At 35.4% G+C, this 115343-nt stretch carries 123 protein-coding genes and 1 other RNA gene (2 of these 124 running past the window's edge); 65 read left to right on the top strand and 59 right to left on the bottom strand.

The features are described 5' to 3' along the window. Nucleotides 1-173: the end of a sensor of ECF-type sigma factor gene (locus RQM59_RS12465; protein ID WP_349242450.1), read on the top strand. 313 nt of this gene lie to the left of the window's left edge; the window shows 173 of its 486 coding nt (coding positions 314-486); the start codon falls outside the window, past its left edge; it ends in the stop codon at nt 171-173. A gap of 8 nt (nt 174-181) precedes the next feature. On the opposite strand, the gene RQM59_RS12460 is transcribed toward RQM59_RS12465, so the two are convergent. The 5 genes from RQM59_RS12460 to kdsB form a co-directional block, all read right to left on the bottom strand. Then, a complete protein-coding gene (locus RQM59_RS12460; protein ID WP_349242449.1) occupies nt 182-379 on the bottom strand; it encodes a hypothetical protein in 198 nt (65 codons plus the stop codon). A 117-nt stretch (nt 380-496) separates the two neighbouring features. Next, nucleotides 497-763 (bottom strand): hypothetical protein, encoded by a 267-nt coding sequence (locus RQM59_RS12455; RefSeq protein WP_349242448.1) that lies wholly within the window; start codon nt 761-763, stop codon nt 497-499. Between the two features lie 24 nt (nt 764-787). Next, nucleotides 788-1414, bottom strand: coding sequence for a CatA-like O-acetyltransferase (locus tag RQM59_RS12450; protein WP_349242447.1), 627 nt, complete (start codon nt 1412-1414; stop codon nt 788-790). Next, the gene (locus RQM59_RS12445; protein ID WP_349242446.1) at nt 1415-2107 is read right to left on the bottom strand and encodes an HAD family hydrolase; all 693 of its coding nucleotides are present in this window, start codon (nt 2105-2107) and stop codon (nt 1415-1417) included. Then, complete coding sequence (gene kdsB / locus RQM59_RS12440) at nt 2108-2833, bottom strand: 3-deoxy-manno-octulosonate cytidylyltransferase (protein WP_349242445.1); 726 nt, start codon at nt 2831-2833, stop codon at nt 2108-2110. A gap of 345 nt (nt 2834-3178) precedes the next feature. Between kdsB and RQM59_RS12435 the strand changes: the two genes are divergently transcribed. Further along, on the top strand, nt 3179-3526 hold the full coding sequence (locus tag RQM59_RS12435; RefSeq protein WP_349242444.1) for a hypothetical protein: 348 nt from the start codon (nt 3179-3181) through the stop codon (nt 3524-3526). A 59-nt stretch (nt 3527-3585) separates the two neighbouring features. Here RQM59_RS12435 and manA read toward each other — a convergent pair whose 3' ends face one another. Further along, entirely contained in the window at nt 3586-4557 is a 972-nt protein-coding gene (gene manA, locus RQM59_RS12430; RefSeq protein ID WP_349242443.1) for a mannose-6-phosphate isomerase, class I, read from the bottom strand. A 320-nt stretch (nt 4558-4877) separates the two neighbouring features. Between manA and RQM59_RS12425 the strand changes: the two genes are divergently transcribed. The 5 genes from RQM59_RS12425 (at nt 4878) to RQM59_RS12405 (ending at nt 9017) form a co-directional block, all read left to right on the top strand. Continuing rightward, the gene (locus RQM59_RS12425; RefSeq protein ID WP_349242442.1) at nt 4878-5567 is read left to right on the top strand and encodes a DUF6090 family protein; all 690 of its coding nucleotides are present in this window, start codon (nt 4878-4880) and stop codon (nt 5565-5567) included. A gap of 105 nt (nt 5568-5672) precedes the next feature. Continuing rightward, nucleotides 5673-6740 (top strand): alpha/beta hydrolase, encoded by a 1068-nt coding sequence (locus RQM59_RS12420; protein ID WP_349242441.1) that lies wholly within the window; start codon nt 5673-5675, stop codon nt 6738-6740. Next, nucleotides 6737-7447: a DUF6090 family protein gene (locus tag RQM59_RS12415; RefSeq protein ID WP_349242440.1), complete on the top strand. Its 711-nt coding sequence runs from the start codon at nt 6737-6739 to the stop codon at nt 7445-7447. The genes RQM59_RS12420 and RQM59_RS12415 overlap by 4 nt, the downstream gene beginning before the upstream one ends. A 41-nt stretch (nt 7448-7488) precedes the next feature. Then, on the top strand, nt 7489-8259 hold the full coding sequence (locus RQM59_RS12410) for a DUF6090 family protein (protein ID WP_349242439.1): 771 nt from the start codon (nt 7489-7491) through the stop codon (nt 8257-8259). Continuing rightward, complete coding sequence (locus tag RQM59_RS12405) at nt 8256-9017, top strand: DUF6090 family protein (RefSeq protein ID WP_349242438.1); 762 nt, start codon at nt 8256-8258, stop codon at nt 9015-9017. Before RQM59_RS12410 ends, RQM59_RS12405 begins: the two co-directional genes overlap by 4 nt. Nucleotides 9018-9024: 7 nt before the next feature. Here RQM59_RS12405 and RQM59_RS12400 read toward each other — a convergent pair whose 3' ends face one another. Together RQM59_RS12400 and idi are read right to left on the bottom strand one after the other, a co-directional pair. Then, nucleotides 9025-9438 (bottom strand): 6-pyruvoyl trahydropterin synthase family protein, encoded by a 414-nt coding sequence (locus RQM59_RS12400; RefSeq protein ID WP_349242437.1) that lies wholly within the window; start codon nt 9436-9438, stop codon nt 9025-9027. Next, nucleotides 9431-9949: an isopentenyl-diphosphate Delta-isomerase gene (gene idi / locus RQM59_RS12395; RefSeq protein WP_349242436.1), complete on the bottom strand. Its 519-nt coding sequence runs from the start codon at nt 9947-9949 to the stop codon at nt 9431-9433. Before idi ends, RQM59_RS12400 begins: the two co-directional genes overlap by 8 nt. 118 nt (nt 9950-10067) lie before the next feature. Between idi and RQM59_RS12390 the strand changes: the two genes are divergently transcribed. The 5 genes from RQM59_RS12390 to RQM59_RS12370 all read left to right on the top strand — a co-directional run bounded on the left by RQM59_RS12390 (nt 10068) and on the right by RQM59_RS12370 (nt 15498). Beyond that, nucleotides 10068-10787 carry a peptidylprolyl isomerase gene (locus tag RQM59_RS12390; protein ID WP_349242435.1) on the top strand — a complete coding sequence of 240 codons (720 nt, stop codon included), beginning with the start codon at nt 10068-10070 and terminating at the stop codon, nt 10785-10787. Between the two features lie 88 nt (nt 10788-10875). Continuing rightward, nucleotides 10876-12465, top strand: a complete 1590-nt coding sequence (locus RQM59_RS12385; RefSeq protein WP_349242434.1) for a peptide chain release factor 3 — start codon at nt 10876-10878, stop codon at nt 12463-12465. 1 nt (nt 12466) lies between these two features. Further along, the gene (locus RQM59_RS12380; protein ID WP_349242433.1) at nt 12467-14029 is read left to right on the top strand and encodes a hypothetical protein; all 1563 of its coding nucleotides are present in this window, start codon (nt 12467-12469) and stop codon (nt 14027-14029) included. 23 nt (nt 14030-14052) lie between these two features. Next, on the top strand, nt 14053-14985 hold the full coding sequence (locus RQM59_RS12375; RefSeq protein ID WP_349242432.1) for a peptidylprolyl isomerase: 933 nt from the start codon (nt 14053-14055) through the stop codon (nt 14983-14985). Nucleotides 14986-15066: 81 nt separating this feature from the next. Then, complete coding sequence (locus RQM59_RS12370; RefSeq protein WP_349242431.1) at nt 15067-15498, top strand: cupin domain-containing protein; 432 nt, start codon at nt 15067-15069, stop codon at nt 15496-15498. Here RQM59_RS12370 and RQM59_RS12365 read toward each other — a convergent pair. Next, nucleotides 15495-16808 (bottom strand): sulfatase-like hydrolase/transferase, encoded by a 1314-nt coding sequence (locus tag RQM59_RS12365; RefSeq protein WP_349242430.1) that lies wholly within the window; start codon nt 16806-16808, stop codon nt 15495-15497. The two genes, RQM59_RS12370 and RQM59_RS12365, sit on opposite strands and share 4 nt — an antisense overlap. Before the next feature lie 155 nt (nt 16809-16963). Between RQM59_RS12365 and RQM59_RS12360 the strand changes: the two genes are divergently transcribed. The 4 genes from RQM59_RS12360 to RQM59_RS12345 are packed head-to-tail and all read left to right on the top strand — an operon-like array spanning nt 16964 to nt 19007. Further along, nucleotides 16964-17638 (top strand): tetratricopeptide repeat protein, encoded by a 675-nt coding sequence (locus RQM59_RS12360; RefSeq protein ID WP_349242429.1) that lies wholly within the window; start codon nt 16964-16966, stop codon nt 17636-17638. After that, nucleotides 17635-18171, top strand: coding sequence for a YfiT family bacillithiol transferase (locus RQM59_RS12355; RefSeq protein WP_349242485.1), 537 nt, complete (start codon nt 17635-17637; stop codon nt 18169-18171). Before RQM59_RS12360 ends, RQM59_RS12355 begins: the two co-directional genes overlap by 4 nt. A 31-nt stretch (nt 18172-18202) precedes the next feature. Then, nucleotides 18203-18667, top strand: a complete 465-nt coding sequence (locus tag RQM59_RS12350; protein WP_349242428.1) for an Mpo1 family 2-hydroxy fatty acid dioxygenase — start codon at nt 18203-18205, stop codon at nt 18665-18667. Nucleotide 18668: 1 nt separating this feature from the next. Continuing rightward, complete coding sequence (locus RQM59_RS12345; RefSeq protein WP_349242427.1) at nt 18669-19007, top strand: tRNA-binding protein; 339 nt, start codon at nt 18669-18671, stop codon at nt 19005-19007. Here RQM59_RS12345 and RQM59_RS12340 read toward each other — a convergent pair. Genes RQM59_RS12340 through RQM59_RS12330 form a run of 3 tightly spaced genes read right to left on the bottom strand, consistent with a single transcriptional unit; the run spans nt 19004 to nt 22166 of the window. Beyond that, nucleotides 19004-19162: a YqaE/Pmp3 family membrane protein gene (locus RQM59_RS12340; protein WP_349242426.1), complete on the bottom strand. Its 159-nt coding sequence runs from the start codon at nt 19160-19162 to the stop codon at nt 19004-19006. The genes RQM59_RS12345 and RQM59_RS12340 overlap by 4 nt on opposite strands. Nucleotides 19163-19220: 58 nt before the next feature. Next, nucleotides 19221-19652: a hypothetical protein gene (locus tag RQM59_RS12335; protein WP_349242425.1), complete on the bottom strand. Its 432-nt coding sequence runs from the start codon at nt 19650-19652 to the stop codon at nt 19221-19223. 6 nt (nt 19653-19658) lie between these two features. Next, nucleotides 19659-22166 (bottom strand): M14 family metallopeptidase, encoded by a 2508-nt coding sequence (locus RQM59_RS12330; RefSeq protein ID WP_349242424.1) that lies wholly within the window; start codon nt 22164-22166, stop codon nt 19659-19661. A 105-nt stretch (nt 22167-22271) separates the two neighbouring features. Between RQM59_RS12330 and RQM59_RS12325 the strand changes: the two genes are divergently transcribed. From RQM59_RS12325 to RQM59_RS12315, 3 genes are read left to right on the top strand one after another with little or no spacing between them, the layout of a single operon-like run. Continuing rightward, nucleotides 22272-23333 carry a bestrophin family protein gene (locus RQM59_RS12325; protein ID WP_349242423.1) on the top strand — a complete coding sequence of 354 codons (1062 nt, stop codon included), beginning with the start codon at nt 22272-22274 and terminating at the stop codon, nt 23331-23333. A gap of 12 nt (nt 23334-23345) precedes the next feature. Next, nucleotides 23346-26243: an FAD-binding and (Fe-S)-binding domain-containing protein gene (locus tag RQM59_RS12320; RefSeq protein WP_349242422.1), complete on the top strand. Its 2898-nt coding sequence runs from the start codon at nt 23346-23348 to the stop codon at nt 26241-26243. A 47-nt stretch (nt 26244-26290) separates the two neighbouring features. Further along, the gene (locus RQM59_RS12315; protein ID WP_349242421.1) at nt 26291-27544 is read left to right on the top strand and encodes an MFS transporter; all 1254 of its coding nucleotides are present in this window, start codon (nt 26291-26293) and stop codon (nt 27542-27544) included. On the opposite strand, the gene RQM59_RS12310 is transcribed toward RQM59_RS12315, so the two are convergent. Beyond that, nucleotides 27541-27696: a hypothetical protein gene (locus tag RQM59_RS12310; protein ID WP_349242420.1), complete on the bottom strand. Its 156-nt coding sequence runs from the start codon at nt 27694-27696 to the stop codon at nt 27541-27543. The two genes, RQM59_RS12315 and RQM59_RS12310, sit on opposite strands and share 4 nt — an antisense overlap. A gap of 180 nt (nt 27697-27876) precedes the next feature. On the opposite strand from RQM59_RS12310, the gene RQM59_RS12305 reads away from it, so the two are divergent. Next, entirely contained in the window at nt 27877-28350 is a 474-nt protein-coding gene (locus tag RQM59_RS12305) for a hypothetical protein (protein ID WP_349242419.1), read from the top strand. A 47-nt stretch (nt 28351-28397) separates the two neighbouring features. On the opposite strand, the gene RQM59_RS12300 is transcribed toward RQM59_RS12305, so the two are convergent. Next, nucleotides 28398-31031: a valine--tRNA ligase gene (locus tag RQM59_RS12300; RefSeq protein ID WP_349242418.1), complete on the bottom strand. Its 2634-nt coding sequence runs from the start codon at nt 31029-31031 to the stop codon at nt 28398-28400. Nucleotides 31032-31150: 119 nt separating this feature from the next. On the opposite strand from RQM59_RS12300, the gene RQM59_RS12295 reads away from it, so the two are divergent. After that, nucleotides 31151-31567, top strand: coding sequence for a DUF1573 domain-containing protein (locus RQM59_RS12295; protein WP_349242417.1), 417 nt, complete (start codon nt 31151-31153; stop codon nt 31565-31567). Here the strand turns inward: RQM59_RS12295 and RQM59_RS12290 are convergent. Beyond that, nucleotides 31564-32904 carry an aspartyl protease family protein gene (locus RQM59_RS12290; protein ID WP_349242416.1) on the bottom strand — a complete coding sequence of 447 codons (1341 nt, stop codon included), beginning with the start codon at nt 32902-32904 and terminating at the stop codon, nt 31564-31566. The two genes, RQM59_RS12295 and RQM59_RS12290, sit on opposite strands and share 4 nt — an antisense overlap. Before the next feature lie 164 nt (nt 32905-33068). Here RQM59_RS12290 and RQM59_RS12285 point away from each other — a divergent pair, with 164 nt between their 5' ends. Next, complete coding sequence (locus RQM59_RS12285) at nt 33069-34259, top strand: pyridoxal phosphate-dependent aminotransferase (RefSeq protein WP_349242415.1); 1191 nt, start codon at nt 33069-33071, stop codon at nt 34257-34259. Further along, nucleotides 34260-35270, top strand: coding sequence for a UDP-N-acetylmuramate dehydrogenase (murB, locus tag RQM59_RS12280; RefSeq protein ID WP_349242414.1), 1011 nt, complete (start codon nt 34260-34262; stop codon nt 35268-35270). It begins immediately after the preceding gene. A gap of 60 nt (nt 35271-35330) precedes the next feature. On the opposite strand, the gene RQM59_RS12275 is transcribed toward murB, so the two are convergent. The 7 genes from RQM59_RS12275 to RQM59_RS12245 form a co-directional block, all read right to left on the bottom strand. After that, complete coding sequence (locus tag RQM59_RS12275) at nt 35331-36002, bottom strand: SCO family protein (RefSeq protein ID WP_349242413.1); 672 nt, start codon at nt 36000-36002, stop codon at nt 35331-35333. After that, on the bottom strand, nt 35980-36573 hold the full coding sequence (locus RQM59_RS12270) for a toxin-antitoxin system YwqK family antitoxin (RefSeq protein ID WP_349242412.1): 594 nt from the start codon (nt 36571-36573) through the stop codon (nt 35980-35982). The genes RQM59_RS12275 and RQM59_RS12270 overlap by 23 nt, the downstream gene beginning before the upstream one ends. Continuing rightward, complete coding sequence (locus tag RQM59_RS12265) at nt 36560-37318, bottom strand: YHYH protein (RefSeq protein WP_349242411.1); 759 nt, start codon at nt 37316-37318, stop codon at nt 36560-36562. The genes RQM59_RS12270 and RQM59_RS12265 overlap by 14 nt, the downstream gene beginning before the upstream one ends. Nucleotides 37319-37396: 78 nt before the next feature. Next, on the bottom strand, nt 37397-38587 hold the full coding sequence (locus RQM59_RS12260) for a cytochrome-c peroxidase (RefSeq protein WP_349242410.1): 1191 nt from the start codon (nt 38585-38587) through the stop codon (nt 37397-37399). A 105-nt stretch (nt 38588-38692) separates the two neighbouring features. After that, nucleotides 38693-39148 (bottom strand): Spy/CpxP family protein refolding chaperone, encoded by a 456-nt coding sequence (locus tag RQM59_RS12255; protein ID WP_349242409.1) that lies wholly within the window; start codon nt 39146-39148, stop codon nt 38693-38695. A gap of 4 nt (nt 39149-39152) precedes the next feature. After that, nucleotides 39153-39473, bottom strand: coding sequence for a hypothetical protein (locus RQM59_RS12250; protein ID WP_349242408.1), 321 nt, complete (start codon nt 39471-39473; stop codon nt 39153-39155). 39 nt (nt 39474-39512) lie between these two features. Further along, nucleotides 39513-40091, bottom strand: coding sequence for an RNA polymerase sigma factor (locus RQM59_RS12245; protein ID WP_349242407.1), 579 nt, complete (start codon nt 40089-40091; stop codon nt 39513-39515). A gap of 107 nt (nt 40092-40198) precedes the next feature. On the opposite strand from RQM59_RS12245, the gene RQM59_RS12240 reads away from it, so the two are divergent. The 5 genes from RQM59_RS12240 to lipA are packed head-to-tail and all read left to right on the top strand — an operon-like array spanning nt 40199 to nt 44203. Further along, entirely contained in the window at nt 40199-40405 is a 207-nt protein-coding gene (locus RQM59_RS12240; protein ID WP_349242406.1) for a membrane or secreted protein, read from the top strand. 8 nt (nt 40406-40413) lie between these two features. Beyond that, entirely contained in the window at nt 40414-41520 is a 1107-nt protein-coding gene (locus RQM59_RS12235; protein ID WP_349242405.1) for a glycosyltransferase, read from the top strand. Beyond that, nucleotides 41511-42074, top strand: coding sequence for an RNA polymerase sigma factor (locus RQM59_RS12230; protein ID WP_349242404.1), 564 nt, complete (start codon nt 41511-41513; stop codon nt 42072-42074). Before RQM59_RS12235 ends, RQM59_RS12230 begins: the two co-directional genes overlap by 10 nt. Then, nucleotides 42071-43294, top strand: coding sequence for an Nramp family divalent metal transporter (locus tag RQM59_RS12225; protein WP_349242403.1), 1224 nt, complete (start codon nt 42071-42073; stop codon nt 43292-43294). Before RQM59_RS12230 ends, RQM59_RS12225 begins: the two co-directional genes overlap by 4 nt. Before the next feature lie 42 nt (nt 43295-43336). After that, complete coding sequence (gene lipA, locus RQM59_RS12220; protein ID WP_349242402.1) at nt 43337-44203, top strand: lipoyl synthase; 867 nt, start codon at nt 43337-43339, stop codon at nt 44201-44203. A gap of 290 nt (nt 44204-44493) precedes the next feature. Here the strand turns inward: lipA and RQM59_RS12215 are convergent, their stop codons facing one another. Both RQM59_RS12215 and RQM59_RS12210 read right to left on the bottom strand, forming a co-directional pair. Next, nucleotides 44494-45852 carry a pyridoxal-phosphate dependent enzyme gene (locus RQM59_RS12215; RefSeq protein WP_349242401.1) on the bottom strand — a complete coding sequence of 453 codons (1359 nt, stop codon included), beginning with the start codon at nt 45850-45852 and terminating at the stop codon, nt 44494-44496. Nucleotides 45853-45874: 22 nt separating this feature from the next. Continuing rightward, nucleotides 45875-47110, bottom strand: coding sequence for an ABC transporter permease (locus RQM59_RS12210; protein WP_349242400.1), 1236 nt, complete (start codon nt 47108-47110; stop codon nt 45875-45877). A 4-nt stretch (nt 47111-47114) separates the two neighbouring features. Here RQM59_RS12210 and RQM59_RS12205 point away from each other — a divergent pair, with 4 nt between their 5' ends. Beyond that, nucleotides 47115-48317 carry an exo-beta-N-acetylmuramidase NamZ family protein gene (locus tag RQM59_RS12205; RefSeq protein WP_349242399.1) on the top strand — a complete coding sequence of 401 codons (1203 nt, stop codon included), beginning with the start codon at nt 47115-47117 and terminating at the stop codon, nt 48315-48317. Here the strand turns inward: RQM59_RS12205 and RQM59_RS12200 are convergent. The 3 genes from RQM59_RS12200 to RQM59_RS12190 form a co-directional block, all read right to left on the bottom strand. After that, nucleotides 48303-48863: a hypothetical protein gene (locus RQM59_RS12200; protein ID WP_349242398.1), complete on the bottom strand. Its 561-nt coding sequence runs from the start codon at nt 48861-48863 to the stop codon at nt 48303-48305. The two genes, RQM59_RS12205 and RQM59_RS12200, sit on opposite strands and share 15 nt — an antisense overlap. Further along, a complete protein-coding gene (locus RQM59_RS12195) occupies nt 48860-49696 on the bottom strand; it encodes a sterol desaturase family protein (RefSeq protein WP_349242397.1) in 837 nt (278 codons plus the stop codon). The genes RQM59_RS12200 and RQM59_RS12195 overlap by 4 nt, the downstream gene beginning before the upstream one ends. A 110-nt stretch (nt 49697-49806) precedes the next feature. Then, on the bottom strand, nt 49807-50331 hold the full coding sequence (locus RQM59_RS12190) for a YkgJ family cysteine cluster protein (RefSeq protein WP_349242396.1): 525 nt from the start codon (nt 50329-50331) through the stop codon (nt 49807-49809). Nucleotides 50332-50419: 88 nt separating this feature from the next. On the opposite strand from RQM59_RS12190, the gene argS reads away from it, so the two are divergent. Both argS and lpdA read left to right on the top strand, forming a co-directional pair. Further along, nucleotides 50420-52195, top strand: coding sequence for an arginine--tRNA ligase (argS, locus tag RQM59_RS12185; RefSeq protein ID WP_349242395.1), 1776 nt, complete (start codon nt 50420-50422; stop codon nt 52193-52195). Nucleotides 52196-52221: 26 nt separating this feature from the next. Then, nucleotides 52222-53610, top strand: coding sequence for a dihydrolipoyl dehydrogenase (lpdA, locus tag RQM59_RS12180; RefSeq protein WP_349242394.1), 1389 nt, complete (start codon nt 52222-52224; stop codon nt 53608-53610). Between the two features lie 77 nt (nt 53611-53687). Here the strand turns inward: lpdA and RQM59_RS12175 are convergent, their stop codons facing one another. Beyond that, nucleotides 53688-54221 (bottom strand): porin family protein, encoded by a 534-nt coding sequence (locus RQM59_RS12175; protein ID WP_349242393.1) that lies wholly within the window; start codon nt 54219-54221, stop codon nt 53688-53690. Between the two features lie 331 nt (nt 54222-54552). Between RQM59_RS12175 and RQM59_RS12170 the strand changes: the two genes are divergently transcribed. Further along, a complete protein-coding gene (locus RQM59_RS12170) occupies nt 54553-55152 on the top strand; it encodes a hypothetical protein (protein WP_349242392.1) in 600 nt (199 codons plus the stop codon). A 151-nt stretch (nt 55153-55303) separates the two neighbouring features. Here the strand turns inward: RQM59_RS12170 and rlmF are convergent, their stop codons facing one another. From rlmF to RQM59_RS12155, 3 genes are all read right to left on the bottom strand, one after another. Continuing rightward, nucleotides 55304-56176, bottom strand: coding sequence for a 23S rRNA (adenine(1618)-N(6))-methyltransferase RlmF (gene rlmF / locus RQM59_RS12165; protein ID WP_349242391.1), 873 nt, complete (start codon nt 56174-56176; stop codon nt 55304-55306). Next, nucleotides 56176-57768, bottom strand: a complete 1593-nt coding sequence (bshC, locus tag RQM59_RS12160; protein WP_349242390.1) for a bacillithiol biosynthesis cysteine-adding enzyme BshC — start codon at nt 57766-57768, stop codon at nt 56176-56178. Before bshC ends, rlmF begins: the two co-directional genes overlap by 1 nt. A 280-nt stretch (nt 57769-58048) precedes the next feature. Further along, nucleotides 58049-58348, bottom strand: a complete 300-nt coding sequence (locus RQM59_RS12155) for a GIY-YIG nuclease family protein (RefSeq protein ID WP_349242389.1) — start codon at nt 58346-58348, stop codon at nt 58049-58051. Nucleotides 58349-58638: 290 nt separating this feature from the next. On the opposite strand from RQM59_RS12155, the gene RQM59_RS12150 reads away from it, so the two are divergent. The 11 genes from RQM59_RS12150 (at nt 58639) to RQM59_RS12100 (ending at nt 69356) form a co-directional block, all read left to right on the top strand. After that, nucleotides 58639-61134, top strand: a complete 2496-nt coding sequence (locus RQM59_RS12150) for a M14 family metallopeptidase (protein WP_349242388.1) — start codon at nt 58639-58641, stop codon at nt 61132-61134. 175 nt (nt 61135-61309) lie between these two features. After that, the gene (locus RQM59_RS12145) at nt 61310-61879 is read left to right on the top strand and encodes a hypothetical protein (protein ID WP_349242387.1); all 570 of its coding nucleotides are present in this window, start codon (nt 61310-61312) and stop codon (nt 61877-61879) included. Beyond that, entirely contained in the window at nt 61872-62504 is a 633-nt protein-coding gene (locus RQM59_RS12140) for a hypothetical protein (protein WP_349242386.1), read from the top strand. Before RQM59_RS12145 ends, RQM59_RS12140 begins: the two co-directional genes overlap by 8 nt. A 239-nt stretch (nt 62505-62743) precedes the next feature. Then, entirely contained in the window at nt 62744-64168 is a 1425-nt protein-coding gene (locus RQM59_RS12135; RefSeq protein ID WP_349242385.1) for an SDR family oxidoreductase, read from the top strand. A gap of 68 nt (nt 64169-64236) precedes the next feature. Beyond that, on the top strand, nt 64237-64692 hold the full coding sequence (locus RQM59_RS12130; protein WP_349242384.1) for a GNAT family N-acetyltransferase: 456 nt from the start codon (nt 64237-64239) through the stop codon (nt 64690-64692). A 571-nt stretch (nt 64693-65263) separates the two neighbouring features. Next, on the top strand, nt 65264-66664 hold the full coding sequence (locus tag RQM59_RS12125; RefSeq protein WP_349242383.1) for a PIN-like domain-containing protein: 1401 nt from the start codon (nt 65264-65266) through the stop codon (nt 66662-66664). Nucleotides 66665-66815: 151 nt separating this feature from the next. Continuing rightward, a complete protein-coding gene (locus RQM59_RS12120; RefSeq protein WP_349242382.1) occupies nt 66816-67277 on the top strand; it encodes a hypothetical protein in 462 nt (153 codons plus the stop codon). Between the two features lie 170 nt (nt 67278-67447). Then, the gene (locus tag RQM59_RS12115) at nt 67448-67960 is read left to right on the top strand and encodes a hypothetical protein (RefSeq protein WP_349242381.1); all 513 of its coding nucleotides are present in this window, start codon (nt 67448-67450) and stop codon (nt 67958-67960) included. Between the two features lie 72 nt (nt 67961-68032). After that, the gene (locus RQM59_RS12110) at nt 68033-68443 is read left to right on the top strand and encodes a hypothetical protein (protein ID WP_349242380.1); all 411 of its coding nucleotides are present in this window, start codon (nt 68033-68035) and stop codon (nt 68441-68443) included. Between the two features lie 50 nt (nt 68444-68493). Beyond that, nucleotides 68494-68757 carry a hypothetical protein gene (locus RQM59_RS12105; RefSeq protein ID WP_349242379.1) on the top strand — a complete coding sequence of 88 codons (264 nt, stop codon included), beginning with the start codon at nt 68494-68496 and terminating at the stop codon, nt 68755-68757. A gap of 56 nt (nt 68758-68813) precedes the next feature. Further along, nucleotides 68814-69356, top strand: coding sequence for a DUF4287 domain-containing protein (locus RQM59_RS12100; protein WP_349242378.1), 543 nt, complete (start codon nt 68814-68816; stop codon nt 69354-69356). Here the strand turns inward: RQM59_RS12100 and RQM59_RS12095 are convergent. The 4 genes from RQM59_RS12095 to RQM59_RS12080 form a co-directional block, all read right to left on the bottom strand. Then, a complete protein-coding gene (locus tag RQM59_RS12095) occupies nt 69348-70076 on the bottom strand; it encodes a Dph6-related ATP pyrophosphatase (protein WP_349242377.1) in 729 nt (242 codons plus the stop codon). The genes RQM59_RS12100 and RQM59_RS12095 overlap by 9 nt on opposite strands. Further along, the gene (locus tag RQM59_RS12090) at nt 70073-70447 is read right to left on the bottom strand and encodes a hypothetical protein (RefSeq protein ID WP_349242376.1); all 375 of its coding nucleotides are present in this window, start codon (nt 70445-70447) and stop codon (nt 70073-70075) included. Before RQM59_RS12090 ends, RQM59_RS12095 begins: the two co-directional genes overlap by 4 nt. A gap of 131 nt (nt 70448-70578) precedes the next feature. After that, a complete protein-coding gene (locus tag RQM59_RS12085; protein WP_349242375.1) occupies nt 70579-71397 on the bottom strand; it encodes a hypothetical protein in 819 nt (272 codons plus the stop codon). Then, nucleotides 71394-71954, bottom strand: coding sequence for an RNA polymerase sigma factor (locus RQM59_RS12080; protein WP_349242374.1), 561 nt, complete (start codon nt 71952-71954; stop codon nt 71394-71396). Before RQM59_RS12080 ends, RQM59_RS12085 begins: the two co-directional genes overlap by 4 nt. Before the next feature lie 182 nt (nt 71955-72136). Here RQM59_RS12080 and RQM59_RS12075 point away from each other — a divergent pair, with 182 nt between their 5' ends. From RQM59_RS12075 to RQM59_RS12065, 3 genes are all read left to right on the top strand, one after another. Next, a complete protein-coding gene (locus tag RQM59_RS12075) occupies nt 72137-73447 on the top strand; it encodes a S8 family peptidase (RefSeq protein WP_349242373.1) in 1311 nt (436 codons plus the stop codon). 39 nt (nt 73448-73486) lie between these two features. Then, nucleotides 73487-75985, top strand: a complete 2499-nt coding sequence (locus RQM59_RS12070; RefSeq protein WP_349242372.1) for a CHAT domain-containing protein — start codon at nt 73487-73489, stop codon at nt 75983-75985. Between the two features lie 153 nt (nt 75986-76138). Further along, nucleotides 76139-77251: a hypothetical protein gene (locus RQM59_RS12065; RefSeq protein ID WP_349242371.1), complete on the top strand. Its 1113-nt coding sequence runs from the start codon at nt 76139-76141 to the stop codon at nt 77249-77251. 55 nt (nt 77252-77306) lie between these two features. Here RQM59_RS12065 and rimO read toward each other — a convergent pair whose 3' ends face one another. Together rimO and RQM59_RS12055 are read right to left on the bottom strand one after the other, a co-directional pair. Then, complete coding sequence (rimO, locus tag RQM59_RS12060; protein WP_349242370.1) at nt 77307-78620, bottom strand: 30S ribosomal protein S12 methylthiotransferase RimO; 1314 nt, start codon at nt 78618-78620, stop codon at nt 77307-77309. A 42-nt stretch (nt 78621-78662) separates the two neighbouring features. Then, entirely contained in the window at nt 78663-80306 is a 1644-nt protein-coding gene (locus RQM59_RS12055) for an amidase family protein (protein WP_349242369.1), read from the bottom strand. Between the two features lie 70 nt (nt 80307-80376). Here RQM59_RS12055 and RQM59_RS12050 point away from each other — a divergent pair, with 70 nt between their 5' ends. Then, nucleotides 80377-81681: a M48 family metalloprotease gene (locus RQM59_RS12050; protein ID WP_349242368.1), complete on the top strand. Its 1305-nt coding sequence runs from the start codon at nt 80377-80379 to the stop codon at nt 81679-81681. Here the strand turns inward: RQM59_RS12050 and RQM59_RS12045 are convergent, their stop codons facing one another. After that, entirely contained in the window at nt 81682-83157 is a 1476-nt protein-coding gene (locus RQM59_RS12045) for a DUF6770 family protein (RefSeq protein ID WP_349242367.1), read from the bottom strand. Nucleotides 83158-83272: 115 nt separating this feature from the next. On the opposite strand from RQM59_RS12045, the gene RQM59_RS12040 reads away from it, so the two are divergent. Next, nucleotides 83273-84373, top strand: coding sequence for a serine hydrolase domain-containing protein (locus RQM59_RS12040; protein ID WP_349242366.1), 1101 nt, complete (start codon nt 83273-83275; stop codon nt 84371-84373). 3 nt (nt 84374-84376) lie between these two features. Here RQM59_RS12040 and RQM59_RS12035 read toward each other — a convergent pair whose 3' ends face one another. From RQM59_RS12035 to RQM59_RS11995, 9 genes are all read right to left on the bottom strand, one after another. Next, on the bottom strand, nt 84377-84826 hold the full coding sequence (locus RQM59_RS12035) for an SRPBCC family protein (RefSeq protein ID WP_349242365.1): 450 nt from the start codon (nt 84824-84826) through the stop codon (nt 84377-84379). A gap of 4 nt (nt 84827-84830) precedes the next feature. Beyond that, entirely contained in the window at nt 84831-85787 is a 957-nt protein-coding gene (gene ftsY / locus RQM59_RS12030; RefSeq protein WP_349242364.1) for a signal recognition particle-docking protein FtsY, read from the bottom strand. Nucleotides 85788-85901: 114 nt separating this feature from the next. Next, entirely contained in the window at nt 85902-86054 is a 153-nt protein-coding gene (locus RQM59_RS12025) for a DUF4295 domain-containing protein (protein ID WP_349242363.1), read from the bottom strand. Between the two features lie 15 nt (nt 86055-86069). Next, complete coding sequence (rpmG, locus tag RQM59_RS12020; RefSeq protein WP_062059694.1) at nt 86070-86252, bottom strand: 50S ribosomal protein L33; 183 nt, start codon at nt 86250-86252, stop codon at nt 86070-86072. 27 nt (nt 86253-86279) lie between these two features. Beyond that, nucleotides 86280-86519: a 50S ribosomal protein L28 gene (gene rpmB, locus RQM59_RS12015; RefSeq protein WP_349242362.1), complete on the bottom strand. Its 240-nt coding sequence runs from the start codon at nt 86517-86519 to the stop codon at nt 86280-86282. Nucleotides 86520-86596: 77 nt separating this feature from the next. Continuing rightward, nucleotides 86597-87847 (bottom strand): competence/damage-inducible protein A, encoded by a 1251-nt coding sequence (locus RQM59_RS12010; protein ID WP_349242361.1) that lies wholly within the window; start codon nt 87845-87847, stop codon nt 86597-86599. A gap of 3 nt (nt 87848-87850) precedes the next feature. Continuing rightward, nucleotides 87851-88198 (bottom strand): hypothetical protein, encoded by a 348-nt coding sequence (locus RQM59_RS12005; RefSeq protein ID WP_349242360.1) that lies wholly within the window; start codon nt 88196-88198, stop codon nt 87851-87853. A 23-nt stretch (nt 88199-88221) separates the two neighbouring features. Further along, on the bottom strand, nt 88222-88830 hold the full coding sequence (locus tag RQM59_RS12000) for a fumarylacetoacetate hydrolase family protein (protein ID WP_349242359.1): 609 nt from the start codon (nt 88828-88830) through the stop codon (nt 88222-88224). A gap of 109 nt (nt 88831-88939) precedes the next feature. Continuing rightward, nucleotides 88940-89779 (bottom strand): 1,4-dihydroxy-2-naphthoyl-CoA synthase, encoded by an 840-nt coding sequence (locus RQM59_RS11995; RefSeq protein ID WP_349242358.1) that lies wholly within the window; start codon nt 89777-89779, stop codon nt 88940-88942. Between the two features lie 137 nt (nt 89780-89916). Here RQM59_RS11995 and RQM59_RS11990 point away from each other — a divergent pair, with 137 nt between their 5' ends. Beyond that, nucleotides 89917-91077 (top strand): alpha/beta hydrolase, encoded by a 1161-nt coding sequence (locus tag RQM59_RS11990; protein WP_349242357.1) that lies wholly within the window; start codon nt 89917-89919, stop codon nt 91075-91077. 84 nt (nt 91078-91161) lie between these two features. Here RQM59_RS11990 and RQM59_RS11985 read toward each other — a convergent pair whose 3' ends face one another. The 3 genes from RQM59_RS11985 to fsa form a co-directional block, all read right to left on the bottom strand. After that, nucleotides 91162-91575 (bottom strand): S1 RNA-binding domain-containing protein, encoded by a 414-nt coding sequence (locus RQM59_RS11985; RefSeq protein ID WP_349242356.1) that lies wholly within the window; start codon nt 91573-91575, stop codon nt 91162-91164. Nucleotide 91576: 1 nt separating this feature from the next. Beyond that, nucleotides 91577-93226: a 2-succinyl-5-enolpyruvyl-6-hydroxy-3-cyclohexene-1-carboxylic-acid synthase gene (gene menD / locus RQM59_RS11980; RefSeq protein WP_349242355.1), complete on the bottom strand. Its 1650-nt coding sequence runs from the start codon at nt 93224-93226 to the stop codon at nt 91577-91579. 86 nt (nt 93227-93312) lie between these two features. Next, on the bottom strand, nt 93313-93966 hold the full coding sequence (gene fsa, locus RQM59_RS11975) for a fructose-6-phosphate aldolase (RefSeq protein ID WP_349242354.1): 654 nt from the start codon (nt 93964-93966) through the stop codon (nt 93313-93315). 274 nt (nt 93967-94240) lie between these two features. On the opposite strand from fsa, the gene RQM59_RS11970 reads away from it, so the two are divergent. From RQM59_RS11970 to RQM59_RS11930, 9 genes are all read left to right on the top strand, one after another. Next, entirely contained in the window at nt 94241-94975 is a 735-nt protein-coding gene (locus RQM59_RS11970) for a hypothetical protein (protein ID WP_349242353.1), read from the top strand. A 188-nt stretch (nt 94976-95163) separates the two neighbouring features. After that, entirely contained in the window at nt 95164-95913 is a 750-nt protein-coding gene (locus RQM59_RS11965; RefSeq protein ID WP_349242352.1) for a DUF6090 family protein, read from the top strand. 31 nt (nt 95914-95944) lie between these two features. Then, a complete protein-coding gene (locus tag RQM59_RS11960) occupies nt 95945-96550 on the top strand; it encodes a hypothetical protein (RefSeq protein ID WP_349242351.1) in 606 nt (201 codons plus the stop codon). A 59-nt stretch (nt 96551-96609) separates the two neighbouring features. Next, nucleotides 96610-96945 carry an avidin-fold protein gene (locus tag RQM59_RS11955; protein ID WP_349242350.1) on the top strand — a complete coding sequence of 112 codons (336 nt, stop codon included), beginning with the start codon at nt 96610-96612 and terminating at the stop codon, nt 96943-96945. Nucleotides 96946-97247: 302 nt separating this feature from the next. After that, entirely contained in the window at nt 97248-98210 is a 963-nt protein-coding gene (locus RQM59_RS11950) for a helix-turn-helix domain-containing protein (RefSeq protein ID WP_349242349.1), read from the top strand. A gap of 99 nt (nt 98211-98309) precedes the next feature. Continuing rightward, complete coding sequence (locus RQM59_RS11945; protein ID WP_349242348.1) at nt 98310-99914, top strand: alpha/beta hydrolase family protein; 1605 nt, start codon at nt 98310-98312, stop codon at nt 99912-99914. A gap of 174 nt (nt 99915-100088) precedes the next feature. Continuing rightward, nucleotides 100089-100466 carry a DUF2200 domain-containing protein gene (locus RQM59_RS11940; protein ID WP_349242347.1) on the top strand — a complete coding sequence of 126 codons (378 nt, stop codon included), beginning with the start codon at nt 100089-100091 and terminating at the stop codon, nt 100464-100466. A 33-nt stretch (nt 100467-100499) separates the two neighbouring features. Beyond that, nucleotides 100500-100961, top strand: coding sequence for a hypothetical protein (locus RQM59_RS11935; RefSeq protein ID WP_349242346.1), 462 nt, complete (start codon nt 100500-100502; stop codon nt 100959-100961). Nucleotides 100962-100994: 33 nt separating this feature from the next. Further along, complete coding sequence (locus RQM59_RS11930; RefSeq protein WP_349242345.1) at nt 100995-101726, top strand: aspartate/glutamate racemase family protein; 732 nt, start codon at nt 100995-100997, stop codon at nt 101724-101726. A 4-nt stretch (nt 101727-101730) separates the two neighbouring features. Here the strand turns inward: RQM59_RS11930 and RQM59_RS11925 are convergent, their stop codons facing one another. After that, nucleotides 101731-102534 carry an SDR family oxidoreductase gene (locus RQM59_RS11925; RefSeq protein WP_349242344.1) on the bottom strand — a complete coding sequence of 268 codons (804 nt, stop codon included), beginning with the start codon at nt 102532-102534 and terminating at the stop codon, nt 101731-101733. A gap of 78 nt (nt 102535-102612) precedes the next feature. Continuing rightward, an RNA gene (ffs, locus tag RQM59_RS11920) (signal recognition particle sRNA small type) lies at nt 102613-102711 on the bottom strand. 180 nt (nt 102712-102891) lie between these two features. Here ffs and RQM59_RS11915 point away from each other — a divergent pair. From RQM59_RS11915 to RQM59_RS11895, 5 genes are read left to right on the top strand one after another with little or no spacing between them, the layout of a single operon-like run. Then, entirely contained in the window at nt 102892-103419 is a 528-nt protein-coding gene (locus RQM59_RS11915; RefSeq protein WP_349242343.1) for a DUF4199 domain-containing protein, read from the top strand. Nucleotides 103420-103475: 56 nt separating this feature from the next. Beyond that, on the top strand, nt 103476-104432 hold the full coding sequence (locus RQM59_RS11910; RefSeq protein ID WP_349242342.1) for a glycosyltransferase family 2 protein: 957 nt from the start codon (nt 103476-103478) through the stop codon (nt 104430-104432). 30 nt (nt 104433-104462) lie between these two features. Beyond that, nucleotides 104463-106172, top strand: coding sequence for a phospho-sugar mutase (locus RQM59_RS11905; RefSeq protein ID WP_349242341.1), 1710 nt, complete (start codon nt 104463-104465; stop codon nt 106170-106172). Then, nucleotides 106173-107999, top strand: coding sequence for an ABC transporter ATP-binding protein (locus RQM59_RS11900; RefSeq protein ID WP_349242340.1), 1827 nt, complete (start codon nt 106173-106175; stop codon nt 107997-107999). Then, on the top strand, nt 107999-109006 hold the full coding sequence (locus tag RQM59_RS11895) for a glycosyltransferase family 4 protein (RefSeq protein ID WP_349242339.1): 1008 nt from the start codon (nt 107999-108001) through the stop codon (nt 109004-109006). Before RQM59_RS11900 ends, RQM59_RS11895 begins: the two co-directional genes overlap by 1 nt. Here the strand turns inward: RQM59_RS11895 and RQM59_RS11890 are convergent. From RQM59_RS11890 to RQM59_RS11860, 7 genes are read right to left on the bottom strand one after another with little or no spacing between them, the layout of a single operon-like run. Continuing rightward, a complete protein-coding gene (locus tag RQM59_RS11890) occupies nt 108996-109400 on the bottom strand; it encodes a nuclear transport factor 2 family protein (RefSeq protein ID WP_349242338.1) in 405 nt (134 codons plus the stop codon). The genes RQM59_RS11895 and RQM59_RS11890 overlap by 11 nt on opposite strands. Nucleotides 109401-109405: 5 nt before the next feature. After that, entirely contained in the window at nt 109406-110827 is a 1422-nt protein-coding gene (locus RQM59_RS11885; RefSeq protein WP_349242337.1) for a CCA tRNA nucleotidyltransferase, read from the bottom strand. Between the two features lie 3 nt (nt 110828-110830). Beyond that, nucleotides 110831-111394, bottom strand: a complete 564-nt coding sequence (locus tag RQM59_RS11880; protein WP_349242336.1) for an L-threonylcarbamoyladenylate synthase — start codon at nt 111392-111394, stop codon at nt 110831-110833. 6 nt (nt 111395-111400) lie between these two features. Beyond that, a complete protein-coding gene (locus tag RQM59_RS11875) occupies nt 111401-112051 on the bottom strand; it encodes a class I SAM-dependent methyltransferase (RefSeq protein WP_349242335.1) in 651 nt (216 codons plus the stop codon). A gap of 10 nt (nt 112052-112061) precedes the next feature. After that, the gene (locus RQM59_RS11870; RefSeq protein ID WP_349242334.1) at nt 112062-113048 is read right to left on the bottom strand and encodes a glycosyltransferase family 2 protein; all 987 of its coding nucleotides are present in this window, start codon (nt 113046-113048) and stop codon (nt 112062-112064) included. Next, on the bottom strand, nt 113045-113800 hold the full coding sequence (locus RQM59_RS11865) for a glycosyltransferase family 2 protein (protein ID WP_349242333.1): 756 nt from the start codon (nt 113798-113800) through the stop codon (nt 113045-113047). The genes RQM59_RS11870 and RQM59_RS11865 overlap by 4 nt, the downstream gene beginning before the upstream one ends. A gap of 8 nt (nt 113801-113808) precedes the next feature. After that, nucleotides 113809-114624: a 2,3,4,5-tetrahydropyridine-2,6-dicarboxylate N-succinyltransferase gene (locus RQM59_RS11860; protein WP_349242332.1), complete on the bottom strand. Its 816-nt coding sequence runs from the start codon at nt 114622-114624 to the stop codon at nt 113809-113811. A gap of 153 nt (nt 114625-114777) precedes the next feature. On the opposite strand from RQM59_RS11860, the gene ruvX reads away from it, so the two are divergent. Continuing rightward, a complete protein-coding gene (gene ruvX / locus RQM59_RS11855) occupies nt 114778-115188 on the top strand; it encodes a Holliday junction resolvase RuvX (RefSeq protein ID WP_349242331.1) in 411 nt (136 codons plus the stop codon). Nucleotides 115189-115257: 69 nt separating this feature from the next. Beyond that, nucleotides 115258-115343, top strand: the beginning of a protein-coding gene (gene def, locus RQM59_RS11850) for a peptide deformylase (protein WP_349242330.1). The gene runs 502 nt beyond the window's last position; 86 of the gene's 588 nt are visible here — the first part of the coding sequence; the start codon lies at nt 115258-115260; the stop codon falls past the right edge of the window.

The raw sequence follows: 115343 nt of genomic DNA, 5'->3' as shown, positions 1-115343 counted from the left end.
GTTTGGAAAAACAAATGTATGAGACAAAGAAGCAGTTCTTTGTTAGTTTACGAAAAGTCATTTCTTCTAAGAAAATAATTCAGTTGCAAATGGCAGAGCGAGAGTTTAATAGAACAATGCTGCGTAAATTGAGAAAACCTAGAAAAAAGATAAAAGATAAAAAGGAGCCTTAGGCTCCTTTTTATTTATCTATAATGTTCATGCAAACATATAATTCTGGTTTGTTCATTATATACTTCTTTAACCAGATTGTCAATTCTTTTATTTCGTGTGGTAATAGCCTCTGCACTGCTTTTTCTAATTCTTTACTAAACAACTCTTTATTAAAACTTACTTTTTTTAAGATCGTTTTAGTATACTCAAACATTGCTCTGGCCATAAATTCCTTTTTTAATATAACGTCATCGAAAACGATTTCGTATGTGCTACAAAAATAAAACAAAAAAACCATTTCAAATTATTGAAATGGTTTTTATAATGTGAACGAAAAGTTAATTTACAACTGGTTTATTTTTGACACCAAGTTATTCGCTTTTTCTTCTAATTCTGCACTGATCGCTTTAAAATGTGCTTTCTTATTTTCTACATCTTTTGCATGTACTTTTGCTATTAATACATCAAACGTATCAATGGCTTCATCTATAATAGCTTCAGACTTTTTGGTATCTGCTTTTGGATTTACCAGTTCCCACACGTAACACTCTTCAATAATATCACCTAATGTGTAATTGATGTCTTTCTTTAAATTTTTTACACTTGCCATAATTCATGTTTTAAAGGTGCAAATTTAGTTTATTTTATTCAATTCTATCTGATACTGTTTAAAAAACTCACCTAAATGATAACCATCTACCAGTGCGTGATTAACAGCTACAGAAACTGGCATCATAAGCCTACTTTCTTTCTTCGAGAACTTACCAAAGGCTAGTTTAGGAACCGAATCATCTTTTACTCCAGAAAATGGCTCCTTATGCCCCGAAAAATTAAGCCAAGGCAACGCAGAACAATGGATGCAATTATCAGCATCATCAGAAGGAAACAAATCTGTAGTGGTTAACACTCGGTGCTTTTCTTTTTGAAAATTACTAAGAAAAACCTCAAAACGCTCATCGTAATAAATAAAGGTACAACCAAAGGTGTTATCTTCTCTAGAAATAGTTGCAGAAGCATGAATTGTATCATGTATAACAACTTTATCATCCTGAATTCGATAACGAAAATTTTCTACCGAATTAATTGCTTTCATACACGCATGAAGATATAATGCAAAAAAAGGAATACCCGTTTTCTTGGCAAAACTATATGCTTCTGTCACATCTACTTCCACTACAACAGCAAAATAAGGATCGCGCAATTTTCTAAAGTGCTCGAAATGTTGCTTTCTGTTCCAAGTTTCTATGTCTAGGTATCGCATTTATAAAAACTCTAATATGTCTGTAATTTTCTGTATTGTTTTGTATTCAGAGTTTAGGGCATCTTGCTTGGTAACCTCTTCATGCACCCAAGTTGTATGAAAAGGAACATGTATTGCCTCAGCTCCAATATTGACCAACGGAAGAACATCAGATTTCAAAGAGTTACCAATCATTAGTAACTCGTCTGGCTTGATATCTAAATGACTTAATAGTTTCTTATAATCGCCTTCCTTTTTTTCACTCATCACCTCTATATGATGAAAGTACTTTAATAACCCTGACTTCTCCAACTTTCTTTCTTGGTCTAGAAGATCTCCTTTTGTAGCCACAATCAATCTATATTTTCCATGTAAAGAAGATAACACCTTCTCTACACCATCTAGTAGATCTATAGGCTTGGTCAGCATTTCTTTACCTATATCCAGTATTTTTTCAATAACCTGCCCTTGCACATCTTTATTGGAAAGCTCCAGTGCACATTCTATCATTGATAGCACGAAACCTTTAATTCCGTAACCATACATCTCCAAATTTCTTATTTCGGTTTGAAAAAGTTCCTGGTCTATTTTATTTTCTGTTTCAAAAGAGCATAATAGCTTGGCAAATTCATGTTCTGCCTCTCTAAAATAGGTTTCATTTACCCATAATGTATCATCTGCATCAAATGCAACTACTTTTACATTCTTGTACATCTATATCATCTTTTTAGCCTCTTCTAAATCCTCAGGTGTATCAATACCTATTGATTCCGTAGCCGTTTCAATCATTTTTATTTTTTTGCCCATTTCTAAATACCGAATGCACTCAATCTTCTCTGCCTTTTCTATAGGAGTCATTTGAGTATGATAAAACTCAATCAGCGCTTCCTTTCTAAAAGCATAGATTCCTTTATGCTTATAATATAGCACCTTTTCAGTTTTATCTCTTTGATGAGGAATGACATTTCTTGAAAAATAAATGGCAAAATCATGTATATCAGTAATTACTTTAACATTATTTGGGTTCTCAATTTCTTCTACTTTGGTCATAGGTACCATTAAAGAAGCCAAGTCAATTTTTCTATCGGTGTCCTTACTAAAAACGTCTATTAACTTCTTCAATGAATTTTCATCAATAAAAGGCTCGTCTCCTTGCACGTTTACTATAAGGTCCACATCCATAAACTCGACTGCCTCTGCAATTCTATCGGACCCACAATTATGTTCTTTTTTACTTCGGATTACTTTTCCTTGTGCATTGCTGATTAGGTCAAAAATAGTATTGGAACCTGTTACCACATAAACATCATTAAAAAGGTTTGTGTTTTTAGTTGCTTCATATGTTTGTAAGATCACTGGTTTCCCACCCAAATCTTTCATCAGTTTTCCAGGAAATCTACTAGCGCTATATCGCGCTGGAATCATTGCAACTATGTTCATTGTTCTTAATAGAATTACAAGATCAAAGATACGTTTTTATAGATTCTTAAAATTATCGATACAAAATATAAATTCAACAAAACTTTAACATTATAATTATCAAGTAAGTATCTGTAATTTGAATTTTATACTTACATTTGGTGTATATGAAAAACCTAGTGCAGCTATACTCGCAAATTAAACATGTCTTAACGACAACTATGTGCAATATTACCATGCGCAAGCAACCTATTTATATAAAGAGCAGCACCAAGAATAGATTTAGGAAAAAATAAATACAATTATTTACAAAATATATAAGGTGCTTTTTAACAAAAGCACCTTTTTTAGTTTAAAAAAGAAATTATGGAAAACAAAATTTTAAAACCAGCACAAGATTCATTTGAGTTTGTAGTTAATAAAAGACAAGTCTCTAAGGAAAAAACATTGCATTCATCCATCCTCTTTAAGAAAGTACAATCTTTTGCTAATGAGTTTATTATTCCGAATAAAAATATTTTAGATACTAGTCCAAAATCGTTCGAATTAAACTTTATACAGAATGCATACTTGAATGAAGAATTGGTTGTAAAGAATCAGATAAAAAAATTAAACAGCACTTATTTAATTCTGCTCATTACTGTTTCAAAGAAAACGCAGAAAGATCCTATATGTGAAGCCACTTTTGGCTACACATTTAAAAAAGCTTCTTAATTAATTTTAAGTTGATTTTGGTTTGTTTGTAACTGGCTGAGGTGTTCCCTTGGCCAGTTTTACTTTATATACACTTCCAATAACTCAGTATTTTCTAAAGGATGAATACTAAAGTGTTTTAATGTATTTGGTACTAAAATGGTCTCACCTTTTTGTAGCGTTTCTTTTTGGTTGTCAGCTACAAACATTGCATTCCCTTTTACACACATATATATAACAAAAGAATCTTTATCGGAATGATCTATAGAAAAGACATCTGTTATCGGTACTATATTTGTGGTAAAATATGGGCACGATACCATTTCTGTACTTGAGTTTTGTTGTTTTCGGTAATTAGTTCTATAAGAATCTTTCACTACATAATCTATAGCGTCAATGGCTTCATCTGTATGTAGGTCCCTGTAATTTCCATGACTATCTTGACGGTCCCAATCGTATATTCTATAGGTAATATCGGAAGTTTGCTGTATTTCTGCCAACAAAACGCCTGCGCCAATTGCATGAACTCTACCTGTTGGAATAAAGTAAACATCTCCTTCCTTTACTTCATCGATATTTAAAATATCCGTCAATGATTTATTTTCCAAGTGGTGTTTATATTCTTCCGATGTAACTTCTTCCTTAAAACCAACAATCAAATTTGCTTTTTCATCTGCTTGCATAACATACCACATTTCTGTTTTACCAAAAGAATTATGTCTCTCTCTGGCCAAATCATCATGCGGATGTAACTGAATACTCAGTGCTTCTTTCGCATCAATAAACTTGATGAGTAATGGGAACTTTTCGGCAAACTGAGCAAAGACTTTTTCTCCTACTAAATCTCCTTTATACCTCGAAATCAACTCTTTTAAGTCTGTTCCTTCTAAAGCACCATTTGAAACTATGGAAGTATCTCCCTCAACATCAGAAATCTCCCAACTCTCTCCAACATCGTTCCTGTCGGTTGTTTTATTTAAAAGGTTTTTTAGTTTTTCTCCACCCCAGATTTTGTCTTTTAGGATAGGATCGAACTTTAAAAATTGCTTCATGGTTTTACTTTAGAATTCACAAATTTACAAGGATTTTGCTACAATATGGTCTTAATAAAATTTAATTAACTTTGAGAGAACATGTAATTTTAAAATCAACCACTCTAATATGTATGGCGTATTTCAGTCTTCCAGAATTGAATCCATAAGTGTTTTAGGAGATTTACATCGGTATTCTACTCTTGTTATTTCTTATTTACAAACGATAAAGACAAATAGTAGCTGAACTAGTTGTAACTTTTTTAAAACTTTATATACAAATCATATAACTTATCTTTAGCATTGTGATTAAAATCTTTAGAAACTTAAGAAAAAAAAATATGTCCAAGAATAATATCAAAAACTATCTTTTATATGCTTTTGGTGAAATTGCTCTGGTAATGATTGGGATCTTACTCGCACTGCAAGTAAATAACTGGAATGAAACTAGAAAACGAAAACAAGAACTGAGTAGTATTCTAAATACTGTAAAGCTAGACCTCGTGCGTGATACTATAATAGCAAAAGGTATTATCGATTTTTATGAAGCTAATGAAAAGAGTAGTTTAAAGTTTATCAATAAAGAAATCACAAAAGATAGCTTAACTACCTGTTTGTTATGTAGAAATCTAATTACAGTATATCGACCATTTGCCATTCAAACTAAAGGATTGGAGATGATAAAGAATTATAGCAATCAAAACAATGTCAAAAACGATTCTTTGATTTTAACGGTAACTCAATTCTACGGAACGCTGAGTCAGTTAATTGAAGATAGCAATGGTTTTATCAAGAAGGAGGTATTGAAAAATATAGAAAGTTTTCAAGAAAAACCTTGGTACGTAGATTGGACACAAGGAAAAATGACACCAGCAATTATGGAATATTATTTAAGTGAAGATTATAGAAAAAGAGTAGCCTCACACAATATATTTGGCTCTAAAAATCACTTGCAATTTGTGACTGTATATAAAAATGGAGCGAAAAAGATCATTGAAATGATAGATTCAAAATCAACGGAGAAGAAATAATGGATGGATTTAACATTGTAATGGTTATTGCCATCATCCTCTTTGCAAGATTAGGAGTGAGGCTTTACATAGGATATAAAAAGCATAAAAAAGGGCAAGAGAATAATGACTAGTTTAAAAAGTTTTTCTATTTGGATCATTGCGCTTAGCACGACACTCATTTTCGCTAAAAACAATGGTAAAATTGTTCAACAAGAGGTCTCCGGGCATCAGCTGTCTATATACATCCCTCATGAATATTCATCTGCCAAAAAGTATAAAGTAATCTATATTAATGACGGGCAATGGTTATTTAAACGATCCGAATCTTTACAGTTAGATAAAAAACTGGATAGTCTTATTGCCATGAATGCTATTGAACCCATCATTATTGTGGGTATCCATAGTGACAGATCAAGAACAGAAAATTATGTACCTTATAAAATAGAAGGTAATCCATACTTTGTTTCTAAAGCAGCGTCTTATGCAAACACTCTTACCAAAGAGATAATTCCGTTTATAGATACTAGGTACAGTACTATTAAAAAGCGTGAAGGTAGAGCTGTTTTTGGTTTTTCTTTTGGAGGATTGAATGCGACCTGGTTAGCTATACACTATCCAAATTCTTTTTCTTTTAGCGCTGGATTTTCTCCATCTTTTTGGGTGAACAATCACCAAATAATTAAAGAGGTTCATACATTAAAAGAGAACACTACTTTCTGGTTTGATATCGGTACTAATGAGTGGAACTATTACGTTCCTTTTATTGACTTAGCAATAAAACAGGGCGGTGTGTATGGAAAGTCTATTTTTTATTATGAAATACCTAAAGGTGAACATACAATTGATCATTGGAAAAAAAGACTACCCTACCCTATTCTTGTTTTTGCAGGTAAAAAGGCAGGAAAAATAGAAGATTGGAATATCGAGATTGAAGTGATCAAAAGTACATCCAGGAAAGGTGTTTTTTATCAGAGAATCAATCCAATAGTTACCCTAACAAATGGGGTTAAATATTCATTAGCAGATCAAGCAACCTACATACTAAAGAACAAAAAAGATGGAAAACTAGCAGCGGATGGGCGCTTTGCATTTGATGGGCAAAATGATCTGAGCATTGTTGTGTCCTATAAAGGTTTTAAAGAAGAAATTATTATAAAATATCTAGACATTCAGAAGTTAAAAAAACAATGATCACAATTTTTCGTAAAACACGTCAAAAACTACTAAGTGAAAACAATATGGGAAAGTATTTTAAATACGCTTTAGGTGAGATTATATTAGTCATGGTTGGAATCTTACTCGCACTACAAGTAAATAACTGGAATGAAAGTAGAAAGGATAGAATTCGAGAAAATGCCATTTTAAAGGAGCTGCATAGAGATTTTAAAAAGAACCTGCAGCAGTTTAACGAGATTGTTGCAGTTCATGAAAAATCGCTGCGAGGCTCAAACCGATTCAAGAAATTCATTAATCATCCCAATCCAATCCAAGTAAGAGATAGCATTGGGAAGTATTATTTTTTAGCTTTTAATGGGGTTTCATACAACCCATCAAATGGTATTGTTACCTCTTTAATCTCTTCAGGAGAATATAAGCTCATTAAGAATGATACGTTACGAAATTATTTAATATCATGGAAAGACGCTCTAGAAGATTATACAGAAGAAGAGCAAGTTTCTAATAGGTTGTGGTCTGAAAAAATTGAACCTTTTCTTATTGACAATGGTGATCTCGCGAATCTTACGAATCCAATAAACTTTAAATTGATTACCACAATGAAATTTAAAAATTTGACGCAACGACATATTTTTCTTCTCAGAAATATTTTAAGATCTATAGATCAAGAACCTTTGCAAAATCACTTGAACGAGATCGTACGACTTTCTAAAACAGAATAGATATGATAAAGTTTTTTAGAACTATTAGACAAAATTCTCTTATGAAAAATAAAACGAGTACGTATGTAAAATATGCTATTGGTGAAATTGCTTTGGTTATGGTCGGAATCCTATTGGCTCTGCAGGTGAGCAATTGGAATCAGGGGGTTCAAAAAGAAAAACTTGAGTTAAAGCTTTTAGGCAAACTCCAGGAAGACCTTACCAATATGTATGGCGACATTGCCAATGATCTAAAAACCATGCAACTTGGGGACCGCAGTCATTTCAGAATATTAGATTACATGCAAAAAAATGAAACCTATAAAGATAGCATGTGCTTCGATTTTCATTGGCTTGCGAAGGACGAATATATCTATCCGGTAACCTCAACCTATGATGTTATAAAAAGAGAGGGGCTTAATATTGTTAAGAACGACTCTATTCGGATGGGCGTTCAGTTAGCTTTCGAGAATTTTTTCTCACGCCTGGTAAGAACAAATGCATTTTATCCAAATATTGAAGAGTTCTTTTCTCCTTATTTCCAAAAAAATTTTACGCCAAACAAGAACGAAGATCTTATTTTTAAGGAGCAGTTTTACGGATATACTCAGACTTTTCCCTATAAAAAGAGGGTAAATGATAAAACATATACCATTGCCATTGGTTATGTCCCAAAGGATTTTGAAAAATTGAAAAAAGATGAGGAGTTTTCCATGTTAATGCAACAAGCTTACTCTTATAGAACATACAAAATCAATAGATATAAATCTGCTAAGTATGTCATCGAAGAGCTCCAAAAATTGATTGATAAAGAATTAAAAAACAGGCAATGATCAAAATTTTTAGAAATATTAGGAAGCAATTCATAAAAGATGGTAAGACTAGTAGCTACTTGAAATATGCCATTGGAGAAATTGCATTAGTAGTCATTGGTATTTTGTTAGCATTACAGATTAATAACTGGAATGAGCAATCCAAGAAAAATGATCTAAGAGAAAAGTATTTACTATCATTGATCGAAGATCTTAAACAAGATACTACACTTGTTAAGAGTCAATATAGTTTTTATAAAAACGACACCATCAAATTACAATCGCAAATAAGACGGATTAAAAAATATAAAAACTCCATTGACACCGTTAAAAAGATTGCGAGATATGAGTTTGACACCAACATACAACTCATTACAACCTTTAGTAACAAAACCTATCAAACACTTATAAATACAGGGAACATTGACCTTGTTGATCCTTGGTTAGTGGAAGAACTTTCAAAACTTGATCAACTTCAAAAATTAGTCATCGATATTTATTCGTTGAGCATGCGATCTTATTCTCAAATACTTGGTATATACAATCAACGATATCCTTTCTATGATGATGCGCTTGCCGGTGACGTATTAGATGTTATCTGGGAACAAGCCGATGATAAGCACTTCCTCGCAAATTATAATGAGATCGTAAGTTCGAAACAAACAACGGCTAACAATATTATTCAGATGTTACCGCCTATGTATTCACAAACTGCTCGTTTGCTAAAGAGGATCGAGGCTTCCTATCCTGATTTGTTTATCAAGAAAAATTCTAAGTAGGATTTCCTTACTCTCCAGAGTAACTCACAAAATTTCTAGGAGTTTCATACAACTTCACCTTCATTTCCAAGTGATCTGGAATATGCGTTCTTAGCTTATTATAGATAACCACACAGATGTTTTCGGCTGTTGGATTTAATGTCTTGAACTCTTCAACCTCAATATTCAAGTTCTTATGATCGAAACTATCCTCCACTTCAGAACGGATCAGTCGTTTCAATTTACCTAGATCATATACAAATCCCGTTTCAGGATCTATTTCACCTGTTACGGAAACAATCAATTCATAATTATGCCCATGGTAATTAGGGTTACTGCATTTTCCAAATACTTCCAAGTTCTTTGCATCGGACCAATCGGATCGAAACAATCTATGTGCAGCATTAAAATGCGCTTTACGATACGCTGTTACTTTAGGCATGAGTTAATTTTGAATAGGATTCTTGAAATATGATTTTGAACCAGGCGGTATATTGGTCTGGGTTAGTTTCCATGTCTTCTTTTACAGCATCTAAAGACATCCATTTATACGCTTCTACTTCTTCTTTATTAATGTCTGGCTCCCCATTAAACGTTCCAACCATAACATGATCAAGTTCGTGCTCTGTGAGTCCATTATCAAAAGGTGCCTTGTACACAAACCAGAAAATCTCTTCTAAATCAGTAGTAAAACCCATTTCCTCTTGTAAACGACGTTTTCCTGCTTCAAGGGATGTTTCTCCGTCTCTCTGGTGAGAACAACATGTATTTGTCCACAATAAAGGTGAATGATACTTATCCGCAGCTCTTTGCTGTAGCATTAACTCTCCTTTATCATTAAAAATAAACACGGAAAAGGCTCTATGCAATACCGCTTTTTCATGTGCTTCCATTTTTGGCATCAATCCTATTTGATTGTCTTGTGTATCTACCAGAATAACCTGTTCCTCCATTTTTCCTATTTGATACACAAAAATACGAAAATCAATCGATTGAAATTTAGTTGTCTTTTGTTAATCTTTCTACAATTAATTCTACCGAAAACTGCGCTAATATTTATATTTGTTGTTCATGAAATACTCTTCTTTATACGTAACTGCATTCTTACTTTGCTTAGCATCCCTATATTCTTGTAAGCAAAAAGAAGTACAACCGAAGGAAAAGGTAGTTCTTAAAAAGGTCTCTATTAAAAAAATTGAAAAGCCTTTAAAGAAAGAAGTAGTAAAGAAAGTAACCCGAGATACCGATACAATCAATAAGAACAATGTGGTAGCGTTCCTAACGGCGTATGGGAAACAACACCCAGAAACTGTTGTATTGTTTGAAACACGATTTGGTAATATTAAGATCAGGTTGTACAGAGACACTCCATTGCATAGAGCGAATTTCATTTTCCTTACTAAGAAAGGATATTTTAGTACCACATGTTTTCATCGAGTAGTTCCCAATTTCATTATTCAGGGCGGAAACTCAGATCATCCGTTAACACGGAAGTTAAGAACGAAATACAATTATGTGATTCCGCCTGAAATAAAATCCCATAGAAAACATAAATACGGAGCCTTGGCAGCTGCAAGAGAATGGGATAATAATCCAAAGAAACTATCATCTCCATATGAGTTTTATATGATACAAGACAAAAGAGGGAGTCATCATTTAGATGGTGAACACACTATTTTTGGCGAAATTATTGAAGGGATCTCCACCATGGAAAAAATTGCTGCTTTAGAGACCGATTCAAAAGAGTGGCCCATTAGGGATGTCTATATCAAAGCCAGGGTTTTACGATAGTACCTATTTGAAGTTATCAAACTAAATACTTCGCTCCTATTTTGCTCATTTTCTATTTAAACTTACCTTTGCACATCAATTTTTGTAAATGAGCTTTTTAAAAGAAATAGATCGTAGAAGAACTTTCGGAATTATATCGCATCCAGATGCTGGGAAAACAACCTTAACTGAAAAATTATTATTGTTTGGAGGGGCTATTCAAGAAGCTGGTGCTGTAAAGAATAACAAGATAAAGAAGGGAGCTACCTCCGATTTTATGGAAATAGAACGTCAACGTGGTATCTCCGTAGCTACATCTGTATTGGCTTTCATTTATAGAGATAAAAAGATCAATATTTTAGATACTCCTGGACATAAGGATTTTGCAGAAGATACGTTTAGAACACTTACTGCTGTAGATAGTGTGATCGTAGTTATTGATGTTGCAAAGGGTGTAGAGGAGCAAACTGAAAAACTAGTGGAGGTATGTAGAATGCGTAAGATTCCGATGATCGTGTTTATCAACAAGTTAGATAGAGAAGGAAAAGATGCATTTGATCTTTTAGACGAAGTAGAGCAAAAACTGGGTTTAACTGTAACACCTATGAGTTTCCCTATTGGAATGGGGTATGATTTTAAGGGGATTTATGATATCTACGGAAAGAAATTAAACCTCTTTTCTGGAGAAAACAAACAAACCATTTCGGAAGGTATTGAATTCAATGATCTTGACAATCCAGAGTTGGATACCGTTGTCGGGGAAACTGCCGCCGAAACATTGAGAGAAGAGTTAGAGTTAGTATATGAGGTATATCCTAAATTTGATCAAGAGAAATACCTCAACGGAGATCTACAACCTGTTTTTTTCGGATCTGCCTTAAATAATTTTGGAGTTAAAGAGTTGTTAGATGCTTTTATTGATATTGCACCAAACCCTCAACCTAAAAAAGCAGAGGAGCGTTTAGTGGATTCAAAAGAAGAAAAATTAACGGGCTTTGTATTTAAGATTCATGCGAACATGGACCCTAAGCATAGAGATCGTCTAGCCTTTGTAAAAATTGTTTCGGGAACTTTTAAGAGAAATGCTCCTTACCTCCATGTTCGAAATGGAAAAAAAGTAAAATTCTCAAGTCCAAATGCTTTCTTCGCAGAAAGAAAAGAAATTGTAGAAGAATCGTATCCAGGAGATATTGTTGGATTGCACGATACAGGAAACTTTAAGATTGGAGATACTTTAACTGAGGGAGAAGTGCTCAATTTTAAAGGAATTCCAAGCTTTTCGCCCGAGCATTTTCGTTATGTAAATAATGCTGATCCGATGAAGGCAAAGCAACTTTATAAAGGTTTAGATCAATTAATGGATGAAGGTGTTGCGCAATTGTTTACCTTGGACATGAACGGGCGTAAAATTATTGGAACTGTAGGAGCACTTCAATATGAAGTAATTCAGTACCGATTAGAACATGAATATGGTGCTAAATGTACCTACGAAAACATTCATGTTCATAAGGCTTGTTGGGTGGAAGCAGAGGATGAAAAAAACGAAGAATTTAAAGAATTTAAAAGAGTAAAACAGCGTTATTTGGCAAAAGATAAGCAAGGGCAGTTAGTGTTTTTAGCAGATTCTGCTTTTACCATTCAAATGACGCAAAGTAAATACCCCACAGTAAAATTACATTTCACAAGCGAATATAATTAGTATGAAAAGAGTATTACTTTTATTAACGTTAGCGTTAATGACTATAGATGGTTTTACGCAAGAAGCACAGAGTGTAGCTAGCCTAAAAGGTACTGAAGTTAAAACTGGTATAAGGTTACAATATTTAACTATGGATATGCCTGTAGATCAAGTATCTTATCCGTTAAAGCCCACAATGGGCATGATGGGTTTACACTATTTGGTGGGCCTGAATGATTGGCTCTATGCTGGTATAGGAATGAAAGCAGCCGCTATTGGAGATCAAGGAGGTTTATTCACATTAGGCGTTGACTTAGGAGTCAATCAACAATTGTATAAAAATCTATACCTAGATGCGAATGTGCATTTTGGTGGCGGAGGTGGTTTTCGCTCTTTGGTAAACGGTGGGGCTATTATACAACCCAATATAGGTCTACAATATAAAGCAAAACACTTTTCATTTGGAGCTCAATACAGTCATGTAAACTTCTTTACGGGTATTATGAAAAGTGATGCTGTTTCTTTCTTTATTGAAATACCAAGTGTTCTTCGGTTTGCAAATTATACGGATGCAAGAAAGGACTTCGTAACTACAAACCTATCATCAGATAATTTTTGGAAAAGACCAGCAACCAAAAACGTACAACAAGTTCGTTTTGACTTTCTTTTTCCTATTGGAGGCTCTAGAGAAGATGCACCTGCTAATAATGCATTACTGCGAAGAACCTTGTATGTAATTGGTTTTGAGTATCAAAAGTATCTCAATTCAAATTTGTTTTTATATGTTCATACAGATACAGTATACAAAGGATTAATAGCTGGTTTTATGGATCTTTATTTTGGAGCTGGCTATAATTTTGTAGACACAAAATACATCAACTTTTTTGCAAAAACGGGAATAGGAGCTGCCGGTGGAAGGATTGCACAAGAGGGAGGAATTACCATGTACCCCAGTGTAGGATTTGATATTAAGTTTACAAATAATATTGCCTTAAGCCTTCATGGAGGATACGTAAGAGCTTTAGATGGAGATTTTGAAGCCTACTCATCTGGATTTGGAATTAAATATTTCGGGTTAAGTGGTGGAACTAAAGAGCCAATTACTAAAAAATCAATTGATAAAGTTGAAACTAAAGGGTTTAGAATTGGGGTTGAAAACCAATCTTTCTTTAGAGTAAAAAGATTTGGAGCTCACACAGTCGATTTACAACTCATTGCAATTAAGCCTTACTATGATTTATCAGATAATTTCTATCTAATGGGAGAAGCCAGTTTTGCCTACGAAGGAAACTCTGGAGGATATGCACACGGTGTATTTGGTATTGGCGCAAAAAGTAACCGCTTCCTAAATGATAAAATATCTGGTGTTGCTGAGTTTTCATTTGGAGCTGCTGGAGGGGGTAGAGTTGATACAGGAGAAGGCCTTGTCGTAAGACCAACTATCGGGTTGAATTATCATTCTTCGGATGCTTTAACTTTTAATGTTTCTGTAGGGCAATTACTATCTCTGGATGGAGGTGTAAGCTCAAATAATATAAACGTAGGATTCAGCTATGGCCTATCATTCTTAAACGCTAAAAAATAATTATAAAAGATAAAAACTAGAATATGAATAACGGAATATATGCAAAGTTTAAGACCTCTAAAGGAGATATCTTAGTAAACTTAACTTATGATCTTACCCCTGGTACGGTTGGTAATTTTGTAGCCTTGGCAGAGGGAAATCTTGAAAACGATTCTAAACCTCAAGGAACGCCTTATTATAATGGATTAAAGTTTCACAGAGTAATTCCAGATTTTATGATTCAAGGAGGATGTCCTCTTGGAACGGGGACTGGAAATCCAGGTTATAAGTTCGATGATGAATTTCATCCAGAATTAAAGCACGATAAACCTGGAGTATTATCTATGGCTAATTCTGGTCCAGCAACGAATGGAAGTCAGTTTTTTATTACACATGTGCCTACTCCTTGGCTAGATAATAAACATACTGTTTTTGGAAATGTTGTAGAAGGACAAGATATTGTAGACGCAGTAGCACAGGGGGATGAAATGACTGAGATCGAAATTATTAGAGTTGGATCTGACGCTGAGAATTTTAACGCCGTAGAAGCTTTTAGAACATTTGAAGGAGCGAGAGCTGAACGCGAAGCAGAAGAATTACGAAAGCAAAAAGAGTTATTGGACTCTGTTGCTGCAGGATATGACGAAACTCCTAGTGGATTACGTTATCAAATTTTACAAAAAGGAGATGGTAAACAAGCAACCAAAGGTGCCATGGTTTCTGTGCATTACAAAGGTCAATTGTTAGATGGAACCGTTTTTGATTCCTCCTATAAACGCAAACAGCCTATAGATTTCGCCATTGGTGTTGGACAAGTGATTGCAGGTTGGGATGAAGGGATTCAATTATTAAAAGTGGGCGATAAAGCGCGTTTAGTTATTCCTTCTCATCTAGCATATGGTGAAAGTGGAGCTGGTGGAGTCATTCCTCCTAATGCTACTTTAATTTTTGATGTGGAGTTAATGAATGTAAAATAAACTTCAAAATTTATATGGTAAAAGCTCTCACGTCCTCGTGGGAGCTTTTATTTATATTGCATATAATAAAGTAAAAAAATCATGACTTCTAAAAAAGTACTACTCGTTATCAATTTTATCTGTTTTATTATTTGTTCTTGTGCGGAAAAAAAAGAGAAGGATATTCAAATAACCACCATTCTTGAAACGACCAAAAGTTGGAATGGTACTCTACTTCCCAAATTTTCGAGCGCGCAACCAAAAGTAACAATCTCTAAAGTGGTCATTCCTCCCAAAGCGAAACTCCCTAGGCACCTTCATCCAGTTATTACTACTGGGATGTTAACAAAAGGCGAGTTAACGGTTACGGATGACAATAATAAGCAGATTACTATTAAGGCTGGTGATGTATTAGTTGAAGTAACAAATACAATTCATTTTGGAGAGAATACTGGAAATGTTCCTGCCGAGATCATTGTCTTTTATATAGGCCCGGAAGACAGTCCGACCACGGTTATTGAAAAAAAGCACTAGTTTCTAATATTCTCTGCTTCAACTTCCAAAGCGGCCTTTGCTGCTATAGCTTCAGCATTCAATGTCGTACCAATCAAATTAGATCCTTCATACGGGTCTGTTGATATCCTATAGAACTGTTCAGTTCCATTATCATTCACAATCAACTTATAATTTGCATCCCGTATCGCATAGCTCACTCCATTATTTGATCGTTCCGTATACACATATGTTCTTTCGGAGGCTGTATCATCAGCAAGTAAGTTATAAAAGCTTGTACTGTTATTAATCTCTTGTACTGAAACTCCTGTCATACTAGCAATAGTTGCAAATAAATCAGTTGTATGTACTAAGGCAGATTCCCTCTCTCCCATTCTATTCACGCCAAAACCAGAGACGATCATAGGAACGTTCACACCTCCTTGATATATAGATCCTTTCGCTCTCATAGCACTATAAGGCACCTGTGCAACCTGATTAGGAGTCCCATTATCTCCAATAAAAATAAGGATAGTATTGTTTCTTTCCTCCGTTGAAAGACTGCTTAATAATCTTCCTAATTCGCTATCCATTGCTTCTACAGCCGACATAAAATACGGAGTTGGGTTTGCATCTATGGATGATTGATCTGTTGGCAAATTTCCCTGAGAATGTAAATTGGTTGGAGCGAGATGAAAAGGTGTATGTGGAGCATTGTACGCCAACCATAGAAACCATGGCTTGGTCTGACTGCCTACCCAATCAATGGCTAAATCAGTAAACTTAGTTGTGGTGTATACTGTTGAGTTGTTCGTTTGACCATTCTCTGTTAGGTTCCAATTCGTATACGATTGTACGCCTCCGTTAAGTAATCCTGCATAATAATCAATTCCCATAGTAATAGGGTCGCTCGCATTTAGCGATAAGTGCCACTTCCCAATAATCGCCGTTGCGTATTCATTCCCTGTGTTTGTAGCTATATACTGCTGCACCGAAGTTTCTGCCGTAGAAATTACATCTCCTACTTCCAATACATTTGTTTTGACACCATACTTTCCAGTTAAAATAGATGCTCTGGTTGGTGTGCATACTGGATAAGACCATACATTGTCAAATGTTACACCTGTATTTATTAAACTTTGTAAGGTTGACATCGTAGGTTTTATAGTTCCTTCTGAATAGTTTGGAGTGGCGTCTTTCCCAAAATCATCGGCAATGACCAATAAAATATTTGGTTTTGAATTAACAACTGGATCGGGATCAGGGTCGAGAACGATCTCTTCCGTAGTAGCGCCACAATTAGCAAAAAGTAAACTCAAAAGCAAATAAAAAAAGAAGCTTTTATATTTCATTATCTAGTTCGTTTGGTTCTTTGACCCCGAAATATGAAAATAGTTTAGTTCGTATAAAAAAATGTAACATATTTTTCTAAAAATCGTCTCAATAGTAATTGAGAGTATATGTACTCTCAGTTTAGATGTATATATTTATCAACAAAACCAACTCTATGAAACGATTTTTTTATCTTTTTGTCACCTTACTTGTTATGAGCTGTACCGGCTCAAAAAACGCTCCTGATTTTATAAAAAATACGGAAGGGAGATACTTTTTTAACTCAGATGAAACCTTAGAAATTTACTTTGAAGAGAAAGAATTAAAAGTGAAATGGAGAGGAAAAGACATGACTCCTATTAAGGTGAATGATTCTTCTTTCTACTTAAAGGAGATGAACGAAAAATTGGTGTTCGTTTCTAAACCAAAAATGCATATCGAACTGGCTCCAAAAAGAGAGCACGATGGCGAAAAATTCGTCTTTGATAAACTTCTAAAAGGTCAAAAAACTCCAAGTGAGTATTTGGCTAACAAAGAATATAATAAAGCATTGCTAGGGTATTTAGCCATAAAGAAAAAAGATTCGTTAGATCGTACCATTAGAGAACGGGCATTAAATGATTTAGGGTATTCAAAATTAAGAGACAATAAATTCGAAGAAGCTATAGAAATATTTAAAATTAACGTAGCTTTATATCCGCATAAGTCGAACCCATATGACAGCTTAGGGGAAGGATATTGGGAAATGAAAGATACTGCAAATGCTGTGGCCAGTTATAAAAAAGCATTGTCCATTAACCCTGAGAACAGAAGTGCTCGACGATTTTTAAGGAGACATAAATTCGAATAATATTGGAAGATTTAAGATACCCCATAGGAAAATTTCAAAGGCCTGAAACGATTACTAAAGAACATGAAAAAAATTGGATTCATGTATTAGAACATTTTCCTTTTAGGATTGAAAACCTGGTGAGCGGATTAAGTGATGAACAACTAGACACTCCTTATCGAGAAGGTGGTTGGACCATTAGACAGGTTGTACACCATTGTTCTGATAGTCATCACAACAGTTATATTAGGTTTAAATGGGCGCTTACTGAAGATACTCCAATAATAAAAGCATATGAAGAAAAACACTGGGCGGAGTTATTTGACACTAAATCTGCGCCTATAGAGCCTTCTATAGCACATCTAAAAGCTGTTCATGCAAAATTAGTGTACTTATTAAAAGGATTGACCGAAGAGCAGTTAGATTGCGCTTTTATTCATCCTGCTGACAATAGCAAAGTTATCTTACGAGAAAATGTGGGTATCTATGCCTGGCATTCGAATCACCATTTTGCTCATATTGAAAACGTACTGATTCGAAAAGGTTGGAAATAATTTCTATCTTTAGATTCAAATTATTTCTTGTATGAGAACAGCACAACAATGGTTTGATGATTATGCAGTGAGCCATCAAAATGAAACCAACCAACTGATCCACTATATCTGTGTTCCTTTAATCTTTTTTAGTGTCATCGGACTCTTTATGAGTATTCCGACTACCCTGTTAGAAAATACATTCGAATTGTACAATCCTCTGTTAGAAAATTGGGCTGCCGTATTCGGTATAGTAAGTCTTATTTTTTATATCCGATTAGGGTTCTGGTATTTCGTACAAATGCTATTCTTTTTGCTATTAGCAATTATTGGCAATTATTGGTTAGGTAATAATGTAAATCTATTATATGCCTCCATCATTATTTTTGTTGTAGCATGGATAGGTCAATTTTATGGACACAAAGTAGAGGGTAAAAAACCATCCTTCATTAAAGACCTGCAATTCTTGCTGATTGGCCCTTTATGGGTGCTTCAAAAAATAGGAAAGAAAAAATAATATGAAAGAAGAAATTACCTTCGAAGATTTTTTAAAAGTAGATATTCGTGTAGGAACCATTATTGAAGTACATGATTTTCCTAAAGCGCGAAAACCCGCCTATCAACTTCATATAGATTTTGGCGATTTGGGTATCAAAAAGTCAAGTGCTCAGATTACAGACTTGTATACCAAAGAGGAACTATTGAATAGACAAGTAAGCTCTATTATAAATTTTAAACCTAGGCAGATCGCAAATTTTATGAGTGAATGCCTTGTACTAGGAGTTTATAATGATGATGAACATGTGGTATTACTACAAGCTTCGGATACTATAAAAAATGGTGAGCAGGTGAGTTAACTTTTTGGGTTGTTCAAAATGACCAAAGCACCGATAACACCTGGAATCCATCCGCAAAGAGTCAATAAAAAGATAATAAAGAAAGATCCACACCCCTTATCAATAACAGACAAAGGCGGGAATATGATCGCTAATAAAACGCGTAAAAAACTCATAGGCTATTTTCAATTGGTTAGTATACTTAATAGACGAGTTTAACGTCCATTTGTTACACTATTGAAATTCCAATCTAACCCTACAGTTGCTCGGGTTATTAACGTCATAAGTTACAAAAGCCCGTACTATAATATCACCCTGATAATCGTAAGAATACCCGGCCGATTCTATTGCTTCTCCTGATTTGCGTATATTCTCATAGGTGGTGTACAATGTGTTTTCATGAAAATATTCAATAGTTAGTCTAGGAATGTAATTCCCTCTACCAATATGATAATCAGCTATTTTTGTAACGGTTCCTTCTACTTCGCGAGTATCTTTTCCAATAAATTGTAGATGTCCAGCAGACCATAAATAAATAACAGTTGAGATCAAAATAATTCCTCCAAATACTAGTATACCTCTTTGATATAAGCTTTTTTTGTCCTGTTTTTTATCTAACTCATACTTTTGCTTCCATTTTTGATAATTCGCATTACCCTTTTCCATAACAAATTACATTTTATCACCAAAGAAAATCGCATTCATCAATAGTTTGTTTGTACCATACCAAAAAGCTCTGAAATTTGTATTATCAGTAAAGATTATTACTCTACCTCTACCCATACGACGCACTTTAAAAGGAATAGTACCTTTAATTTCCTTTGCATTCTCCTTAGAAATATATCCACTCAATAAAGGATTTTGGGTGTACTGGATCGGATTATTATAACTCTTTTTATCAGGCTTTATAAACACCGTCGTATTTCTAAATAATGCTATTTTGTCATTCTTATATCCGAAGTTGATAGGATGAGAACGATCTATATTCGCTTCAAAGATTGCGCCTCCTATGAACTGCGCTCCCGTTTGCTTAGATCTATTTTCAAAAGAAACATTCTTAACTGTATCTATTTTAGATTTATTGAACTCTAGTTTAATAAATTTTTGGCTATTCAACCATTTTGCAGCATTTCTGTATCCAATTAAAATACCGCCATTACGAACCCATGTTTGTAATTTTTTAACCGCGGCTGCATTCATACTATTACTATTTGGAACCACAATAGCGGTGTACTTACTGATATCAACTCTATTAAAATAAGTCATATCCAATTTTGTTATGTGCATATCGTACCGTTGGTCCAGTAAATGCCAAACCTCTCCTGCATCATTTCCAAAGATACCATTACCTACAAGCATTGCTACCTTTGGTAATTTTACGTTTCTGAAATTATTACTTCCTAAATCAATACCATCATTCAAGCCAGTTGAAACCCCATTCATTTGCAAATGACTTTTGTTGGCTACCCTATCCAGAAAATTAAACAGATCCTCTGAATTCAATTTCTGATTTTGGACAGGAATAAATATGGTTCCATAATCGTAAGCTACTCCACCATTTTTAAAGTTTTTCATAGAAACTTTAGCTCGAATTCCCTTTTGTAAGATCGCATTCAACGCTTTAGGTGTATAGTATTCATTCCAAGGCATTAAATAACCTACTTTGCTCCTTCCGTTCGCAAAACCTTCCTTTAATTTTAAATTGGTTACCTCTGCCCCTGCTTTGTTTAACGAAACGTTTTTCGCAAAGTCTAGCCCAAAAGAATGATTGAATGTCCATGCCGAGACATCATAAAATAAGCTATCTTTAAATTTTGTTCTCACATCAAACATTGCTTTAATCAAACGATGATTCTTTTGATTCATAGGAACTACATAGCTATACCCTCTTTTAAATCGTTTTCCATTAGCTGTAAAATCAGATTTCACATGATGAAACTTTATCTTATGCCTCTTTAGTACCTCTGCTAAATGATAGGTCTTTGCCGCATCCTTTTCATCACCAAATACAATAGCTTTTGCTTTAGATCCCTCTGATCGTGCTCTTTTGTAAAAGTCTTGTTGGTATTGCAAGATCTTCGCACGCATATTATTGGCAGCTTCTAGTGTTGACATTGCCGCAGTATATTGATTTCGGATCGTAAACGGAAAGGTTAATAGGCCGTTTCTTGTTTCCTGGGCATGCCCTCTAGAACTTGCTTGTTCAAACAAAATCCCAATACTTCCATTGATGTCTGGAAATGTAGAGCCTTTTCCATAGTAAAAGTCATCAAAACTCTCTTCAGAGTAATACTGAGAACCTATTTTATCTAATGCCTTTGCATGAAATGTTGCGATCTCTCTTGTTAACTCTTGATTCATTTTAGGTGTTAACGGATGTGTTCTGCTTTGTATTCCCGGTTGAAAAAAGAAGGTTGAATTTGATCCCATCTCATGGTGATCCGTCAAGATATTTGGGAGCCATTTATGGAAAGTCTTTATACGCGCTCTAGATTCTGGCAATTGAACAGGGAGCCAGTCACGATTCATATCAAACCAATAATGATTCGTTCTACCTCTGGGCCACACTTCTGTATACTCTCTATCATTCGGATCAGGATTCACGTTTTTACTCTTATTTGTATTAACCCAATATGCGAAACGTTGCAAACCATCGGGGTTAAGTGACGGATCCAATAAAATCACCGTATTTTTTAAAAGTTGTTCCGTAGATGTTTTTGATGAAGCTGCTAAATAATACGCAGCAGCCATAGCCGCATTTGATCCACTAGGTTCATTTCCGTGAATGGAAAACCCTTGATACACTACTATAGGATCGTTGCTGACATCTATTGAAGGATCATTGGTAGCATCAATATGACGTTTTCTAATCGCCTCCAAGTTTCTATGATTATCAGGTGATGTAATTGTCAATAATAAAATAGGACGACCTTCGAAGGTTTTTCCTCTTTCTTCAATAGAGATTCGATCCGAAGCTTTTGCTAGCGCCTTCATGTACTCCATCAATTTATCATGCGTAACATGCCATTCCCCTACCTCATGCCCTATCACCTCTTTGGGTGTAGGTATATTCGTATTGTATCTTTCATCACTTGGGATATAATACGACAAGTTCAATTTTTGAGCAACAGACGAAGAGATCATCCCTAAAAGAAGTACTAAAAATCCTATTTTTTTCATTTTGATTTTAATTTGATTTCGAACAAAGATATTAAAATCATATCTTTAAATTTTTGCACTCAACCGCAAGCTAAAAACCTTATTTTTGATACTCAACTTTAACCTATGTTTTTAAAAAGGAGATACTCTGTAAAAGATATGTTCATCTGGTCCAGAGGTGAAACTATTATTTTTATACTTTATGCAGGACTGATTACGGTTCTTTATGAGGTTTTTGATTTTACATTTTTAAATGTTCCTTGGACACCTGTAGCGCTCATCGGTACTGCCGTGGCATTTATGGTCGGTTTTCAGAATAATGCAGCCTATGATCGGATTTGGGAGGCACGGAAAATCTGGGGAGCTATTGTAAATACGTCCAGAACATGGGGTATGAAAGTTCAGGATATGGTAAATAATGACCACGCTGAGAAGCCCATGGATCAAGCCGTTCTTAAAGAACATAAACGTGTATTGATCTATCGTCATATTGCTTGGATGACGGCCTTACGATATGCCATGAGACAACCCAAGCGTTGGGAAACGTCTCATATGTCTAAGACTAATAGAGAATGGACCAATATGTTGCATATTCCAGAAAAAATATCAAAATTGGAGGATAATCTGATGTTGTATTTATCTCCAGAAGAAGAAGCGTATGTTCTTAGTAAATCGAACAAACAAACTGCTATTTTATATTTACAATCTAAGCATATTGGAGAATTGAAACGGAAGGGTGTTATTTGGTCATTTGCTTTTTTGGAATTGGAAAATGTCTTGGAAGAATTATTTACCCATCAAGGAAAATCTGAGCGTATTAAGAACTTTCCATACCCTAGGCAATATGCAAGTCTAGCGTATTATTTAGTAAAATTATTTGTATTCCTATTACCATTTGGTATCGTCCCTGAGTTTGCTGAGATCGCATCAGAGATTGTTCCAAATCATCCTATTATAGGAAAGTACTTCATTTGGTTGGCAATTCCTTTTTGTGCTTGTGTCTCTTGGGCATTTCATATTATGGAACGCATGGCTAGAGTGGGTGAAAATCCTTTTGAGGGCATTGTAAACGATGTGCCTATTTCGACTATTTCTAGAGGAATTGAAATCGATCTTCGTCAGATGTTGGATGAACTAGAAGATGAGATTCCAGGTCAGTTTCCTGAAGATCAAAATGCACAAATGTAAATTGAAAATAATATGATCAAAGCTGAGCAGCTTAATTCACTAGGAAATAATCTATCTGGAGAATTGTTATATGATGATCTTCATAAGGCATTGTATGCAACGGATGCTTCAGTGTACAGGAAAATTCCTCTGGCTGTAGCATATCCAAAAAACGCACAAGACATTCAAACCTTAATTCGTTTTGCCAACGCACAACAAATTACGTTGATCCCACGAACTGCTGGTACTTCTTTGGCAGGGCAATGTGTCGGTGATGGAATAGTAGTAGACGTTTCTAAATATTTTACTTCTATATTAGCTTTTGATGAAGTACAAAAAACCATCAAGGTACAGCCTGGAATTATTAGAGATGAACTGAACGTATTCTTGAAACCATTTGGCTTGTTTTTTGGCCCCAACACTTCTACATCTAATCGCTGTATGATTGGAGGAATGGTAGGAAATAATTCCTCTGGGAGTACATCTATAAAATATGGAGTTACCAGAGATAAAGTACTGACTATTGAAGCCATATTAAGTGATGGCTCTCAGGCAATTTTTGAGTGTTTGACTTCAGAAAAATTTAAAGCGAAGAGTCGCGAACAAAGTTTAGAAGGAACTATCTACAAATCTTTACGACGAGAGTTAGAGCCAGAAACTGTTCAGCAAGAGATAAAAGCGCAATTCCCGAAACCTTCAATCCATAGAAGAAATACCGGATATGCCGTAGATGAGTTGTTAGATTCTGATCTTTTTGGTGGAAAAAGTAATATGATCAATGTAGCAAAACTATTAGCTGGCTCTGAGGGAACCTTAGCTTTTTCTACTGCTATTACGTTACAATTGGATAATCTTCCACCACCAGTAAGTGTTATGGTATTACCGCATTTTAACAACCTTCAAGAAAGCCTGGCAGCTACCGTGGTAGCTATGAAACATGATTTAGGTGCATGCGAGTTAATGGATAAAGTAATTTTAGATTGTACAAAGAATAACCGAGAACAAATAAAGAATCGGTTCTTTTTGCAGGGAGATCCTGAGGCTATCTTAATGTTAGAAATACAATCGACAACTCTTGAAAAAGCACAAGAGCAAGCAGATCTCTTAATCAGAGAACTGCAAAAACATAATTTTGGCTACCATCATCCAAAAGTTACAGGTGATGATATTCGAAAAGTATTTGATTTGAGAAAAGCAGGACTGGGCTTGTTAGGAAATATGATTGGTGATGAAAAAGCAGTGGCTTGTATAGAAGATACAGCAGTAGATTTACAAGACTTACCCGATTATATAAAAGAGTTTACGCAAATCATGGACAAGTATGAGCAACGAGCTGTGTACTATGCTCATGCCGGTGCAGGTGAGTTACATTTGCGTCCGATACTCAATTTAAAGAAGGCTGCTGACGTAGGGCTTTTCCGGAAAATTACTACAGAAACAGCTCAATTGGTTAAAAAATATAGAGGCTCGTTTAGTGGTGAGCACGGTGATGGTATTGTGAGAGCTGAGTTCATTCCGATGATGATTGGAGAACAGAACTATCAATTGTTACGAAGGATTAAAAAGGTTTTCGACCCCAACGATGTTTTTAACAAAGGAAAGATCACAGATGCTTTTCCTATGGATCAAAGTTTACGTTATGAGGTAGATCGAGATGAACCCGAAATAGATACCATTCAAGATTTTTCAGATAATGAAGGCATTCTAAAACTTGCAGAAAAATGTAATGGTTCCGGAGATTGTAGGAAACCTGTATCTGCAGGTGGAGCCATGTGTCCAAGTTACCGTGCCACTAAAGATGAAAAAGATACCACCAGAGCGAGAGCGAATACACTACGTGAATTCTTAACTAATTCTGAGAAAGTCAATAAGTTTGACCACAAGGAACTAAAAGAAGTATTTGATCTCTGTTTAAGTTGTAAAGCTTGTGCATCCGAATGCCCGAGTAATGTAGATGTTGCTGCTTTAAAGAGTGAGTTTTTGTATCAATATCAGGAAACAAATGGGTATTCTTTTAGAAGTAAGTTGTTTGCAAATAATGTAAAGTACAATAAACTGGGAAGTAAGGTGCCTGGAATTACAAATGTTATTTTGAATACGACGCTTAGTAAACGAATTATGGGTGTTGCTGCGAAACGTAGCGTGCCTAAGCTTGCTCCTAAGACATTAGAGAAGTGGTATAAGAAACAAGCAGTATCTGGTAGTTTAAAAACAGTATATCTTTTCTGTGATGAGTTTTCTAATTATTACGATGTTACTATAGGAAAAGATGCGATTCTGTTATTAACAAGGTTAGGATACAAAGTTGAAATGGTAGCTCATGAAGAAAGTGGACGTAGTTTTCTTTCAAAAGGTTTTTTAAAAGAAGCAAAGGTCATTGCCAACAGAAATGTTTCGATTTTCAAAGAACTAGTATCAAAAGACACTCCATTGATCGGAATTGAACCTTCCGCTATATTATCATTTAGAGATGAGTATATTCGCTTGGCGGATAATACAGAAGCCGCTAGACAGGTAGCAACATATACCTTTACCCTTGAAGAGTTTATCAGCAATGAATTTAGAAAAGGAAACATTAAAACCTCTCAATTCTCTAATAAAAAGAAAGAGTTGAAAATTCATGGACACTGTCATCAAAAAGCTCTCTCAAGTACCCATGCTACTTTCCAAATATTGAACATTCCTAAAAACTATACCCCAGTTATTATGAATACAGGTTGTTGCGGAATGGCTGGTTCATTTGGGTATGAAAAAGAGCATTACAAGGTGAGTATGCAGGTTGGAGAAGATACCCTATTCCCAAAAATAAGAAATACGTCTAGCAATGTGGAAATCGTTGCAGCAGGTACTAGTTGTAGACATCAGATCTATGACGGTACAAAGCGTATTGCAAAACACCCCATTACTCTGTTAAAAGAAGCATTGATGTAATGCGTTAACAATTGATTTTGTACATTTAGAACATAAACCTTTCTATATTGAAATCCAAAAGTAAAGCGCTTTCCATGTTTGCACTCATCATTGCTGGTGAGGCTATTTTTTTACTACCGTTTATTCTCATACGAGTTTTTAAACCTATTATTCGAGAAGCTTTTATTCTTTCAGATTTTCAAATAGGGAAGGCACAAGCCGTGTATGGAGTTACTGCCATGATCTCTTATTTCTTTGGTGGCTTTTTTGCTGATAAGTTAGAAGCAAGAAAATTACTCGCAACTTCTCTTGTATTAACTGCGATTGGAGGTTTATGGATGATTAGCATCCCATCTTATGAGAGCCTACGGATCTTATATGGTTTTTGGGGAGTATCTACCATTTTACTTTTTTGGGCTGCTCTGATAAAAGCAACGCGAGAATGGGGGAATTCACATAATCAAGGAATTTCTTTTGGATTGCTAGATGGAGGGCGTGGTGCTTTTGCCGCTTTGATCGCTACATTTGGCTCCTTTATTCCACTGCTCTTCTTTCCTGAAGATGCCAATAATATTACTCAGGAAGACAAAGTAGTTACCATGCAATATATTATTGGTTTTATTACGCTTGTTGTTTTTATTGTTGCCTTATTTACTTGGAAAGCTATTCCTAAACCATCTAATAGCACATCATCTTCCGAAAAGGTACATTTTGATGCCTATTTTGTCTTTTCTTTATTAAGAAAACCAAAGATCATTTACCATTCTTTGATTATTGTTTGTGCCTACGCCGCCTATAAATTGACGGGTACATACGCTACTTATGCAAAAGATGTGTGGGACTACACCCTACAAGAGGCTTCTTATTTTGGTGTATCTATACAATGGATGCGCCCCATTGCAGCAGTTACCTTGGGGTGGATTGCCGATAAATATTTGGCTTCTAAATTAAGTATGATTAGTTTTTCTTTGATGCTAACATCTTCTGTCATTCTGGGGTTTGGACTCTTTGAACAGTCCATAGCATTCTCTATGGTTACATTCTTCATGATGGTTGTGGGTACTTATTCTTTACGAGGGTTATATTTTGCTATCATTGAAGAAGCAAAAACACCCGCTAACATTACAGGTACCGTTGTAGGAATCATTTCCGTACTAGGTTTTACCCCAGATATTTTTATGTCCTTACTTTCTGGATATATGTTAGGCCAAGATCCTACCATTGTGGAATATCAGAATTTATTTCAACTCTTTATAATTTTTCCATTGATAGGTCTACTAGCTACAATCGGATTTAGGAGGGTGATTAGAAAAGAAGGTTAATACCTTCTTAGCGTCAATTTATCCAATTTAACATTAGCATGAATACAACTTGCATTAAAGGCTTCTGTTCGAATAAAAACTACAGATTCTTTCTTTAAATGAGTCCTGACACCATCCGGCAAACCCATTTTCTTTTGTTTTTCTCTTTTCATTTTTTCTTTGTTTAGCTGATGTGTAAGATACCACAAAAAATTAAGTATCAACTACGGAGAACCACATAGGGTTTTGCAGATTTTCCCTAATCAATTAAACTTGTTCATACGGCTGTTCATCGATTAAACTTTGAATTAGCATTGATTTTCAGTATCTTAGAAAACAATAAACACAATAATATGTCAGCAAACAATCTTGTCATTAGAAATGCAATCTTTATTTCTGCGGGAATAATATTGTATTTTTTTATCATGAAGATCTCAGGTTTGGAAGGAAGTTCTGAGCTACGATTTTTGAATTTTGTTTTTGTGTTTTGGGGTATTAACAATGCCATCAAATCCAACATTATTCGCAATGGAGAAACCTTATACGTTCGTAATCTAGCGATCGGAATAGGCACTTCTGCTTTAGCAGTCGGAATCACTGTGGTTGGACTCATTATTTACGTGAGTTTTATCAACCCTGAATTTATAGAGGTAATTAGAGCATCATTTTTATGGACTGGGAATATAACCCTGCCATTACTTGTTTTTGCGCTACTCATAGAAGGAATTGCTTCCTCCGTGATCTGTTCTTTCATTCTTATGCAATATTATAAGAACTACAAACCTCAAAGTATAACACCACATAATCAGGTTCAGATAGATGAATAGAAAAAGCCACTCCGTCGAGTGGCTTTTTATCAATATGTTTACTTCTATTACTTTAAGCTTGTTAAGCTAGATTCTATCGTTTCGATCTTTGCCAACGTATCAGACTCTTTCTTTCTTTCTAAAGTAATTACCTGTTCTGGAGCGTTGTTTACAAAACGTTCATTTGATAGTTTCTTTTGAATTCCGATTAAGAACCCTTGCGCTCTTTTTAACTCTTTAGTTAACTTCTCAATTTCTTGTTCTACATTGATACTATCTAGAGAAATCGGCACAAAATATTCATTCGACTTAACTCTGAAAGAAGCACCATCAACCTTTTCGGATACGTAATGTACCTGTGATGTGTTTGTCAGCTTTTTGATTACACTATCGAACTCAGTAGTTACTTCTTCATTATTGATTACTGATACTTCAATAGCTTCTTTAAAAGCAATATTCTTCTCTTTACGAACTGTTCTTATTCCAGATACTACATCTGTAGCAAAATCAAATTCAGAGATTAAGATATCATTAAACGAAGTAATTTCAGGGTACTTTGCAATGATCAAGGCTTCTTCTGAAGTTCTTTCCTTAATAGATTGCCATACCTCTTCTGTTAAGAATGGCATGAATGGGTGTAAGATCTTTAGGTTGTCTTCAAAGATCTCCATCACTTCTTTATACGTTTGTACGTCAATAGGTTGCTGATAAGGTGGTTTTACGATCTCTAAAAACAAACCGCAAAAATCATCATAGATCAGCTTATAAATAGCCATGATAGCATCTGAAAGTCTATATTTACTATAATGATCTTCTATTTCCGCTAATACTTTTTGGAACTTAGAGCGATACCAATCTAATGCTATTCTACTTGATTCTGGTTGTTCAATTGTATCAGACGTCTCCCACAATGTAGTCAGATAAAAAGCACTCCATACCTTATTAGCCAATCCTTTTCCTTGTTGACAAAGTGCTTCATCAAACATCAAGTCATTACCTGCGGCTGAACTCAACAACAATCCAACACGAACCCCATCTGCTCCGTAATCCTCAATCAATTTTAATGCATCTGGTGAATTACCAAGCTGCTTCGACATTTTTCGTCGTTGCTTATCACGAACCAATCCGGTTAGGTATACATTTTCAAAAGGCTTTTCGTCTTTATACTCATATCCAGCAATGATCATCCTTGCTACCCAGAAAAATAAAATGTCCGGCCCAGTTACTAAGTCATTTGTTGGATAGTAATATTGAATTTCCTTATTCTCTGGATTACGAATACCGTCAAATACCGATATTGGCCATAACCATGATGAGAACCATGTATCTAACGCATCTGGATCCTGACGCAAATCATCAATTCCCAATGATGCTTTTCCTGTTGTCTCTTTTGCTAATGCTAAAGCACTTTCAACAGTTTCAGCAACTACAAAATCCTCTTTCCCGTCACCATAGAAATACGCTGGGATCTGTTGTCCCCACCACAATTGTCGCGAAATATTCCAATCTCGGATATTTTCCATCCAGTGGCGATACGTATTTTCAAATTTCTTTGGGAATAGCTTTACCTCTCTAGTTTCTAATACCGATTCTAAGGCTGGTTTTACCAACTCTTCCATATTCAAGAACCATTGATCAGATAATCTAGGTTCGATCACGGCCTTTGTTCTTTCAGAAGTTCCCACATTATGTGTAATGCTTTCTGTTTTTACTAGAATTCCTAGAGTGTCCAATTCTTTGGCAACATCTTTTCTAGCAACTACTCTATCTTTTCCTTGATGATGTAATCCGAAACTATTCATGGACCCATCTTCATTCAATACATCAATTACCTCCAATTTATGACGATCACCAATTTCTTTATCATTTACATCATGCGCTGGTGTTACTTTTAAACATCCAGTACCGAATTCAATATCGACATATACATCTTCAATGATTGGAATGATTCTATCACAAATAGGAACGATAACCTTCTTTCCTTTTAGATGTATATATCGTTCATCATTCGGATTAATACAAACTGCTGTATCTCCTAAAATAGTCTCCGGACGCGTAGTAGCAATCGTTACAAACTCTTCCTCTCCTTCGATTTGATATTTTACATAGTATAAAGTATCCGTACGCTCCTCGTAATTTACTTCTTCATCCGATAAAGTAGTCTTTGCTTCTGGATCCCAATTCACCATTCTATAACCACGATAGATCAGTCCTTTGTTGTACAAATCGACAAATACTTTGATCACCGCCTCCGACATATCTGGATCCATGGTAAACTTAGTTCGTTCCCAATCACAAGAAGCTCCCAATTTTTTCAATTGTTCCAGGATGATTCCTCCATACTCATTCTTCCAATCCCAGGCATGTTGTAAAAACTCTTCTCTAGTAAGATCATCTTTGCTGATGCCTTGCTCCTTTAGTTTTGCAACTACTTTTGCTTCCGTGGCAATTGATGCATGGTCCATTCCTGGAACCCAACATGCATTCTTCCCTAATAATCGCGCACGACGAATCAGTACGTCTTGAATCGTATTATTTAACATATGCCCCATATGCAATACTCCTGTGACGTTTGGTGGTGGAATTACAATGGTGTACGGCTCTCTGTCGTCTACTTCCGAATGAAAATAATTATTTTGCATCCAGTAATCATACCACTTGTCTTCTACGCTACTAGCATCATATTTCGATGGAATATTCATATGTTGAATTTCTGATTAAATAATGTCTGCAAAAGTACAATTATATAGAAGACTGGAAAACTAGAAACTGTTTTTTTAACCGAAATTATATTGTATTTTTACATCAAAATAGTAAGATTATGAAGACCTTTTTATCCTTTGCAGTTATTTTATTTATTGGTTTTGGTGCTTTAGCACAAGAAAAAGCTGAATTTAAATTCGAAAAAGAGACCATTGATTATGGTAAAATTGTTCAGAATTCCAATGGAGTTCGGGTATTCGAATTTGTAAATATTGGTAAAAGCCCTTTGGTAATTACGCGTGTGCAAGCGTCTTGTGGATGTACCGTTCCTAAAAAACCTGAACAGCCTATTTTACCTGGAGAAAAAGGAAAGATCGAAGTTTCTTATGATACCAAAAGAGTGGGTGGTTTTTCGAAGTCCATTACCATTTTTTCTAATGCAAAAAATGCTAGGAAAGTGATTCGAATTAAGGGAATTGTAGAAAAAATATCTGCTCCAGAAAAGAAAAAGAGCATGATGTCTGATGATAGCTAAATCTCTTTTCGAAGTCGAAACTTAAACTTTAGCACTTCTATTCCTCTTTTTACTTTAACCCAAATACGTTTATTATCACGTTCTTGAAATAACCCGAAAATATGTTCAAGATCGTATTTAAAAGCTGGTTGACTGTTAATGCTCATAAAAATATCTCCTGCTTTTAATCCTGCTTCATCCGCTGGAGATCCAGGGACAATGTTGGCTATTTTGTATACAGGTCGGAAAACATATCGATAACTAGTCACAAAATTCAATTGATCCATACTACTGGTTTGTGAATTACTACCACCATATAGTTTTATTTCGGACTGCTCAGCCTCTTTTACCAGTGTTTTTCCGTTATAGACCACGGTAATACCGCTCATATTGTAATTAAAACCACTTTTAAAAGAACCTGCTTTCTTTAAGATCATTCTTTTATTTGGGTAATCAATCCAAACCTTAAAACGTTTTAAAATGTTTCCTCCTAAACTCCCATGTCTCGCTTTGTATTTCCTAGCATTAAAACTGGATAAGGTATCTAAATAGGACACTGTTGGTTTTTGTATACGGTAACCTCCAAGCACAAATCTAGAGATGCGGCTTCTTTTTCCATATATGGTTCCACTTAACCCTTCTCCTAGCACATCATTGAAGAACTTTGTAGGAGGTTTTATAGTCTCTTTAGAATTCTCAAACAACCATAAGGCATCACTACCTCCAGAATCTACCAGTAACCGTACATCGATCAGATCCTTGTCGGTATCGTCTAGTTGTACTTTTGCATCTATATAAGGTTTGTTTCGATGGAATGTAAGTGGAAAGGTTTCGCATTTTTTACAATCTTCAGGTTCAAAATATCTTGGGTTATAAAAAACTAGCTTCCTTTTGTTATAATCTATTTTTACAATAACATGTCGAAATAAGTTATACCCAATAATTCCATGAATGGTGACTCCCATTTTCGAGGAAAGGTCAAACTTATCTTCCAGAATGACATACAAGGTTTGATCATTACTCGTCATGTTCTTGATTCGAAATGTATTGTTTCTTGATAGCAATGCCTCCACCGGTCTACCATTACCTAAACCACGAAGCGCCGCACGCTCTACATTATTGATTCCTAAGCTATCACTAGCCAATAAACTAAATAATATCGTCTTGTTTACTCCCGTATCCAAAACGAATGACAATTCCTTTCCATTTATGGTTAAAGGAAAGACGATCAAGTTATTTACAAATTTGAATCTGACTTCTTGTCTTTTTTCATTGACTCCGTAGAAACCGAAGCCTTTTTGCCCGTAGAAATAACAGCTCAAAAACAGGAAGAATAAAAGTAGTGTAGTTTTTTTCAATACAAATCTCATTTAATTTAAATGTAATAATTCTAATATAGTTAAAATAGTTTTTAGGAAAACTTTAACCTTTCACAAGAGGTTAAAATTCCTGCAAAAACTATGCTAAACTTGTAAAATATATTTTGCAAATTTGCAATAGACAAAACAATTAAAAGAAATCTATGCCTTCTATATCTCACAAAGGAGCGCTAATGCCAGAATCACCTATTCGGAAATTAGTTCCTTATGCCGAAAATGCTAAGAAAAATGGTACCAAAGTCTATCATTTAAATATTGGACAACCCGATATAAAAACACCTCAAGTTGCGTTAGATGCTGTAAAGAATAACACCATCGAGGTGTTATCATATGCACGTTCTGAAGGTTCCGAAGAGTATAGAACAAAATTATCCGCTTATTATCAAAAAAATAATATTCAGGTATCTCCCAACAACATAATTGCTACTACTGGAGGTTCTGAAGCGTTACTATTTACAATAGGTAGTATTACAGATCCTGGTGATGAAATTATCATTCCTGAGCCTTTTTATGCTAATTACAATGGTTTTTCAACGGCATCAGGTGTAAAAGTAGTTCCAGTAATTTCTAAGATTGAAGATAATTTTGCACTTCCAAAGATTGAGGACCTTGAAAAGTTGATCTCACCTAAAACAAAGGCGATCTTAATTTGTAACCCCGGAAATCCGACTGGATACTTGTATAGTAAAGAGGAAATTGAGAAATTAAAAAAGATTGTACTTAAGCACAATTTATTTTTGATTGCCGATGAAGTATATCGTGAGTTCGCTTACGATGGCCATACACATCATTCCGTAATGAGTGAAGTAGGTTTAGAGGAACATGCTATCATGATTGATTCTGTATCAAAAAGATATAGTATGTGCGGTGCTAGAATCGGATGTATCGTTTCTAAGAATACAGAGTTTATAAATACTGCCATTAAGTTTGCACAGGCTCGTTTGAGTCCACCAACATATGCATTATTAGCCTCAGAAGCGGCTCTGGAGACTCCTCAAAGTTATTTTGATGATGTTATCGAGGAATATGTCGAAAGGAGAAATACACTGATTAGTGAACTAGAAAAGATCGATGGTGTAAAAGTAGCTAATCCTAAAGGTGCCTTTTATTGTGTAGCTGAATTACCTGTAAATGATACGGATGATTTTGCACAATGGATTTTAGAAAAATTCAATCATCAGAATGAAACTGTAATGGTTGCTCCCGCAAGTGGATTTTATTCAACTGCGGGCGAAGGAAAAAATCAAGTTCGAATTGCCTATGTTTTAAATAAGAAGGATCTGATACGATGCGTAGAGATCTTAAAAATCGCATTAGAACAGTATCCAAATTAATTGATCATTCAAGAAAACATATCGCTACAGAAATACAATACGTTTGGCATTGAAGTCTTTGCTAAACGATTTGTGTCTGTCACTTCATTTTATGAGCTTCAGCAACTAATTCAAACGGAAAAAGATTTCTTCTTGATTAGTGGAGGGAGTAATATGTTGCTCACCGCTGATATACATAAATTAGTTGTCCATATTGATATTAAAGGCATCTCTATCGATAGAGAGACTGAAGATTCAGTGCATCTTACCGTTAATGCTGGAGAGGATTGGCATGAGTTTGTCTTGTGGTGTATTGACCAAAATTATGGTGGTCTAGAAAATCTTTCTTTGATTCCTGGGAATGTGGGCACCTGTCCTATTCAAAATATAGGCGCCTATGGAGTGGAAGTAAAAAACACAATCACAAAAGTAGAAACGCTAGAAATAGCATCTGGTAAACGTATCTCATTTTCAAATAGTGCATGTAAATTTCAATACAGAGACTCTATTTTTAAGAATGAGGCAAAAGGGCACTATATCCTGACTTCGGTCAGTTTTAAATTGACCAAAAAGGGTTATCAAATAAATACTTCATACGGAGCAATTGAAACGTATTTAGAAGAACACGGCATAAGTAATCCAAGTATTAAAGATGTTTCTGATGCTGTGATTTTTATCAGAAAATCAAAACTACCAGACCCAAAGGAGATTGGGAACAGTGGCAGTTTTTTTAAGAATCCTGTTATTTCTAAAATAGAATTCGAAGAGCTTCAGACCAAACACCCAACTATTCCAAGTTATCCTGTTTCGGAATCGGAAGTAAAAGTACCCGCTGGATGGCTTATTGAACAAGCAGGTTTTAAGGGGCAACGATATGGAGATGCTGGTGTACACTCAAAACAGGCACTTGTTTTGATCAATTACGGAAACGCTTCGGGGAAAGAGATCTATGAATTGGCGCAAAAGATTCAGACTTCTATTAAAACATTGTTCAATATTTCGTTAGATATTGAGGTGAATGTAATTCAATAAAAAGAGGCCTGACCAAACTAATGACCAAAGCCTCTTAAAAACCAACCACAATCTTTTACGTTATTCTTCTTTTTTAAGGGTTTTAATATCTGCAATAAGCTGCTGTACTGAATTTTTACTTAATCCGTTGTAAATCCCCCTTATATGTTTTTTCTTGTCAATAAGAACGAAATTCTCAGTATGTAGAAAATCATCTTCATCTTTTTTAACGCCTAAGTCATCATCTACAAAATAAAAGTTTCTTCCCAAATTGTAGATTTCGCTGCGGTCTCCGGTAACGAGATGCCATTTGCCGCTGATCACACCTTTTTCCAACGCATATTTTTTTAATTGTGCCACGGAGTCTTTTTTAGGAGTCACAGAATGAGATAGTATCGAGACAGATGAATCATCTTTAAATGCCTCCTGTACTGTAGTCATATTTCTTGTCATAATAGGACATATCCCCGGACATGCGGTAAAGAAAAAATCGGCTATAAATATTTTGTTATCGAATGTTTTAGAAGTTACCTTTTCTCCTTCTTGATTAACAAAGTTGAAATCAGGAATTGAGTGAAACCCAATAACTTCTTTGCCTTTTGGATCCATCCATTTCGGGGTAAAACTAGGGTCTTCATAAAAAGGAAGTGATGCTACCCTACTGGAAACAGTCTTCTTACTTTCGGTTTTGCAAGAAACCGAAACCACTAATATAAGTGCGATAAACAAGTTATTTCTCAACGACATTTTCATCTTTTAGTGTATAGCATAAATTAGCTCTTTGTAAACCAAAGGTTCTTCCATTCTTTGCTTCATAGTTCACATACAACTTACCATTTTGCAACCAGGCTTGCTGAATTCCATTTTCTTTCCCCATGGTAATATGTTTCTTTTTAGCTATTTGACCATCACTATACCATTTGCGTTGAACACCGTTCAATACACCATATGTATACTTTGATTCTGAAGCTATTTTTCCATTTATCCACCAAACTTCTACAGTTCCATTTAATTTATTTGAAATGTAAAAAGCTTTCTTTCTAATTTGACCATTTTTAAACCACTTTTGAGCTTTTCCTTCTTTTTTACCTTTAACGAAGTGTATTTTCTCCTTAAGTCTTTCATTAGAATAATGGGTTACGGCATTCCCTGAAAAAGGTTTATTCCTATAATACCATCTTCCTTCAAGAGCATTCAATACTAAGGCTGTTTTTGGCACTTCAACAGCGTTGTTTTGAACACTCTTCTCATCCATCTGAATAGGTTTTTGACCACCAGAAAAAGAAAACAATATCAATAGAAATAAGCCTTTAATTAATCGCATTTGGTGTTCCTGTATATGGACCGGCAAATAATAAATACCTTCCCGTAGTTGTATAAAGATTATTAATAACATGGTAATGATACTCTGCTGTCATCGTATGTTGTGTTGTACTCGTATGTCCTCCAGAAGTATCTAGGTCTGTTGGATAGGTGCTTGTTGAGTTACACTTTCTACCATAAATAAAAAACCCATCAGATATAATCCCAATTAAATTCTCATCATCATCAGACCACGCCTTGGGTTCCAAATGATAATGATATTCTGCAGGCCCTATATGTCCTCCAGAGTAATCTAAACTCACAACAGCGCTGCTTAAATCTCCATTACCTTCTTGGTCATTAAAAATTGCCGCTCCACTTATAGAAATGCCAATAGCACCTAAAGAAGTAGCTGTTGTACTACCAGCTAACGTTGGGCTAGACGGCACTCTTAAAGTTGCTGAGCCATCATACCCTGGAATTAAACTTGGGGTTAGATTTGTTGCTACTGTTGGTGCGACATACAAAGCATGTCCACTTCCCCAATATGGAGTTGTATGATTCGGATTTCCTGTTGTTTCAATTACTACGGTACTTCCATCAAGATAGATATCCGTCTCATCAACGTCAAAATCTGAAAAAGCTTCATGTAATGTTATCGTTGTACCCGTCCCTCCATCTGAATCGTCTGAATTTGAACTACATGCAAGTATTGTTATGGTTGCTATCAGCAACATAAATAATAGTTTAAGAGATTGTTTTCTCATGATCTTTGGTATTAATTCAATTAGTTATATAGTTTTTAGATGCACAAATTTCAAAAAACTTGTGCATCTTATTTTTTCTTAGTCCTCATCGATAAAAGGGTCAGAAAACTTTTCATCTGTGGTAAAGGTATTATCGGTTAACGTTATTAGGAAATCGATTAATCCCTGTCTTTCTTGAGCACTCAGGTTTAATCTTCTTACGCCATTCCCTTGTCGCAATCTATTATCTAAAAATTGACTATTCTGTATACCATTGTTATAATGATCAATTACCTCGCCCAACGAAGAGAACCTTCCATCGTGCATGTACGGAGCGGTCAGTTGTATATTTCTTAGTGAAGCTACTTTAAATTCACCTGTATCATTGTTATTTCCAGTAACTCCACCAACTCCAAGGTCAGTAAATACAGCATCCAATCCAATATTTCTTGCCTGATCTCCAACAAATGCATTTGTATCGTGACAATCTGAACATCTGGTTCTATTACTAAAGAATAAGTTCTTTCCTAAATTTTCTGATTGTGTAAAATTCGGAAAATTGGCCTGCGGGTTATTCGTTTGTGCTAATCCAGCGTCATACTTAGATTGATAAGAAACCATTGATCTTACAAATTGTGCTAATGCTAAAGAAATTCTGTTGCTCGTAACATCGGCATCTCCAAAAGCCGCCGTAAATAATGACGCGTAATAATCCTCTGTAGCCAGTTTTGTTTCCAGTTCTGCCAAGGTCATTCCCATTTCTACATGATCTTGAATTGGCATCAACACCTGATCTTCTAATGTATTTGCTCTTTCATCCCAAAAAAACCTTCCGTTTTGATAATATCTAGCATTAGACAGCCCCATAGAATTTCTCCCGGTCAAACCTCCTTCAAAGCCAACACTAAGCACATTAGGGTCGGAAAACCCATTTTCTTGTTGATGACAAGATGCACAGGAAACAGTATTGTTTGCCGACATTTTTTTATCATAAAACAAAACTCTACCTAAAGTGGCTCCATTATCTGTAATAGGGTTATTGTTTGGCGTATTATCTTCTCTCTGCAGATCATTGTTTAAAAAATAACCAGGTAACTGAACATTGGCATAATTAAAAGGTGTGGCCGGTAAGTTTAATACTCCGGTGACATCTCCTACGCCATCACCGTTGCCATTATCACCTCCTCCATCAACTGGATCAGAAACAATATCTATCAACTCACTTTCTGAAGAACACGAAACAAAACTGATTATAATACAAGCAGCAAGAAAAAATTTTAAGACTTTCATAATTACAAATTTTATGGTTAAAACGTAGTGCTGCTCTATATGATTAAATTTTAGTGTTTAATCTTTAGATGTCGTCTTAAAAAAAAACTTGCGGATAAAAGTAATTTATCTTGGTGGTGGTCTTTTATGATCCCTTTTGCCCTTTGGTCCCCTCTTGTGAAGCGCTTCTTTAATGATCAGATCGAATTTTTTAGCCTGATCATCATTGCATAATTGTCGGACTTGTTTAAAAAAAGCATACAGCTCTTGCTCTTTTTTAGTTTCTAAAGACCCTATTCTTTCTGTAATAATAACAGGAGAAAAGGCAGTATCTGAAAAAGAATTGAAAAGCTCTTCTTTAGCAGCTCTCATTTGAGCATCAATATGACGCATTTGTTTTCTATGTTCATTATCTAGAAAACGGAATCGCACTTCTTGATCTTCATTGAACTCAAGCTTTTGTGTTAAAAAATGATCTTTTGAATTCCCTTTTTTCTGAGGCTTCTGAATGAGCATATATAGCAATACTCCATTAATGAGTAGAAGGACAATAAAAAATATATAAAGTATTTTTTTTCTCATATGCTTAGTTTAAGATTTCGTTTGAATCTGAATAAATATTATAATCCTTAGCAAATTGCTCTATTCCTGAAACGTTGTTTTCTATAGTATTAGTATTCAACGTATGATAAATAACAATAGCATTTACTAGTAGAATAACAATCATAGCCGCTAATTGCAATTGCGCTGTAAACCATGGGATTGATTTTTCTTTTGAGTTCTTTTCATTCTCTATAAGGTCAAGAACCTTTGCAGAAAAACCAGTACTTGGTTTCACTTCTTGGATAGTATCTAACACATGTATTGTGTCTTCTATTTTGTCTTGAATATTGTATTTTTTTCTCATTTTATAATATTAGATGTAATAAAAAGTAAAAACTTGCGTTTAGGTTTCATTTTTGTAAAAATTTTCTAAACTCTGCTGCAGGTTCTTTTTTGCTCTAAACATAATCGATTCGACGGATGAAAGACTTTTTCCAGTAATCTCTACTATCTCCTGATAGCTCTTGCCATCAATTTTTGCCAATGTAAACACAATTCTCTGACTTTCAGGAAGTAAATTAATCGCTTTAAATATCGTTTCTGACTTCTCCTTATTTTCCATCAAAATTCCAGGATGTTTAAACTCTGTAAAAAAAGAGGTTTTGTCTAAAGGGATATCATTCCCAAAAATGGATTGCATAAACGCAAAACGTTTCTTGGCATTTTTCTTTCTAATAAACTCCAAACATTTATTCGTGGCAATTCTATAAATCCAAGTAGAGAGCTTTGCATTTCCTTTAAACTTTGAGATGGATCGAAAAACCTCTAAAAACACTTCCTGAGCAATATCTTCCGCGTCTTCTTTATTTGGAACAAAAGACAAACAGGTTGCAAATACCTTCTGCTCAAAATCTTTTAGAAGTTGAACATATGCAGATTGTTTTCCAGATTTTAACTCAGCTATGAATGTTGGGTCGGTCAATAGATAAGATGGTTAGTGTACCAAATTAAAAAAATCTTTTAATATCTAAGGATATTAAATAAGTAATTCTCAGATTATAATTATCTTTGTACTTCTAAACATTCAGTATGAAACTTGTTTTATTATCGATAGGATTGTTAGCTTTAGGAGTTGCCGGAATTGCTATTAAAATATGGGCTAAAAAGGATGGTGAATTTAGCGGGACTTGCGCAAGTCAAAACCCAATGCTAAATACTACGGGAGAGTCGTGTGGGTTCTGCGGAAAGACTCCAGATCAATTTGACACCTGTAATGAGCCTCAACATAATTCATAGTTTTTGAAATGATAATCACTGTGCTTTTCTACGTATTTGTAGCCGCAGCAATTATCCAAGTTCTCTATTATATAGCATTCTCTTCGTTTGCTCTTGCCAAATCTTCTGTAAAAAAAGAAAAGGAAAGCATTCCTGTTTCCGTAATTATCTGTGCAAAGAATGAAGCAGAAACTTTACAAAAAATGATTCCTGCCATTATTTCTCAGGAATATAGCAGGTTTGAAGTAGTGCTTATTAATGATGCCTCATCTGATAATACATTGGAGATTATGCAAGCTTTTGAGCAAGCACATCAACATGTAAAAGTGGTGAATGTAGATCACAATGAAGCTTTTTGGGGTAGTAAAAAATATGCACTTACTTTAGGAATCAAAGCTGCTTCTTATGAACATCTTTTGTTTACAGATGCGGATTGCCAGCCCATTTCTAATACTTGGATTACTGAAATGACTCATCAGTTTGACAAAACAACACAGTTGATACTCGGTTATGGAAGCTATAAAAGAGTAGCCAATTCTTTTACAAATTTACTCGTACGATATGAAACGCTTTTAACGGCCGTTCAGTACTTTAGTTATGCTTTATTAGGGAATCCTTATATGGGGGTTGGTAGAAATTTGGCCTATACCAAAACTGCATTTTTTAAAGTGAATGGTTTTGTAAAGCATTTACACGTGCGTTCTGGCGATGACGATCTATTTGTACAAGAAGTAGCTAGTAAGAAGAATACGGCCATTTCTTTCTCACAAAACAGTTTTACAGAATCTATTGCACCAAAAAATCTAAAAACGTGGTTTCGACAGAAGAGAAGACACACTTCGACAGCAAAACATTATCGCTTTCAACATCAATTTTTATTGGGGCTCTTTTTTATATCCAAGTTCTTATTTTTTGCTTTATTCACTGCGCTACTATTTTTCTTTGATTGGAAAGTACTGATGACTATTCTTGCTGGTTATTACCTTATTCAGTTTTTAGTGATTGGCTTTTCAGCAAAAAAATTAAGAGATGTAAAAGTAATCGCATTTCTTCCCTTCTTAGAAATAAGTTTACTTATTTTTCATTTTGCTATATTTATGGCAAATACTGTTTCAAAACCTGATCATTGGAAGTAACCAACGAAATTTTACAACAACATATTCGACAAGCAAAAGAAGGAAATCAAATTTCTTTTAATTTCCTGCTAGATCTTTTCTGGTCTGACGTATATGGTTATCAATTAAAAAGAATAAAAAATGAGAATGATGCAGAAGATGTAACTATTCAAGCATTTTCCAGAGCTTTTGATCGAATTGATTCGTATAATGAAAAATATACCTTCAAGACATGGTTGATTACCATTTCTAAGAATATTCATATTGATATGAGTAGGAAGAAAAAAACGTCTATTCGTGCCGAGCATTCCAATGGGCAGCATCAGGAAGCCTATCAAGTAGCAGATGACAACCCTACTCCTGAAGATAAAATTATCACGGAGCAAAATTTGGCAAAGCTTTTACGGGATATAAAACAATTAAAGCCCAAATACCAAGAAGTCATTCAACTACGTTATTTTCAAGAATTAAGCTATAAAGAGATCTCAGAGCAAATCGGAGAACCTATGAACAATGTAAAAGTGAAACTACTTCGTGCTAAAAAATTACTGGCTGAGATCATAAAAAAATCATGACAAAAAAATCCATCTTACGTTCTCTCGGGCCAGGGTTACTTTTTGCAGGTGCGGCAATTGGAGTATCGCATTTAGTGCAATCTACAAGAGCTGGAGCTAATTTTGGTTTCGGATTACTTTGGGCTTTATTAGTGGTTAACATTTTCAAGTATCCCTTTTTTCAATACGGACCAAGATACGCTGCAGCTACTGGTGAAACACTATTAGATGGTTATAAAAGGTTGGGCAAAGGTGTTTTGATTGCCTATTATATACTGAGTTTTGCTACCATGTTTACTATTCAAGCAGCGGTTACTATAGTTACCGCTGGATTGGCTGTAAATCTTTTTGGAATGACCAACGACCTTGTAGTATGGTCAGCAATCATTACTGGAGTGAGTATACTTATTTTAATAGTTGGAAGATATAAGCTCTTAGACAATTTAATGAAATACATCATTTTGATCTTAACGATTAGTACGATCATTGCTGTCGTAGTAGCGATCTCAAGCACACAGCAAACGTTTGATTTCGCCCAAATACTTCCTAGAGGTCCGACTGAAATTCTATTTCTGATTGCATTCTTAGGTTGGATGCCAGCGCCCTTGGATATTTCTATTTGGCATTCGCTTTGGTCTGTGGAAAAAGAAAAAACTACGTTCCAAAAAATACCTCCCAAACAGGCTATTTTCGATTTCAATATAGGGTATATAGGCACACTTTTTTTAGGAGTTTGTTTTGTTTTATTAGGGGCATTGGTAATGTTTAATTCTGGAGAAACTTTCTCTAGTTCGAGTGGTGCTTTTGCTGGTCAATTGATCAATTTGTATACAGAAAATCTTGGAGATTTTTCTTATATCTTTATTGCTGCTGCTGCCTTTACAACGATGTTCAGCACTACGATTACTACACTGGATGCCTCTCCTAGAGCCATGGCAAAAACTACGAGTTTATTATTTCAAAAAAATACTTTTTTTAAATATTGGTTCTGGATTCTATTGCTTGCAATTGGCACCTTTCTCATCTTAAAATATTTCCTGAACGACATGAAGCTCCTTGTTCAAATTGCTACTGTACTATCATTCTTGACAGCTCCGTTTTATGCTATTCTGAATTTTATACTCATCTCAGGTAAACATACACCAGAAGAACACCGACCCAATATTTATTTAAAAATATTAAGTTGGATAGGTATCGCTTTCTTAATTGGATTTAGTATTTGGTTTTTACTTAACGCTTAAGACTTTTCTTCGTAACTTTGCATTTGAATTAATTCATTATTGATGGCGAACGAAACTGCTGTACTTCCAAGAAAGAAAAAGCCCGAATGGCTTCGTGTAAAATTACCGGTTGGAAAGAAATATACTGAGCTAAGAGGATTGGTAGATAAATATAAGTTAAACACCATCTGTACCAGTGGTAGTTGCCCTAATATGGGTGAGTGCTGGGGAGAGGGTACGGCTACCTTTATGATCTTAGGAAATATTTGTACACGTTCTTGTGGTTTCTGTGGTGTAAAAACTGGTAGGCCAGAAACGGTTGAGTGGGACGAGCCCGAAAAAGTTGCACGCTCTATAAAAATCATGGGTATCAAACATGCCGTAATTACCTCTGTAGATAGAGATGATTTGAAGGATGGTGGATCCATTATTTGGGCAGAAACAGTAGACGCAATTAGAAGAGCAAATCCAAACACTACCTTAGAAACATTGATTCCAGATTTTCAGGGAAATGAAAAATTAATTGATCGCATTATAGATGTACATCCTGAAGTAGTTTCTCATAACATGGAAACTGTTCGTAGATTGACCCGTGAAGTGCGTATTCAAGCTAAATACGACCGTAGTCTCGGCGTATTAAAATATTTAAAAGAAAAAGGCATGAGAACCAAATCAGGGATCATGTTAGGTTTAGGAGAAACAGAAGAAGAAGTTATTCAAACCATGAAAGATCTTCGAGAAGTTGGTTTGGATGTGATTACCATAGGCCAATATTTACAGCCAAGTAAGAAACACTTACCAGTGAAAGAATTTATTACGCCAGCACAGTTTAAAAAGTACGAGACATTAGGACTAGAAATGGGCTTTATGTATGTTGAAAGTGGTGCTTTGGTTCGTTCTTCATATAAAGCACATAAGCACGCTAGGTAAGGTTTTATCAACTTCCTAATTTTATTGAGATTTCTTATGAATATTCGTAATCGAAAACGATTACATCTTAACATATTCTTAATAAAAACTCACCAAATGTTAAAAAAATATAAAAATCACATTTTTTTAACAAAAAAACATAAAATAATTCATTTTGGCACGATGCTTGTATTTAGGTAAGCAGAACAATAAATATTGTTTCATAGTGTAAATTATTTGAATTAGTTGATTAACAAAAGCCATCTCGAGAGAGATGGCTTTTGGATTTTATTTGGAATAATATTTAATGATTATATCGCATTAATAATATCATACTTAGTAATGATATGATGCTTACCATTTCCTAAATCAACTAATACTGCTTGATTATCTTTTGTAATCAGTTTTGATACTTTTTCAATGGATGTTGATTTTTCCACGATAGGATATGCATTCCCCATTACTTCTCTAATAGGTTTTTCTGCAATATTCTTATCTTCTAAATAATGCCTTAACAAAGCAGATTCATCTACAGAACCTACTAAACCATTCACATCCTCAACAGGGATTTGAGATATTTTATAATCTCTCATACGCTCAATAGCATGAGAAACCAATTCCTCCGTTTTAACGGTAAGTAATGGCTTGTCTATGTGTCCTTTTATAAGATCTTCTGCCGTAGTAACTTCATCCTCTAAGAATCCTCGATCTCGCATCCAATCATCATTAAACATCTTACCCACATACCTACTTCCATGATCATGGAATAATACCACCACTACATCATCTTTTGAAAATTCTTTTTTCAATTGAACCAATCCTTTGATGGCAGATCCAGCCGAATTCCCGACGAAGATCCCCTCCTCTTTTGCAATTCTTCTGGTATAGATAGCAGCGTCTTTATCCGTTACTTTTGTAAATCCATCGATCAAACTAAAATCTACATTTTCAGGTAAGATATCTTCTCCAATTCCTTCTGTGATATATGGATAGATCTCATTTTCATCAAAAACTCCAGTTTCATGGTACTTTTTAAATACTGAACCATAGGTATCTACTCCCCAGATCTTAATATCAGGGTTTTGCTCTTTCAAATATTTCGCGGTTCCAGAAATCGTTCCGCCTGTACCTACTCCAACCACAAAGTGTGTGATCTTTCCTTCTGTTTGTTTCCAAATTTCTGGTCCAGTTTGTTCGTAATGTGCTACAGCATTAGAAGGATTATCATATTGGTTAACATACCATGAGTTTGGGGTCTCTTTCCCTAACCTTTTAGATACCGAGTAATAAGATCTTGGATCGTCTGGTTCTACATTCGTTGGACACACTACTACTTCTGCTCCTACAGCTCTTAGGATGTCCATTTTTTCTTTCGATTGTTTATCAGAGATCACAAAGATGCATTTGTATCCTTTAACGATCGCTGCCAATGCAAGCCCCATTCCTGTGTTACCAGAAGTTCCTTCAATAATAGTTCCTCCAGGTTTTAATCGTCCATCTGCTTCAGCATCTTCAATCATTTTCAAAGCCATTCTATCCTTTACAGAATTCCCTGGGTTAAATGTTTCTACTTTAGCTAACACTAACGCATCTACTTCGTTAGTTACAGAATTTAGTTTTACTAAAGGTGTATTTCCAATAGTTTCTAATATATTTTTTGCGTACTCCATTGTTCAAATTTACGCGGCAAAATTACGCAAAACGAATGGATTTTGAAGGCTGAATTCTGGTAATAATATAGGAAGGTATTAACAGCATTAAAAAACATAGGATTAATGTACCTCCATTCAATAGCAGGATATCAAATAAATCAATATAAACTGGCATTACCGATACATAATAAGTCTCTGGGTTCAACGTAATTAATCCAAAATAATCCTGTAAAAAAATAATGGACAACCCGATTAAGTTACCCCAAAAAAGCCCTTTTAAGATCAAGTAGGACGCATTGTATAGAAAGACTTTTCGGATACTTGTATTCGTGCTTCCTAGAGACTTCAAAATCCCTACCATTTGCACTCTTTCTAAAATCAAAACCAATAAAGCCGTAATCATATTGATTCCTGCCACCAAGATCATAATGGCAATAATGAACCATACATTATTGTCAAATAATTCTATCCAATCAAAAATTGCAGGATAGGTATTTACAATAGAACTAGCACTTAAAGTTGGAGGAATTTCGCTATGAATAGCTTTTGTTTTATCTATTATCTGATCAAAGTCATCCAAAATAATTTCGAAACCGCCCACCTGATCCGCTTTCCATTTGTTCAATCGTTGTACTTCATATAAGTCTCCGATCATAATACTCTTATCGAACTCTAAAAACCCTGTATTGTATATTCCCTTGATAATATACTTTCTTGATGAGGGAAGTTTATTCTTGCTATCCTTAAAAAAAGTAGCTTGAATCGTATCATTCAACTGCAATTGTAATTTGTCTACCAGTGTTTTAGAAAGTAATATATCCCGTACTCTAGGCTGATCGTAATTGGGTAGTGTTCCTTCTATCAGGTATTCTTGAAAAAAAGACCAATCATAGTCTTGAGAAACCCCTTTAAAAATAATTCCTTCAAAATCAGTTTCTGTTTTTATCAGCCCAGCTCTATTTGCAAAAACCTGTACTTTTTTTATTCCATCAACATTGGGAATGGTTGGAAAGAAATATTGATTTTTAGAAATTGGAGTCAGTGCAATCCCTGAATTATTATCATTGAAATTTGTGATCTGAACATGTCCTTTAAAGCCAGACATTTTATCTCGGATCTTTCCTTGTAAACCTGCTCCAGTAGCTACGGCTATCAACATAATAATAATACCTAGCGAAATTGCTGTGATCGCTATTTTTATTATTGGTGATGAAATGCTATTTTTATACTCTTTGCCCGCAATAATGCGTTTTGCAATAAATAACTCGTAATTCAATGCTATGGTGTTAATTCCACGTAAAAGTACATATTTATTCTTGTTTTTGCTGATCTCTTTTCAGCTAAACGCGTGTGCGCAAAAGCCCGTAAATAATATAGGAATTAAAACGGGAGCAGATAAAACAGAACTCTACGTTTCTGCACTCAAAGGAAAGCGTATCGCAATAGTGGCAAATCAAACTTCAGTAATTACCAAAAAGTCGGGAGAAAAGAATACATACATTCATTTAGTAGATAGTTTACTTGCTTTAAACATAGACGTAAAGAAAGTATTTGCTCCAGAACATGGTTTTAGAGGAAAAGCAGATGCGGGGGAGATTGTAAAAGATGGTTCAGATACTAAAACTGGACTTCCCATTATCTCGCTATATGGTAAAAACAAAAAACCTAGTAAAGATCAGCTAAAAGGAATCGATCTAGTAGTATTCGATATTCAGGATGTAGGAGCTCGCTTTTATACCTATATTTCTAGCCTACACTATGTTATGGAAGCTTGTGCAGAGAGCAATATTCCTGTCATTCTCTTAGATAGACCGAATCCGAATGGACATTATATTGACGGCCCCGTTTTAGAAGAGAAACACAAGAGTTTTGTAGGTATGCACCCTGTTCCTATTGTTTACGGAATGACCATCGGAGAGTATGGAAACATGATCAATGGTGAAAAATGGTTAGCAAATGGAATACAATGCGATCTTACTGTCATTCCTTTACAAAACTATACACATCAATCTGAATATAGTTTACCTATAAAACCATCACCGAATTTACCTAACGACAAATCCATTAACCTCTACCCCAGTCTATGTTTTTTTGAAGGGACAAATGTAAACGCCGGTCGAGGCACAGCGTTGCAATTCCAAATATATGGATCACCCTACTTAGACCAAACAAATGGTTTTTCATATACACCTGTATCAAATGAAGGAGCAAAGTATCCTAAACATAAAGATAAAACATGCTACGGAGAGGATCTAGGCAGTACAAACCGACTTCATCAATTAGACCTATCCTGGTTGATCAAAGCACATGCTCAAAATAGCAAAGCACCTTTCTTTAATGCTTTCTTCGTAAAATTAGCAGGAACTTCAACTTTACAAGAACAAGTAACAAAAGGAGTATCAGAAAAAGAAATTAAAGAAAGTTGGAAAACGGAACTCACACATTTCAAGAAAATTCGAAGCAAGTATTTACGCTACGATTAAACCTGGAAAAATAGTTTTAAGATCTATCGTTTCTTCTTTTAAACCTACATCGTTATTCGTATTCTTATTGATAAGAATATCGATCATAGGACTTTTTGTAAAACGATACTGATATGTATGCGTATCGCTTCCTTCTAAAACCGAAAGTTTAGATTTCACAATAATTTGGTCTTTAGAAAACTGTGTTTCTTTTCCTTTAAAACCTTTCTTAAAAACGGACAACAATCCTTTCTTATTTGTTTCCGTATAATCGATCCCTGGGCTACCAAACGAAGTAGGCTTCGTGAATTGTAATGAATAAAAATAGGCGTTCTTACTAAACTCATTAAACCCACGCATCTTTGGATTGGAAAATCGATATGCGATCAAATCACTGGTTCGATAGAAATAAGAAACCGTTAATGACGTAGGTACCTCATCCGAAGATCGATAGGTTACCTCCTGTATCTCTCCTTTTATCTCATTAGAAACTATCTTGTAGTCATTTTTAGACACCATGATCTCTTCTATAAAGGTTTTCCAATTACTCGCTTTCTTTTGGCTCACAGTTCTTCTGAATTAGTCGGTTTCTTATATTTTTGAAAAGGTTGTTTAATCAGTTCCCAAAGATTACTATTGATCGCTTCATCTGGAAACGTATCTACTCCATACACAATCTTTTCTCTATCCAAGTACCTATAGGTTCCTAATAACCGATCCCAAATCGAAAATATATTTCCATAATTAGAATCTGTATACGGCAATAAGTTATGGTGATGGATTTTGTGCATGTCTGGAGATACAATAACATAACTCAAAGCCTTATCCACTTTCTTTGACATCTTCAAATTCGCATGTGTAAACTGAGTAAATACCAACGACATGGATTGATATAACATCACTATAGCAATGGGTGTTCCAACTATAAAAACCCCTAATAAAGTAAACGAGAATCGAATCATACTTTCCAAAGGATGATGTCTATTGGCAGTAGTGGTATCTACCTTATGATCTGTATGATGTACCAAATGGACCATCCACAAAGGTTTTACCTTATGCTCTACAAAATGTGCCAGATACGCTCCAAAAAAATCAAGAAACAGTACCCCTAAAATGATATATAACCACAATGGCATTTCTGGTAGCCAGTTGATGAGACCAAAATGATTCACTTCCACCCAGTCTGATGTTTTTAATAATAAAAAAGCTAATGAGAAATTAATAATTACAGTAGTCGCCGTAAAAAACAGGTTTGGTATGGCATGTTTCCATTTTTTGTAATTGAATTTGAACAAAGGCAGTGCCCCTTCCAATAACCAGAAAAATGTAATACCGCCAACTAGAATGATACTTCTATGTGCAGAAGGAATGTTTTCAAAATAATTGAATATTGTTTCCAAAGTGAATTAGTTTGCACTAAAGTAAGGAAAGTTTCACAAATGTGATTTCGAGTGAAACGAGAAATCTAACGTATTTAGTCATAGATTTCGAAATGACACATACATTATTCTTAGCTTCTCTTTACTTTTTTATTAAATTGTAAAGGCAATCGTTTTTTCAAATTCTCTACGATGTTATATGCCGCTGGACAAACAGTTGTATTTGTCAATGTCAGGTCTGTGATTTGAATAAACTTCCTACGGTTGGTATGCGGGTATTCGGCACATGCTTTAGGACGTACATCGTAAATAAAACAGGAATTATCGGATTCGTCCAAGAAAGCACATGGGGCCGTTTTTAACACCATAAAATCATCTGTATCTCTTTCCAGATACTGATCAACAAAATCACGTTCCTTCATGCGTAGATGCTTCGCAATACGCTGAATATCCTTTTCAATAAAAATAGGACTGGTAGTTTTACAGCAATTCCCACAAGAAAGACAATCAGTTTTCTCAAACTCCTTGTCGTGCAATTCTTTCATAACAACATCTAAATTCTTAGGCGTGCGCTTCTTAAGCATTTTAAAATATTTCCTATTCTCAGGTAACGCTTCTTGAGCCAATTTTGGTAATGCTGCCAATCGTTTTTCCATTTCGTAAAAGTACAATTAATTACACGCAAAATCATCCCTTCAAAAACAAATAAAATATGTAATTTTGCACTTCATTTTAATTGAATCCATGAATATTCAAACCCTGATTGAGGCTAAAGTAAAAGAAGGATTTTTATCCTTGTACGATGTAGAGATTCCAACTGTAGAATTTCAAGCGACACGTAAGGATTTTGAAGGAGACATTACTGTAGTTGTATTCCCTTTATTAAGATACAAGAAAGGGAACCCTGCACAGATCGGAGAAGATATTGGAGGATATTTGGTACAACATGTGAATGAGATCAAGGCGTTCAATGTAGTTAAGGGCTTCTTGAATTTAGTTATTGATGATAGCTTCTATGTGCACTTGTTCAGTAACATATATCAGGATGCTTCTTACGGTAGTGTTGCACAAGGTTCCGACGCTATTATGGTAGAATACTCATCACCTAATACAAATAAGCCTTTACATTTAGGACATGTTCGTAATAATCTATTAGGATATTCAGTTGCTGAGATCTTAAAAGCATCCGGGAAAAAAGTATACAAAACTCAGATCATCAATGATAGAGGAATTCATATTTGCAAGTCTATGTTGGCTTGGAAGAAATATGGGAATGGAGAAACTCCTGAATCTACAGGATTAAAAGGTGATAAATTAGTTGGAAATTATTACGTAAAATTCGATCAGGAGTACAAAAAAGAGATAGCCCAATTGATTGCTTCGGGTACTTCTGAAGAAGATGCCAAAAAACAAGCGCCATTATTGCTCGAAGCTCAAGATATGCTTCGTCAATGGGAATCTGGAGATGAAGAAACGGTGGCTTTATGGAAAATGATGAACGGTTGGGTATATGACGGGTTTGATATCACCTACAAAAATATGGGAGTAGATTTTGATACCCTGTATTATGAAAGTGATACCTACTTGTTGGGAAAAGATGTGATTGCAGAAGGATTGACCAAAGGCGTGTTCTTTAAAAAAGAAGACGGTTCTGTTTGGTGTGATCTTACGGATGAAGGTCTAGACGAGAAATTAGTTTTACGTTCAGATGGTACGGCTGTATATATGACACAGGATATCGGAACTGCGATTCAACGTGTAAAGGACTATTCGGACATCAACGGAATGGTATATACTGTCGGAAATGAGCAAGATTATCACTTTAAAGTATTGTTCTTGATCCTTAAAAAATTAGGTTTCTCCTGGGCAGCACAACTCTATCATTTAAGTTATGGAATGGTAGATCTTCCTTCAGGAAAAATGAAATCCAGAGAAGGAACTGTAGTCGATGCTGATGATTTGATGGTTGAAATGGCAAATACGGCAAAAGCTATTTCTCAGGAATTAGGAAAATTAGAAGGCTATTCCGATACTGAAAAAGAAGAACTCTATCGTATTATTGGATTGGGCGCCTTAAAGTACTTTATCCTAAAGGTAGATCCGAAGAAACGTATTCTGTTTGACCCGAAAGAATCTGTAGATTTTCAAGGGAATACAGGTCCGTTTATTCAATATACCTACGCGAGAATACAATCGATTTTGAGAAAAGCAGACTTTGAACATGCTGATATTTCGATCTCTGAAATCGACTTGCACAGTAAAGAAAAAGAGCTTGTAAAACAACTAGCCTTATATCCAGAGGTAGTGCAACAAGCAGCCTCAAACTTCTCGCCTGCCTTAATTGCAAATTACACCTATGATTTGGTAAAAGAATTCAATTCTTTTTACCAAAATGTGTCTATCTTAGGCGAGGAAAACGAAACAAAGAAAATATTCAGAGTACAGCTATCCAACAAAGTAGCTGATACTATAAAAAATGCATTCTTGTTATTAGGAATTCAGGTTCCGGAGAGAATGTAAGTATAAATTAGAAAAAACAACTAGATATGAAATATGACGTAATTGTAGTAGGTAGCGGACCTGGAGGGTACGTAACTGCTATTAGAGCATCTCAATTAGGACTTAAAACCGCTGTAGTTGAAAAAGAGAACTTAGGTGGTGTATGTTTAAACTGGGGATGTATTCCAACCAAAGCTTTACTAAAAAGTGCTCAGGTATATGATTATTTAAAGCACGTAGATGCATATGGTTTAAAAGCCGAAGCAATTGATAAAGATTTTGAGGCCGTGATCAAAAGAAGTCGTGGTGTTGCAGATGGAATGAGCAAAGGTGTACAGTTCTTAATGAAGAAGAACAAGATCGATGTTATTGAAGGTTTCGGAAAAGTAAAAACAGGAAAGAAAGTAGACGTTACTGCTGCTGATGGAAAAGTTACTGAATACAGTGCAGATCATATTATCATTGCAACAGGAGCACGCTCTAGAGAATTACCAAACTTACCACAAGATGGTAAGAAAGTAATCGGGTATAGAGAAGCTATGAGCTTACCAACACAACCTAAATCTATGATTGTTGTAGGTTCTGGAGCGATTGGTGTTGAGTTTGCACATTTCTACAACGCTATGGGAACAGAAGTAACCATTGTAGAATACTTACCAAACCTAGTGCCTTTAGAAGATAAAGACGTTTCTAAACAATTTGAACGTTCTTTTAAAAAGGCTGGTATTAAAGTAATGACCAACTCAGCTGTTGAGTCCGTTGACACTTCTGGGAAAACGGTAAAAGCTACCGTAAAAACCAAAAAAGGTGAAGAGATCTTAGAAGCAGATGTTGTATTATCAGCAGTAGGAATTAAAACAAATATTGAGAATATCGGTTTAGAGGATGTCGGAATTATTACAGACAGAGATAAGATCTTAGTAAATGATTGGTATCAAACCAACATTCCAGGATACTATGCAATTGGAGATGTGGTTCATGGACCGGCATTGGCGCACGTTGCTTCTGCAGAAGGAATTACCTGTGTAGAGAAAATTGCGGGAATCCACACGGAAGCGATCGATTATGGAAACATCCCAGGATGTACCTATGCAAGTCCAGAAATTGCATCCGTTGGACTAACGGAAGCGCAAGCAAAGGAGCAAGGATACGAGCTAAAAGTAGGTAAATTCCCATTCTCTGCCTCTGGAAAAGCAAAAGCAGCTGGAACTCCAGACGGTTTTGTAAAAGTGATCTTCGATGCGAAATATGGGGAGTGGTTAGGTTGCCATATGATAGGAGCTGGTGTAACTGATATGATTGCTGAAGCCGTTTTAGGTAGAAAATTAGAGACTACAGGACACGAAGTGTTAAAGGCAATTCATCCGCACCCAACTATGAGTGAAGCGGTAATGGAAGCCGTTGCAGATGCTTACGATGAAGTAATACACTTATAATGTAAATGTCACCTTGAGCGCAGTCGAAAGGTCTTATGAATAAAAAAAAACCTCGCAAATTGCGAGGTTTTTTTTTATTAAAATCGATAGCCTACACCCACTAGAAAGGTGTTCATTCGGACTGACTGATTTAGATCCGTTTGCCTTTTAGGATTGTGAATGTATCTCGCAAATAGATACCATCTTTCAGATAGATCGTACTGAAGTCCGATATTAAATGCAAAATTTCCTGGCTTTTGAGAATAGATGGGGTCGCTATAATTGTCTTTGTAAGATGCATTCAACTGCACACCGGCATAGACACTTAATTTTTCACCCAATTTGTACTTTAAAAATAACGGGAACTCCACCGTGTTAAATCCAGAACCCTGTGTTTTGGTATGAAGGATCTCCAACTGTAGCGAAAATTTTTCAGAGAGTTTTCGCTCTACAAAAAAGCCTCCGTACAAATTAAGACCATTGAAATTGTATGGAGATGATGTAAAAAAATCTTGTTTAAACCCTCCAGTTATTCCGAAGTAAGTTTTTTTTGATTCCCATGTTGTAGGTTCTTGCGCGTTTACGGTAAAACAAAGCAATAAGACTATTGCCATAAACGATAATCGTTTCATAATTAATTGGTTTTTAAATTAGTATAACCAAAACTAGAGAAGTGTTCTGTTAAACTTTCTCAACGAAACAATAATGAAAACCAAAGAGTTCGTTAATTATTCCTGAATTTTGTTAATTAACTTTAGAATACTACTCAATTTAAAGGGTATGGAAATAAAAGCAACTCACCCGTACCCAACGATGAGTGAAGCGGTTGCAGATGCTTATGACGAGGTAATACACTTATAGTCAAAAACTTAGTAAACACAAGGGCCGAAATGTATGTTTCGGCTTTTTTTATGGCACCATTTTTGGTTCTTCCAAGGCTAACATTTTAAAACATTATAAACTATGAAAAAAATTACAGTATGCATGTTCTTATTAGCAACTGCATTTGGAATGAACGCTCAGGAAAAAGAAAATCAAAAAGAAGTAGGTATTCAATTTAGCAGCCTCAATAGTTTCGGGCTCACCTACAAGTCAGGAACTTCAAAAAGTCTATGGAGATATAATGTTCTTACTGCTGGTGTTGGTAGTATCGATAATGATTTTGAGAATAACAATTTTGATCAACGTCATGATTCTTTCAACATTTCTGCAAGTATTGGTAAAGAGTATCGTAAAAAGATCGCTACGAACTTAGAGTTTAGATCTGGTTTTGATCTTAGTTTTGGCTACAGTTCTTACAAGACCGAGAATGGTCCAACAATCTTAAATAACTTCTATCAGAAAAGACAGGCATATTCACCAGGTATTAATGCCGTTATTGGTTTGAACTATGTGATCAATGATAAACTTGTGATTGGAGCCGAAATCTTACCGAATATTCAGTACTCTTTTGGAGAAGTAGAGAGGTTGGATAGCGGTGTTATCTATAAAGGAGATCTAAGAGAATGGAACTTTGGATTAAACAGTAACTCGGCAAGGTTAACCGTTGCCTATCGTTTTTAATTTTTGGCACCATTCTTGGTGTTAACAAAACTTTAACACGAAAACCAACTAAGTACAACCGTTGTAAAAACTAGTACTAAAGTGGTGGGAAGTTTGTTTGAAAAAGAAAACAACCTATTCACAATTTAAAACCGGAGCCTAGCTTCGGTTTTTACTTTTGAAACGACCAAGCCACAATACGCGTAACCTTATTCCCTTGTTGCATTGGAATAACCTTAAAAGATGTAACTCCTAGCTTCGCAGCTGACTTTTCAAGACTTTCTACATTCTCTTTTTTCGAGACTAAACTTGTAAACCACACACACACCTCTTTATGCAGCGAACTCTGATATAAATAGTTGTGTAAAAAAGCCTTTTCACCACCAGGATACCATAACTCGTTACTATTTCCAGAAAAATTTCGAACCGCATTTGTACCCAAGTTTCGAGTTTTCCTTCGATTGGCACCTCTTGCCTCTTCAGCAGACGCATAAAAAGGAGGATTACACATCGCTGCCGTAAAAGAATCGTCTGCTTCTAAAATATCATTTAAAATGTTCTGCTCATCAAACTGCTGGCGTAATGTGATCTTCGCATCCAGATCATTGTCATCAATTATATCCTGTGCATAGTCCAACGAATCTAATTCAATATCGATCGCTAAGAAATTCCAATCATACACCTTTGCACCCAATAATGGATAAATACAAGTAGCACCAGTACCAATATCTAATATCGTTACTTCTTTTTCTGCTGAGATATCTTTGATCAGATCATTCAAATGATGAATATAATCTACTCTACCCGGAATGGGCGGACACAGGTTTTCTTCAGGAAAGACCCAATCCACAATTCCATAGTGCTTTTTTAATAGTGCTGTATTCAATGCTCTTACCGCCTTAGGGTCAGAGAAATCGACAGAAAGGTTTCCATATTTGTTCTTTAAGGTATACTCTTGTAATGATGGGTAGTCACGTATCAAGCCTTCAAGGTCATATCCATTCCTATGGATATTGCTAGGATGTAATCCAGATTTTGTTTTCATTATAATTCCAGTACTGTAAATTCTAACTGCAAAGGTTGTAGTGCAGTTTTTAACGCTTCTATAAACGCAGGTCCGTATTCTACATAGAACTCTGAAAAGTTGCGTTGACGCTCCTCTAAGCTTTGGTTGGGTAACAATTGATCTTGCAAAGCGGTAATTCTCGAAATCAGATCGTGCTGCTTCCTTTTCTCTGCCCGTAACAATCGATGTTCTAAATTCTCTAATCCTTTCGTTTGCTTTCGTTCTTGAGCATCTACAGCTCCTACAAAAGAAACATCCGTTTCATTCGCCACCCTTCGCAATGCTAAAAATTGCTGATTCAACAATTCTTTTGCGTCTGCAAAACTAAACTGGATATCCGAGTTTTCTGTTACTTTTTTAGCCAGTAACTCGTTTTGTTTCAAGAACAGTTCTTCCAAAGAAATGTTCAATCCATTTAATTTCTTCTGTTGTTTTTCAGAGATCACCTGAACAGAGTTTCGTAACAACAAGATAGGGAAAGGAATGTTCACCTTTTCAAAATATCCCTTCAGCTCTAACCAATATGCCTGCTCACCTCCACCTCCAACATAGCAGAGATTTGGTAAGATCACTTCCTGATATAATGGGCGCATAATCACATTCGGACTAAATCGTTCCGGGTGTGTTGCTAATTCTTTCTGTATTTCTTTTTCTGAAAAAGAGATCTCGGTATCATTAACAACATATTGACCCTCTTCTTTTATGATCCGTTCTCTCAGTGTATCGGTAAGGTAAAATAAATTGATCTCCCGCGGGTTTACTTGTACTTTATATGACTTTTCTAATTCCGAAATGGTAGTAGATACCGCGGTATATGAATGCTGATGCTCCAATTCTTCCTGCACATAAGGTGCAAACGAACGCTTTAACTCCACATCATCACCATCAACAATTACTAAACCATACGTTGCAAATAGTTCATTGGCAATATACCGAGTAGCTTCAGCCAAATTATTATGCTCCAAATACCCTTTTCTAAAAAGCTCTTTTAGGTACTCCGCATTTCTGGTCGTTCCCAATTGTTTCGAAAAAGCAGCAAATACCTTCTCTAATCCATCGGTGGTAAATCTACCAACGGGTCCGCCATCTGCTCTATTCCATTGTACTTTCTTTCCTCTAAAGTTAAAATAATTGATCTCTTCAAAATCATGATCTTCAGTCGCCATCCAGTACACAGGAACAAAATTGTTCTTCGGGAACTTTTCTTTCAGCTCCTCACTCAAGTTTATGACGCATAATATCTTATATAAAAAATACAACGGTCCAGTAAATAGGTTTAGCTGGTGCCCTGTAGTAATGGTAAATGTATTTTCATTTTGAAGTGCTTCAATGTTTTCTAAAGTCCCTTCAGATGCTGCTACATTACCATATTGTTCCTTTAAAGCTTTTACGAGAATCATTCTGGACTCTGCTTGAAATGATCCTTTTTTTTCTTCAATCTGTTTCGCAAATCCATCTATACCTGGAAACTGATGATAGTATGATTGAATATCTGGATGTTGGTCCAAATAGTCGATCATAGTTTTAGAAAAGAAGCCTGTTTTTTGAAAGGGTATGTGCGTAACTTTCATATTAGGAAACGCATTTTTTGGTTAGAAAACAACACTCAGGTTCGGAACTCGACGTCATAAATTAAATTTTGATAAAAATACTAAAATTTGATGAGGAAAAAATCAGTGGTCAAGACGCTAACAAATTTTTAACGAATTGCCCTAGTCATTCCGATAGCGTATAACGATGAGGAACCTATAGTAGTACAAACCGGAGATTTCTCAATCGTTTCTATGAAACTCATTTCGAAATGACAAAGGAGTCATTCCGACAGAGTGTAACGACGAGGAATCTAAAACATCAAAATACTTCATTATTCAAAAACTCCCAATTAGGGTTAAATTTCGATATCAATTTATTCTTCTTCTCCCTTCTCCATCGCTTTATTTCTTTTTCTCTGTCAATAGCAGACTGAGCATTTTCAAAACCCTCATAGTACACTAGATAATAACAATTATATTTTCCAGCAAAGGACTTCTTATTATTTTGGCTATCAAAATAATGTTGCGAAATTCTTCTCTGTACGTCATTTGTAACTCCTATATACAAAACAGTCTTACGAACATTGGTTAATATGTATACGAAATGTGAATAGAGCAATTTTTCTTTTTCTCAAATATAAGGATTTCTCACATTCGTTCGAAATGACAGATTACGTCATTCCGACAGAGTACAGCGACGAGGAATCTCTTTTTTGAATTTGAGATTTCTCAATCACTTCATTGCATGAAGCTCATTTCGAAATGACGAAAGGAGTCATTCCGACAGAGCGCAGCGACGAGGAATCTAAATTCTACAGACCTCTCCGCATTATATTCATTCGAAATGACAAGTTAACTCATACTTCTTTAAATAAATCCTTATTTTTGGTCATCATCAAAATTTCATACATGAAGATCAGAATTTTATCCCTCGTATTTTTGCTAGTCAGCACTACCCTATTTTCTCAAACCATTCAATCTCCTGAAGCGTTTTTAGGATATAAGGTCGGAACACAATTCACAAGACATCATAAAGTAGTTGACTATTTTACCTATGTCAGCAATACCTTATCGAATGTCGAATTGGAAAAGTACGGAGAGACCAATGAGCATAGACCCTTGTATGTTGCTTACTTATCCTCACAAAAGAATATGGACAATCTGGAGAACATCCGATTAAACAATCTTACACAAACAGGGATGAAGAAAAATGGCAATACAACCAATGATATTGCTATTGTTTGGTTGAGTTATAATGTTCATGGAAACGAAGCTTCCAGTACAGAAGCATCTATGCAAACCTTGTATGAATTAGTAACGACAAAAAAAGCCTATTTAGAAAATACAGTAGTGATCATCGATCCATGTATCAATCCTGATGGACGAGATCGTTATGTAAACTGGTTTAACCAGGTAAAAAGCACGCCTTATAATGCTACACAAGATGCAAAAGAGCACCGTGAACCATGGCCAGGCGGAAGACCAAATCATTATTTATTTGATCTAAACAGAGATTGGGCCTGGGCAACGCAAGTAGAGTCTTCACAAAGATTAGGGGTTTATAATAAATGGTTACCACATATTCATGTCGATTTTCATGAGCAGTTCATTAACAACCCTTATTATTTTGCACCAGCTGCAGAACCTTTCCATGAGATCATTACGGATTGGCAACGCGATTTTCAGACACAGATTGGGAAGAATCATGCAAAGTATTTCGATCAAAATGGATGGCTGTATTTTACCAAAGAGAGTTTTGACCTTTTATATCCAAGTTATGGAGATACCTACCCTACCTATATGGGAGCCATTGGTATGACCTACGAACAAGCCGGACATGGAATGGCTGGACTAGGTATTGATACAGATCATGGGTATGAATTGACCTTAGTAGATCGTGTAGCACATCATAAAACTACGGGATTATCGACTGTTGAAATAGCATCTAAAAATGCGACAAAACTAAATGCTGAGTTTAAGAAATTCTTTGATAACAGAGGATTACTCTATAAGAGTTATGTATTAAAAAATGAAAACAAGGATAAAACTCAACGTTTGATCGACTTATTGGACAAACATGAAATCAATTATGAATACTCTAAAAAAGGGCAAGTAAGAGGGTATAATTATGCTACACAACGGGATGGAAGAATGAATGTTTCTGACAATGATCTGGTAGTACACTCAGATCAACCTAAAGGAAAAATGGTAAAAGTATTGTTCGAGCCAAATGCTAAACTAGCAGACTCACTAACCTACGATATTACAGCATGGTCCATTCCATATGCACACGGATTCAAGGCCATTGCTTCTAAAACGAAAGTGAGTTCTGCAAAAAAGGTAAACACCCATGTGGTATCTAATACCGCAGACAGATCCTCGTATGCATATCTAAGCAAATGGAACAGTTTGGAAGATGCAACCTTCTTAGCACAGACACTTGATGCTGGAATTCGAGTTCGTTTTTCTGAAAAGCCATTTACAGTAGAAGGTAATGCATACGATCGAGGTACTTTGATCATCTTGCGAAATGACAATAAAAAGAATACAAACTTCGATGACAAACTTGTTGCGTTAGCCAATAAATATGGGAGGAAATTAACCCCAGTACAAACAGGGTTTGTAAGCAAAGGGGTCGATTTTGGTTCCTATAGTGTGAATCCGATCAACAAGCAAAAGATTGCGGTATTATCTGGAAAAGGAACCTCTTCCTTAAGTTTTGGAGAGATCTGGCATTTCTTTGAAACTCAGTTAAAATACCCATTGACTATTTTAGATACCGATTATTTTGGCAATGTGAATTTAGACAACTACGACGTCCTGATCATTCCAAATGGATATTATGGACGTGTACTGGACTCTACGCAATTGAAGCGCGTTAAAGACTTTACCCGTTCAGGCGGAACCGTTATTGCCATCGGAAACGCCTTGCGAAGTTTTGCAAATAAAAAAGGATTCGCACTAAAAACCAAGAAAGCGAAAAAAGACAAAAAAGAAACACCAAAGGCCAACTTAACACCTTATGCAGATCAAGAACGTGCAGGATCTGTAAACATGATTACAGGAGCTGTATTTGAAAGCAAGGTAGATAATACACACCCATTGGCATTTGGGTATGAAAACACGTATTTCTCCTTGAAATTAGGGAGCAGGTCGTACGACTTTTTAAAGAATGGTGGTAATGTAGCCTACTTTACGAAGGATGCGACTAATGTATCTGGATTTGCAGGTAAAAAAGCCTTGAAGAATATTCCAGAATCCTTATTTATCGGAGAAGAGCGCTCGGGAAGCGGAAGTATCATTTATATGGTAGACAATCCATTATTCAGATCATTTTGGGATAACGGGAAGTTGTTCTTTGTCAATGCCTTGTTCTTTAGAAACTCGGATGAGATAAAGCGATAGTACTTGTCATTCCGACGGAGTATAACGACGAGGAATCTCCTTTTTTAATTGGAGATTTCTCAATCGTTTCATTACATGAAACTCATTTCGAAATGACAAAAGGAGTCATTCCGACAGAGTGCAACGACGAGGAATCTCCGTGTGTTTTTTTTATATTTGAAAAAAATAAATTATTATGAATAAGAACCTAATTTCTAAAAGAGGATATTTCCTTTTAGCATTTCTAGTTATTTTTCTTCTTGCATATTATTTTTTTGCGGAGGAAAAAGACGGTTTATTATTAATGATTTTTATAGGTTCAATTTGCATAGTTTCCATCTCTGAATTTATAAAGTCTCAAAAGCTATTAGGTAGTGATAAGGTTGCCTTTATAAATAAAAGCATGTACAAAACGGGAATGTTTTTGATTCCCTTTTTTCTACTAACACTATATAAAGATTTTTCGGATAACTATACACTTATTGCTTTTTTACTTGGGCTTTTAACCGCATTATTACATTATATTACACATAGAAGAAAAATCATTGTATTTCACCCTGATAAGATTGAAGATTTCAATGATTCAATTGACAAAGATTTAAGCCGTGTTACCTCATTCAATGTATATGAGAACAATGTAGAAATCATATTCAATAACACTGAAATTCTTCAAATAAATAAACATGAGTTATCATTACCAAACTGGGAAGTTTTTACAGAACGTATGATAGCTTATAAAAAGAATGTGGAAGAATACAATGGATGAAATTAAAGTTTTTAAAAACATTGTTCTAATTGGACTCTATTTTTTAGGTTTTTATTTGCTATACAACTATGTTTTTGATCGATCTATTGATGCTTGGGGGTTATTTATCATTCCTGTTGGAACAAGTATCTTTGGACTAATCTCGAAATATGTTTCTATTATAGAGAAGCGAAAAGAAAAAGGGTTTGTTGTATTAAAAAGAAACGGTTTAGACTATAACGATTTTAATGGTTCTATTCTTTCTATCTTAATTATTCTTTACTTAGAACATTACTTGTTCTATTGGTTAATTCCTTTTTTATTAATTGATCTTATCTTAATTTATACTATTAAGAAAAGTCAAATATATTACTTTGATGAATGGAGTATAAAGGATCTATGCGAGCAAAAAAATAACATAAAAAGAAATGATATTCGCTCTTTTATTTTACATCCCAATAAGTTGGAAGTCTCTTATATGGAAGAAGATGAGGACGAAGATGACGAAGGTTTGAAAAAATTATTTATCAGAAGATATGATATAGTATCACCTAATAGCTGGCATCAGTTCGAAAAAATAATGCAGGAGTTTGAACTAAAAACTCTCGAAAAAGAGACAGATGTCATTTCGAATGAAACGGAGTGAATATGAGAAATCTGCTTAAAGAGTATGAGATTTCTCAATCGTTTCATTACATGAAACTCATTTCGAAATGACAAAAGGAGTCATTCCGACAGAGCGAAGCGACGAGGAATCTCCTTTTAAAATTTGAGATTTCTCGCTTACCCTGGAAATGACATCGGCAGTATTACGTACATGACACCAAATTTGCCTATCTTAGTATTCCAACCACATTATTTTTCTGTAATCATTAGGAATCTGGAATGAAAATACTACTTACCGGAGCAACTGGCTATATCGGAAAACGTTTGCTCCCCATATTAGTGGAACAAGGACATCATGTGGTGTGTTGTGTACGAGACCCTTCTCGATTTACACCGCCCGCTTCCCTATTAAAACATATTACTGTCATTACCGTGGACTTGCTAGATACTGATTCGTTGACAGCCATTCCCAATGACATTGATGTGGCATACTATTTAGTCCATTCTATGTCATCTTCGGATAATTATAAAGAGCTGGAACAACGTTCCGCTCTGAATTTCAGGAAACGATTGTCCAATACAGCAACCCAGCAAGTAATCTATTTAAGTGGTATTATCAATGAATCTGAACTATCGGAGCATTTAGAATCAAGAAAGAATGTGGAAGTGGAATTGGAAAAAGGTTCGTACCACCTAACCTGTTTACGAGCCGGTATTATTGTAGGTTCCGGAAGTGCTTCCTTTGAGATCATTAGAGATCTCGTAGAAAAGCTACCATTGATGGTTGCTCCCAAATGGTTATTAACGCAATGTCAACCTATCGGTATTGCGGATGTATTGACCTTTTTGGAACGTTCCATGTTAAGAGAAGATACCTACGATCAAAATTTTGACATCGGCTGTAACGATATTCTTACCTATAAGGAAATGCTCTTACAGTTTGCAGAAGTACGTGGATTGAAACGTACCATCTGGACCATTCCTTTAATGACACCTAGACTTTCCTCTTATTGGCTCTATTTTGTAACGGCTACTTCGTATAAACTGGCCCGTTCGTTGGTCGATAGTATGAAAGTAGAAGTGATTTGCAGAGATACGAGATTAAACGGTATACTGGGAGTACAACCCATTTCTTACAAAGAAGCAATTATCCGTGCTTTTAAAAAAATTAAGGATAATAGCATTGTATCCAGCTGGAAAGATTCGTATGCAAGTAGTGGCATCAACTTTAATATCTCTGAATTTATCAACGTTCCAGAATATGGGTCTTTTAAAGATGAGCGCTCCAGAGCTATCGAAAGTCATGAGGTTTGTATAGACAAAATGTGGCGTATTGGCGGAGAAAACGGTTGGTATTATGGGAATGTATTATGGCGTTTTCGCGGCTTTCTGGACAAGTTGGTGGGCGGCGTAGGATTGCGTAGAGGACGCACAAGTCCAACTACAATTTCTGCCGGAGATGCGCTTGACTTCTGGCGTGTGCTGTACGCTAATAAAGAAGAGGGGCGTTTGTTGCTATTAGCAGAGATGAAGCTTCCTGGAGAAGCCTGGTTAGAATTTAAAATAGAAAACGGACACTTGATCCAAACCGCAACGTTTAGGCCTTTAGGTGTTTGGGGTCGACTGTACTGGTATGCCGTATTGCCTTTTCATGGGATTATCTTTAATGGCATGCTAAAAGGGTTGGCTACAAACCAGCATTAAAGGGCTCTTTTCTTTATATTTGAAACAGTTAGTAGTTATGAAATGAACGTCCAGTAAACCTTATGCTTATGAAATTTAGAAAAGCCGAACAACAAGACCTTAGCGCCATCGTACACATGATTGCCGACGATGTACTCGGGAAGGAAAGAGAAGATTTCAAAGAACCTTTACCAGCTGCCTATTTAGAAGCCTTTACGAACATATGCGCAGATCAAAACCAGGAATTGATAGTGGTTGAAAATGAAGATGCTGAAATCATAGGTACATTACAATTGTCCTTTATTCAATATTTGACCTACCAGGGAGGGATCCGCGCACAAATAGAAGCAGTGCGGATTCGAAAAGACAAACGTGGACTAGGTATTGGAAAAGCAATGTTTGAATGGGCCATTAACCGAGCTCAAGAACGAAATGCCCATGTACTACAATTGACTACTGACAAAAAAAGACCAGAAGCTATTGCTTTTTACGAAAGTCTAGGATTTAACCCTTCTCATGAAGGAATGAAGTTGCATTTTTTATAAAGTTTCTTTCCTTTTGCTAAACTAGATATGGGAAAGAACTGGTGGTTATAAGGAGATTTCTCGCTAATGCTCGAAATGACAAATAACGTCATTCCGACAGAGTGTAACGACGAGGAATCTTCCTCTTTGAATTTGAGATTTCTCACTAGCGTTCGAAATGACAGATAACGTCATTCCGACAGAGTGTAACGACGAGGAATCTCTTTTTTTTGATTGGAGATTTCTCACTAGCGTTCGAAATGACAAATAACGTCATTCCGACAGAGTGCAACGACGAGGAATCTCATTCCTCTTTTTTAATTCCCTCTTTTTTCTTACATTTGAAAGGAAGCCACATAGTTACAGTTCCCTATAAGTAACAGTAATTAAATTGCTACTTCTGATTGCGCGGCTTCTATAGATCATTCAATGTTTAATTGAGATATGTGCATGTGACTATTGCAATACCTTGTCATAAGGTATTTCATTTATTCAATTTAAAGTATTGGTTATTATACTATTAAAACAATAATATATAAGATATATAAACACACCTTCCGTTTAGCGGAGAGTTGGCAACAATAAAGACCAAATGAAGAAAACATTCGAAAATTATTACAAGATTCCCGATTCGAAATATGATGAAATTTGGGATAATGCAATATTTGTTCTTGACACAAATATTCTACTAAATTTATTTAGATACCCAGAATCTGCACGTAATGACTTTCTAAAAGTTTTAAGAAAAATAAAATCAAGTTTATGGATTCCATTTATTGCAGGTCTTGAATTTTATGAAAATGTTGAATCTGTCAAAAACAGCCAACTCAAAGCTTATTCTCAAATATCTAAACTACTTGAAAAAACTAAAGAAAATGAAGAATCATTAGTTAATGATTTCGTTAATGACCTGAAAAAATTAAATTTAGATAAGCGTCATTTCGAAATTTCTGAACAAGAGTTAATTGAAAGCATAAAAAAATATAACTCTGATTATTTAAAAAACTTAAATTCTATACAAGAAAAATATTTATTTAAAAATCAAGATAGTAGTGTAAAAACTGAAAAAATAAAAAAGGAAAATGATAAACTAATGACTAGTTTAGAATCAATTCTTAAAAACAAAATTGGACAGAAGTTTAAAAGTCAAGAAGAGATAGAAAAAATTAATACTGAAGCAAAAAAAAGATATCTAGAATTAATTCCACCAGGATATAAGGACAGTAGTAAAAGTAGAGATTCTAAAAAAAGAGTTTTAATTTACGATTCTTTAAAATTTAGCAGAGATTATTGTGATTTTTATCTATGGAAAGAAATTATTCAAATTGCTAAAGACAGTAAAGAGTCTGAAGTTAATTTAATTTTCATAACAGATGACGTAAAGGAGGATTGGTGGAGAATCTCAAGTGGTAAAACGACTGGTCCAAGAATAGAGTTAATTGATGAAATAAAAAGTTCTACTGACAACAAGGTTAAAAACTTTTTGATGTATAACTCTTGGCGTTTTTTAGAGTTTGCTATTAGTAAATTTGATTTAAAAATTAAATCTGATACTTTACCACAAATAAAATTGGTTCAAGAAAAACTTAACATTAAAGCCAATATTGGAGATAAATTCTCGAGCATACTCAAGGCATATTACAACTATCTTAAAAATACCAATCTATCTTTCGGTGTAGAAAAACTAGCATCTAATAAATTTGTATTAATTGATGACGCACTTGATAAAAATTATTATGATGCCAGAGCAAAATATTCTGAGAAATTTAATATTAACTATGTTGTAGAACAAATTCTAAAAGATGACAAAAAAGGAAAGTTTGATGAATATCATAATGTATACCTAGTCATTATTGAATTTTCAAATCAAAATTATTTACAAAACAAACAATCCTATTTTGAAATAACTCAGAAGTTACCGAAGAAGATAAATGTAATATCTAACCTAGCGGAATATGATGCGAGCAATGATAGTTTTATTATTGTAGCATAATTACTGTTGCCAACAATGTGTATAATTCATTGCTAGTTATAGCCTATTTATGAAAGTCCTCGCGGACTTTCTACCTGTGATTTATTTGCTAACTTTAGTGCTGAAACACGCAACGAAATCATACACTAGAACGTTAGCTACAAGTTTGAAAATGATAGATTTTAACAAAAGAACCAGACATCACGCGGGAAGAGCAAGAATTATTGCTAACACTATTTTATTGGAGTTTATGAATGACCAAAAAACTGAAATTCCAATATCAGACATCAAACTAATTGGAGAATACACTACCGAAAATGGGCCGCATTTAGATGATTATTTTATAGTTTTTTATTACTCTGACAATTCCTATGCAGAGATTTCAATGTATGCAGAAAACTTAATTGAAATGATAGATGAATTGGAAAATAAAATTGGTGGAGAATTAAAAAGTCACCTTGCTAATTCGGCTGTATGGAATTCTAATATTTTGTGGCCTAATGAATCTAAAGGAAAAGTACTCTGGATAACCAAGAGAGCAAAACTTGAAAATTTTAATGAAAGAATGAAACTTTTTTTCGGAGGCGAGAAATTAGAAATTGAGTTAACCGAGATTGCAAAAAGTTATTTATAAAAACCAGTAGCTAACAATGGTTATAATTCAGTTTGCTGAATGAAAACGAAACAAAATTTACTAACTTTAAACCGGCTCATTTCAAAGACGGAAAAGTCTTTGGCTTTTTCTACATAATTCCGAACGAAGCCAACAGTGCCAGCAAATCATAGCCAAGAACCTTATACATAATGAAAAATAAAATTTCAGAAATAACACTTGATAATGTGGAAGACTTTTGTGTCCCGCTAGAATCGCATCCATTGAATTGGAAATTCGAAGATGAGGGCGGATATATTTCTGAAGAATTTAAAGATCAGATCATCCCTTTAGATTCGAAGGCTGCTAAATTTCTATGGGATTTCGAAAGTACTCAGAGACATCTTGGGAACATACCAAAGATTAAAGATTACTATAAGAGTACTTTGGAGTTTTATAGTGGTAGTTCGACCAATCAAGAAGTCAAAAAATGGCTCTACAACCTAGGAGTGGCGTTTGATCAAAAAGTATTCTGGGTCGATCAACCGCAATGGGGATTTATCCTGACTTGGAAAATGATCATCAAATTTTCAGATGATTTATTCTTTGGATCTGATGCTGTTATTTGGGACAGAACGCTTAACTGGTGTTTGAACTATGATCATAATGATGCATTTTATTTTGGTAAAGACAGAATCGGCAATACCTATAGTGGTACTATATAAAATCATTGCAAATTCATTCAACTCCACGCAACCATTCCACTAAATCTGCATCTTTTAGGTAAACACCTTATTATGAAAAAAATTTGCACATTCCTTTTTTTACTATTGATGTTATCTGCTTGTTCAAGCAATGATTCTGTAGATACCGGATTAGATGGCACCTATTCAGGGACCTTTACCGTAGTCTATACCAACGGACCAACACATACCAATACAGTCACCGTGAATTTCCTAGCCAATACCACGTATGTATGTTCTGGAGATGGAAACATCGGAGAGATCTATCCTGCTGGCGGTAGTGGTACGTTTGTAGTTAATGGAGATAAGATTACGTTTACGGATGGAAATACCTGGATCGCTAACTTCGATTGGAATTTGATTCTAAATGGAGAATACGACTTTACGCAGAATGGAGATAATTTGACCATCTCTGCTGACAGAGCTGGTATCGGATCTTATAGCTACACATTGGAGAAACAATAGTACTCATAGTTGGCTCTTTTAACTATTTTAGTTTCATCAAATAAATAATTATGAAACAGGGTGCCTTAAAGAAAGAGATTACTTCCCTGACCATGGAAATCTTAGATACATCATGGTTAGATAGAGTTGAAAAGGAGGACATACAAAGTTTTGGCATTAAAGACGCAAAGAGAATTATTCTAGATTATATCAGCAATAGAGAATTTCGAGTTGCTTTTGAACATCTTGAATATGTAATTTCTGAATGCAATATCCTGCTGAATAAGGAACAAAAAGAAAAAATCCTGAAATTGGCCGCTGTTTTGAATACTTGATTTACAGGCATTACTTGTTTTTACTATCTTAGTTCAAATAAAATACCTGAACGTAGATGGACAAAGCATTACAAACCATGATCAACAACATGCCGGAAAAGACAGGAAAGTCTTTGGAGGTATGGACAGCATTACTAAAAGAACAAGCCTTTGAAAAACACGGTCAGGCAGTCAATTATTTGAAAAAAGAACATGGAGTGACCCATGGTTTTGCCAATACGATCGTCACACTTTCTAAACAAAACAATAGCTCTGAAGAAGATCTCGTACAAGTGCAATACAAAGGCAAAGAAGCGCTATTTCCTATCTATGAAGCCTTGCTCTCTTTTGTAAATACCTTAGGTTCCGATGTAACGATCACACCTAAAAAAGGGAGTGTAAGTATCATTCGTAAACGTCAGTTTATATTGATCAAACCTGCCACAAAAACGCGCATTGATCTTGGATTCAAGTTGAAAGACAAACCCACCACCGATCGATTAGAAAACTCGGGACCATTTGGAACCATGTGTACCCATCGTGTTCGACTCTCTGAGCTTAGCGAGGTAGATGATCAGTTAAAAACATGGATTCAAGAAGCGTATGATAAATCAGTTTAGATCACAATACCAAAAGCTGGTATCGTAGTTCTTTTGCTCTTCTTTAGATTGATGGCAGTTGTCATCCTCATTTTCATGTAAGGTATAGGATCGCAGTACCTTCTCTCCTATTTTAAAATCCACTGGCTTCGAAAAGATAGGTCCGTCAAAGACAAAAGTGTGGAACTCACCATTTTCCCCGCAGACATCCACATTATCGGGTAGATCATCTATGAATTGTTGGTCAATGACCCTGCCTACAAATTCTTCTCCTAATACTTTAGCATTGACACATACCGTAATGGCTTTAAAGCCTAAGGCCAAAAACTCCTGCATCAGTTGTTTTGTGTCTTGCTTCCAAAGTGGATACACTCCAGTAATTCCTACCTCGGATAACTTCCCATCTCGATACGCTTTCAAATCTTCTAAAAAAATATCTCCAAACACGCCATGGGTATATCCTTTTTCAACCAAGCCATTCATAGCCTGTTTCATCCTTTCGGAATAGGCATCCATGGTTACGGCTGCTGGAAAGGGAATCGTTTGTACCGGTAATCCTATGGCTGCTGCTTGCTGATGCAACAATGCTTCACGCAATCCATGCATAGACACTCGCTGAAAATCTTTATTTATCGTGGTAACCAATAGATCAACATCATACTCAGATTGCTCTCGTATTTTATATAAAGCCAACGCAGAATCCTTTCCTGATGACCAGTTGAAGTAGGTTTTGTTTTTCATCTTATAAAAATAATCATTAAGATGATCGCAAAATAAAAAGCAATACCCAACAAAGAATACATTCTATATTCCTTTACTTTTTTAATATAACCCAAATACAACTCTCTTTGCACATCGAAAAAAGTACCTTGACTAAACCTATTTATGACTCCAAATGGAAAAAATATGAATAAAATCGTTTGATCTAAATCAAGAGGTTTTTCCACTCTTTCTTTTGCATACGCTAAACGTTGCATAATCTTTTTTCTTAGGGTTTCGGGTAAATCAGAATGATGAACCTTACTTTTTAAAGATTGAAAAGTTTCTTTTTTATTGATTATTAAATGTGCAAAATCTTCCACTTTACAATTCTGCAAATCTTTTATTGCCATCTTCTTCCTTCTTATTCTTTTTGAAACTGAGACATCTCGACTCCGCTCGATGTGACATGGTTATGCGCACTGAGGCTCTTGAAGTGCCTCTAATTTGCACAACAGACGCTTCGAAAACCTCAGCGTCCTGTTTATTTCAGTTTCTCTTGTAGCTCCAATGCCTTCGAGTAATTATAATTATCCACATCCGATAAAATGAGAGATAATGTCTTACTTACTTGTTCTTTTTGCTCTAATTTTAAATAAACGAGTAGCTGATACCAATATCCTCTGGAGCTTTCAATAGTATTTGTTTTGGTGAGAAGTTCAAAAGTATGCAACGCTGTTTCGTACTTCTCCAATTCTAAATAGGAAGCTCCTAAATACATGAAAATAAATGGTCGTTGTGCTTCACTAGCATTTTCTAACAACTTCTTAAAATAATCAATCGTTTCCTGGTATTGCTGTGCTTTATACAATATCTCTCCTTTTGCCATGGCATTGGCCCCTTCATCCTTCTCAATAAAAGAATGAAGTTCCGTCCAATTCGCATATTCGTAATAGTACGATTCCAAAGTCGTTTGTTTGAACATAAAATAGGAGGTCACAGAGACCAAAACTGCAATACTGGCTGCGATTGCATAGAAGAAATTTCTACGAGGAGATCTCGTGGTTCGTTCTCTATACTCCACCCCTACCTCTTTGATCATCGTAGACAGCTCCCTACTCTCTTCACTTCGCAATGCGGTTCTCAGCTCATTGAGTCGTTCTTTATTTGTCTCAGGAGCCATCAATTCCCAATCGGCTTCATTCATATGCGTTAACAATGATCTTTCCAAGGCTACCTCCTCCTGTAACGCGGCATCCTGAGCCATCTGAGTTTCAAAACCCTCCCGTTCTTCAGGACTCAGCGTTTCCAGAATATATGCTCGAATAAGCGCTTGTTTCGCGATGTCTTTTTCTTCACTCATGATCGTAGATTGGTATAACGTTTGTCTGATTTCATCAGTTGGATCATCTTAGCTTTACACTTAAAAACACGTTGGCGCACCGTATTTACTGTAGCATAAGACAATTCTTTTACCATCTCCTCATAGCTGAATCCGTTAAAGTAACTGGACAAGATCTCTCTACAGTTTTCTGAAAGCAATCGGAACTTCTCTAAATAGAAATCCAGTCGCTCCTGTTCCATAAAAAAGAGACTCAGGTCCGTTTCTTTATCTACCAGTGTGGGAGCATCATCATTTGTTACCTTATTTTTTTCTTTTTTTAAGGTCCTACGCCAAACATTCTTACAAATAGTAAATAAATAGGCCTCAAAAGACTGCAGTACTAATGGTTTTTCCTTGTGTTTTGTGATCAGGTACATAAGGGCATCTTGAAACACATCCTGCACATCATCCTCCTTGCCTTTATTTTGTAAAATAAAGGTACGTACCTTAGGATAGAATCGATCATAAATAGTGTTTACCACCTTTCTATCGCCGGAAATAAGTCCGTTTAAGTACTGCGATGCTGAGTAGTTCATTTATATCTTTTTCAAAAACATACTCAAAGAACGCAAATAATTGGGTAATAAACCACAAATGATAGCACTTTTAAAAAACTATTAGTAAATTTGGGAGGTTTCAAATACCAAAAATTGCAAAAAATTGCTTCCCGTTTTAACCCCTGATAGTTTGCATGAATAATAACTATTAAAACAAAAAAATGAAAAATTTAAGATTTTTAGGAATATTAGCCATATCGATTTTGGCATTTTCCTGTACGGATGAATTACTTACCGAAAGTCAGCTGGAAGTCGTACAACTCGAGAATGACATCACTCAGTCAAGAGAAAGTGGAGAACTTACTGGGATCAGTTATTCAAGCTCGGAGATTGTACTATTGTATAAAGAAGGAACTACCCTTGATCAAAAAATTAACCTAAGAAATAAACACGCTGCTGACATTCGTCAAATAAAAAAATGTGCTCGTTGCGATGATCCTTTAGAGGATGGGTGCTCACCCTTTGAAGTATGGGATCTTTATGTAGATCCGAATGAAAAAAAAGGAGTTTTAAGTGATGGTAGTGGTGATGACGAGGAGATCATAAAAGCTGTAGAAGTTAATTTCTCATTTGAATCTGGCCCTAATACGATTGTTACTGATGCATCATTCTCAGGATCTAATAACACAAACATTGCATCTTTGATTGCTAATAATCGCGGTATAATCATTGCATTTTTAGATACTGGAATTGACTATGGAAATGCGGCTGTTTTTGGCACGAAACCTTTTTTACATGATACTTCAGATTCGAAATACCCACAACTTCATAGTGGATTTAATTTTGTTAATAATACCATCAACGTTTATGATGATAGCAGTAATGGCCATGGAACAAAAACGGCTTCTGTGATTACGGAACAACTTAAGAAAACACCTATGGACTATGAGTTACTTCCTGTAAAGGTGCTCGACAAAAACGGAAAAGGGAAGTATTCAGATATTTTATGCGGATTACAATTTGCTTTAAGAGAAGCAGATGTGGTAAATGCCAGTTTGGGTTGGTACGGAAATGCAAATAGCACACACCCTATTTTCAAGTCAATTATATCCAGGTATGAGCAAGATAAAATGATTATAGCTTCTGGTGGAAATGATACTTCAAATAATGACGGTACGGCACATTATCCATCTTCGTTTATACACAGTAATGTATTAGGAATTGCGGCTTCTAAAAATTCATATGCTGAAAATCCAAATAATGATATTGCAGATTATTCTAATTATGGTATGACCAGTCTTGATTTTTTTGCTAATGGTAGTGTTACACATCCTGCGCTTGGTGGAAATTTATATCCCTCACCAAGAGGAACTTCTTTTGCCGCGGCTAGAGTAACTGCCATTGTAGCAGCGTACTTAGATGCTATGGGAACAGGTCCGGTAACACCATTTGATGTACGAAATTATTTAAAGAACACTGGCGATCCTGTTTTATTCTCGTTTTCTGTTTCTTACGACATTTTACTTGATTAATATATGATCTATACTTTTGTCAACACATATCAAAGAACAATGCTCATACAACTGTGTATGGGTGTTGTTTTTTTATTTTTTACTTCATTCGTATCGTCTCAATCCACAATTAAGAGCCAGGTAGATAAAATTTATACATCTAAACATGATTACAGTAAAAAAATCCTTTTAACAAAAGAACTCTTCTCAAAAATAGATTCTACCAAATACACTAAAGATCTAGGATATATCTATCATAAATTAGGATTGCTTTTTAAACGAAATAAGGAATATAAAAAGGCAATTCTTGCTATTCAAAAAGCTATAGTAGTTAGAAAATCACTGGATACCATAGATCAATATGCGCTCTCTAATTCAAAATATAACTTATCAGTTTACTATGAACTAACGAGTCAATATAAAAAACAGCTTACTGTATTAAAAGAGGTTATTAAAGATAATTTCCCCACAAAATTCACATATAAAGTCTGTATAAAGCTAGCCGAAATTCTTTCAAACAAAGGTGATTACTACACAGCGTTTCAATATTTACAAAGAGCTATTGATTCTTATGATCAATACAAAGACTTAAGAACACTAGTACTTGCCCATTCACAATATATACGGATATATGCCTTAATGGAAGAATCTGGAAGAAATTTAAAAGACATCGAACTCCATAAGAGAAAATTAGATAGCCTGTATGATGGCGGTATAAGTTTGACGGTCTCTAACAACTTAGCCGTAATTTACGAAGATACGGGGCTTATTGATGAAGCTATTGATCAATACCAAAAAGTATTGGATGTTTATCTAACCACTGATAATGTCGAAAGCATTGCCACGGTGTATAACAATTTGGGGCGTATGTATGCCAGGAAAGGTGAACACACAAAAGCTACCGACTCCTTTTTAAAGGCTTTAGAAATTTCAAAGGACGATGCTATTCTTGCAATGACATATGATAATCAAGGGTATTACCTGCAAACAGATCAGTCCATTAGTAAGGTTCCATATTATATGAAAGCTGTTCATACATTACTGGGCGACTCCAATGTAAAAAAGCTTCCGACTTTTGATCAGGTCAAGGGATCTACAAACAAATTGGACATCTTAAATTATTTGATTGACATAGCAGAAGCACTCGTAGCGGCTTATAAGGAAGAAAACCAAAATAACTATCTAATTAGGGCAGAAGAAACACTCTTTCTAATTGATGAATTAGTGTCGTTGATCCGTTTCGATAGTAGTGTGGATCAATCCAAATTATTTTGGATCCGGAAATCTGTAAATACATATATGTTAGCCGTACAGGTTTCTTATCTCTTAGGCAACACCAAAAATGCGTTTTACTTTATGGAAAAGAACAAGGCACTTTTGTTATTAGAAAATCTAACCGGTTCTGTACAACAACCTACCATATTGAGTTTGGAAGAAAGCGTTCAAAAACACGTAAATGAACAAACATATCTCCTGGAATATATTTTAAATGATACCGATGGTTTTGGAATCTTTTGTTCAAAAGACGAACAGCTTCTTTTTAAAATTCAGGATGCTCCTTTAGTATCAAAATTAGTAGATCAATACAAGGACCTAGTTAGAGAGCCTTTGGTAACAACCGAAGCCCTTACAAGGTATAATGAAACCTCAGCTGCATTGTTTACGCTTTTATTCCCCTTTAAAAATGCTTTTGAGCGGCTAAAAAACAAGCATCTAATCGTGATTCCCGATCACACACTGCAAAGCATTCCTTTTGATGCCTTGAAAGCCACACCTAAAAGTAATTATTTAGTTGAAGACATCACGATATCCTATTTACAGTCATCCTCCGTATTTCATGCACTGAACAAACAAGATGAAGAAGCGGCAAAACGAATATTAGCCGTAGCTCCTATTGATTTTAAGGACCAAAACCTGATTTCTTTATCGAGAGCAAAAAATGATATTGAGCAAATAAGTGATCTCTATTCCGGAGATCAACTCATAGGAAAAAAAGCTACTAAAGGACGGTTCCTGGATTGTTTGGAAGACTATCGATTGATTCACATAAACACACACGCTGGTTTTGACTCCATTCAGAAAACACCCTGGATCGCCTTTTATGATAAAAAACTTAGTTTGAATGAGGTGTACACACATAACAACAATGCAGAGCTCATTGTGCTGGACGCTTGTAAAAGTGGCGATGGTTCTTTAGAAATTGGTGAAGGTGTTATGAGTTTGGCAAGAGGGTTCTTTTACAATGGAACCAAAAGTGTGATTGCGTCTCAATGGAACTCAAACGAAAAATCAAATAATGAAATACTGCTCAGTTTTTATACATCTTTGCAAAAAGGGAATACCAAGGCACATGCTTTGAGAGAAGCCAAACTCGATTATATCAATACACATCAACTTTCTGAAAGATCTCCCTATTATTGGGCTTCTCTTAGCTTAACTGGTAATATTGAAGCGATAGATCTTACCATTCCCTTCTATATGCGATTAGAGTTGTGGGGAGCAGCACTTATTCTCTTTTTTATTTTTCTTTCCATGAGAAGAAGGAAAAATGAAGTATAGCGCATATCTCACACCTGTTGTATATCCATTTATACTAGATTTTTTTTTACATATGATCTTTTTTAAAAAAGATGGGTAATGAATTTTCATTCCTGCTACTGCTTAATACATCAACGATGAATTGATGCCTATTAACTTTTAAAAATTAACATCATGAAAAAATTATTTGTGAGTGCTTTAGCACTATCCTCATTGTTTATCTCTTGTGAAAAGGAATCACTAATTCCTGAAACGGAGCCTAGTATAATTGCTCCTGGTAACTTAACTCAACGTGGTTCTGGATCCAACTCTTTTGGAGTGTCTGAAGAATATCCGTACGAAATCTATGATCCGGGAGAGGGTGAAGCTTACTTATTGTTGGAAGAAGGTTTAGCAAATCTGTTTTCCGAAGAAGCATCCGATGGCAATACTGATATTGCTAGAGGAATTTGGTATTTCGAATCTGGAATCAATTATGCTCATATAACCGAACAGGACCCTGAAAACCCCTATTTAAAAGACTACGACGAAACCTATTCAAAGGAACGTTCTATAACTTTAGATCTAGTAGAAGGAAGATTGCAAAACTCAGATATTAAGGCAGAAATTATCAGAACCTATAACGACGTTTCAAATGAGATCAATGCTGAAACTATGCTTCAATTAGTAGATGTGCAATTCCATAGCATTGACGCTAATAAAATATCCTTAAGCCTGATTGAAAGATACTATGTGAATGCTGTTTTTTCAAGCGCTTCTCCATGGTCTCCTCCTACTGTAGACCCAGCTAGCAAAGATAAATATGCCGGGCTATTTAAAGAGAAATGCGGAAGTACTATGAATGGTAGTGGTTCTTGGAAAGATGCCCAGCGAAGAGTAAAAAGAGCATTGCCACATCCTGCTTATGTAAACAGATCAAAGTTCAATTCAAACGTATTTAGTTTTAATTCGTTTGGTTTGCCTCATGCTGCAGGTAATACAAGGCATTTAGACGGAACTTATCTTCCTGGTCATCCGAATGCATTATTTATTGCACACAGAACGAATACCTTAAGTCCTTCCGTGTGTCTACTGATTTCAGAACAAAATGCATACGCACAAGCTATGGTTAATCAATTACATGCTGTGCTTGGGAAAAGAAATCATTGGGATGGTGTTGCATGGTTTAGAGTAGATAAATCTACTCCATTCAATCAGTATGTTAATTGGGGATACTACGCTGATCTTGCCACTTGGCCTACTATGCCAAACAATCATAATATTACCCTTCCTTGGGTAACAAAATAAATAGGGGAACTATTTTGAGATTATTGCGGTTGCTCTTTTGGAGCAATCGCTTTTATTAATTTACAGGCGTTCCATATAGATCAAAATCGCCAGCTTCGTAGATCTTTACATCCACAAATTCTCCTATTTTGATATAGTGTTCTCTTGCATCTACTAAGACATCATTATCCACATCTGGTGAATCAAACTCCGTACGTCCGTAGAAATAGTTTCCTTCTTTTCTATCGAACAAACATTTAAAGGTCTTCCCAATTTTCTCTTGGTTGATCTCCCATGAGATTTGAGATTGGATCTCCATGATCTCATTGACTCTTTTAAACTTCACATCGTCCGGTACATCATCTTCTAACACATAGGCCCCTGTATTTTCTTCATGAGAATATTCAAAAGCTCCTAAGCGCTCAAAACGCATTTCTTCTACCCAGTCCTTTAATTCTTGGAATTGTTCTTCCGTTTCACCAGGGTACCCCACAATTAATGTTGTTCTAATCGCCATATCAGGAACGGCTTCTCTAAATTTATGGATCAACGCAGTGGTCTTTTCATGTGTGGTTCCGCGCTTCATGGATTTTAAGATCTCCGTGTTGATATGCTGTAGTGGAATATCTAAATAATTACAAACCTTTGGCTCATTCTTCATTACTTCTAAGACATCCATCGGGAATCCAGAAGGGAATGCGTAGTGCATACGAATCCACTCGATTCCTTCAACCTTTGCCAGTGCTTGCAACAATTCTGCTAAAGCTCTTTTTTTATAGATATCTAAACCATAATAGGTCAAATCCTGCGCGATCAACATCACTTCTTTGATTCCTTTTTCGGCAAGTTTTTCAGCCTCAATAACAATTTCTTCAATAGGTGTTGATTTATGCTTACCTCTCATCAATGGAATAGCACAGAAAGAACAAGGTCTATCGCAACCTTCGGCAATCTTTAAATAGGCATAATGCTTTGGTGTAGTGGTCAATCTTTCTCCGATCAATTCGTGCTTGTAATCGGCTTCTAATACTTTTAAAAGGTTTGGAAGATCGTGGGTTCCGAAATATTGATCTACGTCTGTAATCTCTTTTTCTAAGTCGGGTTTATAACGTTCACTTAAACATCCTGTTACAAATACTTTATCTACACTTCCGGCTTCCTTTTTCTCTACATAATGCAAAATAGTATCTACCGATTCTTCCTTTGCCTTACCGATAAATCCACAGGTATTGATCACTACTATATTTCCTTCATCATTTTCATCTTCATGAACAACTTCTTTTCCATTCGCTTTCAACTGTCCCATCAAGACTTCAGAATCATAGATATTCTTAGAACATCCTAATGTCACTACATTGATCTTATTTTGCTTTACCGACTTCGTTCTCATATTCTTTCTTTAGGGCGACAAAAATAAGGCTTCTCTACAGAATTACTCATAATTCCCTGGTAATTTTCTGTGTTTGGTTAGATTTTCAAATGCAGCTCCCAAAACATAGAGCTCTCCTTCTTTTTTAGGCATTACAATAAAAGTTAAACTAATAGGTTCTCCCGACTTCTTATACCCCATCGGTACTGTAAGGTTTGGATACTCTGCAACTGCTGAATATCCTGCATGATAATTATTAATTGATAAGATCGCATCCAAATTCTCTGAATCTAATGGTTTGAAATAGGTACGGGCATTATCCATTAATGTTTTTTTAATGGTTTGTAGCTGCTCAAGTGTTGTAGTATCCGCTACAATACCTTCAAACAACTGTTGTCCATACGGAGCTCTTAGCAGTGAATCTTTTTCATTAAAGTTAATAACGTCCTCAACTGATGTAATCGTTACGTTTTTGTCTGTATGGTTCTTTAGATATTCAGGAAGGTCATGTTTCATATCAATATTCAACAAGGTAAGAAAACCAGGTAACCCAATTTGAACTGGTGCTAACTCAACGATATCTCCTCCTGCTTTCTTAATAATCTCTACATTGGCTTTATACACAGAATCCTGCAGTAACGATGGGAATACACCAAAGCGTTTTCCGACAATCGTTTCTGTAAAGTCGGTATTTGGTTCACCATCTACTTTATACGATTTTTTATCGTTAGCATCATATCCGACCATGGCTTCTAAAAGGATCATATTATCAATAATACTTTTAGTCATGGGTCCTGGCGTATCCAGTGTACTTGAAATAGGTACGATTCCTGTTCTACTTAACAAACCAATCGTAGGTTTCAATCCAACTACCGAATTTTGACTGGATGGTGATGTAATGGACCCGGCTGTTTCCGTACCAATCGCAGCTACCGCATAATTAGCCGCCACGGCAGTTCCGCTCGAAGCACTAGAACCTCCAGTTTCAAATTTCCCTCTTCCATATGGGTTTAAAGATTGTCCGCCTATGGCGCTATATCCCAATGGACATCCCGAGCAGAAAAAGTATGCCCATTCACTTAGGTTGACCTTTCCTAATATGAGTGCTCCATTCTCTTTTAATCGCTTCACAATAAAAGCATCATCAGTAGTTACATTCTCCCGTAATGCCAATGCTCCTGCTGTCGTAGGCATTCCCGCTGTATTGATATTATCCTTTAACAAAATTGGCATTCCATATATACTAATATCAGTATTTGAATGGTCTTTTCTATTCTTATCTCTTTTTCTAGCTTGCTTTAAAACATTGGGATTTAATGCGATAATGGCGTTTAAAGATGTTGTGCTATCACTTTCATACTTTCGAATTCTATACAGATAAAAAAGCGTCAATTTCTCATACGTTAGTTTCCCATCGTTTACATGCTTTTGTAGTGTTGGAATATTCTGCTCTATGATCAACGGTTTCAAAGCATCATAATCTGCCTCAGAAAAATATGCAAGATCATTCTCAAAAGGCTTAAAAACAGTATTCATATCCAACGCTTTGGGCTGAAACAATTTAAATTGCATGCGTGATCTTTCATGCTCTTGCTGCTTTTTAAGCAGCGCTGTTTCGTCATATTTTTTAAAAACTACAGGAGCTTCTTTTTTCTTACAGGATAGTAATAGCGAAGCAGATACGATAAAAAAAAGTATTCTTTTCATGGAATAAGGTTTATTCTCAAAGATACCATTTTACAGATAAACTGTATATTCGCATCAAAACGTAAAGCGCATGTTGAAGAACCTTATTTTCATCTTTCTTTTTTGTATTTCATTTGTTGGTTATACACAACAGTATCCTTCTTTAGACACACTTAATTTTGAATTAAGAGAAACCCTGATTAAAGACTATGAAGCGGCGAATAAGCTTCAGTACAAAAGATTAAAAAAATCTCATAAAGGGAAGCTACGAAAGGAAGTACTTAATATCTATAAACGCTCTAATGAAGAGTTTTTAAAAAATATTAGAAAGAAACGATTCATTTTTGACACCCGTTTCACCACATATATAGATAGTGTATTACAGGTGCTAAAAGAAGCAAATCCCAGTTTGCGGAATACTAACTTTAAAGTGTATGTCTCTAAACACACTTCCATCAATGCGATGAGTATTGGAAATGATCATTTTATTATGCACTTAGGGCTCTTTAAATACCTTGAAAATGAAGGGCAATTTGTGAGTGTTTTGACACATGAAATTGCACATGGTGAGCTAAATCATGTGGAGCAAAGTATTCTTCATCAGGCTGTACTAGGTTCATCTAAAGTAAGAAGGTTGCAAGCTCGTGAAATTAAAAAGCAAAAGTACAATCAGTATGACAAGTCCTTTACCATTCTAAAAAACATCATGTATGATGATAGCAAGAAAAGACGACGACGAGAAATGTTAGCAGACTCTATTGGTTTTGAACTTTATAGGAATACCAACTTTGACAAGATCAGCTTTATCAATTCATTAAAATTGATGGAAAACTATGATAGTCTTCCAACAATATCATTAGATTCTACAGTATATAAACAATTCTTCGATCTACCGGAGCAAGCCTTTAAAAAAGAGTGGTTAAACATGGAAGAATTTTCCAATTATGACTATTCGAAATACAAAGAAAAAATAAACAAAGATTCTATCAAATCACACCCTGAAGCTAGGCAACGAATCGAAAAGTTAGCTAAGGACTTTGCTGAGCTGCAAGATGATCGAAAAGCTATACCCAAGGAAGGATCTACATTTAGAAGATTACAAAAAATAGCAAGACAAGAAGACATCGCTACGCTATATTATTTAGAGAAATACGGATTGAGTGTTCAGTTGATCTTACACAAACTGACCAAGAATCCTGACGATGCCTATCTTAAGAAATGGTTAGGCCAAAATTTTTTAGCGCTGTACGAAGCAAAGAAAAAATATCAGCTAAATCGTCATGTAGATCGTATCGTTCCTAAGGATCAGACCAAAGGCTATCAACAGTTCTTAAACTTTATTTGGAATCTCCGATTAAATGAACTAAAGGCTATTGGAGAATACTATTCAAAATAATTAATAGTTCAATCGTTCTAGTCGGATCTCATCGTAATCACTGTCCTTATTAAATTCTCTTAATAAGATAAAACCTTCTTTAGCTATATAAGGCGAAATAAAATGTTCTTTAGATGACATCGGTATTTGTTCATGTGTCATCTTCCCTTTGATCAATGTAACAATCCCTAGTACCCAATTCTTCTTTTTGGTAGTAGCGTCTTTCTTGTAATCGTTATAAAAGAATACGACACCATCGCCTCCTTTTATTTTTTGAGAATACAAATAATCAGAATAGGACCATTTAGAAAGATCTTTTTCTATAGTTTTTAAATCTATTAAATTGAAATCTTTATCGAAGTTCAAGATCACAAAATCAGTAGTTTTGACTTTAGTTGCTCCAAATAGAATATTATACCCTTCCTTTCTTTTTTCAGTAAGCACAGAGATAGTTCCATCCTTAAAAACAAAGTAATTTTTGGCATATAATCGATATCCTTTTTTCGTCTTCCCTTTTTTGTTCATTGGCAAAAAGGCACTGGCTTGATGCCATCTAAAATACTTTTTAGAGAGCTCTTTTCCGTTTTTATCCAATTCTATTCGGAACAATCCGGATGCTTTTTTTACCTCATACCCTGTTCTCTTATAAGGACTTACTTTTCCAATAATCACAAACCGATCCTCTAGTGCTCTAATGTTATAGATATGGTTCCATTCAGAATTGGCGTTTTCAATATCATAGGTAAAATTAAGCTTTCCTGTACGTGGGTTTAAACTATGGATGGTAAAAGTGTTAGCACTCGTTTTATTATCCGTGGTAAACAAGAAGTGCTCCTTATCAATAATATTAAAGAACTTTTTAATACGTTCTTTATAGGGATTAAATTGGTACTCCCAGACCTGCTCGTTATTTATATTAAATCCTTTCAACGATTGTGGCAGGTTGTTGTTCTTTTGTAATTTAAAATTCTCCACTAAAGCATAGCCACCACCTATAGATATCGGAAACTCGTAGGTTTTAATCTTTTTTAGCGTTTTCAGCATTTTCTTTTCGGGCCTGTTTCCTTCTATAAATTCCCCATTATCATAATAGAACGGTTTCGAAATTTCGTTTTTTGAAATATCGATGGTCCTGTTGGTAACAAACTTGACGTAAGGAGAATATGCTTGTGCATAATACTTGGTAATGATAAGGTGATCTCCGCTCTTCTCTGGAGATAAAAATCGCGATCCCAGTCGTTTGTATTTTCGATCTACAAACTCACCGTTCGCTACTTTATTCAAATTCTTATCCAACAGTACGTATTCAAATTTTTCATTATTCTTATCAACATCCTCCAGTTTTACGATCATGAAGTAGCCGTAGATCTTTTTATCCAATTCCATGATCGGACTAAATATTTGAATTTGACCTGAGGCCAGTTCAGCTAAATTTGATATTTGAGCAACAGAAATAGTAGAAAGTAATAAGAAAACATAGCAAATAACCTTTTTCATATATAATGTAATTTAATGTGGTACGCAAGTATATAACATTTGAGTATGAATATAAAAAAATTGATCATTTTTTTGAGAACATTAAACTTTCAAATATCTTGTCAGTCTTAAGAATATGAAAAGATCAACTAGATTCCTTTTTTATGCTTTTCTTGTCTGTCTTTATTCGGCATGTAGCAATGATGCGGACGATACTATGGATCCTGTTGATCCTATTATTAGTGAAGAGCTATATTTCCCTCCTAACGGATCATCAGAATGGACGTCTACTTCAATAGTAGCTCTAGGATGGAACGCTACCGCATTTAATGATCTTAGAAGCTTTTTAAGTACTTCAAACACACAAGCGTTTATCGTTTTGGTTAATGGTAAAATTGTCATTGAAGAATATTTTAATGGGGCTACCAGTACTACTATAATTCCCTGGTTCTCTGCTAGTAAAACATTGACAGCGTTTACCACTGGTATGGCGCAGCAAGATGGTATTTTAAGTATTAACGATAGGTCTAGCGATTATTTAGGTACAGGATGGACGAATATGCCTATTGATAAAGAAAACGATATTACAATAAAACATCAATTAACCATGAGCGCTGGTGGAGATCACACTGTGGGAGATACCAATTGTACGGATCCGGCATGTTTGAACTATTTAGCGGATGCTGGAACGGCATGGTACTATTACAATGCTTTTTATACCATGATACAGCCTGTTTTAGACAATGCGATTTCGGGAGGTTTTTCCAATTATTTTAATACTCGGTTAAAAAATATGATTGGTATGACCGGGCTTTGGTATCAGACGCCAAACTACAATAAGTACTATGTTGGAAACGCAAGATCTATGGCTCGTTTTGGATTATTGAACCTAAATAAAGGAAATTGGAATGGTACGCAACTATTGAATGAATCGTTCTTTAACGAAATGACGAATACTTCTCAAGATCTCAATAAATCCTACGGGTATTTGTATTGGTTAAATGGTAAGGAAAGTTATAGAGTTCCTGGGTCTACCGATCAGTTTTCAGGGAAATTGATTCCGAATGCTCCTGATGATCTTTTTGCGGGTCTTGGTGCCAACGATAAAAAGATGTACATCGTTCCAAGTTTAAAAATGGTTGTTATTCGATTGGGAGGAGATGCGGGTACTTCCTTACTAGGTCCATCTAGCTATGATAATGCGCTATGGGGAAAGATTACAGCTATGATCAACTAAATACTATTCTCTATCCTCAAAAGGAATCACAATTCCCTTTTCCACATAATTCTTAAGGCCATTGAGCAAAATAGCCCAACAATAAGAAGATTGTTTAAACTCAGTATTACATTGCGGCCAATTCGTATGGCTAAACTTTACAGAAACTCCGCCATCCATCTCTTCCAATTCAAAACCAAACGTGGTCGGACTCCAATCTGCATCAGATTCGGTCATCTTAATAAAAAATGAGGTACTCGGTTCACATGTAGAAACGTGCCCAAACCAATTATAGGTATCTGTAAAATTGAAATTATATCGATTCCCAACCGCTGGTATTCCAGAAGATTGTAACGGCCACCAATTATTCAAATGCTCTGGAAGACTCACAGCATCAAACACTTCTTTGGCAGTCGCATGGATCACAAAATTGTGATAAATAGCAAATCCTGTATTTGAACCTGTTTTCTCCATATTATTATTGATTAAAGAACGAGTCTACAAACTCATGCTTATTAAATACCTGCAGATCATCAATTCCTTCTCCTACACCAATATATTTTACCGGAATCTGAAACTGGTCAGAAATACCGATAACCACTCCTCCTTTAGCCGTTCCGTCTAACTTTGTAACTGCTAAGGATGTTACCTCTGTTGCTTTCGTAAACTGCTTTGCCTGCTCAAATGCATTTTGTCCTGTAGAACCATCCAATACTAATAACACATCGTGTGGAGCATCTGCCACTACTTTTTGCATCACACGCTTGATCTTGGTCAGCTCATTCATTAAGTTTACTTTGTTGTGTAAACGTCCTGCGGTATCAATAATAACCACATCGGCTTCTTGAGTCACTGCTGATGTTAATGTATCAAAAGCTACAGAAGCTGGGTCTGATCCCATTTCCTGACGTACAATAGGCACACCCGTTCTATCTGCCCAAACCTGCAATTGGTCAATTGCTGCAGCCCTAAACGTATCTGCTGCACCTAACACGACCTTCAATCCTTGTTTTTTAAATTGTGATGCTAGCTTACCAATAGTGGTTGTTTTACCAACACCATTTACACCGACCACCATCAACACATATGGTTTTTTATCGGCAGGAACAGTAAACTCTGTCTCTTCTCCAACATTCGTTTCAGATAACAGTCCGGCAATCTCATCCCGCAAAATCTGATTGAGTTCTTCCGTTCCTAAATATTTATCTCTGGCAACGCGTTCCTCTATTCTGTCAATAATTTTTAAGGTAGTATCTACACCTACATCAGAAGAAACTAAGACTTCTTCTAAATTATCTAATACATCGTCATCTACCTTTGCTTTTCCAGCAACTGCCTTTGATAATTTAGTAAAGAAACTTGATTTTGATTTTTCTAACCCTTTATCTAAGGTCTCTTTTTTTTCCTTTGAAAATATTTTCTTAAAAAAACTCATATACTACATATTTACAGATTCATATCTGTGGACTGCCAAAATTACGGAAATTAACTGCATAAAAAAAGCTACTTTCTAAGTTAGAAAGTAGCTTTAAATATTGTTTGTAAGTAATTACTTTTTAGCTAAAAAGTCATTTACTTGTTTAGGATCCATAATCGCTTCAACAAATGTATAAGCTCCTGTCTTTGGAGACTTTACCATTTTGATCGCTTTACTTAATCTTTTAGAACCTGTCTGTAATGATGCTACTGATTTCTTTGCCATGACCTAAACTCTTTATTATTTAATTTCTTTGTGAACTGTCATTTTCTTCAAAATAGGATTGAATTTTTTGATTTCAATTCTATCTGGAGTATTCTTCTTATTCTTGGTAGTAATATATCTAGAAGTTCCTGGTTTACCAGAAGCTTTGTGCTCTGTACACTCTAAAATTACTTGAACTCTGTTTCCTTTTTTTGCCATCTTGCTAAAATTTTATCTAGAGAAAAATTATTTAGTTAAATAACCTTTAGCTCTTGCTTCTTTAATAACTGCAGAAATTCCTTTCTTGTTAATATTCTTTAAAGCAGCTGCAGATACTTTTAAAGTAATCCACTTATTCTCTTCTGGAATATAAAAACGCTTCGTCATAAGATTAGCGTTAAACTTTCTTTTAGTTCTATTCAAAGCGTGAGAAACATTGTTTCCTACCATCGCTTTTTTACCTGTTAATTCACAAACTCTAGACATCTTCTTTATCGTTTTAAATCGTTATCTCTAAACGAGGTGCAAATGTATGACATTTTTGAATTTCTACAAAAACAATTTTAGTTATTTTTTAGAATTTCTTCTTGCAGAATTTCCAAGGATTTATTTACAGTCCTATTTATCACTTTATGTCTTGGTTGCCCAAAATTAAATTCTTGTACTTTCACACCCGATTTGGTTGCCAAGCCGATGAATACTACTCCTACAGATTTATCATTATTATCCGTCGTTGGGCCCGCATTTCCGGTTACAGATATGGCATAGTCTGCATTCGTCTTTTCTCTAGCATTTACAGCCATCTGCGCGGCTACTGGTTCACTTACTACTGAGTTCTTTTCGATTACTGCTGTATCAACCCCTAACAGGTCTTCTTTCATTTGTGCAGTGTACGTAACAAATCCGCCTTTAAAATACGCCGAAGCACCTGGTACAGAGACTAACGTCGAAGCTATTTGCCCTCCCGTTAAACTTTCTGCCGTACAAAGTGTCTTTCCCTTATTCGCTAACAGTTTACCCACAGCTTTTTCTATAGTTTCTTCATCTCCTAGTCCCGTAATAATTTCAGGAATCAACAATTGCAAGGCTGCTATTCTCTCAGCCAGGGCATCTTCCATCAGTTGTTTATTGGTTCCTTTTGCAGACAATCGTAATCGAACTTTTCCGAAGGAAGGCAAATAAGCCAATTTGATAAAATCTGGCAACTCATTTTCCCAGGTTTCAATGCGTTCTGCAATGACACTTTCACCTTGACCATAAGTTATGATAGTTTTATGCATGATATGAGGTAACTGAAACTGTTCTTGAATTCTAGGAAGCACTTCATACTCCATCAATCCTTTCATCTCATAAGGTACGCCAGGCATAGAAACAAATACGGTACTGTCTTCATAGAACCACATCCCCGGAGCAGTACCAAAACGATTCGGAAGCAGGGTAGCTTTTGAAGGTAGTATTGCCTGGTACTTTTGGACATCATTCACAGGATGATTCACACGTTTAAACAAACGTTTAATATTTTCATATACTTCAGGGTAGTCCGTCCAGGCCTCATCCTTAAAATATTTGGCAATGGTCTTTTTAGTGATATCATCTTTGGTAGGACCTAAACCTCCTGTTATAATCACAATATCCGCTCTACCCTGAGCTTCTTGTAATGCATTTAAAATATGCTGCTCTTCATCTTGAATAGAGGTTATTTGATAGACAGAAACCCCTATTTTATTTAACTCTGTTCCAATAAACTGGGAGTTGGTATCTACTATTTGCCCGATCAAAATTTCATCTCCAATCGTTATTATTTCTGCGTTCATATATTATTCTTCTATAGAATCTTTAGTTCCAATTTCGTGAATACGGTCTTTCTCTTTCATTCTTTTTGCTCTTTCCCAATTTCTCTTAAATATATTATATAAGAGTGCACAGCTTAACAACCCAAAACCTACGAGTATCAATCCTGAAAGAAAGGTATCTACAGATTCATCGCTTGCCTCAGGATCCATTACAAAATAAATGGCACCATATATAAAAGCAGCTATAAAAGTTCCTATATAGTATGTAGCAACACCAATAATGGCGTAAATCCACTTGTTTCTTTTATACTCTCCAGCAAGTATAAAGAACTTTTGTGCAATTAAAATGATTACTAAAATTCCTAGAATCATTGATCTTTCTTTATTAACCTCTTCTACTTCACTCGAATCTGAAAAGCTTTCTTGTCTTCAATCATACCTATGAGGACATCATCTGCTTGTACCTTCCCTACTCCTGCAGGTGTTCCCGTAAAAATAAGATCTCCTTTCTTTAAAGTAAAGTATTGAGATACATAGGCTATCAGCTCATCAATCTTCCACAACATGGCATTCGTATTTCCATCCTGCACAACCTCATCATTCTTTAGTAGTTGGAATTTTAAGTTCTCCAGATCAAATGATGATTTCGGATAAAATTCCCCTACAATGGCACTACCATCAAATGCTTTTGCTTTTTCCCATGGCAAGCCTTTCTCTTTACAAGCAGTTTGTACATCTCGCGCTGTGAAGTCAATTCCCAAACCTACTTCGTCATAATATTTATGCGCAAACTTTGGCGCAATGTGTTTTCCTACCTTATTGATCTTTACCAATACCTCTACCTCATAATGCACGTCATTCGAAAAAGGTGGAATAAAAAAAGGATTCTTTTTGGGTAAGATGGCCGAATCTGGTTTTAAAAACACTACCGGATTATCTGGTCTTTCGTTTGCTAACTCCTCAATGTGTTTGGCATAATTACGCCCTATGCAAATTATTTTCATCTATTACAATTCAACTATTAAACAGGTCTCGACTTACTTTGTAAGCTAACTTCATTCATAATACATTCTGAATTTGTCAATGCTCGACCTGACACCATTATCGATACATTTATGGGATCCACTTCTTTGGGAAGTTTGGTTTTCTTTTTTCTAAGAACGCATCCCTTCCTTCTTTTGCTTCATCGGTCATGTAGGCTAATCTTGTAGCTTCTCCTGCAAATACCTGTTGCCCTACCATTCCATCGTCGGTAAGGTTCATTGCAAACTTTAACATCTTAATAGACGTCGGTGATTTTGCTAATATCTCTTGTGCCCATTCATATGCGGTTGCTTCCAGATCTACGTGCGGAATTACAGCATTGACCATACCCATTTCATACGCTTCTTGTGCAGAATAGTTTCTTCCTAAAAAGAAGATCTCTCTCGCTTTCTTTTGTCCTACCATCTTTGCTAAATACGCTGAACCGTATCCTCCATCAAAAGAAGTAACATCAGCATCCGTCTGTTTAAAAATAGCATGCTCTTCGCTCGCTAGTGTTAAATCACAAACTACGTGTAAACTATGCCCGCCTCCAACGGCCCATCCTGGCACTACCGCAATTACTGCCTTTGGCATAAAACGGATCAAACGTTGTACTTCTAAAATATTTAAACGATGATACCCATCATCTCCCACATAACCTTGATGTCCACGTGCTTTTTGATCTCCTCCCGAACAAAACGAATATACCCCATCTTTACTGGAAGGTCCTTCTGCAGAAAGTAACACCACCCCTATGGAAGTATCTTCACCTGCGTCGTAAAACGCATCGTATAACTCAGATGTTGTTTTAGGTCTAAACGCATTTCTTACATCAGGTCTGTTAAACGCAATTCGTGCCACCCCATTAGATTTTTGATATGTGATATCTTCGTATTCTTTTACGGTGGTCCATTCAGGTTGTATCATAATTTACTATTTGGTACGTTACTATATTGTGATACACAAAAATAAAACATTAGCGTTGTATTGACTATTTTTACATCTGATAATTTATTTTAAATTCTAAAATGAATTTCTTTTATTTGATAAACCCTATATCCATTATGAAAAAAATATTTGCCTTTCTATTGATCATTTCTTCAGCAACTGTGTTTGGACAAAAACTGATCACAAAAAAGTTTACTTCTCAATATTTGAATCAAAGTAGAGATCTACGTATCTATTTACCGGAAGGTCACGACACGGATTCTATTTCTAATTATCCGTTGGCCATCGTATTGGACGGAGAAAAACTATTTGACCTGTATGTTGGAAATGCCAAGTTATTTGCACAAGCAGATCATGCACCAAAACAGATCGTAGTGGGTATCGATATGAAAAAGACAAGGGCCAAAGATGTTTCTTTCGATCCACTAAACAGCAAACTTACTAGCTTCAGTTCTAATTTCTACTTGTTTATTAGAGATGAATTGATCCCTTATATTGAAGGAGCGTATAAAACCTCTCCCTTCCTAACTATTGTTGGACAAGGGACCGCAGGGAATTTTATCACACATTTCCTAAGAGAAAAACTGCAAGTGTTTAATGCGTATATCTGTATCAACCCCACATTCGCTCCAGATATCAACAGGCAGATTGAAAGTTATAAGCTAGACAAACTTAAACGAGAAGACAATACCTTCTATTTCTACGTAGCTGGAAATCCTTATAAAAGTGAAAAGCGAAAGGTACTTACAGATCAATTTGGTACTTATTTAAAGAGTTTCGAGGTCCCTAACTTTCATGTAGTGTACAATGATTTTAAGACTTCTCCCTCTACAACATCTATCTATAGCGAAGCGATGGGGAGATCCTTTGCCAAGGTCTTTGAGATCTACTCTGGAATCTCTAAAATTGAATTTGAAGAAAAAGTAAAGGAGCTATCTCCTCCAGATGCGATTACCTATTTAGAAACTAAATATTTGGACATTGAGTTTTTATTTGGTTCCAATATCGGAATCAGACCGCAAGATATATTTGCAGTAGAAAGCATCATTATTGACAAAGAGAACGGTGATTATTTAGACGATTTTGGAAAAATGATCCTAAACGTATATCCGAATTCTCATTTAGGCGATTACTATCTTGGTCTCTACTATGAAACTGGGAAGAACTATAAAAGAGCCTTAGAGATGTATAGAAAAGGATATGGAAAAATGGATCCAGATGATCCTAAATCAGATCTATTTTATCGAAATATAGAAAGGGTACTGGGGAAGCGATAGTCCAATATTAACTGCTAACGTGAGTTTATTAGGTCTGGACTCCGCTCGACCTGACATATCAATTTTGTACTCTGGAAATAATGTTTATTTTACCAGCTCAATCCTATCGGACTTAAGTTCGATCTTTTTTGCTCTGTATAAGTTTCCTACCGCTTTTTTAAAAGCTTTCTTGCTCATTTGCAAGTGAAACTTAATGGACTCTGGAGAACTTTTATCTGTAAGTAAGAGGAACCCGTCTTTTTGAAGCTTGTCCAAGATTTTTTGAACATCAGTATCAATCACGTTTCTAAATCCCTGAGGACGTAAAGAAACATCGATCTTTCCATCTTCTCGGATGTTTTTAATATAGCCAGTCGTTTTTACGCCTTCATCCAAAGCAGTAAATACATCACTATTGAATAGCAAACCTTCAAATTCTTCATCGATTAAAACTGAATACCCTAAGGCGGTTTGAACGCCTATCACTAAATCTACCTTGTCTCCTACTTTTAAATCCATACTATCTTAAATAATTGATATACTCTTTTAATACTCGATCATTTGCACCATTTGGTGTAAAGATCTCCAATACTTTTGGTCGATCTGAATCTTGATACCAGTTTTCCAATATAGACTCAACAGACTCAATATCTGAAGCAGTACTATATTCGAAATCAAACATCCTACATAGATGTTCCGCTGTTAATCCATGTGGTGTTTCAAAATACGGTAACGCATTCGTCGAAGCCGGCCCTGGGATGATCTTAAAAATTCCACCTCCATCATTGTTCACTAAAATGATCCTAAAATTAGAAGGAATATGTGTATTCCATAAGGCATTGCTATCATAAAAGAAACTGAGGTCTCCAGTAATCAAGGTGGTTTGCGTATCTGAAGCATAGGCAGCACCTATGGCTGTACTCGTACTTCCGTCAATTCCGCTCGTTCCTCGATTACAAAACACGGTAACGGTCTTGTTCATTGGGAAGAGTTGCGAATATCGAATAATAGCACTATTGCTAAATTGTACTTCTGAATGGTCTGGAATCGATGCCAACACCTTTTCAAATACTTTAAAATCTGAATACGATGCCGATTTTAAAAAATCTACATGTTTTTGATAGGTATGATCTCTATATCCGATCCATGTAGTTTCATAGGTACTATCTTCTTTATACTGCATCAATGGGCTAAAATGAGTAAAGAAAGAACGACTATCGATCTTGATATGCTTTGTCAAAGCATGATAGGTATCAAACGCACGTAATTCATTTACATGCCAATGTTCTTTTGGTTGATAGTCCCGTAAAAAACGTTTGATCTTTTTCGATACGATCAATCCACCGAACGTTAACAGAATATCAGGTTGCAAAGACGTGAACTCTTCATCGGTAAGGTTAAAGATCAGATTGTCAATGGAACTAATAAAGCTCTTGTTGTGTAAGTTCGAAGTTGTTTCTGTCAATACCAATACAGACGGATCATCCGCTACTTTGTCTAACAGTATTTCTAATGCAGCATCTGGGTAATGCACCCCTACCAAAATCATCTTTTTTGCAGCAGCATTCCATTGTGCAGCTAGCGCTTCGTAGTTAATTTCATCAACAGGATTAGAATCCTCGATTACAATTTTAAACGTGTCCATGGTAGGTACTGTTTCATACAATGGCTCATCAAATGGTGCGTTGATATGAATAGGTCCCTTTACATGAGTTAACAATGAAAACGCTTTTACCAAAGCTCTCATATTATTGTCAGAAGCACCTTCTCTTAGATTCGCACTGTGTAGAATATGATTCTGAAATACGTTTTCTTGGCGAATGGTTTGTCCATCTCCAATATCGATCAAGTGTTTTGGTCGATCCGCAGAAATAACCACCAAGGGAATCTGACTATAATAGGCTTCTGCAATGGCAGGATAATAATTCAACAACGCAGAACCCGAGGTACATACAATGGCTACCGGTTTTTGTCGTTGCTGTGCAATTCCTAATGCAAAAAATGCCGCACAACGCTCATCTACAATACTAATGGTTTCAAAATCGGGATGATTTGTAAAGCCAATGGTTAGCGGAGCATTCCGTGAACCTGGAGATATGACAACCGTATCAATCTCAAATTGATGGCAGGCAGAAAGTAGTAGTTGAGCAAGTTCTTTTTTAGGATACATGAAGTATTATTCTATGACAAAATTACCGTTAAAAAAACAAAATCCATACGATTGTACGGATTTTGTTTTTGATGCTAGTATAGGAATTAGTTTCCTTTTTGGTAGTCTGCTAAGAACTTAGCCAACCCAATATCCGTTAAAGGATGCTTTAATAAACCTTCAATAGCGCTTAAAGGTCCCGTCATTACATCGGCTCCTAATTTAGCACAATCAATAATATGCATGGTATGACGTACTGACGCTGCTAAGATCTCTGTTTCGAATAAATAGTTATCATAGATGGTTCTAATTTCAGCGATCAGGTTTAAACCATCGGTAGAGATATCATCTAATCTTCCAATAAATGGCGATACATAGGTCGCTCCTGCTTTGGCTGCTAATAAAGCTTGCCCTGCAGAGAACACTAGGGTTACGTTTGTTTTAATGCCTTTATCTGCAAAGTACTTACATGCTTTTACACCATCTTTGATCATCGGTAATTTTACCACGATCTGCGGATTTAAAGCAGCCAATGCTTCTCCTTCTTTGACCATTCCTTCGAAGTCTGTAGAAATTACTTCTGCAGATACATCTCCGTCTACGATCTCACAGATCGCTTTATAATGATTGATAATATTATCTGCTCCGGTAATCCCTTCTTTTGCCATTAGGGAAGGGTTGGTGGTTACACCATCTAGAATCCCTAAGGCTTGTGCTTCACGGATCTGATCTAAGTTTGCAGTGTCTATAAAAAATTTCATGCGTTGTTGTTTAAAAAGTATCTATGTTGTGTTGTTTTTTCATGGCAAATATACGTTGAATCCCTACTTTAAAAAACAAGATATAGGGTAAACCTTTACGCAACTTATTAACAAGTGCATTGCAACAGAAATGTATGCTCAATTTTAGTATCTTTATAAAAAATGGTAAACGAGAACAAAAGTTCGGTATATCCGGAAATAACAACCCATAAACAGGAACTTTACGCTCCATATAACCAGTTATGTGCAAGCTGTGAAAAACAACACTCAAAAAATGAAATACAGTAAAGACGACATATTACAGATGCTGATTTCTCAATATCAATTTCAAATTGAATTTGACCCAGTTGTTGTTAAAGGAATGGATTTTGATTTCGAAAGTTCAACCTTTGAATGGATAGACGCGTGTGATTTGGTTGACCCAAAAACATTGGCAAAAATCTATCACAAAGAATTCGGAATTGATAGACCACTTTCTGAATTAGAAAGTATTTTAATAGACGAGAATAACAGAACTGTGTCGGACTTTTGTGAATACATTTCTAAACACGCTAAAAGAGAAAGTATTGATCCAATTAAATTATTGGGACAGAATTGCCAAACCGCATCAATATTTAGAACATTAAAACAAAATCTGACTAAAAAAGGAGCTGACACGACTGAATTAAAACCGAGTTCTGAAATCAATCCATTTTTTCTAAAATATGGTGGGATTTTAATTGATGAAGTTAATAGAATTGCGCCAGGGACAATGTCTGAATTTGAATATAAATCGCATAAATTATCTCGGATTGGACGAAATATAATGTTCATCGGATTTTTTGCTATGATTGGAATATGGTGGATTTGGAATTTTAATTGGTGGCTGATTTTACCAATAATTCTTGGAATTGTAATATTCCAAATTGGAGACAGAAAACAACCAGAAAAATTAAATCTTGGTGGATTTCAAAACTTCCGAGAATTGATTTATGGAATGGAAAATAAATTAAAAAAAGCCAGCACATAACAATGGCTATAAGTAATTGCTGGTTCTCGTCTACTTTGGAAATTCCTGCGGAATTTCCAACTTGGTGTGTACTTGCAAAGTTAATCGTTAACCCACGCAACTACTCATAGCCGAGACCGTTGTGCTTCATTAATTCTCACTCTTACGGAATTAAATAATTATTCTAACTTTATAGAAACTTCCAACCAATGATCAAATTCTTTAGAAAAATTAGACAAAATTTACTCTCAGAAGGAAAAACTGGAAAGTATCTTAAATATGCTATAGGAGAAATCATTCTTGTTGTAATTGGAATTTTGATTGCATTACAAATTAATAGTTGGAATGATGAAAGATTGAATAGCGTCAAAGAATATACATTTTTAAATGAATTAAGTAAGAGTATCGAATCAGATATAGTTTACTTTCAAAAGCAAGATTCCATTCGGACTGCTTATGAATCTAACTCGGATAAAGCACTTTTGATGTTTTATGATGCAAAAAACTATAATGATTTACTTTTAGTGGATTCTTTATTCACTTTTCAATGGGGTGACTGGGAAATAAGTAGAAGTGTTTATGAAGAGATGTTAAACACTGGCAGTCTTTACACATTAAAAAATGATAAACTCAAAGATAAAATTGCCAACTACTATACACTCATTGAATCTAGAGTATATGCCCTTAAGAAAATAAATGATGTGTCAATCAAACTAAGTGAAAACACTGTTTTATATCAGTTAGAACTTTTACGCAATTCTAATGGAGCATATAATGGGAAACTAAAGGACGCTTGGATTGGAGATCCAAATTCCTCAGAATTTATGTCGTTATACAAATTTTACAGGTTCACCAATTCAAACTGCAATACTTATAGAAGAATGTTTGGAGCGCAGATTTTGAAAAGAGGTAATGAGTTACTAGAAGAGTTAAATAATGAATTGAACTTATCAAAATAACGAAAGCACAACAATGTGTATAATTCGAGAAATGAAAAACCAAACAATAAATATCATTATTCTGACTGTACTCAGTTTTACCATTTTTGGCTGTGCTTCATTTACTAAAAAAAGGTTTCGGAATGAAGTTGTAAATCTTGAAAAAGTTGAATTAAGTAAACTTACTGGTAATTATTCTTTAAATCCGATAAGAAGGTATTATAGTTTAGGAAAAGAAGGGGCAAATGACAAAATCTCTGATTCTCTAAAGAAAAATAACGGATATTATTTTTTGACTAATGAAAGAAAGAGTGAATTTGATTCTTTGAAAAAAAGTGAGAGTGAATATCTTTTAAGTTTAAATCTGAAAAACGCGAGCAAATTAAAAGTGGAATTGCTTGAAAACTCAAAAGTGATTGCTGATACAATATTTGAAGGGAAGCATAAAAACGGAATGTTTTATATAGAGAATAAATATCTTGATTGTAATGGTATTCCTTTTCTATTTGGAGGTTGTCGAAATAATAAAAGGAGAATAGGATTGACTAAAAATGGAAATTTACTAATCAATGAAGCTGTAAGTAATGAAGGAGCTTTATTATTTATAATCGGGTCTGGATACAGTTATAATCTGACATATGAATATAAACGAAGATAAAAAACGTCAAGAACCGCACAAAATAGTGTTGGCAACAATTTTAAATTCAATATTTTATAATGAATTACAACAATAAAATTTTTAAACCAATTGAAAATTCTGAAAACGGGGAAACGACAGGAGAAACCGTCTTTGTATATAAACAAAACGGAAGAGTATTGACGTCAGACTACAAAGGTGGGCAAATTATAAAAGGACATTTAATTGGATTAGTGGATGACGATGGGAAAATTGAAATGCGGTATCATCAAGTAAACAGCAAAGGAAAGTTAATGACAGGGATCTGTTTCTCTAAGCCCAAAATAATGCCCAATGGAAAAATACGATTGTACGAAACCTGGAAATGGACTTCTGGCGATAATTCAAGTGGAGAAACCATTTTAGAAGAAGTTTAAATTGATACTATTCTTGTCAACCACGTTTACAAGTTAATGCTCTGATGCATATGTACTAGGAAAATCATGCAGATATTCCTCTGATTCGTTTTCTTTTGATAACTTAGTTCTAGTCAACCTGTCTAACAATAGGTAGACATAACAAACTATACACAAACAAGTTGTACATGCATTTAGAGATTTCACTTATACAACTGATTATTATATGCTCGGTACTTAACGGGTTGGTGTTTGCTTTTCTGCTCTTTGAGAAACGTGAAAATCGGCGGGCGAACCGCTTTCTATCCCTGACCATCATTTCTATGTGTCTTACGTTTACGCCTTTTATTCTGGATATTCGAATTTGGAATTCGTACCAGTGGCTTTCATGGCTCCCCTTTTCCTTAGCCTATTGGATCGGTCCTGCGTTCTATTTCTATATAAAGACACTAACAGAAGGTGTCACTGCATTTCAAAAAAAGCACCTCTGGCATTTTTTACCTATTATATTGAACTATCTCCATAGCATTTATCATGCAGTTTTAGACTACAGTGACCATTCGCCGTTACTTCACCATATCACTGAACTGTTCGAATCATTCGCTATACTCTCTGTCATGATCTACCTGATACTTTCTTTCCGATTGGTCAGATCATACCAGCGTTCACTGTTACATAAAGTCTCGTATACCGAGTTGATCGATCTTCGTTGGGTGAATCAGTTTATATTCATCACAGCAGGTTCCTTTATCATCATATGGATCTTTGTTATTGAAGGTGTCCTATTAGGCGGGAAATTTGCTCCCCTGGAATGGACCGAGCCCAGAGCCTTTATGTTACTTACGTATTCGGGAGTACTCTATTGGTTAAGTATCAGCGGATTTAAACAGGCGCAAACATTTCGAATAGTCCATTTAGAGGAAACGAACGGACAACATCATGATGATCATTCTGAAGTGATTCAAAAGTTACGTTCCATCATTGAATCCGATACCTTGTACCGAAACCCGGAGTTATCGCTGTCTGACCTTAGTGTCTCCGCAGCTATTTCTGAACGGGTCATTTCTAATGCCATCAATCAGGAACTAGGGAAAAACTTCTTTCAATTCATTAACGAATATCGTGTTGAAGAAGTAAAAGAACTATTGAAAGATCCCAACAATAATCACCTGAAAATACTTAGTCTGGCTTATGACGCAGGGTTTAATTCTAAAGCCAGCTTTAATCGAGTATTCAAATCCTATACCGGGCAAACACCAAATCAATATAAATCTGAAAATAGTTAGTCTTTTACAGGTTTTGGGACGTGAAAACTGGTATTGAGACCTCCTTGATCTCCTCTTTTTCTATTTTAGCTTAACCCATGTTAATCTAATACTATACATATGAAAATGACCGCAGCTAAAAGATATACAGCAATCCTTATCCTATTTGTTTTAATAGGATGTCAACAACAAGATACAGTTAATAACTTTCCCATCATGGGCAATCTTCCTATGGGCGAATATCCGGTTGGGTTTCGAGCATTATTTACATATGACGACGCCAAAAATGCCGTTCCTTTTTCAGATTGGGATGGAAACTTATACCCGGAACATACCTCCGGTGAAGGTCGCCAATATCAGATCAATATATGGTATCCCGCACAAGCAGGTTCTGGTACTCCGCTAAAATATGTGGATTACATTGATCTCATGGGTAGACAGACCAATTTTGGTGAGTCCGAAAAACAAAAAAACTTCGCAAGGCAAATATTTATCACGCAGACGCGAAAGCTGAGAAATATTAAAGAGCCGGAAAATAAGACCGAATTAAATACGGCACAATTAAACCAACTTCTAGATCTGCATGTTCCTGGGCGTTTGAATGCTACTGCCGCAAAGGGAAAATATCCTGTGGTCCTGTATCCAAATGGAAGTAGTCCGGCGTATCAAAACATTACCTGTGAGTTTTTAGCAAGTCACGGATACATCACGGTTGCTTTTGCACCTAAAGGCAGGTTTTCTTCTGGAATGGAAATCTCCACCATAGGCTTAGAAGTAGCAGTCGATGATCTGGAGTTTGTACTAGGAAAGATCGCTGAGGAGTCAAATGCGGATATGGACCAGGTTGCTATACTTGCCAATGCGATTTCTAGCTCCGTAGGAGCGGCTGCAATATCAAGGAATGAAAAATTCAAGGCATTGATCAGTCTGGAAGGAGGGTTCATAAGCGCTTTTGAGCAAAGACTTTTAAACGGATCAGCATTCTATCAACCCCAGAATATCCAGGTACCGATCTTATTCATTTACTCACCACATCCATCCATAGACCCAAAATACGCATCACATTTAAAGTATGCGGATCAATATTACGCACACTTCTCCAAGATGTCGGAGTTTGCTATGCTGAATTATGGGATGTTTGATGCATTCATTCCAGACATTATTGGAAAGCACTCAGGGAATACCCAAAAAGGGTTTGAAGCAGCGAATGAATTGGTATTAAGATTTCTAAATCAAAAGATAAAAGGAACACAAGGAGATCTGTTTGATGCTACTTTTATAGCATCCAGAGATCATATTGATACTACCTTCGCCCTGCCCCGTTTACCTGCTCCGCCAAACATGGCGATCCTTAAAGATATTTTTAGAAAGGAAGGCTTTGCTGCGATCGAAAATATATATCAACAGCTAAAGTCAGACGGAAATACACAACCTTTCTCAAAGGAATTCTACACGGATTACCGAAACTGGTTGGCCTGGAAAAAAGACGAAGATTATCAATATCGTTTACGATTGTATGAATTGGCGTATGATAGCTATCCGGAATCTGCGAGGATCAACTATTACATGGCCAACTACTCCATGAAAAGAACATTGAATGAACAAGCAAAGCGTTTCTATCGTCAAGCTTTATCATTATCTGAATTAGATGAAGACCTGAGTGCCAGTGAAAAAACCAATTTAAGAAAGTATGCAACAGAAGATTTGAAGAGTTTGATGAAATAATGTTGAACTTTTAAGAAGCTTCCATCCTTAAATTTTAAAAAAACAATTGCCAAATACTAACTAAAATCTGTTCGTTGACGGACAGGTTTCGTTTGTATTTAGTAAATTAGTTATCCAAATATCCGTAAGGATAGCGAAAACCGTTAGTGTCAATCAAGTCAAAATCAACTAAAAATGCAAGTCACAGAAAAAAAAAATGAACAAGTTGCGAATATGATATTTGCATCCATCTATCCACATTATCTGAACAGGTTGGAGAAAAATGGTAGAACAAAAGAAGAACTCGACCAGGTAATTACATGGTTTACCGGTTATGATCAAGATACGTTGCAAGCATTGATGAATGAAAAGGTAACGTTCGGAACATTTTTTCAAAAAGCGACCATACATCCAAACGCACACATGATTAAAGGAGTCGTTTGCGGGTATCGCATTGAGGAAATAGAAGATGAATTCGAGCTGTATAAACGATGTAGACAAATGGAAAAACTGATCGATGAATTGGCAAGAGGTCGTAAAATGGAGAAAATTTTGCGTGAAGAAAAGAAGTAAATAAAACGAACCGATTAGTACCATTTACACATTATGATTAAAAAACTTCTATTCCTCTTAACCATTTGTTGTTGTGTTTTGAACTCTTATTCACAGAACATTTATAAAATCAAATTAGAAGGTTGTGATACAGAACAATTTGCTTTAGAAAGTAAACACAAAACTGCTAAGCTACACACTGAAGAGCTGACCACATTCTTAACAGAAAATATTTCAGAAAACACGCGTAAAAAAATAAGAGGGACTCTTAAACTTCAAATCATTGTTTATACGAACGGAAGATCGTGTTTATTAAGCTATGAAAATGCTACGAATGTTACATCAAGTATGTTAGAAATTGAAAAACTAAAGGGCTTGATTGACTCAAAACTAGTATGGGAAAATGGAAAGAAAAATGTTGCTGCTTTGATAGAAATTAAATTCAAAAGAAAGAAGACCCTCTTAACACGCTACGGAATGGATGCCATATCTGGATGGCACGAGTTAAAAAAGTAGAAACGCAACAACATGCATACTTAAATTAGAACAATGAAAGAGATAAAAAATATAGGCATTTGCGCACATAGTTACGAAGGAGGTTCCTTATGCTTTATAACAGCCTGCAGAGAAGGTGCCACTATAATGGGGCCTCATATGCATCCCAATATTATGTTAAGTGCTATCCCCATGGGGCTTAGTATGGAGGCCTGGGAATCCGATAATTATGCTGGAGTGGCTAAGCATTTGTACGATGGAGTACTTCAAGTTTCAAAAGGAGGGGCAGATTTTTTTATCTGTCCAGATAATACCGCTCATATTGTTTTGGAAGAAATTGTCTCTAAACTTCCCATTCCTGGACTTCATATTGCCGATGTTGTATGTCATGAAATAATTACTCAAGACTGGAAAAAAGTAGGGCTTTTAGGCACAAAATGGACCATGGATGGTACTGTATACCGAAACATTCTTAACAACAGGGGCCTTTCTGTGTTAACACCCAAGGAGTCCGTTAAGGTAAAAATCAATAATGCGATCTTTGATGAACTCTGTCAAGGAATCATACATAAAAAAACAACAGAGCTGTTTATAGAAGCCATTGATGATTTAAAAAAAGAAGGGGCTGAATGTGTCATTCTCGGATGCACTGAAATTCCGTTAATTATACATGCAGAAAACTCATCACTTCCTATTTTAGACTCTACCCGGTTGCTCGCTAAGCACGCTGTTGAACTAGCTGTTTCGGAAGTTAAAGTTCCTAGTAGTGGTTGGATAAAACTATAGGTTGTTACAACTTATAATGGTTCATTAACAATCGTTCATACACTTTATCTGGTAAGATACGTTTGAGTACAATCGAGAATTTCTCCATAAACCCTCCCACTTTATAGTGAACTTTTGGGTTCTTTGTTTTTATGATTTGATACACTTTCTTTGCCATTTGTTGTGGATCCATTCCGCCATCGACATGGGCATCCATGAGATCTAAATTCTCTTGATACTTTCGTTTATAAGCCGAATCTTCAAATACTGGTGTGTGATATCTCCCTGCGGCAATATTCGTAGCAAAGTCACCTGGAGCAATATTTGTCATATGAATTCCGAATTCTTTTACTTCCATACGCGCTGCCTCTGTAATCAATTCAAAAGCGCCTTTCGTAGCAGAATACACTCCTCTAAAAGGCAATCCCATATAGCCAGCTATAGAAGTTACATTAATGATCAGCCCAGATTGCTGCTTACGCATTTGTGGTAGCACTCCCTTCATCACATCGATAGCTCCAAAGAAATTGGTATCAAATACTTTTCGCATTTCATCCGTAGGAGTATCTTCTATTGGTCCTGTAATACCCATTCCTGCATTGTTGACCAACACATCTAATCGACCCGCTTTCGCTACAATATGCGTAACTGCTTTTTTTATGGTTTCTGTATTCGTTACATCCAAAGCGATCAGTTCAAAAGGATAAGAATCCTGATTCTTTGGATTTCTACTAGTACCATATACCGTGTATCCTTTTTGGGTAAGAAACTCGCCAATAGACCTTCCTATTCCAGAAGACGCACCTGTGATTAAAACTACTTTAGACATGCAGTGTTTGATTTAGATGTACAAATATGATAAAAGAAATTGAAAGCAACGAAGTGATACGAAAATATCGGGTACAAAAAATGGCAAGCTACCTACATCACACCGCTACGACCTAATACCCTTGCTGCGTTCCCGCCCTGGGGGATTCAAAGGGAGCTGGTTGTGTAGGACTTGCCGCTGCAAATTTACAACCTATTTTTATTTTGGCAATTAAAATTTTATCAATTTTTCTGTAACATTTCTAATGGTTTGAATACTAATTAATTGTTTTTATGGCACTAGAAAACTGTAATCGCAGTAAAGTGCTAAAAATGAAATGAATATATTTGTATAAATAACTAACTAAATTTTAAAAAGATGGAAAACCAAGCATCAAGTAAAAGTGTAATTCTTAATTATGGATTATATTATGGGATTGTAGCAATACTCTTTAGTGTCATTATGTACGCACTGAATATGCATTTAACGACTACTGGAGGTATCATAAATCTAGTTGTAATAGGTCTATTACTAATCGTATTCCCTATTTTAAGTATTTCCAAATTCAGAAAGAATAATGGAGGACTTTTGTCTTGGGGGCAAGCCGTGAAAATCGGTATCGGTGTGGTTATACTTGGAACCTTAATTAGCATTATTTATAATCATATTTTCACTGGTTTAATTGAACCTGATTTTTATAACCAAGTTACAGAAATTCAAAGACAAGCTTTAGAAGAGGCTGATTTATCTCAAGATGTTATAGACTCACAATTAGAAACTCAAGCTGCATTCCAAGGAACTATTTTAGGTGATGCAGTAGGGATCGTATTTTTCGCATTCTTAAGCTTTATTGTATCAGCCATAGCAGGTGCCGTAATGAAAAGATCTGAGGATGAACAATACTAGATTCGCTTTTGATGTGTTAAGATATTGAGTATCTTTACACACTAAATAAATGACATATGAACATATCGGTAGTAATACCTTTATTGAACGAAGAAGAATCGTTACCAGAATTATATGATTGGATTGCATCTGTGATGCAGTCCAATCAATTTTTATATGAAATTATTTTTATTGATGATGGAAGTACAGACAATTCCTGGAAAATTATTGAGGAATTAAGTGGTAAACATACATCAGTAAAAGGAATTCGCTTTCAAAAAAACTATGGAAAATCTCAAGCCCTAGACGCAGGGTTTGAGTTAGCACAAGGGCGCGTGGTAATTACAATGGATGCAGATCTTCAGGATTCTCCTGATGAAATTCCAGCATTATACCAATTGATTACCGAGGAAAATTTCGACCTTGTTTCTGGTTGGAAAAAGAAAAGATATGATAGCGTAATTGCTAAAAATTTACCTTCAAAACTATTCAACTGGGCAGCAAGAAAAACATCGGGATTAAAACTACATGATTTTAACTGCGGATTGAAAGCTTATAAGAATGCCGTGGTAAAAAGCGTCAAAGTAAGCGGCGAGATGCATCGCTACATTCCAGTGTTAGCAAAGAATGAAGGCTTTACTAATATTGGAGAAAAAGTAGTACAACATCAAGCACGAAAATATGGCGAAACTAAATTTGGAATGAACCGTTTTGTAAATGGTTTTCTCGATTTGATCACCATTTCTTTTTTATCAAAATTTGGTAAAAGGCCCATGCACATCTTTGGTCTTTGGGGTACCCTTATGTTTGTCTTCGGATTCTTATCCGCAGCATACATTGGTGCCATGAAGCTGTATAAGTTATCGGCAGGGTTAAAAACAATTTTAATAACCGACAATCCTTGGTTCTATATTGCTTTGACATGCATGGTTCTAGGGACACAGTTATTTTTGGCCGGCTTTATCGGAGAGCTGTTGATCAAATCAAGAAATAAGGAAAAGCATTACGCTATTAAAGAGAAACTCAATTTCTAAATCCGTAAATTTGTAGACTTTTTTTAAGCAATGAAAGAAATTTTAGACAAAGCAAAAGTTTGGCTTTCGGATACGTTTGACACCGAAACTCAACAAGAAATACAACAATTAGTAGACAGCCAATCAGAAGATTTGGCGGATCGATTTTATAAAGATTTAGAATTCGGAACTGGCGGAATGCGTGGTATTATGGGTGCTGGAACCAATCGTATTAATAAATATACTTTAGGGAAAGCCACGCAGGGATTGAGCAATTACCTGCACAAAGCATATCCGAATCAAGATATTAAAGTAGCTATTGCCTATGATTGTAGACACAATAGCGATACCTTTTCAAAATTAGTAGCAGATGTATTATCTGCAAACAATATTCAGGTGTATGTTTTTGAAGAGCTACGCCCTACCCCAGAATTATCCTTTGCAGTAAATGAATTGGATTGTCATGCTGGAATTGTATTGACGGCTTCTCACAATCCGCCAGAATATAACGGATACAAAGTATATTGGACTGATGGTGGACAGATTGTTCCTCCACAAGATAAAGGGATTATAGATATTGTAAATGACCTGGCATATTCAGATATCAATTTCAATGCAAATGAAGAGCTTATCTCTTATGTAGGTGCTGAGATCGACGAAACTTTTTGGAATGCCTCATTACAAAGCGGAACCTTTGATGTTAAAGGACGTACAGATCTAAAAATTGTATTTACCTCATTGCATGGAACTTCTATTAAGTTGATTCCAGAAGTACTGAAAAGGGCTGGGTATACCCAAGTACATATTGTTAAAGAGCAAGAAGCTCCAGATGGAGATTTCCCAACAGTGAAATCGCCAAACCCTGAAGAGCCAGAGGCTCTGGAAATGGCAATGAAATTGGCAGAAGAGATCGGTGCAGATATCGTTTTAGGGACGGATCCTGATAGTGACCGAATTGGTATTGCCGTTCGTAACACCTCCGGTAATATGCAATTATTGAATGGAAACCAGGCCATGAGTTTAATGACCGATTTCTTGATCAAGCAATGGAAGCATGACGGAAAGATTAACGGTAACCAATTTATTGGTTCAACCATTGTTTCTACAAATCTGGTGAATGACATTGCAGCAGGCTATGGTGTAGAAACCAAAATAGGATTGACAGGATTTAAATGGATCGCTAAAATGATCAAAGATTTTCCTGAGCTCGATTTTATAGGAGGCGGAGAAGAAAGTTTTGGATATATGGTAGGTGATTTTGTGCGAGATAAAGATGCTGTTACTTCAGCATTACTTGCCTGTGAAATTGCCGCAGATGCGAAAGCAAATGGCAGTTCTTTTTACCAAAACCTAATTGAACTCTATACAAAGCACTCTTTTTACAAGGAGCATTTGATCGCTATTGTAAAGAAAGGAATGGAAGGAGCCGCTCAAATCAAACAAATAATGGTAGATCTAAGGAGTAATCCTTTACAAGAAATTGATGGTTCTAAAGTAACATTCGTGTGCGATTATCAGTCGTCTATTCAAAAAAATCTGATTACAGGTGAAGAAGCAATTATGGACATTCCAAAATCCAATGTGTTGATCTATCATACTCAGGACGGAACCAAGGTTGCAGCAAGACCAAGCGGTACCGAACCAAAAATAAAATTCTATTTTAGCGTAAAAGCGGGATTAGACAATGCAAGTAAAGCTATCCAGGTCGAGCAAGAACTGGATGCTAAGATTCAACGTATTATAAAAGAGATGCAACTATAAATGGTATATTTTAAAAAAATACTGCGCTACGCCCTACCCTATAAGAGGTTTGCCTTTTTAAATATATTCTTTAATATTTTTTATGCCATCTTTTCTGCATTGTCATTTGTAGTATTGATGCCCTTTCTAAAAATTATTTTCGATAAAGAACGAGCGATTACAAAAATAAAACCAACCTATCAAGGTATTGAAGAACTAGACAACTACTTCAATGAATACTTTAGCTATTCGGTATATAAAATGGTAGGTGATGACAAAGGAGATATTTTAATTGCCGTTGTTCTATTAATCATTACTGTTTTTATTCTAAAAAACCTGTTTAGTTATCTAGGGTTTTACTTCATCACTTTTCTAAAGAATGGAGTTCTAAAAGACATTCGTAATGATATGTACGCCAAGACTGTTTCTCTCCCTGTATCTTACTTTACTGAAAAAAGAAAAGGAGACATCATGGCTCGTATAGGCTCTGATGTGCTTGAGGTGCATTATTCCTTTTTATCCATTTTGGAATTGATCTTCAGAGATCCATTGATGATTATCGTTACCATTGGAATCATGCTAATCTTAAGTGTAAAGTTGACCATATTTGTTTTTGTTTTCTTACCCGTAGCAGGATTCTTAATCAATGTGATTGGTAAGAATCTAAAAAAGACTTCAGACAAGGTTCAAAAAGAGCAAGGAGTATTTCTATCTCTTCTAGAAGAAACATTGTCTGGCTTACGAGTAATCAAAGGTTTTAATGCTGAAAAAGTATTTAAAAGTGTCTTTGGCCGTTCTACTTCAAGATTTGAAAAGCTATCAAACAAACTTTTGATTAGAACACAACTAGCGGGTCCTGTAAGTGAAATATTAGGAATCGCTGTTATCTGTGTTTTAATATGGTACGGAGGATCGTTAGTACTCGTTGAAGAAGCAATGACAGGTGAATCTTTTATTGCTTACATAGCTCTAGCATATAATATCATCACTCCTGCCAAATCTATTTCTAAAGCGAGTTTTACCATCAAAAAAGGGAATGCAGCAGCTGAAAGAATTTTAGAGATTTTAGAAACGGAAGATCCTTTAAAAGACAGCCCAAACGCCATTGAGAAAACCAATTTCAATTCGGAAATAGAATTTAAAAACATCTCTTTCAAGTACGAAGATGATTATGTTTTAAAAGATTTTTCATTGAAGGTTCCTAAAGGAAAAACAGTTGCTCTGGTGGGACAGTCAGGAAGTGGAAAATCGACTTTAGCGAATCTAGTCACACGCTTTTATGATGTGAATGAAGGAAGTATCACTATTGATGGTAAAAATGTCAAAAATATTTCTAAAAAATCACTCTTAGGGTTGATGGGAATTGTAGCACAAGACTCTATCCTATTCAATGCTTCTGTAGCTGAAAATATCAAATTAGGGAAACAAGATGCTACCATCGAAGAAATAAAAAAAGCTTCTGAGATTGCTCATGCTCATGAATTTGTAAAAGACCTTCCCAAACAATATGACACCAATATTGGAGATAGTGGAAACAAATTATCTGGTGGACAGAAACAGCGTTTATCAATTGCTCGAGCGGTTTTAAAGAATCCTCCGATTATGATCTTGGATGAAGCCATGTCTGCATTAGATACTGAATCTGAACAAATCGTTCAAGTTGCTTTGGAAAACATGATGGAGAACAGAACGTCTTTAGTAATTGCACATAGACTTTCTACCATTCAAAATGCAGATAACATTGTGGTATTGAAGAAAGGTGAAATTGTAGAACAAGGAAAACATGAAGAGTTACTTGCTAAAAAAGGGGAATACTTTAAGCTCGTGACCATGCAATCTTTAGCCTAATGTTTAAAGAACAGCTCATATTTAATCTTTTATATAAATGGAAATATTTGTTCGCCATCTTGCGAGCAAAATTTTTAAAGAAAGACGAGATTTCAGATGTATCGTCGATTACCTATGTAGCTCGAGAGGCCGACAAAGATTGGATCTTTGGAGCTAAGGTTCGACGTTTGGCAACCTTTTCTGGATTAGATGCCGCACCGTATTTTCATGATCGTTTACGTGACTTACCAGATTCTGATGGTTATTTCTTTGTATTTCATCAATATTTCTACAGGGCGATGCGTCACAACCCTCAAATCTTAAATAAAAAGAACATTGTGATGTTTACACACCCGCATTGGTCATTTTCTTTTTCTAAGACGCATGTGATCTGGTGTTTAAATAAAGCCGACAAAGTCATTTGTCTCAACTCTAATGTTCAAAAAGAGCTGATTGCAGCGGGATTACAAGCTGATAAAACGGAGTTGATACATATTGCTTCCAATCCTGACTTCTTTTATCCTCATGACCGTAAGACAGGTTCTGTAGGATTCTGTAGTGCTTTTGGTGATCGTAAGAACCCTGAGATGGTTTTTAACCTGGTGAAACATATGCCCGACAGACATTTCTATATGATAGGAAGGTACTGGGATCAGTATGAAAAATATGAAGAACTTATCGCATTACCAAACTTCACCTATTTTGATAATGAAGAGTACGAAAAGTACCCAGATTTATACAATAAAATAGACATCTTTATTTCCCCTTCTACATTAGAAGGTGGTCCAGTTCCTGTATTAGAAGCCATGTTGTCTAATTGTTTTCCTATTGCTTCTAAAACTGGATTTTGTCCTGATATCATAGACCATGGTAAAAATGGTTTCTTATTCGATATAGATGCTTCTTATAAAGAAGTAATGACCCTTATTGATGAGGCTGACACTAAAGATATTGATGTAAGAGCAACTGCACTACCCTACTCATGGGAAAACTGTTCAAAAAAATTGGATACCTTGTTCAGTGCGTAGACTCTCTTTTTTGATACTCAGCTAGTATTTCGCCCATTTTTTGATGAATTAGGTTCATCGCCTTTAATGGCCTAATCATTACTTTAAAGTCAATAATTTTCCCTTCTTTATCCCAGGTAATCAGGTCAATACCATTGATAGTAATTCCATCGATAATAACTTCAAATTCTAAAAAGGTTTCAGTTTCGTTGACCACCTCTCGAGTATACACAAACTCTTCAGATAAAAATACCTGTAGAGCTGCCGATAAATATAGATAGGTCATTTTCTTTCCCTTCTGAGGCGAATGAACCACAGGTGAATGAAAAATAACATCCTCTGCCAATATCTCTTTGAGCAGCACTACGTTTTTTGTAGCGACAATGTCATGCCATGTAACAAGGTTATGATTCATCCCTTCTAGATTTGTTTTAATCCTAACGATTCTCCTTTTTTTAGCATAAATTCAAACGAAGCTTCGTATTCATTCGGAATTTCCCCATCTAAAATGGCATTTTTAATCGCTTCCTTGATTTGGCCAATTTCCCTACATGGTTTCAGATTGAATGTCTTCATAATTTCTTCTCCACTTACGGGAGGTTGAAAATTACGAACTCTATCTCGCTCTTCCACTTCCTTGATCTTTTCACGTACCCGTTGAAAATTCTGATGGTATCTTTTAAATTTCTTAGGGTTTTTTGTGGTAATATCGGCTTCGCATAACGTCATTAAACTATCAATATCATCACCCGTATCAAATACCAAACGTCTTACGGCTGCATCCGTAACATCAGTAGCTAAAACAATAGGTCTAGAACTTAACAGCACCATTTTCTGAACAAATTTCATTTTGTTGTTCAGCGGCATTTTTAAACGTTTAAATAATTTGAATACCATCTTAGCACCCACAAACTCATGGGCATGAAACGTCCAACCTACTTTTTTGTCAAATTTCTTGGTAGGAGCCTTTCCTATATCGTGCAATAACGCCGCCCATCTCAGCCATAGATCCTCCGTATTCTCGGAAATATTATCGACCACTTCTAACGTATGGTAAAAGTTGTCTTTATGTTTTTGCCCTTCTACCTCCTCTACTCCTTTTAAAGCCATTAACTCTGGAAGTATTTGTGGTAATAATTTTGTTTTCTCCAGTAGCAAGAACCCTACAGAAGGCACCTTGGATAGCATGATCTTGTTTAACTCATCTACAATACGTTCTCTGGTGATAATCTTTAACCTATCTGCATTCTTGGCAATGGCTTCCAACGAATTTGCCTCAATTTGAAAATGTAGTTGGGATGCAAAACGAATGGCTCGCATCATACGTAAAGGATCATCGGAATAGGTTATATCAGGGTCCAAAGGTGTTCTTATGATCTTATTGTTCAAATCCTGTACTCCATTAAACGGATCTAATAATAGACCAAAATCATCGGCATTCAAACTTATCGCCAATGCATTAATGGTGAAATCTCTTCTGTTCTGGTCATCTTCGAGTGTTCCCACTGTTACTTCAGGATTTCTACTGTCTTCAGAATACGATTCTTTTCTTGCACCCACAAACTCAATTTCCAAATCTTTGTATCGCAGCATGGCCGTTCCATACGTCTTAAAAACTTGCACTTTCGGTTTATTTGGAAGCAATGATGCTACTTTTTTAGCCAATTCTATACCGCTTCCGACAGCAACTACATCAATATCCTTGGCCGTTCCTCTTTGTAACAAAAAGTCACGCACAAAACCTCCAATTACATAACTCTTGATTTGTAATTGTTTGGAAGCATCAGAAATTACGGTAAATATCTTTGCCTTTACAGCTTCTTTTAAATATTGATCCTGCATATATTAAGCTCTTATCACTTCTACATCGTCTCCATGTATACGTACAATGGTCGACGATTTATCTGTGATTTTTTCACGCTCCAAATTTACTATATAATCTGCGCCTTCCAAAATAGATGCATCAATTTCGGAAAAAGAAGTTGGTGTGCCATAGCTGCTCAGATTTGCCGATGTAGAAACAATTGGTTTGCCAAATTCTTCAATCAATTTTGTACAAAATATATGTTTCGGAATTCGAATAGCAATAGAATTATCAATGGCAACTGTATTACCTGCTAAACCAGAAGGATTCTGGTAAATGATGGTTGTTGGTTTTTGACCGTTTTTAATGAGTTCTATTGCTTTTTCAGGTATTTCTCGAATATAGCTTTTCAACATATCTAAAGAGCTTACCAAAATAACGAGGCTCTTACTCTCTTCTCTATTCTTGAGTGCATAGATCTTTTGTACAGCATCGGGATTTGTGGCATCACAACCAAGACCCCACACGGTATCCGTTGGATACAAGATCACTCCGCCATTACTTAACTGAGCTATTGCATTCTTTATTTCTGTATCGAAAAACATTAAAAACTAAGAATCTTTCTTTGTAACTGTAGCATATTGCATGTAAAACATGTCTAACTGAGAACCTAAAAAAAGGATATTGAAAAGCACCGCAAAAGGGAAATAGAACAATGATTTTGTCGCATTAATTCCCTTCATCTTTTGAATAGAATACCCACATTCCTCGTACATTCTTTTAATGCTTTTCTTTGTAAAGAATCGAAAGTGAGTTCTATCTAAAATAAGATCATCTGTATACTTCCAATCTCTTTTAAAGATCATTTTAAAAAGATTCTTTGCATATCTAACATTAGGAATAGAAGTTACTAGTACTCCGTCTTTTTTAAGTTTAGACTTTAGTTTTACAATATCATCCCATGGCTCTAGTAAATGCTCAATCACATCATTCATAATAATGACATCAAAATAATCATCAGGAAGCTCGTCCAATTTTTCATCTATGGTACCAACAATGACTTTGAATAATTTTTCTTTTGCTCTTTCTGCAGAAGGCTCATAAGGTTCCACGGCCCAGGTTTCATTCTGTTCATTAGCAAGCTGTGCGGAAAAATTACCCTCTCCACAACCAATTTCTAAAATATGTTTTGCTGATTTAGGAATGAAAGCCATCATTTCTGGCCTTACATTCATATAATATGCATCCTTTTTTGTGCCCATGTATACGATATCAATAATTCAAACTCCTCTTACTCAACCAAGTTCCTTTAAACAAAGCTTTTATATAATACTTTACCAATTTTAGATATATGTTGAGAATAAGGCGCAATTTAGGGATAAAAAAGAAAATGAGTCCAACGATCCCTAAAACAGTTTTAAATATAATGTTGCTTAAGACCAATAATAATTGACTCAAAAATCGATCTATACCTTTAAAATGATTGTTTATATAAACATGCTTTGATATTAATACTTCTGTCTTTGTGATAGAAGCTGTCTTTACATTAATTCTGGAGGCTCCACCATGATTGTGAATAATTTCTACATCCTGTAACAATGCTATTTTTCCATTTGCTTCTTGTACTCTTTTACAGATATCCACGTCTTCATAATACATCCAATAATCTTCATTCCAACCTTGGATCTGATCAAACCATTTACGGCTCATAAAAACAACAGACCCCGAAACCCAATCTGGGTATATCATGGATGCATGCTTATCATATTGTTTCTGAATTTTTTGCTGATTGCCTTTTTTATAAATTGCTCTAGTCAACCCAAACAATGTAAACAAACTTGGAAATAGTCGTTCTGTTTTCTCATAGCTTCCGTTATGATTCTTCTGATGACATGAAACTATGCCAACTGTATGATGTAACCTAGCAAAATCCAATAGTTTATGTATAGCATCTTCATTGGCAATGGTGTCTGGGTTTAAGAAAAACAGGTATTCTCCTTGTGCATGTTTTGCTCCAAAATTACATCCATTGGCAAAACCATTGTTTCCAATATTTACTTTGAAATTAACATTGGGAAACGCTAAGCTAAATGTATCTAACATTCCATCATTAGAATGATTATCTACAACAATTATTTCAAACGAAAAAACCTCAGACTGAATCGTCTTAAATGCTTCTAAACAATTTTTTAAATGACGCCAACTTTTATAGTTTACAATGATTATTGAAACATCTGTATTTGATGGCTTTTTTGTCATTCTTTTCTTTTCTTTTGTTTTAAGGCCCAGAGCTTTATATATCTTACCAATACGCCATATGATAATGCATACGATAAAACAAACCCTCTAAAGCCATCTAAAAAGCCTAATTTAATAAAATAATGTTTTATAAATCGGGCCAAAGGTTTTATGATCAAATGAAATGGAGTAATAATTAATCCTCCTTCGAACAATTCTTCTGATTTCAAGGTAGAATGGAGATTCAACTTTGCAATATATCGGTCAAATCCAATATAGGAATAATGTAATATCCTATGCTCTAGAATTCCTAATTTTCCTTGTGTCTTTATCTTCTCATGAACTTTACCTTCGTACCTGCAATACTTTTTATTGAAAAGTCTAACAATCTTATCATTCTGTGTACCACTATATCTCAAAGCTTTTTCCTTAAAGAAAAACGTTCTGTACACATAAAAACCTACATGATCTCCAGGATTTTCGACACTATCAATGATTTCATTTCGAAGCGCTTCATTTACAACTTCATCCGCATCTAACCATACAATCCAGTCATGACTAGCATGATCGATCGCATAGTTCTTCTGATTTGAAAAATCGTCAAATTTTCGTTGTAAAAGTCGGGCTTTTGTTTTTTCAACAATACTTACCGTATTATCTGTGCTAAACGAATCGATGACAATAATCTCATCTGCAAACTCCACAGATTTTAAAGCATTTTCTACACGTTCTTCCTCATTAAGGGTCGGTATGATCGCAGTTATCTTTTTCATAGCTATTTCTAAACGGCAACATCGTATTCACGAAGCGCATCGTTTAAAGAGGTTTTTTTATTAGTACTTTCTTTTCTTTTACCTATAATCAAAGCGCAAGGTACATTATATTCTCCAGAAGGAAACTTTTTGGTATAACTACCCGGGATAACCACTGATCTTTCTGGAACTGCTCCTTTCATTTCAACTGGATTTTCTCCCGTAACGTCAATGATTTTTGTACTCATAGTTAACACTACGTTCGCTCCCAAAACAGCTTCCTTACCTATTCTTACCCCTTCTACCACAATACATCTTGAGCCAATGAAAGCGCCATCTTCAATAATTACTGGGGCCGCTTGTAATGGCTCTAATACTCCTCCAATACCTACTCCACCAGAAAGATGTACATTTTTACCTATCTGAGCACAACTACCCACAGTAGCCCAAGTGTCTACCATTGTTCCTTCATCTACATATGCTCCAATATTCACATAACTAGGCATTAAAATAGTACCTGGAGAAATATAGGCTCCATGACGTGCTACAGCATTAGGAACTACTCTAATTCCTTTTTCTTTAAAGTTTTTTTTCAGCGGAATTTTATCATGATACTCAAAAATACCAGCTTCAAGCGTTTCCATTTTCTGAATAGGAAAATACAGCACAACCGCTTTTTTAACCCATTCATTAACTTGCCATCCATCTGATGTTGGCTCGGCTACACGTAAATCACCCGAATCCAATAGGTCGATCACTTCTCTAATTGCATTTATGGTATTCTCTTCTGATAATAAAGCTCTGTCTTCCCAGGCTTTTTCTATGGTATTTTTTAACAAGTTCATCTATTTTTAATTAATATAACCTCAAGAAAGGTTATTTATTTTATCGAAACGCAAAGATAAAATGCAAATCATTATTTCGCTACTAAGATACATTTTTAAACAGATATAGATAGGTTGTTTAAAATGCCTATTTTTGACCCAAACTTTGACTCAATGGCGCGAATTATTGCCTTAGATTTTGGAAAGAAAAGAACAGGCATTGCAGTTACCGATGCACTGCAAATCATCGCATCTGGATTAACCACTGTAGAAACATCGGATCTTTTATCTTTTTTAGAAGACTATTTTAAAAAAGAAAAAGTAGCGCTCATACTAGTAGGAAAGCCAAAGCAATTAGACAATACAGATAGCGAGAGTGAAGCACTTATTATTCCTTTTATAAAAAAACTAGCAGTTAGATTCCCTTCAATCCCTATTAAAAGAGAGGATGAACGATTTACTTCGAAAATGGCTTTTCAAACCATGATTGACAGTGGATTGAATAAAAAACAACGAAGAAACAAAGCACTAGTAGACGAGATAAGTGCTACCATAATCTTGCAATCTTATTTATATAATAAGTAAGATTAAAGTTTCCTTCCATTTACTGGCTAATTTTGTACTTTTGCGACTTTAATAGATGATACAAATTATATGATTTTACCTATCGTTGCTTATGGTGATCCCGTTTTAAGAAAAGTAGGGGAAGAAATAGATAAAGATTACCCAAACTTAAAGGA

Source organism: Asprobacillus argus (genome assembly GCF_032248395.1).
GTDB lineage: Bacteria > Bacteroidota > Bacteroidia > Flavobacteriales > Flavobacteriaceae > Polaribacter > Polaribacter argus.
Note: the sequence above shows the minus strand (reverse complement) of the source record. Positions and strands in the feature narration are given on the sequence as shown.

Coding starts and splice junctions, on each gene's coding strand:
- RQM59_RS11985 (WP_349242356.1), bottom strand. CDS start 91,575: ATGGATTTAAAAGTAGGAGACAAGGTAGATTTAGTGATAGGCGTTCAA.
- RQM59_RS12405 (WP_349242438.1), top strand. CDS start 8,256: ATGATCAAAATTTTTAGAAATATTAGGAAGCAATTCATAAAAGATGGT.
- RQM59_RS12450 (WP_349242447.1), bottom strand. CDS start 1,414: ATGCGATACCTAGACATAGAAACTTGGAACAGAAAGCAACATTTCGAG.
- kdsB (WP_349242445.1), bottom strand. CDS start 2,833: ATGAACATAGTTGCAATGATTCCAGCGCGATATAGCGCTAGTAGATTT.
- RQM59_RS12215 (WP_349242401.1), bottom strand. CDS start 45,852: ATGGAGTACGCAAAAAATATATTAGAAACTATTGGAAATACACCTTTA.
- RQM59_RS12325 (WP_349242423.1), top strand. CDS start 22,272: ATGTTTTTAAAAAGGAGATACTCTGTAAAAGATATGTTCATCTGGTCC.
- RQM59_RS12285 (WP_349242415.1), top strand. CDS start 33,069: ATGCCTTCTATATCTCACAAAGGAGCGCTAATGCCAGAATCACCTATT.
- RQM59_RS12300 (WP_349242418.1), bottom strand. CDS start 31,031: ATGAATATTCCATCGAAATATGATGCTAGTAGCGTAGAAGACAAGTGG.
- RQM59_RS12150 (WP_349242388.1), top strand. CDS start 58,639: ATGAAGATCAGAATTTTATCCCTCGTATTTTTGCTAGTCAGCACTACC.
- RQM59_RS11905 (WP_349242341.1), top strand. CDS start 104,463: ATGAAAGAAATTTTAGACAAAGCAAAAGTTTGGCTTTCGGATACGTTT.
- RQM59_RS11885 (WP_349242337.1), bottom strand. CDS start 110,827: ATGCAGGATCAATATTTAAAAGAAGCTGTAAAGGCAAAGATATTTACC.
- RQM59_RS12035 (WP_349242365.1), bottom strand. CDS start 84,826: ATGGAGAAAACAGGTTCAAATACAGGATTTGCTATTTATCACAATTTT.
- RQM59_RS12070 (WP_349242372.1), top strand. CDS start 73,487: ATGCTCATACAACTGTGTATGGGTGTTGTTTTTTTATTTTTTACTTCA.
- RQM59_RS12145 (WP_349242387.1), top strand. CDS start 61,310: ATGAATAAGAACCTAATTTCTAAAAGAGGATATTTCCTTTTAGCATTT.
- RQM59_RS11970 (WP_349242353.1), top strand. CDS start 94,241: ATGAAATACAGTAAAGACGACATATTACAGATGCTGATTTCTCAATAT.
- lipA (WP_349242402.1), top strand. CDS start 43,337: ATGGCGAACGAAACTGCTGTACTTCCAAGAAAGAAAAAGCCCGAATGG.
- RQM59_RS12460 (WP_349242449.1), bottom strand. CDS start 379: ATGGCCAGAGCAATGTTTGAGTATACTAAAACGATCTTAAAAAAAGTA.
- RQM59_RS11945 (WP_349242348.1), top strand. CDS start 98,310: ATGAAAATGACCGCAGCTAAAAGATATACAGCAATCCTTATCCTATTT.
- RQM59_RS12170 (WP_349242392.1), top strand. CDS start 54,553: ATGAAAAAAATTACAGTATGCATGTTCTTATTAGCAACTGCATTTGGA.
- RQM59_RS12130 (WP_349242384.1), top strand. CDS start 64,237: ATGAAATTTAGAAAAGCCGAACAACAAGACCTTAGCGCCATCGTACAC.
- RQM59_RS11895 (WP_349242339.1), top strand. CDS start 107,999: ATGTTTAAAGAACAGCTCATATTTAATCTTTTATATAAATGGAAATAT.
- RQM59_RS12365 (WP_349242430.1), bottom strand. CDS start 16,808: ATGAAATATAAAAGCTTCTTTTTTTATTTGCTTTTGAGTTTACTTTTT.
- RQM59_RS12375 (WP_349242432.1), top strand. CDS start 14,053: ATGAATAACGGAATATATGCAAAGTTTAAGACCTCTAAAGGAGATATC.
- RQM59_RS12090 (WP_349242376.1), bottom strand. CDS start 70,447: ATGGCAATAAAAGATTTGCAGAATTGTAAAGTGGAAGATTTTGCACAT.
- RQM59_RS11930 (WP_349242345.1), top strand. CDS start 100,995: ATGAAAGAGATAAAAAATATAGGCATTTGCGCACATAGTTACGAAGGA.
- RQM59_RS12080 (WP_349242374.1), bottom strand. CDS start 71,954: ATGAACTACTCAGCATCGCAGTACTTAAACGGACTTATTTCCGGCGAT.
- fsa (WP_349242354.1), bottom strand. CDS start 93,966: ATGAAATTTTTTATAGACACTGCAAACTTAGATCAGATCCGTGAAGCA.
- RQM59_RS11955 (WP_349242350.1), top strand. CDS start 96,610: ATGAATTACAACAATAAAATTTTTAAACCAATTGAAAATTCTGAAAAC.
- menD (WP_349242355.1), bottom strand. CDS start 93,226: ATGTATCCTAAAAAAGAACTTGCTCAACTACTACTTTCTGCCTGCCAT.
- RQM59_RS12320 (WP_349242422.1), top strand. CDS start 23,346: ATGATCAAAGCTGAGCAGCTTAATTCACTAGGAAATAATCTATCTGGA.
- RQM59_RS12455 (WP_349242448.1), bottom strand. CDS start 763: ATGGCAAGTGTAAAAAATTTAAAGAAAGACATCAATTACACATTAGGT.
- RQM59_RS12045 (WP_349242367.1), bottom strand. CDS start 83,157: ATGAAAAAGGTTATTTGCTATGTTTTCTTATTACTTTCTACTATTTCT.
- RQM59_RS12110 (WP_349242380.1), top strand. CDS start 68,033: ATGAAAAAAATTTGCACATTCCTTTTTTTACTATTGATGTTATCTGCT.
- RQM59_RS12370 (WP_349242431.1), top strand. CDS start 15,067: ATGACTTCTAAAAAAGTACTACTCGTTATCAATTTTATCTGTTTTATT.
- RQM59_RS11890 (WP_349242338.1), bottom strand. CDS start 109,400: ATGAATCATAACCTTGTTACATGGCATGACATTGTCGCTACAAAAAAC.
- RQM59_RS12435 (WP_349242444.1), top strand. CDS start 3,179: ATGGAAAACAAAATTTTAAAACCAGCACAAGATTCATTTGAGTTTGTA.
- RQM59_RS12140 (WP_349242386.1), top strand. CDS start 61,872: ATGGATGAAATTAAAGTTTTTAAAAACATTGTTCTAATTGGACTCTAT.
- RQM59_RS12240 (WP_349242406.1), top strand. CDS start 40,199: ATGAAACTTGTTTTATTATCGATAGGATTGTTAGCTTTAGGAGTTGCC.
- ftsY (WP_349242364.1), bottom strand. CDS start 85,787: ATGAGTTTTTTTAAGAAAATATTTTCAAAGGAAAAAAAAGAGACCTTA.
- RQM59_RS12010 (WP_349242361.1), bottom strand. CDS start 87,847: ATGAACGCAGAAATAATAACGATTGGAGATGAAATTTTGATCGGGCAA.
- RQM59_RS12270 (WP_349242412.1), bottom strand. CDS start 36,573: ATGCGATTAATTAAAGGCTTATTTCTATTGATATTGTTTTCTTTTTCT.
- RQM59_RS12360 (WP_349242429.1), top strand. CDS start 16,964: ATGAAACGATTTTTTTATCTTTTTGTCACCTTACTTGTTATGAGCTGT.
- manA (WP_349242443.1), bottom strand. CDS start 4,557: ATGAAGCAATTTTTAAAGTTCGATCCTATCCTAAAAGACAAAATCTGG.
- RQM59_RS12025 (WP_349242363.1), bottom strand. CDS start 86,054: ATGGCAAAGAAATCAGTAGCATCATTACAGACAGGTTCTAAAAGATTA.
- RQM59_RS12385 (WP_349242434.1), top strand. CDS start 10,876: ATGAGCTTTTTAAAAGAAATAGATCGTAGAAGAACTTTCGGAATTATA.
- rpmG (WP_062059694.1), bottom strand. CDS start 86,252: ATGGCAAAAAAAGGAAACAGAGTTCAAGTAATTTTAGAGTGTACAGAG.
- RQM59_RS12420 (WP_349242441.1), top strand. CDS start 5,673: ATGACTAGTTTAAAAAGTTTTTCTATTTGGATCATTGCGCTTAGCACG.
- idi (WP_349242436.1), bottom strand. CDS start 9,949: ATGGAGGAACAGGTTATTCTGGTAGATACACAAGACAATCAAATAGGA.
- RQM59_RS12415 (WP_349242440.1), top strand. CDS start 6,737: ATGATCACAATTTTTCGTAAAACACGTCAAAAACTACTAAGTGAAAAC.
- RQM59_RS12345 (WP_349242427.1), top strand. CDS start 18,669: ATGAAAGAAGAAATTACCTTCGAAGATTTTTTAAAAGTAGATATTCGT.
- RQM59_RS12040 (WP_349242366.1), top strand. CDS start 83,273: ATGAAAAGATCAACTAGATTCCTTTTTTATGCTTTTCTTGTCTGTCTT.
- RQM59_RS11925 (WP_349242344.1), bottom strand. CDS start 102,534: ATGTCTAAAGTAGTTTTAATCACAGGTGCGTCTTCTGGAATAGGAAGG.
- RQM59_RS11940 (WP_349242347.1), top strand. CDS start 100,089: ATGCAAGTCACAGAAAAAAAAAATGAACAAGTTGCGAATATGATATTT.
- RQM59_RS12380 (WP_349242433.1), top strand. CDS start 12,467: ATGAAAAGAGTATTACTTTTATTAACGTTAGCGTTAATGACTATAGAT.
- RQM59_RS11990 (WP_349242357.1), top strand. CDS start 89,917: ATGAAAAAAATATTTGCCTTTCTATTGATCATTTCTTCAGCAACTGTG.
- RQM59_RS12055 (WP_349242369.1), bottom strand. CDS start 80,306: ATGAAAAGAATACTTTTTTTTATCGTATCTGCTTCGCTATTACTATCC.
- RQM59_RS12390 (WP_349242435.1), top strand. CDS start 10,068: ATGAAATACTCTTCTTTATACGTAACTGCATTCTTACTTTGCTTAGCA.
- RQM59_RS11950 (WP_349242349.1), top strand. CDS start 97,248: ATGTGTCTTACGTTTACGCCTTTTATTCTGGATATTCGAATTTGGAAT.
- rimO (WP_349242370.1), bottom strand. CDS start 78,620: ATGAGAACGAAGTCGGTAAAGCAAAATAAGATCAATGTAGTGACATTA.
- RQM59_RS12205 (WP_349242399.1), top strand. CDS start 47,115: ATGGTGTTAATTCCACGTAAAAGTACATATTTATTCTTGTTTTTGCTG.
- RQM59_RS11910 (WP_349242342.1), top strand. CDS start 103,476: ATGAACATATCGGTAGTAATACCTTTATTGAACGAAGAAGAATCGTTA.
- RQM59_RS12235 (WP_349242405.1), top strand. CDS start 40,414: ATGATAATCACTGTGCTTTTCTACGTATTTGTAGCCGCAGCAATTATC.
- RQM59_RS12310 (WP_349242420.1), bottom strand. CDS start 27,696: ATGAAAAGAGAAAAACAAAAGAAAATGGGTTTGCCGGATGGTGTCAGG.
- RQM59_RS12330 (WP_349242424.1), bottom strand. CDS start 22,166: ATGAAAAAAATAGGATTTTTAGTACTTCTTTTAGGGATGATCTCTTCG.
- rlmF (WP_349242391.1), bottom strand. CDS start 56,176: ATGAAAACAAAATCTGGATTACATCCTAGCAATATCCATAGGAATGGA.
- RQM59_RS12135 (WP_349242385.1), top strand. CDS start 62,744: ATGAAAATACTACTTACCGGAGCAACTGGCTATATCGGAAAACGTTTG.
- RQM59_RS12250 (WP_349242408.1), bottom strand. CDS start 39,473: ATGAGAAAAAAATACAATATTCAAGACAAAATAGAAGACACAATACAT.
- RQM59_RS12120 (WP_349242382.1), top strand. CDS start 66,816: ATGATAGATTTTAACAAAAGAACCAGACATCACGCGGGAAGAGCAAGA.
- RQM59_RS12410 (WP_349242439.1), top strand. CDS start 7,489: ATGAAAAATAAAACGAGTACGTATGTAAAATATGCTATTGGTGAAATT.
- RQM59_RS12295 (WP_349242417.1), top strand. CDS start 31,151: ATGAAGACCTTTTTATCCTTTGCAGTTATTTTATTTATTGGTTTTGGT.
- RQM59_RS12400 (WP_349242437.1), bottom strand. CDS start 9,438: ATGCCTAAAGTAACAGCGTATCGTAAAGCGCATTTTAATGCTGCACAT.
- RQM59_RS11995 (WP_349242358.1), bottom strand. CDS start 89,779: ATGATACAACCTGAATGGACCACCGTAAAAGAATACGAAGATATCACA.
- RQM59_RS12105 (WP_349242379.1), top strand. CDS start 68,494: ATGAAACAGGGTGCCTTAAAGAAAGAGATTACTTCCCTGACCATGGAA.
- RQM59_RS12425 (WP_349242442.1), top strand. CDS start 4,878: ATGTCCAAGAATAATATCAAAAACTATCTTTTATATGCTTTTGGTGAA.
- RQM59_RS12005 (WP_349242360.1), bottom strand. CDS start 88,198: ATGATTCTAGGAATTTTAGTAATCATTTTAATTGCACAAAAGTTCTTT.
- RQM59_RS12350 (WP_349242428.1), top strand. CDS start 18,203: ATGAGAACAGCACAACAATGGTTTGATGATTATGCAGTGAGCCATCAA.
- RQM59_RS12275 (WP_349242413.1), bottom strand. CDS start 36,002: ATGAAAATGTCGTTGAGAAATAACTTGTTTATCGCACTTATATTAGTG.
- RQM59_RS11865 (WP_349242333.1), bottom strand. CDS start 113,800: ATGAAAAAGATAACTGCGATCATACCGACCCTTAATGAGGAAGAACGT.
- RQM59_RS12305 (WP_349242419.1), top strand. CDS start 27,877: ATGTCAGCAAACAATCTTGTCATTAGAAATGCAATCTTTATTTCTGCG.
- RQM59_RS12050 (WP_349242368.1), top strand. CDS start 80,377: ATGTTGAAGAACCTTATTTTCATCTTTCTTTTTTGTATTTCATTTGTT.
- RQM59_RS12075 (WP_349242373.1), top strand. CDS start 72,137: ATGAAAAATTTAAGATTTTTAGGAATATTAGCCATATCGATTTTGGCA.
- RQM59_RS11880 (WP_349242336.1), bottom strand. CDS start 111,394: ATGTTTTTCGATACAGAAATAAAGAATGCAATAGCTCAGTTAAGTAAT.
- RQM59_RS11965 (WP_349242352.1), top strand. CDS start 95,164: ATGATCAAATTCTTTAGAAAAATTAGACAAAATTTACTCTCAGAAGGA.
- argS (WP_349242395.1), top strand. CDS start 50,420: ATGAATATTCAAACCCTGATTGAGGCTAAAGTAAAAGAAGGATTTTTA.
- rpmB (WP_349242362.1), bottom strand. CDS start 86,519: ATGTCTAGAGTTTGTGAATTAACAGGTAAAAAAGCGATGGTAGGAAAC.
- RQM59_RS12260 (WP_349242410.1), bottom strand. CDS start 38,587: ATGAAAGTCTTAAAATTTTTTCTTGCTGCTTGTATTATAATCAGTTTT.
- ruvX (WP_349242331.1), top strand. CDS start 114,778: ATGGCGCGAATTATTGCCTTAGATTTTGGAAAGAAAAGAACAGGCATT.
- RQM59_RS11935 (WP_349242346.1), top strand. CDS start 100,500: ATGATTAAAAAACTTCTATTCCTCTTAACCATTTGTTGTTGTGTTTTG.
- RQM59_RS12085 (WP_349242375.1), bottom strand. CDS start 71,397: ATGAGTGAAGAAAAAGACATCGCGAAACAAGCGCTTATTCGAGCATAT.
- RQM59_RS12265 (WP_349242411.1), bottom strand. CDS start 37,318: ATGAGAAAACAATCTCTTAAACTATTATTTATGTTGCTGATAGCAACC.
- RQM59_RS12125 (WP_349242383.1), top strand. CDS start 65,264: ATGAAGAAAACATTCGAAAATTATTACAAGATTCCCGATTCGAAATAT.
- RQM59_RS12000 (WP_349242359.1), bottom strand. CDS start 88,830: ATGAAAATAATTTGCATAGGGCGTAATTATGCCAAACACATTGAGGAG.
- RQM59_RS12095 (WP_349242377.1), bottom strand. CDS start 70,076: ATGAAAAACAAAACCTACTTCAACTGGTCATCAGGAAAGGATTCTGCG.
- RQM59_RS12100 (WP_349242378.1), top strand. CDS start 68,814: ATGGACAAAGCATTACAAACCATGATCAACAACATGCCGGAAAAGACA.
- RQM59_RS12445 (WP_349242446.1), bottom strand. CDS start 2,107: ATGTACAAGAATGTAAAAGTAGTTGCATTTGATGCAGATGATACATTA.
- RQM59_RS12225 (WP_349242403.1), top strand. CDS start 42,071: ATGACAAAAAAATCCATCTTACGTTCTCTCGGGCCAGGGTTACTTTTT.
- RQM59_RS11870 (WP_349242334.1), bottom strand. CDS start 113,048: ATGACAAAAAAGCCATCAAATACAGATGTTTCAATAATCATTGTAAAC.
- RQM59_RS11960 (WP_349242351.1), top strand. CDS start 95,945: ATGAAAAACCAAACAATAAATATCATTATTCTGACTGTACTCAGTTTT.
- RQM59_RS11875 (WP_349242335.1), bottom strand. CDS start 112,051: ATGGGCACAAAAAAGGATGCATATTATATGAATGTAAGGCCAGAAATG.
- RQM59_RS12065 (WP_349242371.1), top strand. CDS start 76,139: ATGAAAAAATTATTTGTGAGTGCTTTAGCACTATCCTCATTGTTTATC.
- RQM59_RS12255 (WP_349242409.1), bottom strand. CDS start 39,148: ATGAGAAAAAAAATACTTTATATATTTTTTATTGTCCTTCTACTCATT.
- RQM59_RS11915 (WP_349242343.1), top strand. CDS start 102,892: ATGGAAAACCAAGCATCAAGTAAAAGTGTAATTCTTAATTATGGATTA.
- RQM59_RS11900 (WP_349242340.1), top strand. CDS start 106,173: ATGGTATATTTTAAAAAAATACTGCGCTACGCCCTACCCTATAAGAGG.
- RQM59_RS12340 (WP_349242426.1), bottom strand. CDS start 19,162: ATGAGTTTTTTACGCGTTTTATTAGCGATCATATTCCCGCCTTTGTCT.
- RQM59_RS12335 (WP_349242425.1), bottom strand. CDS start 19,652: ATGGAAAAGGGTAATGCGAATTATCAAAAATGGAAGCAAAAGTATGAG.
- RQM59_RS12175 (WP_349242393.1), bottom strand. CDS start 54,221: ATGAAACGATTATCGTTTATGGCAATAGTCTTATTGCTTTGTTTTACC.
- RQM59_RS12115 (WP_349242381.1), top strand. CDS start 67,448: ATGAAAAATAAAATTTCAGAAATAACACTTGATAATGTGGAAGACTTT.
- RQM59_RS11860 (WP_349242332.1), bottom strand. CDS start 114,624: ATGAACTTGTTAAAAAATACCATAGAAAAAGCCTGGGAAGACAGAGCT.
- RQM59_RS12190 (WP_349242396.1), bottom strand. CDS start 50,331: ATGGAAAAACGATTGGCAGCATTACCAAAATTGGCTCAAGAAGCGTTA.
- lpdA (WP_349242394.1), top strand. CDS start 52,222: ATGAAATATGACGTAATTGTAGTAGGTAGCGGACCTGGAGGGTACGTA.
- bshC (WP_349242390.1), bottom strand. CDS start 57,768: ATGAAAGTTACGCACATACCCTTTCAAAAAACAGGCTTCTTTTCTAAA.